Raw genomic sequence first — 114492 nt, 5'->3', positions numbered from 1 at the left:
CTTGACCTGCCGCTCCGCGGTGAGCACCAGCGGCCGCGGACCGTCCTCGGCGTGGTACCCGCGGTGCCCGTTGGTCCGCCCGGACGGCATGCCCGGGTCGAGCACCAGCGCCAGTCCGGCGAACTTCCCCGTCGGCACGTGGATCACATCGCCCGGCTTGAGCTTCTCCAGCGCCGCGGCCGCGGCGGCGCGACGCTGCGCCGCACCCTGCTTGGCCAGCTCCGTCTCACGGTCCTTCAGGTCCCGGCGGAGCCGCGAGTACTCCTCGAAGTCGCCGAGGTGACAGGTCATCGCCTCGCGATAACCCTCCAGCCCCTCTTCGTTCTTCTGCACCTGCCGCGAGATCCCGACGACCGACTTGTCGGCCTGGAACTGCGCGAAGGACATCTCCAGCAGCTCGCGCGAACGGTGCCGGCCGAACTGCGAGACGAGGTTCACCGCCATGTTGTACGACGGCTTGAAGGAGGAGCGCAGCGGGTACGTACGGGTGCCCGCCAGGCCCGCGACGGCGGCCGGGTCCATGCCGCGCTGCCACAGCACCACCGCGTGGCCCTCGACGTCGATGCCGCGGCGCCCGGCCCGGCCGGTGAGCTGGGTGTACTCGCCGGGGGTGATGTCGGCGTGCTGCTCGCCGTTCCACTTGACGAGCTTCTCCAGGACCACGGAGCGGGCCGGCATGTTGATGCCCAGCGCCAGGGTCTCGGTCGCGAAGACCGCCTTGACCAGGCCCTTCACGAACAGCTCCTCGACCACCTCCTTGAAGGTGGGCAGCATGCCGGCGTGGTGCGCCGCGATGCCGCGCTCCAGGCCCTCCAGCCACTCGAAGTAGCCGAGGACATGCAGGTCCTCGTCGGGGATGCCGGCCGTACGGGCCTCGACGATCTTGCGGACCTTCTGCCGCGCCGCCTGGTCGTTCAGCCGCAGGCCCGAGTACAGGCACTGCTGCACCGCCGACTCGCAGCCGGCCCGGCTGAAGATGAACGTGATCGCGGGGAGCAGGCCCTCGTTGTCCAGCCGGTCGATCACCTCCGCGCGGCTGGGCGTCCAGATGCGGCTGCGCTGGCGGCGGTCCCGCTCGCGGTCCGCCTCCCGGAGGTTGTTCCGGCCCCGGCGCTTGTCCCGGCCGAAGGTGGGGCGGCTGTTCTCCATCCGCGCGAGCCGCACCAGGTCGGGGTTGACCTCGCGCTTGCCGCGGCCGGGCTCGCCGCCCTCCTTCTCCTCGAAGAGATCGTGCATCCGGCGGCCGGCGAGGACGTGCTGCCACAGCGGCACGGGCCGGTGCTCGGAGACGATCACCTCGGTGTCGCCTCGTACGGTGTCCAGCCAGTCGCCGAACTCCTCGGCGTTGGACACCGTCGCCGACAGCGACACCAGCGTCACGGACTCGGGCAGGTGGATGATCACCTCTTCCCAGACGGCGCCGCGGAAGCGGTCGGAGAGGTAGTGCACCTCGTCCATGACCACGTAGCCGAGGCCGTTCAGCGCCTGGGAGCCCGCGTACAGCATGTTCCGCAGGACCTCGGTGGTCATCACGATCACCGGGGCGTCGCCGTTGACGCTGTTGTCGCCGGTCAGCAGGCCGACCTTCTCGGCGCCGTACCGCTTGACCAGGTCCTGGTACTTCTGGTTCGAGAGAGCCTTGATGGGGGTGGTGTAGAAACACTTGCGGCCCTGCTCCAGGGCCAGGTGGACGGCGAACTCGCCGACGATCGTCTTGCCGGATCCGGTGGGAGCGGCGACCAGCACACCCTTGCCGGCCTCAAGGGCCTCGCACGCCTCGATCTGGAACGCGTCCAGCGCGAAGTCGTACATCTCCTTGAAAGGGAAGAGTGCGGTGGCCTGCTCGGCCGCGCGAATACGCGCGGCGGCATAGCGCTCAGCAGGGGACATGTCCTCGGTCATCGTGTCTACGAGACTACCGGCCACCTCTGACAGTCACGCGATCTTTATGCCACGCGATCCTCCGCACCCCGCAAACGCGGCGAGGGCCGGCCCCACCCCGGGAACCGGCCCTCGCACACCCCGTAACGGGGCGGACGCGTTACGTGATGTCGTCCATGTCGTTCCGGCGCCGCTCCAGCTCGTGCCCGTTCACGGACTGCTCCGGAAGGGCCCGCGGTGCGTCGACCGCCTCGATCCCGCCGATGCTCTCGGGGGTGAGGTCCAGCTCGGAGGCCTCGTCGTCGGCGGGCCCCGCGGCGACCGCGCGGGCCCTGCGGCGGTCGTTCACGAGCGAGATGCCGACGGCCGCGAAGTACAGGATGGCGATGGGGGCCGCCAGCAGGATCATCGACACCGGGTCGACGCTGGGCGTGGCGACCGCGGCGAAGACCGTGATGCCCATGATCATTCCGCGCCACCAGCCGAGCATGCGCTTACCGGTGAGCACGCCGCCCATGTTCAGCAGGACCAGGAGCAGCGGCAGCTCGAAGGAGAGGCCGAAGACGACGATCATCCGCGTGACGAGATCGAGCAGCTTCTCCAGCGTCACGAGGTTGTCGACGCCCGGCGGGGTGAACTCGATGAGCACCTTGGCCGTGGTCGGCAGGACGTTGTACGCGAAGTAGCCGCCGGCCAGGAAGAGCGGGAAGCCGGCGCCGACGAAGCTCAGCGCGTACTTCTTCTCGCTACGGTGCAGACCGGGCGCGAGGAACGCCCAGAGCTGGTAGAGCCAGACCGGCGAGGAGAGGATCATGCCCGCCATCAGGGACACCTTCAGCGCGAAGGTGAAGGGTCCGAGCAGGTCCATCATCACGATGCGGGCGCAGGTCTCGCCGCCCTGCTTCTGCGCCAGCTCCGAGAAGGACAGGCCGCACCCGACCGTCTGCAGCACCGGCTTGGTGATGACGTTGATGATGTCCTGGTAGAAGAACGCCGCGACGACGCTCGCGATCACGATCGCCAGCACGGCCTTCGCGAGCCGGTTGCGGAGCTCGCGCAGGTGTTCCGCGAGGGGCATCCGTCCCTCGGGGTCCTTGTTCTTCTTTTCTTTGTCGGGGGCAGACTTGAGCAACCCACGTCCTCATCTCGTGCGGCGGGCGGCGGTACCGGGCCGCCGCCCCGGTCGACCCTGGATCAGCGCTTGGTGGTGCTGTCGGTCGGCTCGGCGACCGGGCGGGAGCTGTTCACGTCACCGGGCGAGGCCTGGATCGTCTTCGGCGTCTCGCCCTGCGCGTCGTTCGGCGGGTCGGACGGCGCGGACTGCGACTGCGAACCCTCGGACTTCATCGCCTTCGCCTCGCTCTTGAGGATGCGCGCCGACTTGCCGAGGGAGCGGGCCATCTCGGGGAGCTTCTTGGCTCCGAACAGAAGGATGACGACGACGAGAATGAGGATGATCTCGGGAGCGCCGATCTTTCCAGTGAACATAAGTGTTTACCTTCTCACCGAGGCGGCTGGGGTGGGGCTGCCCGACTGGTCGGACAAGCGTCCGTTTCGCCGTGCTGCCAGCGATCGTAACGCGCGGGGGTTAACCGGCGGCAATCCCCGTGCATACTCCCGATTGCGGGCCGCGCCTCGCTCGTCGACCCGCATCCAGCAGCGTACCGCCCGTGGGCGGACGATTTTCAGACCGTCTCCTGCCGGGTTCCGGCCATTGCCCCGGCGTTGCCGGCGAGCGGCCCGGCGGCCCGCTCCAGGTCCTGCGCGGCCTGCTGGATCCGGCGCGAGGCGTGGTCCACCTGCCGGGCGAGCCTGCGTACCTCGACGAAGACGCGGACCGCGAGCACACCGAGGACGGCGAGGCCGAGGAAGCCGAGGGCGATGGCGATCATGGGCCAGAGCATGGGGCGAGCCTACCGGCGCCTACGGGGCGAATCGAACGAGACCGTGCCCCCACCGGGGGATTACCCGGACAGCCGCGGAATTACCCGGGCCCCTGCGGGATTACCCGGACCGACCGCGCCGGAACCGCTCGCGGGCCCGGTCCCTGCCCTGTGCCCCGTGTCCCGCCCCGGTGCCCCGGTTCCCGGCCCGGCGCCCCGTGTCCCGGCCGCCCGTACTCCGTCAACCCGTGTGCAGCCGCAGTGTCCGTGTCACCCCGTGTGCAGCCGCAGCGTCCGTACGCCGCCGCCGGTCAGGAGTTCCACGATGCGTTCGCCGGCCGGCTTGCGTACGGCGGAGCCGCAGTCGGGGCAGGTGAAGGAGTAGAAGGTGGTGCGGCGGCTGCCGCCTATCGCCAGCCGCAGCGCGTCCGAGGCCAGCTCGAAGCGGCCCCGGCAGTCCGGGCAGGCGGCCTTGAAGACCACAGGCGCGGCGGGTGTCGGCACCGTCGTCATCGCACTCACAGCTCCCTGCTGTTCCTCGACTGTCCCGTGTGCTCCGGCCCGCCCGCTCAGCCGCCGTACGCGGCGAGCGCCCGGGCCGCCGCGTCCCGCGCGCTGTCCGCCAGCTCCTGCGGCGCCACGATCCGCCCGTCCCGGCCCAGCCGCAGCGCGAGCCGCCGCAGCGACGCGGGGTCCGGCGTACGAAGGGTGATGCGCAGGCCCCCCTCGGGCAGCTCCTCGGCGGTGTCGTGCGGGTAGTACTCGGCGACCCAGCGGCCGCCGGGCCCCACCTCGATCACGACCTCCGGGTCCTCGGCGGCCGGCTGCACCAGCCCCTCGGACAGGTCCCGCAGCTCGATCGGCGGCGGGTCGGCGGGCGCGTCGAGCAGCTTGATCTCGGCCACCCGGTCCAGCCGGAAGGTGCGGCGCGCCTCGGACAGCCGGCACCAGGCCTCGACGTAGGTGTGGCCGATGGTGAAGAGGCGGATGGGGTCCACCTCGCGCTCGGTGAGCTCGTCGCGGGCCGGTGAGTAGTAGCGCAGCCAGAGCCGGCGGCGTTCGGCGATGGCGCGGTCCACGTCGGCGAAGACGCCGCCCTCGGACTCGAAGGTGACGGAGAGGCGGGAGCTGGCGCCGGCCGCCTCGCCCGCCGCGGCCTCCAGCTTGGCGGTGGCCCGCAGCAGCGCCTGCCGGTCGCCCTCGCGCAGGCCGGGCAGGGTGGCCACCGCGCGCGCCGCCACCAGCAGCGCGGTCGCCTCGTCGGCGGCCAGCCGCAGCGGCTCGGCCACGTCGTCGGGGTTGTGCCACCAGATGCGGTCGCCGTCGGTGTCGATGTCGAGCAGGTCGCCACCGCGGAAGCTCGTACCGCACATGGGCAGTACGTCGAGGTCCGCGATCAGCTCGTCCTCGGTGATGCCGAAGGCCCGGGCCACGTCGCTGACGTGGGCGCCGGGGCGCTCACGCAGGTACGTCACCAGGGACAGCATCCGGCGGGTCTGGTCGATGGCGTTCGTCGCCATGGTCTGGTCGCTCCCCCTCAGCCCTTGGCCACGGCACGCAGCCGGTCCACCACATCGGCCCGCAGTTCGGCCGGTTCCAGCACGATCACGTCCGGGCCCAGCTCCACCAGCCAGGCGTCCAGCCCGTGCCCGTACGGAATCTCCAGCTCGTCCCAGCCGTCGCCCGTCGCGCGCACGGACAGCGCGCGGGCGCGCAGCGGGTAGCCGTGGTCGGCGCGCAGCCTGATGCGGGCGGTGCCGGTCGCGGTCTCGCCCGCCCAGCTCTCCACCGTCTCCCGCACGGTCACGTGGTCGGGCACCTCGGCGGTGAACTTCCCCGCGCGCGAGCGGACCTTGCCGGTGATGCGGGAGAGCCGGAAGACCCGCTCGGCCTTGCGGTCGCGGTCCCAGCCCGCCAGGTACCAGTGGCCGCGCCAGCACTCCAGGATCCACGGCTCCACCTGGCGCTGCTCGGGCCGCGCTGCGTTGCCCTTGCGGTAGTCGAAGACGACCGGCCGGCGGTCGCGGCAGGCCAGCATCAGCGGCTCGAAGGCGGCCTCGTGGGCGGGGATGCGGGGCTCCAGGGCGCTGTGCGGCTGCGCCGGGTCGTACGGGCCCTCGTCCTCCGACGCCAGCGGCATGCCGGCCGCGCGCAGCTTCTGGAGCGCACCGCTGGCCGCGCCGGCCAGCCGGGCCTGCTGCCAGATCTTCGCGGCCAGGCCCAGGGCCGCGGCCTCCTCGGCGTCCAGCGTGATCGGCGGGAGGCGGTTGGAGTCGCGGCGGGCGAGGTAGCCGGTCTCACCGTCCAGCCCCTCGACGGTCTCGATGACCATGCCGAGCTCACGCAGGTCGTCCTTGTCCCGCTCGAACATGCGGTTGAACGCTTCGTCGCCCGCGCCGGCCACGGTGTCCCCCGGGCCGAACGCCTCGACGTACGCCTCGATGGAACCGCGCAACTCCCGCTTGGTGAGCGGGCGCCGGGTCCCCAGCAGGCACAGCGCCAGGTTCATCAGCCGCTCGGCCTTGGCAATGGCCATCGACGCCCTTTCTCTAGCTCCCGACCGATGACCGTACCGCTACCGCGAGCCGCTTCAAAAGCCGAGGGCCCATGCCCCCTCGGGGGTATGGGCCCTCAATACTCGCGCCACGCGCCGTGCCGGCGCCGCACAAGGACGTAACCGGCGTCCGGACACGGTGTCCGCGTGGGCGAAAATCAGCGCCGGACCGGGCTGAGCCGGCCCCGGCGTCGCGTCCTCAGACCGAGACCAGGTCGCAGACGAAGATCAGCGTCTCATTCGGGGCGATGCGGCCGCCACCGGCGCCACGCTCGCCGTACGCCAGATGCGCGGGGATGGTCAGCCGGCGGCGGCCGCCGACCTTCATGCCCTGCACGCCCTGGTCCCAGCCCGCGATGACCTGGCCGGCGCCCAGCTGGAACTGCAGCGGCTTGCCGCGGTTCCAGCTCGCGTCGAACTCTTCACCGCTGCTGAAGGAGACGCCGACGTAGTGGACGGAGACGGTGTCCCCCGCCTTGGCGACCGGCCCGTCACCCTCCCACAGGTCCACGATCTCCAGATCGGCGGGCGCGGGGCCCTCCGGGAAGTCGATCTCGGGCTTGTCGATGCTCACGTATGTGCTCCTACGAACGAATCGTTCTACAACGCGGGACAGTCTCGCAGATGACGGCGCGGTGATGATCGCGGCCCGCGGACGGCCTCAGACGGCTCCGATGATGTCCACCGAGAAGACCAGCGTGTTCTTCGCCAGCCCGGACTGCGGGCTGGCGGCGTAGCCGTCCTTCGGCGGCACGACGACCAGGACACGGTCGCCGACGTTCTTGCCGACCAGCGCCTTGTCCCAGCCCTTCACGACCTGGCCGGTGCCGATCTGGAAGGCGGTGGCACCACCGTGCTTCCAGGAGGAGTCGAACATCTTGCCGTCCTCCCACTTCACACCGGTGTACTGCGCGATCACGCCCTGCCCGGCCTTCACCTTCGGGCCGTCCCCCTTGATGAGCACCTGGTCCTTGGTCTCCTTGGGGGCCTTCTCGCCCTTGGGGACGGTGATCGTGGCGGGCTTCTGCCCGTTGTCCTTCGCCTCGGGCATACCGGCCTCCGGCGCCGCCTGCTCCCCCTTGGCCGCGGCCTTCTTGTCGACCTTCTTGGTGTTGACGACGTCGACGACCCAGACCAGGCCGTCGCCCGCCTTCACCCCCGCCTGCGGGTTCAGCTGGTCACCGATGATCGACTTGGCGGTGCCCTCGATCTCGAAGCGGGTACCGACCTTCTTCCCCTCCGCCTCTTCCATCACCTGGGACGGCAGCATCTGCGAGGGCTGGCCGACCTCCCCGACGACCTGCGCCCGCTCCTTGGCGCCCGGCTGCTTGGACCAGGTGCTGCCCAGCGACTGGCCCTTCATCGTCTGCCCGATGAAGTCCAGCCGGACGAAGTCGCCCTTCTTCACGGTCGCGCCCTTGCCCTCGTGGAGCGTCTTCACGACCTTCTTGTCCGACGGCTTGGCGTCCTTGGGCACGCTGATCTTGGGCTGCTCGCCGGCCTTGCCGTCCACCTTCGCGACGCCCGAGGCGGCGGAGTCGTCATCGGACCCGCACGCGGCGGTGAACATCAGGACGGGCACGGCGATCGCCGCGGCCGCGGCACGGCGGGTGTTCTTCGTGAGCTTCATCAAGTCCAACTCGGGCTAGAGGGGTGGGTGGGCAATGCCCGCCACTCTACGACCTGAACCCCTCCGCGCCACGAGCCGAACGCCGCCCCTTTTCCAGAGACAACACGGCGGTGTGCACCGGCTCAATGGCCGTTGACACACCGCCGTGCCCGGAAGGCATCACATTCCCGCGATGAGCTTCTCCACCCGGTCGTCCACGGACCGGAACGGGTCCTTGCACAGCACCGTGCGCTGCGCCTGGTCATTGAGCTTGAGATGCACCCAGTCGACCGTGAAGTCCCTGCGCTGCTCCTGGGCCCGGCGAATGAAATCGCCGCGCAGCCTGGCCCGTGTCGTCTGCGGCGGCACGGACTTGCCCTCGAAGATCTTCAGATCGTTGCACACCCGCGCCGCCTGGCCCTTTTTCTCCAAGAGGTAGTACAGCCCGCGACGGCGGTGGATGTCGTGGTACGCGAGGTCTATCTGCGCCACCCTCGGGTGGGACATGGTGATGTTGTTCTTGCTGCGGTAACGGTCGATCAGCTGGTACTTCATCACCCAGTCGATCTCCGTCGCGACCCGGTCCAGCTGCTCGTCCCGGATCGCCTCCAGCGTGCGGCCCCACAGCTCCAGGACCCGCTCGACGGTGCCCGTACGGATGCCACGGCGGTCGCAGAAGTCCACCGCCTTCTCGTAGTACTCCTGCTGGACTTCCAGGGCCGAGGCCTCCCGGCCGCTCGCCAGCCGCACCTTGCGCTGACCGGTGATGTCGTGGCTGACCTCGCGGATCGCCCGGATGGGGTTCTCCAGGGTCAGGTCCCGCATCACCGTGCCCGCCTCGATCATGCGCAGCACGAGGTCGGTGGCGCCGACCTTCAGCAGCATGGTCGTCTCGGACATGTTGGAGTCACCCACGATGACGTGCAGGCGGCGGTAGCGCTCGGCGTCCGCGTGCGGCTCGTCGCGGGTATTGATGATCGGCCGGGAACGGGTCGTCGCGGAGGAGACCCCTTCCCAGATGTGTTCGGCACGCTGGCTCACGCAGTACACCGCACCGCGCGGCGTCTGCAGCACCTTTCCGGCACCGCACAGCAGCTGACGGGTCACCAGGAACGGAATGAGGATGTCCGCGAGCCTGGAGAACTCCCCGTGCCGGGCCACGAGGTAGTTCTCGTGGCAGCCGTACGAGTTTCCCGCCGAATCGGTGTTGTTCTTGAAGAGATAGACGTCTCCGGCGATTCCCTCCTCATGCAGGCGGCGTTCGGCGTCGACGAGCAGGCCTTCGAGAATGCGCTCGCCGGCCTTGTCGTGGGTGACCAGCTCGGTCACGTTGTCGCACTCGGGAGTTGCGTATTCCGGGTGCGATCCCACGTCCAAGTACAGGCGGGCACCGTTCCGCAGGAAGACATTGCTGCTGCGGCCCCATGACACGACACGGCGGAAGAGGTACCGCGCCACTTCGTCGGGAGACAGGCGGCGCTGTCCCCTGAACGTACACGTGACGCCGTACTCGTTCTCCAGCCCGAAAATGCGGCGGTCCATGACTGAACATTACGCCTGATGGCCAGCTCTGAAACCGGGTTCGACGGCACCGTTCCGATCATTTTCCGCCTGGACGCCACGCACCGTCCGAATCCCGGACGGCAGCAGAAAACGCCGCGCCGCCAGCATCACGGCCAGCGCGGCCACGCCACCACCGCCCGCGACCGCGAAACCCGCCGTCGCGCCGCCCAGCTCCACCGCCGGGCCCACCACGGACGTACCCACGGCGGCCCCCACCCCGAACGTCGTGACCAGCCACGAGAACGCCTCCGTCACCGTGCCGCCCGGCGCGTGCCGGTCCACCACGATGAACGCGCACGCCAGCGCCGGCGCCAGGAACACACCCGCCAGCCCGGTCAGCGCCGTCATCCCGGCCACCCCCGGCGCCAGCGACAACGGCAGATACCCGAGCGCCAGCAGCCCGATCAGCACCCGCAACCGGTGCTCCGGCTCCCCCGGCCACTCCCGCGCCCCGTACACCACGCCGCCGACCAGCGCCCCCGCACCCAGCGCGGAAAGGAGGTAGCTGGAGACCATCCCGCCGCCGTGCGTATCGGCGTACGCCACCGCCGCCACCGCGATCGACCCCAGCGCCAGCCCCACGAAGAAGAACGACCCGATGAGGACCAGCATGCCGGACGAGCGCAGCGCCCCCAGCCAGTGCGCCTCGCGCGGCGCGCTGCGCCATTCGCGGGACGGCGCCGAGACCACCACCGACAGCGCGCCGAGCACGCCTAGGACATTGATGACCAGCAGCGCGACCCGTTCGGACCAGGCCGCGACGCTCAGCGTCACCAGCAGCGGGCCGACCGCGAACATGACCTCCTGCGCCACCGCGTCCAGCGCGTACGCCGCGTGCACCCGCTCCGGCCGCTTCAGGACGCCCGGCCACAGCGCCCGCAGCCCGCCCTCCAGCGGTGGCGTGAAGAACCCGGCGACCACCATGGCCGCGTACGCCGGCCAGACCGGATCGATGCCGACCGCGGCCAGCAGAACCATGCCCAGCGCCGACAGGACGGCCGAGGGGAGCATGACGCGCGGCTGGCCCCACAGGTCCACCGCGCGGCCCAGCAGCGGCTGTCCTACGGCGTTGCAGAGGCCGTACACGGCCGAGAGCACCCCCGCCAGGGCGTAGCTGCCGCCCTCGGCCCGGGTGAAGAGCACCACCGCCAGCGCCGCCGTGGCGTTCGGCAGCCGTCCGACCAACGTGCCGACCAGCAGCCGCGCCGCGTGGCGCGTCCTGAGCAGCTCCGCGTAACCCGCGGCCATGTCCGCCCCTCTCCGCCGGCCACCGGGGCCGGGTGCCCACCCTCAAGTGTTACGTATAACGTGTCCCGCCATACGTACCATGGCCGCTGACCGCGGGTCCACCGCGCACACCACAACAGCACCGCCGCACGAAGGGCAGCCACACCAGTGACCGAACAGGGGGCGGCGGCACGGGGCCCCGGAACGCCGGACGCGGGAACACGCACCACCCGGCCGCACACGACGGCCGAGGCGCCCCGCGTCACCAGCAAGGACGTGGCACGGGCCGCCGGCGTCTCGCAGGCCGCCGTCTCCCTCGTCCTCGGCGACAAGTGGCGCGGCCGGGTGTCCCAGGCCAAGGCCGACGCCGTACGCACCGCGGCACGCGAACTCGGCTACCGCCCCAACCTCGCGGCCCGCAGCCTGCGCCTCGGCCGCACCCGCACCGCCCTGCTCGTCGTCCCGGCCCTCACCACCGAATTCTTCGCCCGCGTCTACACCGGCGCCGCCCGCATCGCCGCCGACAGCGGCTTCGGCCTCGTGCTCTACCCCTCCCCCGAGGGAATCGGCCCCGCCCGCGACCCCTTCGACTCCGCACGCGCCACCCTCGACGGCGTCATCGCCTCCTCCATGGCCGCCGATGCGCTGACCGCCCTCTACGGCGAGGGCCTCCCCCTCGTCATGCTGGACAGCGACCCGAACGGCACCCCGGCCGCCGCCACCGTCAACCTCGACATCGCCCACGGCGCCCGCCTCGCCGCCCACCACCTGCTCGACCTCGGCCACCGGCGGCTCACCCACCTCGCCGCCGACGTCGACTCCTGGACCTTCCACCTCCGCGCCGAAGCCCTCGCGGAGACCGTGGCGGCCGTACCGGGGACCGCCCTGCACCGCCTGCCCGCACCGCTCAGCGTCGACGCCGGACTGCACGCAGCGCACGCCGCGCTGACCGCACCCGGCCCCCGCCCCACCGCCCTCGTCTGCGACGACGACCTGCTCGCCGCCGGCGCCTGCAAGGCCGCCCGCCGCCTCGGCCTGCGCGTACCCGAGGACGTCTCCATCACCGGCTTCGACGACCTCGCGCTGGCCACCGCCGTCGAACCCGAACTGACGACCGTACGGCTGCCCGCCGAGGAGTTCGGCGCCGCCGGCATGCGCGCGCTCATCGACGTCCTGGCCGGCCGGCCGCCCGCCGCCCCCACCACCCTCCCCGTCGAACTGGTCACCCGCGGCTCGACCGCCCCGCCCCCACCCGGCGAGCCACACTCCTGACGCACTGTCAGGGCGCTGGTGGGCCCGCTCCGGGGCCCTGCACACACCGCGCCGCCCCGGCGGGAAACAACCCACCGGGGCGGCGCGAAACGTACGCGAGCGGCAGCTCAGCTCTCCGAGTCGGAGCCCTCCTCGGCCTCGCCGTCGGCCACGGCATCGGCTTCGGCGGCCGACGTCGCCGCCGCACCGTCCGCCTCCAGCAACCGCGCGAGCTGACGGCCCAGCACCCGCTTGAACTTCCGCTGCTGCGGCCGCTTGCGGTCCAGGACCGCGACCTCCAGCTGCTCGGCGGTCAGCGTCCGCTCACCACCGTTGTTGTCCCGCGACAGCGACTCCACGGCGAGCTTCAGCGCCTCGCCCAGCGTCATGCCGTCCCGGTGGTGCTGATCGAGGTAGCTGCTGATCTGATCGGCATTACCACCGACCGCGACCGAACCATGCTCGTCCACGATCGAACCGTCATGCGGCAGCCGGTAGATCTGGTCATCCTCCGGAGTGGGCCCCACCTCGGCGACCAGCAGCTCCACCTCGTACGGCTTCTCACCCGCGCTGGAGAAGATCGCACCGAGCGTCTGGGCATAGGTGTTCGCCAGCCCGCGCGCCGTCACGTCCTCACGGTCGTAGGTGTAACCCCGCAGATCGGCGTAGCGCACACCACCGATACGGAGGTTCTCGAACTCGTTGTATTTACCGACCGCCGCGAAGGCGATCCGATCATAGATCTCGCTGACCTTGTGCAGTGCACGGGAAGGATTCTCGGCGACGAAAACGACGCCGTCGGCATACTGCAGGGCGACAACACTGCGTCCGCGCGCGATGCCCTTGCGGGCGTACTCGGCGCGATCGGCCATGGCCTGCTGGGGTGAGACATAGAACGGCGTCGACACCGGCTATCCGTCCCTTTCTGTCAATGGCTCTCTCACGGCGAAAGCCCCTCCGGATCCGTCATCCACTGTCGTCACGTCAGAGCAGAGCGGCCCGCGGGCCGTCGGGCTCCTCCATGCGCCGCTCGTGGACGGCACGGGCGATCTCGGAGACCTCGTCCTCGGTGAGCTTCTTGAAGCCCTCGTCATTGATCACCGTGACGATCGGATAGATCCGCCGGCCCATGTCCGGGCCACCGGTGGCCGAGTCGTCGTCCGCGGCGTCGTACAGCGCCTGCACGACAGCGGTCGCCGCGTCGTTCTCCGAGAAGTCGTCCCGGAACAGCTTCTTCAGAGCACTGCGCGCGAAGACCGAACCGGAGCCCGTCGCGGCGTAATTCCGCTCCTCCGAACGCCCACCGGTCACGTCGTACGAGAAGATGCGGCCCTTCTCGCGGTCGATGTCGTACCCCGCGAACAGCGGCACCACGGCCAGACCCTGCATGGCCATGCCCAGATTGCTGCGGATCATCGTCGAAAGGCGGTTCGCCTTGCCCTCCAGGGACAGCTGCGCGCCCTCGACCTTCTCGTAGTGCTCCAGCTCCAGCTGGAAGAGCTTGACCATCTCGACGGCCAGGCCCGCGGTGCCGGCGATGCCGACCGCGCTGTACTCGTCCGCCGGGAACACCTTCTCGATGTCCCGCTGCGCGATGACATTGCCCATCGTCGCGCGACGGTCACCGGCCAGCACGACGCCCCCGGGGAACGTCGCCGCGACGATCGTCGTGCCGTGCGGCGCCTCGATCGCCCCCTGCACGGGCGGCATCGGCCGGTTCCCCGGCAGCAGCTCCGGCGAGTGGTCGCTGAGAAAGTCCATGAACGAGGAGGATCCAGGCGTCAGGAAGGCAGACGGTAGACGCCCGGTGCTTCGAGTATTGGCTTCCACGGGTTCCCTTCCAGATATGCGATGGCCCGGCGCAGCGCGCCTGGGTCATCTTGGAACTTGCCCAGTCCCGAATTGCAGTTGAAGCACAGTACGCCTCGGACTTTACCCGTCTTGTGATCGTGATCCACATGCACGGGCACAGGCGCGAGACAGATGGGGCAGATGCCGAACTGCTCCTCGATGAGCGCGTCGCGCTCGGCTTCGGTCATGCCGTATTGGCGCTTGAGGTGGCCGGCACGCCCTTGAATGGCCCGACATGCCTTGCAGCGCGTCGACAGCCCATCGGAGGCACTCGCATTGCGATGCCAATCGCTGTGCGGCTTGACTTCGCCACACGTGCGGCATTGCTTGTGCCCAGGCGGGAGCTCCACCTTCTCGCGGACCGTCTTGCCCAGAGCCTCCCGGCGACGCCGGTAGTACGCGGCCCCGTACTCGGCCACGCACTGCCGGCACCGCACCTGGAGCCCGTCCCGCCGATTCTTGTCCGCAGCAAACCGGTCGAGCGCTAAGCGCTGCTTGCACCCGGTGCACTGCTTATCGGCAGATTCGGACATTTCGCTCATTCGCCGCCTTTTTGCACGAAACTCCGCACGAAGTCCTCGGCATTTTCCTCAAGTACATCGTCGATCTCGTCCAGCACGGAGTCCACGTCGTCCGACAGCTTTTCCTGGCGCTCCTTGAGGTCCTCGGACGCTTCCGCGTCCTGAGTCTGCTCCTCGACCTCTTCGGTGGTGCGCGAAGCCTTCTGCTGTCCGCCGCCGGTGTCCTTGGTCGCCATATCCCTCACCCCGCTCGGTTCGCCCCGCTCGATGTGACTGTCAAGATCAGACCTTACAAGCTGGGTCCGACATCGGCCCTGCACTTTCCCTCAACGTCCGGGACCCACTTCGATGATTCCCGCCGGGCGGGCCTTTCAGCCGCCCGGCGGGGACCGGATCGGTCACGATCGGGCCTCTCATCAGGCCGTGAGCGGCCCGTTCGCGGCTTTACCGCCTCAGCCGCCGCTCAGTACCCGGACCAGGTCCTCCGCCGTGCGGCAGCGGTCCAGGAGCTCCTTGACGTGGTTCCGGGTGCCCCGCAGCGGTTCCAGTGTCGGGACCCGCTGGAGGGAGTCGCGGCCGGGCAGATCGAAGATCACGGAGTCCCAGGAGGCGGCCGCGACATCGTCCGCGTACTGCTCCAGACAGCGGCCCCGGAAGTAGGCCCTGGTGTCCTCCGGCGGCTTGATCTCCGCCTTCTCCACGTCCGCCTCGGTCACCAGGCGCTGCATCTTGCCTCGTGCCGCCAGCCGGTTGTAGAGGCCCTTGTCGGGCCGTACGTCGGCGTACTGGAGGTCGACCAGGTGCAGCCGCGCCGCGTCCCAGTCGAGGTTGTCGCGGCGCCGGTAGCCCTCCATGAGCTCCCGCTTGGCGACCCAGTCCAGCGTGCCGGACAGGCTCATCGGGTCGTTCTCCAGCCGGCCGAGCACGTCCTCCCAACGGCTGAGGACGTCCTTGGTCTGCGCGTCCGCGTCGGCGCCGAAGCGCTCCTCGACGTACTTGCGTGCCAGCTCGTAGTACTCCATCTGGAGCTGTACGGCGGTGAGGGTCCGGCCGCTGCGGAGCGTGATGAGCTGTTGCAGCGACGGGTCGTGCGAGACCTGGTGGAGGGTGCGTACGGGCTGGTCGACGGCGAGGTCGACGTTGATGAAGCCGTCCTCGATCATGGAGAGGACCAGCGCCGTCGTGCCCAGCTTCAGGTAGGTGGAGATCTCCGAGAGGTTCGCGTCGCCGATGATCACGTGCAGCCGGCGGTACTTCTCGGCGTCGGCGTGCGGCTCGTCGCGGGTGTTGATGATGGGCCGCTTGAGCGTCGTCTCCAGACCCACCTCCACCTCGAAGTAGTCGGCGCGCTGGCTGATCTGGAAGCCGTGCTCGTGGCCGTCCTGGCCGATGCCGACCCGGCCGGCGCCGCAGACGACCTGGCGGGAGACGAAGAAGGGGGTGAGGTGGCGCACGATGTCCGAGAAGGGGGTCTCCCGCTTCATCAGGTAGTTCTCGTGCGTGCCGTAGGAGGCGCCCTTGTTGTCGGTGTTGTTCTTGTAGAGGTGGATCGGCTGGGCGCCGGGGACCTGGGCGGCCTTCTCGGCGGCCTCGGCCATGATGCGTTCGCCGGCCTTGTCCCACAGCACGGCGTCGCGCGGGTTGGTGACCTCGGGGGCGCTGTACTCGGGGTGCGCGTGGTCGACGTAGAGCCGCGCGCCGTTGGTGAGGATGACGTTGGCCAGGCCGATGTCCTCGTCGGTGAGCTGGCTGGCGTCCGCATTCTCACGTGCGAGGTCGAAGCCGCGGGCGTCCCGCAGCGGGTTCTCCTCCTCGAAGTCCCACCGGGCGCGGCGCGCCCGGTGCATCGCCGCCGCGTAGGCGTTGACGACTTGGGACGAGGTGAGCATGGCATTGGCGTTCGGGTGGCCGGGGACGGAGATGCCGTACTCCGTCTCGATGCCCATTACTCGCCGTACGGTCATGCGGCCCTCCTTGCCCGGCGGCGCCCCCTGCTGGGGTCGGCGCTCAAGTACCGCTGCGCTTCCGGTCCGTATGCGGTCCCCGCTTCCGCACTGAGTGGTGCGGCGGTACCGAAGAGCCTAGAACGCCGATGCGGCGCTGGGGAGATCATTACAGTCATTGCTCCAGTCCGGTTTTCCCTGTTCCGCCGGGTCCCCTCCAGGGGGCGTCCCACCCCTGGAAATGCGTCCGGCTGCGGACGCCCCGCCCGGGACATCCGCAGCCGGTGAGCGGTGTTACAGGTACTGACCGGTGTTCGCCACCGTGTCGATCGAGCGGCCGGTGTCCGCGCCCTGCTTGCCGGTGACGAGGGTGCGGATGTACACGATCCGCTCGCCCTTCTTTCCGGAGATGCGGGCCCAGTCGTCGGGGTTGGTGGTGTTCGGGAGGTCCTCGTTCTCCTTGAATTCGTCCACGCACGCCTGGAGCAGGTGGGCGACCCGGAGGCCCTTCTGGTTCTGTTCGAGGAAGGCCTTGATGGCCATCTTCTTGGCGCGTCCGACGATGTTTTCGATCATGGCGCCGGAGTTGAAGTCCTTGAAGTACAGGACTTCCTTGTCACCGTTGGCGTAGGTGACCTCCAGGAAGCGGTTCTCCTCGGATTCCGCGTACATCTGCTCGACGACCGACTGGATCATGGCGCTGACCGCGGCCTTCGGCGACCCGCCGTGCTCGGAGAGGTCGTCGGTGTGCAGCGGCAGCCGGTCGGTGAGGTACTTCGAGAAGATGTCCTTGGCGGCCTCGGCGTCCGGACGCTCGATCTTGATCTTCACGTCGAGACGGCCGGGGCGCAGGATCGCCGGGTCGATCATGTCCTCACGGTTCGAGGCACCGATGACGATCACATTTTCCAGGCCCTCCACACCGTCGATCTCGGAGAGCAGCTGCGGGACGATGGTGTTCTCCACGTCCGAGCTGACGCCGGAGCCACGGGTGCGGAAGAGGGAGTCCATCTCGTCGAAGAAGACGATGACGGGCGTGCCCTCGCTGGCCTTCTCCCTGGCCCGCTGGAAGACCAGGCGGATGTGCCGCTCGGTCTCGCCGACGTACTTGTTGAGGAGCTCGGGGCCCTTGATGTTGAGGAAGAAGCTCTTCCCCGCGGGCTTGCCGGTCACCTCGGCGACCTTCTTGGCGAGGGAGTTGGCGACCGCCTTGGCGATGAGTGTCTTGCCGCAGCCGGGCGGGCCGTAGAGCAAGACGCCCTTCGGCGGGCGCAGTTCGTGCTCCTTGAAGAGATCGGGGTAGAGGTACGGGAGCTCGACGGCGTCCCGGATCAGCTCGATCTGGCCGCCGAGACCGCCGATCTTGGTGTAGTCGATGTCCGGTACCTCTTCGAGGACCAGCTCTTCGACCTCGCTCTTGGGGATGACCTCGTAGACGTAGCCGGAGCGGGGTTCGAGCAGCAGGGCGTCGCCGGGGCGGATGGTGATGTCCAGCAGCGGCTCGGCGAGCCGCACCACCCGTTCCTCGTCGGTGTGCCCGATCACCAGGGCGCGCTCGCCGTCCTCCAGGATCTCCTTGAGGGTGACGATGTCCCCGGCGCGCTCGAACTCCATGGCCTCGACCACGTTGAGCGCTTCATTGAGCATGACCTCCTGGCCACGCCTGAGCTCTTCGAGCTCGACGCTCGGGCTGACGTTGACCCGGAGCTTTCGGCCTCCGGTGAAAATGTCGGCCGTGCCGTCCTCGTTCGCCGTCAGGAAGACACCGAAGCCGGCCGGCGGCTGCGCGAGCCGGTCGACTTCCTCCTTGAGCGCGACGATCTGGTCGCGGGCCTCACGGAGAGTATTGGCGAGTCGCTCGTTCTGAGCCGATACGCCGGCCAGGTTTGTCTGCAGCTCGACGATCCGCTCTTCGAGAATCCTCGTGTGACGCGGAGAGTCGGCGAGCTTGCGTCGCAGGACGGCGATCTCCTGCTCGAGATAGGCAACCTGGCCGGCAGGGTCGTCAGACCCCCGCCCCGGCCGGATGCCGCGGTTGATGTCGTCGTCGTGGGCTGCCACGGTCCTCACCTCCTCCAAGGGGAGCTGGACGCTTCCTGACCCTACCTGGGCCGGTGCAGGTTGAAACCCCTAGATCGAAAAGACTGTCGGGGTGTGTCCGATCTTCACCCTTGCGCACGTCCTCACCCTGGGGTGATACCCACCCGACAACATCCGAAAGCGGCCGGTTGTATCGTCGACACGGTCAACACCCGTCAGTGCTGGCACTACTTAGTCAACATCGGTTAAACGCACGTAGGAACGGCAGGCGAGATGAGCGCCCAGGAAGAAGCCACCGAGCTCGAGGTCTGGATCGACCAGGACCTGTGCACCGGCGACGGCATCTGTGCGCAGTACGCGCCGGAGGTTTTCGAGCTCGACATCGACGGGCTCGCGTACGTGAAGAGCGCCGACGACGAGCTGCTCCAGGACAAGGGCGCCACCACACCGGTGCCGCTGCCGCTGCTCAACGACGTGCGGGACTCCGCGAAGGAGTGCCCCGGCGACTGCATCCACGTACGCCGCGTGTCGGACAAGGCCGAGGTCTACGGCCCGGACGCGGAGTAGCCGACGGGCGACGGGCCGCGGCCGCCGGGCGGGGGACGGGACGGCGGCCGTCGGTGACGTCACGTGACGGCCGGCCGGAGCAAGGGCCCGCGCCGTACGGTCGGACACGTACAGGGAGTGGCCGGAAACCGCACTGTTCGGACGGGCACTCACAGGACTCGGTCGGGCGCGCGCACGATGTCGGGCGCGCGCACGATGCGGTCGGATGCCGCGGCGAGATGCCTTTGATATGCCTGGGGCAGGGTCGCTGTGTGACGCCCGGGGAGGCGGGCCGGGGTCAGATGCCGCGGGAAGCGGGGAGTTCGCTTCCGGCGCTGGACGTTTCGCTCTGGACGAACTTGCCGTCCTGCCACCGCCACTTGGTGCCCTTGTGAATGTCGGGGCAGCAGCGCGGCACATCGGTGTCGGAGTACCCCAGGAGCGTGGCGCTCACGGCCCCTCCCGAGAGCGTGAGGTCCTGCACGCTGAACTTGTCCGCGGGGTCGACGAGGGTCGCCACCACGCGCGGCGCGGCGCCTTGGACGGACGGCGCGGCGAGGACGTACACCCCACTGGGCGGCGTGCCCATCTCGGCCTTGCAGCGCACCACCGCGACGGTCTCCGGTCCGCCGTCGCCGTCGAGGTCTCCCGAGACCTTGTCGGTCACCTGGACCGGGTTGGGCCCGCAGTCGAGCGGGTAGTGCGCGGACCGGGCGTCCGGGGCGGTGGCCGCGGGGGCGGGGCGGCCGTCGGCCGAGGTCGCGGCGGAGGCGGTCGGGACCGTGCCGGCAGGCTGGACGAGGGAGGCCAGGGCGACCACGCCAGCGACGGCGGTCGCGGTGGCGAGCCACTGCATGAGGGTCGTGCTGGTGTGCGGAAGGTCCGGGCCTGCCAAGGACTGCACGCGGAATAACTCCTGGGAAGAGCTGTGGCGGTGGGGGTTGCCCGGCATCGTTCCACACGACGCCCTGCCACGGAACCAACAAGTCCGGACCAAGAGAAAAACTTGAAGAACTCGGTCCTTGCCCTGGGAACGCGGCTGCCCCACGCGGGGTTCCCGAACGGTGGAAAACACCCCGGAACCGGCCATGCGGACGCCCGGCGGCCGTGGTTCGGCCATGGTTCGGCCCGTGCCCCGAAACGCGTCGGCGCCGCCGGTGGCTCCCTGTCGGGAACTCACGGGCGGCGCCGTGCGGTTCGGTACGTGGCGGTGAGCCGTACGGAGTCAGCTCCCGGTGGAGTCCTCGCGGCTCTCCCGGCCGGCGTCCGCCTGCGCGGTCGCTTCCTGACCGGCCTGCTCACGCTCCTTCTTCTCGCGCAGCTTCTGGGCCGGGCTCTTGTGCTCCTGGGCGGGCGCGGACTGGCCACCGGGGCCGGTGTAGTCCTCGCCGTACGCGCCCTTGGCGGGCCGGCGGCGGCGCAGCGGCGGCTCCACGCCGTCCGCGAGGCGGCGGGCGGTGAGCAGGAAGCCGGTGTGGCCGATCATGCGGTGGTCGGGGCGGACGGCCAGGCCCTCGACGTGCCAGGTGCGGACCATGGTCTCCCAGGCCGACGGCTCGTTGAAGGTGCCGTGGTCGCGGATGGCCTCGACGGTGCGGGCCATCTGGGTCGTGGTGGCGACGTACGCGCAGAGGATGCCGCCGGGGACGAGCGCCTTGGAGACGGCGTCCAGGCACTCCCAGGGGGCGAGCATGTCCAGGATGACCCGGTCGACCTCGGTGTCGGAGAGGTTGTCCTGGAGGTCACCGACCGTGAGCGTCCACGCGGGGTGCGGGCCCCCGAAGTAGCGCTCGACGTTCTGGGTGGCGATCTCGGCGAAGTCGGCGCGCCGCTCGTAGCTGTGCAGCATGCCCTGGTCGCCGATGGCGCGCAGCAGGAAGCTGCTGAGCGAGCCGGATCCGACTCCCGCCTCGACGACGCGGGCGCCGGGGAAGATGTCGGCCATCGCCAGGATCTGCCCCGCGTCCTTGGGGTAGACCACGGCGGCACCGCGGGGCATGGACAGGACGTAGTCGGGGAGCAGGGGGCGCAGCGCGAGGTAGGCGACGTTCCCGGTGGTACGGACAACACTGCCCTCGGGAGCGCCGATCAGCTCGTCGTGGGGGAAGGCTCCCTTGTGGGTGTGGAAGCTCTTCCCCGCTTCGAGCGTGAACGTGTAGTGGCGACCCTTGGGATCGGTGAGCTGGACCTGGTCCCCGACCTTGAAGGGCCCGCGACGGCGGGCGGCACCGGTCGGTTCGGACATGTGACCAGCCTACCGGGCGTGCGGAGCACTCCGTACCAGGGCGGGCCGGGGGACGGTGCGGGGCCGGGGCCGGGGCAGTGGGGGCGGGGCTGTGCGGGGAGAGGGGCGCGGCCCCCGAGGTGAGCCGGGTCCGGGCCCGGCCGGGCGCGGCGCTGCGGCCGGGCACGACACCTCGGATGCGGGCTTCGGCCGGGCACGACGCCCGGGACGCGGTGCTTCGGCCGGGGACAGCTCCTCGGACGCGGTGCTTCGGCCGGGAACAGCTCGTCGGACGCGGCGCTGCGGCCGGCACGACGACGCCTGGGACGCGGCGCTTCGGCTCCGGGCGCGGCGCCTACGTGGCGGGTCGAACACCCCCGTCCCCCCCAGCTGGGGGTTACCCGGGAGGGGCGGGCGGGAATCATGCTCGGCGCTCTCAGGAAGGCCGGGCCATGGCCGCTACGAAGGCCTTTTCGACGTCGGCGGCGGAGAGGACGCCGTAGATCTCGCCGGTGTCCTCCACGACCAGGTACTCGGTGGCCGGGGTGGTGCGGAGGTGGTCCAGGAGATCCTCGCCGGCCAGCTCGGCCGGGACCCGCATGCCCTCCTTCAGCTCCTGCGCGAGGCCGCTCACCGCGACCCAGGGGCGGCGGTGCTCGGGGATGGCGACGATCGACGCCTCGCGGACGACGGCGGTGGGCACGCCGTGCCCGTCCACGACGACCAGGGCGCGGGCGCCCGCTTCGTTGGCGCGGCGCAGCGCTTCGGAGAGCGGCAGGCTCGGCTCCACGGGGACGGCGCGCCGGGTGAGCGTACGGGCCCGGAGGTCGGGGAGGTGCGCGCGGAGCCGGGCCATGCGCAGGCTGTTGCCGGCGCCGGTCCAGATGATCGCGGCGAGGATCGCGGCGAGCAGGGCGTCCGTGAGGGAGTCGACGCCGCCGATCTCGGGGCGTTCGTTGCCCAGCGCCCCGGTGTGGGTGAGCAGCGGCAGTCCGATGAGCACGGCGACGGCGAGCGCGCGGCCGACCCAGGCGGCGGCGACGGTGCCGGTCATCGGCTTGCCGGTGACGGCCCAGACGACGGCGCGGAGCATCCGGCCGCCGTCGAGGGGGAGGCCGGGGAGCAGGTTGAAGATCGCCACGATGAGGTTGGAGATCATCAGTCCGGCGATCAGGACGCCGGGGACCGTGCCGGGTTCGACGAGGTACATCGCGCCGTAGAAGACGCCGGCGAGCACGAGGGAGAGCAGCGGGCCGACGAAGGCGAGGACGAACTCCCGGCCGGGTGTCTCGGACTCCTTCTCGATCTCCGAGACGCCGCCGAAGAACTGGAGCTGGATGCGGCGTACGGGGAGCTTGAAGCGGAGCGCGGCGACGGTGTGCGCCAGCTCGTGCACCAGGACGGACGCGTAGAAGGCGACGGCGAAGAAGAGGGAGACGAGGTAGCGGGCGGCGCCCAGCTCGGGCAGCACCCGCTCCAGCTGGCCGCCGAAGACCCAGGTGATGAGGGCGGCGACCAGGAACCAGCTGGGGGCGACGTACACGGGCACGCCGAAGGGCTTGCCCATGAGGATGCCGCCGCCGGGGCCGCGGCGTCCGTTGGCGGCGCCGTCGACGGACCCGGGCGTGACGGCGGGCCGGCCGGCCGGCGGGGCCGTCACCCTCTCGGGTACGGCTTTCTCCTGCACGGCCTTCTCGGGTACAGCCCTCTCGGGTACAGCCTTCTCCGGCACGTCCTTGCCGGGCACGGCCTTCTCGGGCACGTCCTCGCCGCGGACGTCCTCGCCGGCTACGTCGTTGCCGCTGACGTCCTTCTCGGGTGCGTCCTTCCCGGTCTCCGCAGTCTCCGCAGTCTCCGTTGCCCGGTCCCGCGGTCCGTCGTCGGCGGTTTCCGGTGCGGCGGCGGACTCCTGGGCGTCCTGCGGGCCCTGCGGCTTCCCGCTCTCGTCCACGGTGTCCCCTCGTCGGTGTGCGGCCTTCGCCCTGACCGGCCTGTCCGGTTCGGTACCACGATCATGCAGGGCGAAGCGGTCCGCGTCGATGGTATGCGGAATGCTGTCGGTGGCGGGCCGTAGGGTCTATGGCTATGGACACGAGCACCGAGAAAGCCGTACGGGCGGCGCCGGCCGCGGCGCGCCCGGTGGCGCTGTCGCCCTCCCGCGCGAGCGATTTCATGCAGTGCCCGCTGCTGTACCGCTTCCGGGTGATCGACAAGCTGCCGGAGAAGCCCAGCGAGGCGGCCACCCGGGGCACGGTGGTGCACGCGGTCCTGGAGCGGCTCTTCGACGCGCCGGCGGCGGAGCGTACGGCGCCGAGCGCGCGGGCCATGGTGCCGGGCGAGTGGGCGAAGCTCCTGGAGAAGCGTCCGGAGCTCGCGGAGCTGTTCGCCGACGATCCGGCGGGCGAGCGGCTGGCGCGCTGGCTGACGGACGCCGAGGCGCTGGTGGAGCGGTGGTTCTCGCTGGAGGATCCGACGCGGCTGGAGCCGGCCGACCGCGAGCTGTACGTGGAGACGGTGCTGGAGTCGGGGCTGCGGCTGCGCGGCTTCATCGACCGGGTGGACGTGGCGCCGACGGGCGAGGTGCGCCTGGTGGACTACAAGACCGGCAAGGCCCCGCGCCCGGAGTACAGCGACGGCCCGCTGTTCCAGATGAAGTTCTACGCGCTGGTGCTGTGGCGGCTGCGCGGGCTGGTGCCGCGCCGGCTGCAGCTGGTCTATCTGGGCAGTGGCGACGTGCTGACGTACGACCCGACCGAGGCGGATCTGCGGGGCGTGGAACGCAAGCTGCTGGCGCTGTGGGACGCGATCCAGCGGGCGACGGATTCGGGTGACTGGCGGCCGCGGCCGACGAAGCTGTGCAACTGGTGCGATCACCAGGCGGTGTGTCCGGAGTTCGGGGGCACTCCCCCGCCGTATCCGCTGGCGCCGGGCGCGCCGGCCGCCGACGGGACGTTGCCGGTGATCCCGGCGCCGCAGTCCGGGGACGCCGCGGCAGGGCAGAATGGGCCCGCAGGCCAATCGAAGGAGAGTTCGTGACTATCCGCGTCCTGCTGGTCGACGACCAGCCGCTGCTGCGTACCGGCTTCCGGATGATCCTGGAGGCGGAGCAGGACATCGCGGTCGTCGGCGAGGCCGGTGACGGTATGCAGGCGCTGGATCAGGTGCGGGCGCTCCAGCCCGACGTGGTGCTGATGGACATCCGTATGCCGCGGATGGACGGCGTGGAGGCGACCCGCCGGATCACCGGTCCGGCGAAGGACGGCCCGGCGAAGGTCCTGGTGCTGACCACGTTCGATCTGGACGAGTACGTCGTGGAGGCGCTGCGGGCGGGGGCGAGCGGCTTCCTGCTGAAGGACGCGCCGGCGAACGAGCTGGTGCAGGCGATCCGGGTGGTGGCGGCCGGCGAGGCGATGCTCGCGCCGAGCATCACGCGCCGTCTGCTGGACAAGTACGCCACGCATCTCCCGTCGGGCGAGGAGCCGGTGCCGGACACGCTCGGCACGTTGACCGAGCGTGAGGTGGAGGTGCTGAAGCTGGTCGCGCGCGGCCTGTCGAACGCGGAGATCGCGGCGGACCTGTTCGTCAGCGAGACGACGGTGAAGACGCACGTGGGGCATGTGCTGACGAAGCTGGGCCTGCGGGACCGGGTGCAGGCTGCGGTGTACGCGTACGAGAGCGGGCTGGTGCGTCCCGGCGCGCAGTAGCCGCTGCGGCCGCCCGCCGGCTCGCAGCACGGAGGCCCGGCACGTCGTGGGCGTGCCGGGCCTCCGTGCTGCGGGTGACCTCCGGGGTCAGCCCTCCGGGGTCACTCCTCCGAGCTCTTGCTGATCTCCCAGAAGCGGAAGACGGTCGAGGAGTCCAGGGTCCATTCCAGGCCGGAGACGGTGTCCCGGGCCACGGCGTACTGCTTGCCCTGCCAGAGCGGGATCATCGGCAGCTCGTCGGCGACGATCTGCTGCACCTCGCGGTAGTCCTTCTTGGCGGCGCCGCGGTCGGGCTCGGCGGCGGTCCTGGGGAGCAGGCCGCGGGTGATGCGCCCGGAGTCGTAGCCGTTGTTCAGGACGTTGCCCTTGCCGAAGAAGGGCTGGGTGAAGTTGTCGGGGTCCGGGTAGTCGGGGACCCAGCCCTTGACGTACACGGGGTACTTCCCGGCAGCCACGCCCTTCTCGTACTCGTCGAACGGCACGCTCTTGACCTTGGTGTCGAAGAGGCCGCTGGAGTTGAGCTGCTGCGCGATCTCCTGGAGGGCCGCGTCGGTGTCCGGGCCGTAGCGGGTGGGGGTGGACCAGAGGGTGAGCTTCGCCTTGTCCTGGATGCCGGCGGAGCGGAGCGCGGACTCGGCCTTGTCGCGCTGCGGGCGGGATCCGTAGGTGTCGAAGAAGGCGGTGCTGTGGCCGGTGATGCCGGCGGGCACGATGGAGAACAGCGGCTCGACGGTGCGCTGGTAGACGTCGCGGGCCAGGGCGGCGCGGTCGATGGTGTACGCCATGGCTTTGCGGACGCCGAGCTTGCCGGCGACCGGGTCCTTGGTGTTGAGGACCAGGTTCATGGTCTCGGCGCTGTCGCCCTCGACGACCTGGGTGTGGCCGCTGTCGACGGCCTGGTCGAGGTCGGCGATGTCCTTGTTGGCGAGGCCGCGGTAGGCGAGGTCGACCTTGCCGTCCTGCACGGCGTGCTTCAGCGTCGTCTGGGAGTCGTAGAACTTCATGGTCATGCCGGAGTTCTTGACCTTGGCCGGCCCCTTGTAGGAGGGGTTGACCGAGAAGACGGCCTGCTTGCTGCCGTAGCTGTCGAGCTGGTAGACGCCGGAGCCGATGGCCTTGCCGTCGGTGCGGAGCTTGTCGGCCGGGTATTCCTTGCGGTCGACGATGGAGCCGGCGCCGGAGGCGATCTTCATGGGAAAGGTCGCGTCGGGCGTCTTGAGGTGGAAGACGACGGTCTTGTCGTCCGGCGTCTGGATCTTGTCCAGGCCGGCGAGCATGACGGCGGGGCCGTTCTTGTCGTTGATCTTCAGGGTGCGGTCGAAGGAGTGCTTCACGTCCTTGGAAGTGAGGGGGTCCCCGTTGCTGAACTCCAGCCCGTCCTTCAGTGTGCAGCGGTAGACCTTGCTGCTGTTGTCGGTGAAGGTGCAGCTCTTGGCGGCTTCCGGCTGGGGGGTGGTGCTGCCCTTGGGGAAGCTGATCAGGGACTGGAAGACGTTGTTGAACAGAAGCCAGGAGCCGGGGTCGTAGCCGGCCGCCGGGTCGATCGACTGGATCGTGTCCGTCATGCCCATGACCACAGGTTCGCCGACCCCGGCACCCTCGTCGTCGCCCGAGCCGCACCCGGCAAGCAGGGCTGCGGCCAGCCCCGCACACAAGGGGGCGGCGAGCAGCTGGTCACGTTTCCTCACGTGCGCGTTCCTCACAGTTGGTGTCGCGGTTGCCTGCCGACGAGGCCGTCGGCCGATGAGAGCGAGGGGCTCGCTCTGCGGGCGGGCCGGCCGGCGCCCTGGCGGGTGCCGGCCGGCCGTTGCTCCGGCGTCAGTCGGCGACGCCGCGGCCCAATTCCCAGATCTGCAGCGCGGAGGAGGAGTTCAGTGCCCACTCCACGCCGGTGATGTCATCACGTGCGGCGACGTACTGCTTGCCCTGCCAGAGCGGGAGGACGGGAACGTCGTCGGCCACGATGTTCTGAGCCTTCTTGAAGCTGCCCGCCGCGGCGTTGCGGTCCGCCTGCTGGCGGGTGGCCGGGATCAGCTGGTCCTCGATCTCGCGGTTGCGGTACGGGGAGCCGAGGAAGTTGCCCTTGCCGATGAACGGCGCGAGGTAGTTGTCGGCGTCCGGGATGTCGGCGTACCAGCCCATGCCCCAGACCGGGTACTTGCCCTTGCCGGAGTCCTCGCGGAACGTCTGCCAGCTGTCCACGCCCTTGAGGCTCACGTCGAACACACCGCCCTTGTTCAGCTGCTTCCGCAGCTCCTCGAACTCGTCCTTCGTGGTCGAGCCGTAGTGGTTCTCGGTGTAGGCGAGGGTGATCTTCACCGGCGTGCGGATGCCGGCGCTCCGCAGGATGCGCTTGGCCTCGGCCGGGTCGGCGTTGCCGTACTTGCTGAAGAAGGAGTTGATGTGGCCGGTGAGGCCGGTCGGCACCAGGGAGTACAGCGGGTCGCCGGTGTGCGCGTACACGTCGCGGACCAGCGCCGGGCGGTCGACCAGCTGGGCCATGGCCTGGCGTACCGCCTTGTTGCGCACGACGGGCGCGTCCGTGTTGAAGGCGAGGTAGCGGATCTCCTGGCCGGGCATCTCCTGGAGCACGACGTGGGAGTCCCGGGCGTTCTGCAGGCCCTCGATCTGATGCGGCGACAGGGTGCGGTTCATCAGGTCGATGTCGCCCTTGCGCAACGCCTTCTCCATGGCCTCCGAGTCGTCGAAGAACCGCATCTCGACCTCGTCGTTCTGCGGTTCGATACCCCCCTTGTACTCGGGGTTGCGGGTGAAGACGGCCTTGGTGACGCGGTTGCCGCTGTGCTCGGCCTTGAGCTGGTACGGGCCGGAGCCGACCAGGTCGAAGCCCTTGTAGAGGGCGTTGCGCGGGTAGACCTTGTGGTCGACGATCGCGGCGGCGGGGGTGGCGAGCTTCTGCGGGAAGGTGGCGTCGGGCTTCTTGAGGTGGAAGACCACCTCGTGCCGGCCGGAGGTCTCGACGGTGTCGATGTTGTTCATCAGCGTCACCGGACCGTTGGTGTTGTTGATCCGCAGCATCCGGTCCACGGAGAACTTCACGTCGGCGGCGGTCAGCGAGTCGCCGTTGGAGAACGTCAGACCGTCGCGGAGGGTGCAGCGGTACTGCTCGTTCCGGGTGTCGCGGAAGCCGCAGGAGCGGGCCGCCTCGGGGACCGGCTCGGTGCCGGTGCGGGGCAGCCGCATCAGGGTCTGGTAGGTGCCGCGCAGGACGTTCCAGGCGCCGACGTCGTACGTCTGGACGGGGTCGAAGGGGGCCGGGGCAGCCTTGGACGCCTCGATGGTGTCGGTGGTACCGACGACGATCGCCTTACCGTCCCCACCTGCGCTGTCGCCACCGCCGCAGGCGGCCAGCACAGGGGCGAGCAGACCGGCCAGGGCCGGCAGCACCAAGGTCTTGCGATTCATCGTCGGCAGGTTCCTTATCAGCGCAGAGGTGTTGCTCGCGTCGACATTAGTAGGAACGGTCTGCGGGTCCGTGACACAGCAGAGTTGAGCGCATATCACGCCGGGATAACACTCCCGGGGTGACCGATATCCGGACACTGGAACGATTCGTACGCCGATTCATCAATCCGGACACTTACCCCCGCCCAACCCCTTCGCTTACCCCCTTGGAGCAACATTCCCCCCGACTGTCGAGAGGCAGGGGCGTGATAAACGTCACGGATCCCAATGCAACCGGCAGCATGGGAATTCAGTGGCTGTATTAGTCACGGAAAATGAGCGCTCCGCTCCTCAGCGTCCCTCCGGCCTTTCCTCCGACGACGCTCAGTACCGGCTCATCGCTTTTCCGTGATGAGGGACCGCAGAAAAGGCAGATCGACCTCTTCCAGGGACCCCACGACGGTCCGCGTGGGGGTCGGCTCGATCGGCAGCAGCGACGGCACGGCGACCACCCGGCAGCCGGCCGCCTCGGCCGACGTCACGCCGGTCACGGTGTCCTCCACCACCGCGCACCGCGCCGGGTCCACGCCGAGCCGGGCCGCGGCGGTCAGGTACGGGTCGGGGTGCGGCTTCGTGCGGGCGAGGTCGTCGCCGGCGAGGGTGAGGTGGAAGTGCTCCGCGCCCAGCGATTCGAGCATGCGGTCGATGATGTCGCGGTGCGAGGCGGAGACCAGCGCGGTCGGCACCTGGTGTGCCGCCAGCTCCGCCAGCAGCCTGCGGGCGCCGGGCATGAGCGGCACGCCGCGGGCGATCCGGGCGGCGAAACGGGTGTTGAGCAGCACGGTCAGCTCGGCGAGCGCGATCGTGGCGCCGGTGGCCTGGATGAGGTACGAGGCGCTGCGGCTCATCGGCCCGCCGACCACGACCTGGCGGTGCGCCTCGTCCAGGACGTACCCCAGGTCGGCGAAGACCTCGGCCTCCACCTCCCACCAGAAGTTCTCGGTGTCGACGAGGGTGCCGTCCAGATCGAGAAAGACGGCCTGGAGGGTGGAGCCTTCGGCCGTTCGGGTGCCGACGGCGGGGATGCTGCTGGTCATCCGTACACCTCCGTTGCAGGGGTCCCCGGAGGGACAAAAGGGCCGGCCGCCTTCCCGCGGGGAAAGACGACCGGCCGCTACCGGACCGATAAGTGTACGACTGTGCCGGTCCGTACGCTTCGGTGCCCGACCGGAGGCCCGGCTTCGAGCCTCCGGGGGTACGCATTGCGCTATCGCGCGTTGCTGCGCCCCCCCCGGGGGCAACCCCCGGCCCCGGCCGCGCACACCGTGCTAGCGCGCGTTGAAGTACTTCGCCTCCGGGTGGTGGATGACGATGGCGTCCGTGGACTGCTCCGGGTGGAGCTGGAACTCCTCGGAGAGCTGGACGCCGATCCGCTCCGGCTGGAGCAGGTCCGCGATCTTCGCGCGGTCCTCCAGGTCGGGGCAGGCGCCGTACCCGAGGGAGAAGCGCGCGCCGCGGTACTTCAGCGCGAACATGTCCTCCATCTCGGCCGGGTCCTCGCCCTGGAAGCCCAGCTCGGCGCGGACGCGGGCGTGCCAGTACTCGGCGAGGGCCTCGGCGAGCTGGACGGAGAGGCCGTGCAGCTCCAGGTAGTCGCGGTAGGAGTCGGCGGCGAACAGCTTGGCCGTCTCCTCGCCGATCTTCGAGCCGACGGTGACGACCTGGAGGCCGACGACATCGGTCTCGCCGGACTCCTCCGGGCGGAAGAAGTCCGCCAGGCACAGCCGCCGGCCGCGGCGCTGGCGCGGGAAGGTGAAGCGGGTCCGCTCCGTCCCGTCCTCGTTCAGCAGGATGAGGTCGTCGCCCTTGGAGTGGCAGGGGAAGTACCCGTGCACGACAGCGGCTTCCAGGAGGTTGTCCCGCTGGAGCTTGTCCAGCCAGCCGCGCAGCCGCGGCCGGCCCTCGGTCTCCACCAGCTCCTCGTACGTCGGGCCGTCACCCGTACGGGCCTGCTTCAGGCCCCACTGGCCCTTGAAGAGGGCGCCCTCGTCCAGCCAGGAGGCGTAGTCGGCGAGCTGGATGCCCTTCACCACGCGGGTGCCCCAGAACGGCGGCTGCGGGACGGGGTTGTCCGTGGCCACGTCGGAACGGACCGCGCCCTCGGGCTCCTCGACCTCCAGCGCTGCGGTGTCCCGCTTGGGCACGCGGCGCTGCTTCAGCTCCGGCAGCGTCGCGCCGGGCACGCCGCGCTTGACCGCGATGAGGGCGTCCATCAGGCGCAGGCCCTCGAAGGCATCGCGGGCGTAGCGGACCTCGCCCTCGTAGATCTCGTGCAGGTCCTGCTCCACGTACGCGCGGGTCAGCGCCGCGCCGCCGAGGATGACGGGGAAGTCGGCCGCCATCTTGCGCTGGTTGAGCTCCTCCAGGTTCTCCTTCATGATCACCGTGGACTTCACCAGCAGGCCCGACATGCCGATGACGTCGGCCTTGTGCTCCTCGGCCGCCTCCAGGATCGCCGAGACCGGCTGCTTGATGCCGAGGTTGACGACGTTGTAGCCGTTGTTGGACAGGATGATGTCCACCAGGTTCTTGCCGATGTCATGGACATCGCCGCGGACGGTGGCCAGCACGATGGTGCCCTTGCCGTCGTCGTCGGTCTTCTCCATGTGCGGCTCCAGGTAGGCCACCGCCGTCTTCATCACCTCGGCGGACTGGAGCACGAACGGCAGCTGCATCTGCCCGGAGCCGAACAGCTCGCCGACCACCTTCATGCCCGCCAGCAGCGTGTCGTTGACGATCTCCAGCGCCGGGCGCGTCTCCAGCGCCGCGTCCAGGTCGGCGTCCAGGCCGTTCTTCTCGCCGTCGATGATGCGGCGCTGGAGGCGCTCCTCCAGCGGCAGCGCGGCGAGCTCCTCGGCCTTGCCGGCCTTCAGCGACTTGGCCGTGGCGCCCTCGAAGAGCTGCATCAGCTTCTGCAGCGGGTCATATCCCTCGGCCCGCCGGTCGTAGATCAGGTCCAGCGCGGTGGTGACCTGCTCCTCGTCGAACCGCGCGATCGGCAGGATCTTGGAGGCGTGCACGATCGCCGAGTCCAGGCCCGCCTTGACGCACTCGTCCAGGAACACGGAGTTCAGCAGGATGCGCGCAGCCGGGTTCAGGCCGAAGGAGATGTTGGACAGGCCCAGCGTGGTCTGCACCTCCGGGTGGCGGCGCTTGAGCTCGCGGATCGCCTCGATGGTGGCGATGCCGTCCTTGCGGGACTCCTCCTGACCGGTGCAGATGGTGAAGGTCAGGGTGTCGATGAGGATGTCGGACTCGCGGATGCCCCAGTTCCCCGTCAGATCGGCGATGATCCGCTCGGCGATGGCCACCTTGTGCTCGGGAGTACGGGCCTGCCCCTCCTCATCGATGGTCAGCGCGATCAGCGCCGCACCGTGCTCCCGGGCCAGCGCCGTGACCTTCGCAAACCGCGACTCCGGCCCGTCACCGTCCTCGTAGTTCACCGAGTTGATCACCGCGCGGCCGCCGAGCTTCTCCAGCCCCGCCCGGATCACGGGAACCTCGGTGGAGTCCAGCACGATCGGCAGCGTCGAGGCCGTGGCAAACCGCCCGGCCAGCTCGGTCATGTCCGCCACGCCGTCCCGGCCCACGTAGTCCACGCACAGATCCAGCATGTGCGCGCCCTCGCGGATCTGATCCCGGGCCATCTCCACACAGTCGTCCCAGCGGGCATCCAGCATCGCCTCGCGGAACTTCTTCGAACCATTGGCGTTGGTCCGCTCACCGATCGCCAGATACGAGGTGTCCTGCCGGAACGGGACGGTCTGGTAGAGCGAGGCGGCGCCGGGCTCGGGGTGCGGACGGCGCTCGGTCGGGGCGGTGCCGCGGACCCGCTCCACCACCTGGCGCAGGTGCTCGGGGGTGGTGCCGCAGCAGCCGCCGACCAGGGACAGACCGTACTCGGCGACGAAGGTCTCCTGGGCGTCGGCCAGCTCGCCCGCCGTCAGCGGATAGTGCGCGCCGTCCTTGCCCAGCACCGGCAGCCCCGCATTGGGCATGCAGGAGATCGGCACGCGGGAATGACGGGCCAGATAGCGCAGGTGCTCGCTCATCTCGGCCGGACCGGTCGCGCAGTTCAGACCGATCATGTCGATGCCCAGCGGCTCCAGCGCCGTCAGCGCCGCACCGATCTCCGACCCCAGCAGCATCGTCCCGGTCGTCTCCACCGTCACGGAGCAGATGATCGGCAGGTGGGTGCCGGTGGCCTCCAGGGCGCGGCGGGCGCCGAGGACGGCGGCCTTGGTCTGCAGCAGGTCCTGGGTGGTCTCCACCAGCAGCGCGTCCGCGCCGCCGGCGATCATGCCCTCGGCGTTCTGCTGGTAGGCGTCCCGCAGGGTGGTGTAGGGGGCGTGGCCGAGGGTGGGCAGCTTGGTGCCGGGGCCCATGGAACCCAGCACCCAGCGCTGCTGCCCGGTCGAGGCGGTGAACTCGTCGGCCACCTCGCGGGCGATGCGCGCGCCGGACTCGGACAGCTCGAAGACCCGCTCGGGGATGTCGTACTCCGCCAGCGCCGCGTGGTTCGCGCCGAAGGTGTTGGTCTCCACGCAGTCGACGCCGACGGCGAAGTACTCCTCGTGGACCGAACGCACGATGTCGGGGCGGGTGAGATTGAGGATCTCGTTGCAGCCCTCGAGCTGCTGGAAATCGTCCAGGCTGGGGTCCTGGGCCTGGAGCATGGTGCCCATGGCTCCGTCGGCGACCACGACACGCGAGGCGAGGGCCTCACGGAAGGCTTCGATGCGGGCTGAGGGTGTGGTCGTAGGCGTGTGCGAGGCCATGGAGCTGCTCCCGTGGTTGCGACGGCTGTCGGCTTTGCGCCTTCCGGTACGAGGGCGCACCGGGCCAGCCTAGCTGGCGGGCTCCTTTCGGTGGTGGGCGTCCCACGGCGTGGGACGGCAGGGCACTCGTACGGCAGGGGTGGTCGCGGCACGCGGCCGGGCCTGCTCGGGGGTGGGGCGGTGGGCGCGGCGCCCGCCGGGCCATGATCATGGTCCGGTGTGCGGCCCACTCCCCCGGGGTCGGCATCGACCGATATCGTTTGGCATTGTCGAACCGCTCTTCCCGGAGGTAGCTCCATGGCACGGACCATTCAGTCGCTGGAGCGCGCCGCGGCCATGCTGCGGCTGCTGGCCGGCGGCGAACGGCGCCTCGGGCTCTCCGACATCGCCTCCGCGCTGGACCTGGCCAAGGGCACGGCCCACGGGATCCTGCGCACCCTCCAGCAGGAGGGCTTCGTGGAGCAGGACGCGGCGTCCGGCCGGTACCAGCTGGGCGCCGAGCTGCTGCGGCTGGGCAACAGCTACCTCGACGTGCACGAGCTGCGGGCCCGCGCCCTCGTCTGGACCGACGACCTGGCCCGCTCCAGCGGCGAGAGCGTCTATCTGGGCGTGCTGCACCAGCAGGGCGTGCTGATCGTGCACCACGTCTTCCGGCCGGACGACAGCCGCCAGGTGCTGGAGGTGGGCGCCATGCAGCCGCTGCACAGCACCGCGCTGGGCAAGGTTCTCTCCGCGTACGACCCGGTGGCGCACAGCGAGGCGGTGGAGGGGCAGCGAGAGGCGTTCACCTCGCACACGCTCACCGACCTGGAGGACTTCGAGGGCGTGCTGGATCTCACCCGCGCCCGGGGCTGGGCGGCGGACGTGGAGGAGACCTGGGAGGGCGTGGCGTCGGTGGCCGCGCCCATCCACGACCGGCGGCGGATGCCGGTGGGCGCGGTGGGGATCTCCGGTGCCGTGGAGCGGGTGCGGCGGGACGGGGAGCTGCGGCCGGAGATCATCGCGGCCGTGCGGGACTGCGCGCGTGCCGTGTCCAGGGATCTGGGCGCACAGCGCTTCTAACCGGTTTGTCCGGTATTTCGGCTTAGGTTTTCCCTCACAGAACCCTTGACGGGCTACTGGCCGTAAACAAAACTGCCGTTCGTCGGTCGGCATTGTCGAACGCAATACGACGATTGTCGTATGGTGGTCAGTGCCGGATCGCCGACCAACGCCCTCACCGAGGGCTCGGACCACCGGAGGGACCCGGGGTACGGCGCATCTCGGTGTCCATCTGGACGAAGGACAAAGGAGTCGCGGGTGTCCAGCTCCGACATCTTCATCAGCGAGACCATCGGTACCGCTGTGCTGATCCTGCTGGGCGGTGGCGTGTGCGCCGCCGTCACTTTCAAGCGCTCGAAGGCCCATGAGGCCGGCTGGGTGGCCATCTCGCTCGGCTGGGGATTCGCCGTCCTCACCGGCGCGTACATCGCCGCCAAGTCCGGCGCGCACCTGAACCCCGCCGTCACGGTCGGCCTGGCCATCCAGGGCGGCATCGAGTGGAGCCAGGTTCCGGTGTACTTCGCCGGTGAGCTGCTCGGCGCGATGATCGGCGCGGTCTGTGTGTGGCTCTCCTACTACGGCCAGTTCAAGGCCCACCTCACGGACCCCGAGGTGATCAACCCGCCGCGGGGCGACGAGGGTCTCGTCGACCAGGCCGAGGCGCCCAAGGCCGGCCCGGTCCTCGGCGTCTTCTCCACCGGCCCGGAGATCCGCAACGCGTGGCAGAACCTGGTCACCGAGATCATCGCCACCATCGTGCTCGTGCTGGCGATCCTGACCCTGGGCCTCAGCGACGACGGCAAGGGCGTCGGCCCGCTCGGCAGCCTCCTGGTCGCGTTCGTCGTCGTCGGCATCGGCCTCTCGCTGGGCGGCCCGACCGGTTACGCCATCAACCCGGTCCGCGACCTCGGTCCGCGCATCGTGCACGCGCTGCTGCCGCTGCCGAACAAGGGCGGCTCCGACTGGGGCTACGCCTGGATCCCGGTGGCCGGTCCGCTGATCGGCGGCGCCCTCGCGGGTGGCATCTACCAGCTCGCGTTCGCCTGAGCCGCCGCAGCAGAAGCCGTACGAGACAAGAGCCGCACTCCCCACAGCACCTCCTGGAGCACACACCATGAGCGACACCCACACCACCGGCCCGTTCATCGCGGCCATCGACCAGGGCACGACCTCCAGCCGCTGCATCGTCTTCGACCGCGACGGCCGCATCGTCTCGGTCGACCAGAAGGAACACGAGCAGATCTTCCCCAAGCCCGGCTGGGTCGAACACGACGCCACCGAGATCTGGGAGAACGTCCAGCAGGTCGTGGCCGGCGCCATCGACAAGGCGGGCATCACCGCCGACGACGTCAAGGCCATCGGCATCACCAATCAGCGCGAGACCACGCTGATGTGGGACAAGAACACCGGCGAGCCGGTCCACAACGCCATCGTCTGGCAGGACACCCGCACCGACGCGCTCTGCAAGGAGCTGGGCCGCAACGTCGGCCAGGACCGCTTCCGCCGCGAGACCGGCCTCCCCCTCGCCTCGTACTTCGCGGGGCCGAAGATCCGCTGGCTGCTGGACAACGTCGAGGGCCTGCGCGAGCGCGCCGAGCGCGGCGACATCCTCTTCGGCACCATGGACTCCTGGGTCATCTGGAACCTCACCGGCGGCGTCAACGGCGGCAAGCACGTCACCGACGTCACCAACGCCTCCCGCACCCTGCTGATGAACCTGCGCACCCTCCAGTGGGAGCCCAAGATCCTCAGCTCCATCGGCATCCCCGCCGAGGTGCTGCCGGAGATCAAGTCCTCCGCCGAGATCTACGGCGAGACCGCCTCCGGCGTGCTGGCCGGGGTCCCGGTCGCCTCCGCGCTCGGCGACCAGCAGGCGGCCCTGTTCGGCCAGACCTGCTTCGCCAGCGGCGAGGCCAAGTCCACGTACGGCACCGGCACCTTCATGCTGATGAACACCGGTGGCGAGCCCGTCAACTCCTACAACGGCCTGCTGACCACCGTCGGCTACCGCATCGGCAACGAGCCCCCGGTCTACGCCCTGGAAGGCTCCATCGCCGTCACCGGCTCGCTGGTGCAGTGGATGCGCGACCAGATGGGCCTCATCAACTCCGCCGCCGAGATCGAGACCCTGGCCTCCACGGTCGAGGACAACGGCGGCGCCTACTTCGTACCGGCCTTCTCCGGCCTGTTCGCCCCGTACTGGCGCTCCGACGCGCGCGGCGTGATCGCGGGCCTGACCCGGTACGTCACCAAGGCGCACATCGCGCGCGCCGTCCTTGAGGCCACCGCCTGGCAGACCCGCGAGATCACCGACGCCATGACGAAGGACTCCGGCGTCGAGCTGACCTCGCTGAAGGTCGACGGCGGCATGACCTCCAACAACCTGCTGATGCAGACGATCTCGGACTTCCTGGACGCGCCCGTGGTGCGCCCGATGGTCGCCGAGACCACCTGCCTCGGCGCTGCCTACGCGGCCGGCCTGGCCGTGGGCTTCTGGTCCGGCACCGACGAGCTGCGCGCCAACTGGCGGCGGGCCGCCGAATGGACCCCCCGCATGGAAGCGGCCACCCGTGACCGCGAGTACAAGAGCTGGCTCAAGGCCGTCGAGCGGACCATGGGCTGGATCGAGGACGAGGAGTAATCACATGAGCACCCTGCAGAGCGTCCCGGCACTCGGGACGCACCCGGCCGACGGTTCGCTCCCGAGCCGCGCCGAGACCCGGGAGCGGCTCGACAAGGCGACGTACGACCTCCTGGTGATCGGCGGCGGCATCCTGGGCATCTCCACCGCCTGGCACGCCGCGCAGTCGGGACTGCGGGTGGCCCTGGTGGACGCCGGCGACTTCGCCGGCGCCACCTCCTCCGCCTCCTCCAAGCTGCTCCACGGCGGCCTGCGATACCTGCAGACCGGCGCGGTGAAGCTGGTGGCGGAGAACCACTTCGAGCGCCGCGCCGTCTCCCGTCAGGTGGCCCCCCACCTGTCGAACCCGCTGACCTTCTACCTGCCGGTCTACAAGGGCGGCCCGCACGGCGCGGCCAAGCTCGGCGCGGGGGTCTTCGCCTACTCCGCGCTCTCCGCTTTCGGCGACGGCGTCGGCCACGTCATCAGCCCGGCCAAGGCCCAGCGCGACGTGCCGGAGCTGCGCACGGAGAACCTCAAGGCCGTGGCCGTGTACGGCGACGACCAGATGAATGACTCCCGGATGGCCCTGATGACGGTCCGCGCGGCCGCCGCGGCCGGCGCGACCGTGCTGAACCACGCCGAGGTCACCGGGCTGCGCTTCACCCAGGGCCGGGTCACCGGTGCCGACCTGAAGGACCGCACCGACGGCACCGAGTTCGGCGTCAACGCCCGCCTGGTGCTGAACGCCACCGGACCGTGGGTGGACCACCTGCGCAAGATGGAGAACCCGGGCGCCGCCCCCTCCATCCGCCTCTCCAAGGGCGCGCACCTGGTCCTCAAGCGCACCTCCCCCTGGAACGCGGCGCTGGCGACCCCGATCGACAAGTACCGCATCACCTTCGCACTGCCGTGGGAGGACCAGCTGCTGCTGGGCACCACCGACGAGGAGTACGAGGGCGACCCGGCCGACGTCGCGGTCACCGAGAAGGACATCAAGCAGATCCTGGACGAGGCCGCGTTCTCCGTCCGCGACCAGCAGCTGGACCGCGACCTCATCAACTACTCCTTCGCGGGCCTGCGGGTGCTGCCGGGCGGCCCCGGCGACACCTCCAAGGCCAAGCGCGAGACGGTGGTCACCGAAGGTGCCGGCGGCATGCTCTCGGTGGCCGGGGGCAAGTGGACGACGTTCCGGCACATCGGACGTACGGTCATGAGCAAGCTGGCCGCCCTGCCCGGCCACCCGCTCGGCGAGAACATGGAGCCCGTCTCCGAGCTGCCGAAGAAGCTGCCGCTGCCCGGCATCGCCAACCCGCAGGCGGTCGCGCACCGGCTGCTGGTCGACGGCGGCACCCCCGGCCCGCGGATGTCCGCCGACACCGCCCGCCACCTCGCCACCCACTACGGCTCGCTGTCCTTCGACATCGCGCGCCTGGCGAACGAGGACCCGGCGCTGGCCGAGCGGATCCACCCCGACGCGCCCGAGATCTGGGCGCAGGTCGTGTACGCCCGGGACCACGAGTGGGCCGAGACCGCGGACGACGTGCTGCGCCGCCGTACCACGCTGACGATCCGGGGCCTGGCGACGGACGAGGTCCGCGCGAAGGTGACGGACGTGCTGGCGGCCCGCAAGAGCTGAGGCACCGCCCGGCGGTGGCGGTCCGCCGGCGAGGACGGGGCGGGATTCCGGGTACCGGGTCCCGCCCCGACGCGTTCCCGCGGGCATAATGGCCTCCCATCAGACATCCGATGTCTGACGGCAGTTTTCGGGCTTTCAGGCGTTCCGAGCGGGGAGGTCGGCCATGGCGGTCACGGACGAGGCCATCGAGAAGATCAAGGGCATGATCGTCTCCGGCGCGCTGCGCCCCGGCGACCGGCTGCCCAAGGAGAGCGAACTCGCCGCCGAACTGGGCCTGTCCCGCAACTCCCTGCGCGAGGCCGTCCGCGCCCTGGCGCTGATCCGCATCCTGGACGTCCGGCAGGGCGACGGCACGTACGTCACGAGCCTGGATCCCCAGCTGCTGCTGGAGGCGATGAGCTTCGTCGTGGACTTCCACCGCGACGACACCGTCCTGGAGTTCCTCGCCGTCCGCCGCATCCTGGAGCCCGCCGCCACCGCGATGGCCACGGCCCGGATCACGCCCGAGCAGCTCGACGCGCTGGACGCCCAACTGGACGCGCTCGGCACGGCACCACCGGTGGAGGACCTGGTCGCCTGCGATCTGGAGTTCCACCGCAGCATCGTGGCCGCCTCCGGCAACTCGGTGCTCTGCTCGCTGCTGGACGGCCTCTCCGGGCCCACCACCCGCGCCCGTATCTGGCGCGGGCTGACCCAGAAGGACGCGGTGACCCGCACCCTCACCGAGCACCGGGCCATCGTCGGCGCGCTGCGGGCCCGCGACGCGGAGGCCGCCCGCGCCTGGGCCACCGTGCACATCGCCAGCGTGGAGCAGTGGCTGCGGGCGTCACTGTGACAGCCGCTTCCGGGTGAGGCCGGCGGGCCGTTCCGGCGGCGGCCGGCGAGCCGTGGAAACCGGCCGTCGTGCCGGGCGGCCGGCGGCTGCCGACGGGCCCGCGCGGCGGCCGGAGCCCGGCGGTGGCACGGAGGGACATCCGATCTGTGCCGCGCTCCGATGTATGGCCTCGCCGCCCCGTCCTCGCCGGTCAAACGGCTGGTGGTTGACAGGAACAGATCGGATGAATGAGCACTCGTTAGTGCAGAGGGGCTGCGTTCGGGTACCACGGACGCCGTAGGCTGGGGGCGCACGGATCGGGAACAGCAACCGGTGGCCGCCGAAGAAGGGCCCACCGGCCGGAAGGAGGCGTTGGGTGATCGAGCTGGAGGGGGTGCCCGAGCTGATCGACCCGGTCATGGTGGCCGCGTTCGAAGGCTGGAACGACGCCGGCGACGCCGCCTCCGCCGCGGTCGCGCACCTGGACCGGGAGTGGAAGGGCGAGGTCTTCGCCGCGCTGGACGCCGAGGACTACTACGACTTCCAGGTCAACCGCCCCACCGTCTTCCTGGAGGACGGCGTACGCAAGATCACGTGGCCGACGACCCGGCTCTCCGTGGTCCGGGTGGGCGGCGACAAGCCGCGCGACCTGGTGCTGGTGCGGGGCATCGAGCCCAGCATGCGCTGGCGGTCCTTCTGCAACGAGATCCTGGGCTTCGCGCACGAGCTGGGCGTGGAGATGCTCGTCGTGCTGGGCGCGCTGCTCGGCGACACCCCGCACACCCGCCCGGTCCCCGTCAGCGGCGTCACCTCCGACCCCGACCTGGCGCGCACGATGGACCTGGAGGAGAGCAAGTACGAGGGCCCGACGGGCATCGTCGGCATCCTCCAGGAGGCCTGCACGCACGCCGGGGTGCCCGCGGTGAGCCTGTGGGCGGCCGTGCCGCACTACGTCTCGCAGCCGCCGAACCCCAAGGCGACGCTGGCCCTGCTGAACCGCCTGGAGGACCTGCTGGACCTGCGCATCCCGCTGGGCGAGCTCAGCGAGGACGCGCGGGCGTGGCAGCTGGGCGTGGACCAGCTCGCGGCCGAGGACAGCGAGGTCGCCGAGTACGTCCAGTCGCTGGAGGAGGCCCGGGACACCGCCGAGCTGCCGGAGGCGTCGGGCGAGGCCATCGCGCGCGAATTCGAGCGCTATCTGCGGCGGCGGGACCCGCAGGCCGGGCCCGGCCTGGCCACCGACGGCGGGCTCGCCGACAGCCGCGACGGCTCCTACCTGCGGGACTCGACCAGCGGACGGACCCGGCCGCCCAGGCCGCCGAAGCCGGAGAGCGGCCAGGGCCCGGCCCGCACGGAGGACGGTCCCGCGAAGCAGCAGGGCAAGCCGGACCAGGAGCAGGGCGAGGAGCAGGACGCCGGACCGGAGGCGGCCGAGGCCTCCGAGGACGCGGACACGAAGGGCTCCGCGGGCACGGCCCCGAAGGGGCCCGGGAGTACGGACACGGAGGGCTCCGGGGGCACGGACCCGGCGGCGCCGGCGGATCCGCCGGACTCCGCGGATCCCGATTCCTCGGAGGACTGACCGGAACGGAGCGGGGCGGTGCATTTGCACCGCCCCGCTTCGTCGTTCCCGCCCCCGAAGAGGTGGTCAGCGGGCACTTCCGTCCCAGCGCCCCGCGTACGTCTCCGTAGTGTTTGACCGCTTGACGGAGTGTCATAGGTTTCCGGCCGATTTGCCCACGGTTCCCACTTCGGCCGGATCCCAAACACAGGGGCCCTCACCCGCTGGACGAAGGCGGACGGAGGTAGCAGGGTGACGCCCCGGAGCCCCGGCGACACAGCGCCGCAACATCCGGTACACACCGCTGTTGCACGTAGCGGCGTGTACCGGGTGCGCAGCCGACGAGCGGCAGGGCAGGGCACGGAGCAGCACCCCGAAGGGAGCGGTCCCAGCGATGACCGATCAGGCACCTCCCGGTACGGGCCCCGGTATGGCGGGCCCCGGACCCGACGGAGCGGGATTCACCTACCAAGGAGCCGAACCGGAGCTGATCGTCGTCGCGCGGGCCGAGCCCCGGCTCCGCGCCGGCGCGGGCGGCGTGCGGTCGGCCTCGGGCGCGGACATCTCCGCGCTGGAGATGTTCCTCAGTGACCAGCAGCTCACCTTCGAGCCGCTGTTCGGCAACGAGGACCGGATCCGGGCGGCCATGCCCCAGGAGCCCGCAGCGGGCACCGGTACGCTCCCGGACCTCACCCTCTTCTACCGGGTGCGGGGCGGCGAGAACCGGGCCGTCGAACTGACCGCCCGGCTCTCCGCCCTCCCGGAGATCGAGACGGCGTACCTCAAGCCGGGTGCCGTGCCCGCCGGCTCGGCGGCGCGCGGTCCGGAGGAGAACCAGGGCCGGAAGGAGGGCGCGGCCCCGACCCCCGACTTCACGGGCCGTCAGGGCCATCTCGGCGCAGCGCCCGAGGGCGTGAACGCCGTGTGGGCCTGGCAGCGGCAGGGCGGCGACGGCGAGGGCGTCACCATCATCGACGTCGAGGGTGCCTGGCAGCTGGGCCACGAGGACCTGTCCGAGCGGCTCGCCGGCGTCGTCGTCGGCACGCCGTACCAGGACCTGGCCTGGCGCAACCACGGTACGGCCGTCCTCGGCGTCATCGGGGGCGACCGCAACGACAAGGGTGTGGTGGGCGTCGCGCCCGGCGCGGTGACCGCCGCCGCCTCGATCCAGGGCATCGGTTCGGCGGCCGCGATCCACGCGGCGGCCGAGCGGCTCTCCCGCGGGGACATCCTGCTGGTCGAACTGCACCGGCCGGGCCCCCGGTTCGACTACGAGCACCGCGACGACCAGCGCGGCTACATCGCGCTGGAGTGGTGGCCGGACGACTTCGCCGCGATCCGCTGGGCGACGGCGAAGGGCGTCGTCGTGGTGGAGGCCGCCGGCAACGGCGCGGAGAGCCTGGACGACGCACTCTACGAGCGCCGCCCCGACCGCTTCCCGGAGTGGTGGCGCAACCCCTTCAACCCCTCCAACCAGGCGTCCGGCGCGATCTTCGTCGGGGCCGGCGCCCCGCCGCCCGGTACCCACGGCCGCGATCACGGCCCGGACCGTTCCCGGCTGGGGTTCTCCAACTACGGCAACCGGCTGGACGCCCAGGGCTGGGGCCGCGAGGTCACCACGACCGGCGGCTTCTGGGACCGGCCCGGCGACCTCCAGGGCGGCACCGAGGAGATCGCCTGGTACACCGACAGCTTCTCGGGCACCTCATCGGCATCCCCCGTCGTGGTCGGCGCCGTGGCGTCGCTCCAGGGCATGCTCAAGGCCGCGGGCCTGGAGCCGATGGGTCCCGAGCAGGCACGTGACGTGCTGCGGAACACCGGGTCCCCGCAGCAGGACGCACCGGGCCGGCCGGCCTCCCAACGGATCGGCAACCGGCCCGACATCAGGGCGGCGGTAACGCACCTGGTGCCCACCTCGGTCGGCTCCGGCCAGGCCGAGCGGTACTGGGACGAGTTGCTCCCGTACCCCCGAGAACTCCCCCCGCGGCTCCGGCTGTTCGTGGCCGGCGCGTGGCGGAACCTGAACCGGCCGGCGCCCGAGGTGCGCCAGGCGGTGCACTCCGCCTTCGCGGGGGGACGGCCCGACGTACGTGTGTGGTACTCCGACGACGAGGTCGTGGGTCTGGTCATCACAGGCTGACGAGCTGGTCGTCACCGGCTGAAGCACACCAACAAGTCAGGGAAAGGTAGCAATGACCACTCAGATGAACCCGCTCGCGCAGCTCGGTCAGCTCGGCCAGCAGCAGCCCAGCACCTCCCCGTTCGGTCAGCAGGGCATGGGCCAGCAGTACGGCCAGCAGCCCTACGGCCAGCAGCAGTACGGGCAGCAGCAGCCGTTCGGCCAGCAGCAGCAGCCGTTCGGGCAGATGCAGCCCCAGCAGCAGGGCGGGATGCTGGAGCAGCTCCAGCAGCTCGGCCAGCAGCAGCCCTTCCAGGGCCTGCTGCAGCAGTTCGGGCAGCAGATGGGCCAGTCGCAGCAGCAGGAGCACCAGGTTCTGCAGCACCTGCAGCAGGTCACTCAGCAGGCCGTGCAGCAGGTCGTGCAGCAGGTCCAGCAGCAGCAGCTGCGGGCCGGCCAGGCGAACGGCTTCGTCGCCGTTCCGCAGCCGATCCCGGGTCACCCCCGCGCGATCTTCCTGCGCATCGAGAACGAGATCCGCGTGCTGAACAACCCCAACGACACCACCTTCGACCAGGTCGCCGACGCCTTCCGCAGCGGCTTCCAGGTCATCGGTGTCTGGGAGCAGCAGACCCCGCACATCCTGCGCAGCATCCAGATCCGCAAGTTCTGACCGGCGGACCGGGCGCACACCGGGTCACCGGCTGACCGGTGACCCGGGTACCGGAAAACCAGCGGGGCGCTTCCTCCTCGGAGGAAGCGCCCCGTTACGTCTGCCGGGTCAGCGGGTCACAGCGCCACGCCGAGCAGCGCGTCCACGGCCCGGGACACCAGGCCCGGCGCGCCCTCGTCGGTGCCGCCCGCCGCCTGCTGCCGCTCGGCCCAGCGGTCGACCGCGGCGAGCGCGGCCGGCGAGTCCAGGTCGTCGGCGAGCGCCTCCCGCATCTCCTCCAGGAGCGCCTCGGCGGACGGGCCGTCGGGCCGGGAGACCGCGGCGCGCCAGCGGGCGAGCCGGTCCACGGCGTCCTGCAGGACCTGGTCGGTCCACTCCCAGTCGGCGCGGTAGTGGTGGGCCAGCAGGGCGAGCCGGATCGCGGCCGGGTCGGTGCCGTCCCGCCGCACCTTGGAGACGAAGACGAGGTTGCCCTTGGACTTGGACATCTTCTCGCCGTCCAGGGCGACCATCCCGGCGTGCACGTACGCCTTGGCGAAGGGGTGCTCACCGGTCAGCGCCTGGGCGTGCGAGGCGCCCATCTCGTGGTGCGGGAAGGCCAGGTCGGACCCGCCGCCCTGCACGTCGAAGCCCATGCCCAGGTGGTCCAGGGCGATGGCGACGCACTCGATGTGCCAGCCGGGGCGGCCCCGGCCGAGCGAGCCGCCGTCCCAGCTGGGCTCGCCGTCGCGGGCCGCCATCCAGAGCATCGGGTCCAGGGGGTTCTTCTTGCCCTGGCGCTCCGGGTCGCCGCCGCGCTCGGCGGACAGCAGCCGCATCGCCTCGGCGTCGAGGTTCGAGACCTCGCCGAAGTGCGGGTCGGACTCGACGGAGAAGTAGACGTCGCCGTCCAGGTCGTACGCGGCGCCCGCGTCACGGAGGCGCTCCACCAGCGGCACGATGCCCGGTATGGCCTCGACGGCGCCGATGTAGTCCTTCGGGGGGAGCATCCGCAGGGCGGTCATGTCCTCGCGGAAGAGGGCGGTCTCACGCTCGGCGAGCGCGGTCCAGTCGTCGCCGGTGGCCACGGCCCGCTCCAGGAGCGGATCGTCGACGTCGGTGACGTTCTGCACGTAGTGGACCTGTCGCTTCGTGTCGAGCCACACGCGCTGCACGAGGTCGAACGCGTTGTAGGTCGCCGCGTGCCCCATGTGGGTCGCGTCGTACGGCGTGATGCCGCAGACATAGAGACGGGCGACGGGACCGGGGGCGAGTGTTACCCGTCCGCCGGTCGCGGTGTCGTGGATCCTCAGGTCGCGGCCCTGACCGGGCAGGGCGGGGACCTCAGAAGCGGGCCATGCATGCATGACATGAGCGTAACCGGACGCAGCTTCCGGATACGAACCGGAGTGTGGGTCTTGGCCTGATAGGCGCTCTTGCACCTTCGGCCCGGCTGTGCATCACCGGGCCGTACAGGTCACACCGGGGGCCAGGGAATCGCGGGCCACTCGCCGCCGGGCTGCGGATGGACGCCGGAATCCAGCATTCCGGCGATCCGCTCGCGCAGTGCGGCGATCTCGTCGGCGGTGAGACATTCGGCCAGTCGGGCGGCGAGCGGCTCCCCGTCCGCGGTCTCCGCGGCCAGCCGCTCCAGCACCGCGACGGCCTCCTCGGTCAGCGGCTCGCCGGCCCAGCCCCACAGGAGGGTGCGCAGCCGGTCCTCGACGTGGAAGGTCACACCGTGGTCGATGGCGAGGACCCGGCCGTCCGCGGTGGGCAGCAGGTGGCCGCCCTTGCGGTCGCCGTTGTTGATCACCGCGTCCAGGACGGCGAGCCGGCGCAGCCGCGGATCGTCGGCGTGCACGAGGAGGGCGGTACGCCCCTCACCGACCTGCGCGAAGCCGACGGCCTTCCAGCCGGGCCCGGGCTCCTCGGTCTCGACCAGCGCCAGCAGCTCGGGGCTGTCGCCCTCGTCGGAGGGGTCCACCCACTCCTGGACCATGCCCTGCCCGTACGGGCCGTCGCGCAGCACCGTGGGCGGGACGAGGTCCCAGCCCGTGGCACGGGAGATCTCGTACGCGGCGACCTCGCGCTGGGCGAGCGTGCCGTCGGGGAAGTCCCACAGCGGGCGCTCCCCGGCGACCGGCTTGTACACGCAGTGGCCGGTCCGGTCCCGGTACGTGACGGAGCAGTACAGGACGGCGTTGGACGCCTCACGGACCCGGCCGAGGACGGTGAGCTCGCCGTGCTCGAGGTGCTTCTCGAGCTCGGCGGGCGTCAGGCGTCCCGCCGGTATCCGTTCTGGCGCGGACATACGTGTCCCTCCGGGTCGAGCGGCAGGCTGCACAGCGGGCACGGCGGGCGGCCGGCGTTCACGACTTCCAGGGCCCGCTTGGCGAAGGCGCGGGCCATGGTGCCGGTGAGCCGGACGCGGAGCATCGGGGGGCCGTTCTCGTCGTCCTGGAGCAGCCGCTCCTCGGCCTCGGCGAGGTCCTCGTCGTTGTCGGCGTCCAGCTCCACCAGCGCCTGGGCCTCGACGATCATCCGCTCCTCGTCGCCGTCCCAGGCCAGGGCCATGGTGCCGACGCGGAACTCCTCCTCCACCGGGCTCTCCAGCGGCGCGGTGTCGGAGATCTCCGAGGGGGCGACGGCCGGCACCGGGGCATTGCCACCGCTGCGGCGCACCACCTCGTCCAGCAGCTCGTCCATGCGCTCGGCGAGTGCGGCCACCTGGGTCTTCTCCAGGGCGACGCTGGTGATGCGGCCGGCCGCTGTGGCCTGAAGGAAGAAGCTGCGGCGGCCAGGCAGCCCGACCGTGCCGGCCACGAAGCGGTCCGGCGCGTCGTAGAAGAACACCTGACGGGACAAGGTCCTGCTCCGATTGCTCGACTGCGGGGATCTGTGGTCACGGACAAGGATCACAGGTGGCGTGGCGGGCAGCGCCGTCGCACCACCCTACTGCGCCCGCTGATCACGATGCTCCCGCGCCACCGCCGATCGCCGCGTCGCGCTCCGCGGAGGCCCCGGAGCCGTCCTCCTTCGGGGCCAGCGAGGCGAGGTCCCCGGTGTCGCCGAGCCGCACGAGATACGGGCGCAGCGGCGTGTAGCGGACGACCGTCACCGAGCAGGGCTCGACGGACACCCGCTGGAAGAGGTCCAGGTGCATGCCGAGGGCGTCGGCGACCAGCGACTTGATGATGTCGCCGTGCGAGCACATCAGGTACACCGCTTCGGGGCCGTGCTCCTCCTCGATGCGCGCGTTCCAGGCCCGGACCGCATCCACGGCGCGGTTCTGCATGGTGCGCATGGTCTCGCCGCCCGGGAAGCCGGCGGCGGAGGGGTGCTGCTGGACGGTGGTCATCAGCGGCTCGTCGGTCAGTTCGCCGAGCTTGCGCCCCGACCAGTCGCCGTAGTCGCACTCGTTGATGCCGTCCTCGATGTGCAGCGGGAGGTCCGGGCGCGCCCTCAGCAGCGGGGCCAGCGTCTCGCGGCAGCGCTGCAGGGGGCTGGCGACCGCGGCGGCGAGCGGCACGCCGGCCAGCCTGTCCGGCAGCGCGGCGGCCTGTGCGGCGCCCCGCTCGTCCAGGGCGACGCCGGGCGTGCGCCCCGCGAGGACGCCGGAGTTGTTGGCGGTGGAGCGGCCGTGCCGTACGAGGATCAGCGTGGGCATGGCGACCAGCCTACGTCCCTGTCACGAGCGGAGGACGTGCCGCCCGGGAGGCCGCCCTGGCAGGAGTGCGGCCAGGCAGCGAGAATGCCCCATGTGATCGTGGATTGTGCCATCTACCGGAACGGCCGGCGGATCGAGAAGCCGGCGGGATACTCCACCGCGCTCGACGAAGCCCGCGCGGAGGGGCACTCCTTTCTGTGGCTCGGCATGCACGAGCCGAGCGAGGAGGAGTTCGAGCAGGTCAGCGAGGAGTTCGGGCTGCACCCGCTGGCCGTGGAGGACGCGCTCAAGGCCCACCAGCGGCCGAAGCTGGAGGTGTACGACGACTCCTTGTTCATGGTCCTGAAGCCGATCGAGTACGACGACGAGGACAGCAGCATCAGCTCCGGCGAGCTGATGCTCTTCATCGGGGACTGCTTCGTGGTGACCGTGCGGCACGGCGAGGGCAGCCCGCTGGCCGCCGTGCGCCGACGCCTGGAACACGAGCCCGAGGTCCTCAAGCAGGGCCCGACGGCGGTCCTGTACGCGGTCAGCGACGCGGTGGTCGACCACTACATCGACGTGGCCGCGGAACTCCAGCTCGACCTGGACGAGTTGGAGGCCGACGTCTTCGCGCCGGTGGGCGCGGACGCCAAGAGCGGCGCGGGCAGCAGGAACACCGCGCAGACGATCTACGCGTTCAAGCGCGAGGTGCTGGAGTTCCGGCGGGCCACGGGGCCGCTGGCCGAGCCGATGTCGCGGCTGCAGAACCCGGGCGTACCGTTCGTGCACGACCAGGCGCGGCCCTTCTTCCGCGACGTGGACGACCACCTCACGCGGGCCAACGAGTCCGTGGAGGGCATGGACCGGCTGCTGTCGGACATCCTCTCCGCCCACCTGGCCCAGATGGGTGTGCGGCAGAACGACGACATGCGCAAGATCTCGGCCTGGGCCGCGCTGGCCGCCGTACCGACCATGATCGCGGGCATCTACGGCATGAACTTCGAGCACATGCCCGAACTGAAGTGGACCTACGGCTATCCCGCGTGCCTGCTGGTCATGGCCGTCCTGGAAGTGCTGCTCTACCGGATGTTCAAGCGGCGGGGCTGGCTGTAGGGCCCAAGGGGTGCTGCCGGGCCCGGACGAGGTGGGGGCGGGGCACGCGCGTACGGCGGGCCGGGCCGCGGCGGCCCCTCCGGCGGCTGCCCGGTGGCCGTCAGGCGAACTCCGGCGCCGCCGCGGCCGGGCCGCCCAGCGCGTCCCGCCGTTCGGGCATCCGCAGGGTGACCATCCGCCGCCACCCGAAGGCCCGCTCGTAGGCGTACACGGCGTGGATGCCGCCCGTGAGCACCGCCCGCTTCGCGCGCGGCCAGCGCAGGATGTGGCCCATCCGCTCCATCACCGCGAGGCTGACGTCGCGGTAGACGGCGATCTCGGCCTGCACGCTCTCGTGCAGGATCCGCCGGATCTCCTCGGCGTGCCCCTCGTCGGACAGCCGGAGCAGCTCCTCGTGGCAGTACGCGAGGTGGTTGTCCTCGTCCCTGGCGATCATCCGGACCGCCTTGCCGACCTCCGGGTGGTCACCGAAGTGCTTCACGAGCAGCGCCATCTGGGCGGCGGCCCGTTCCTCGGTGATCCGGCTGTGCGCCAGATACGTGACGATGTCCGACTCGGTCAGCGGCTCGTCACGCTGGAGCTTCTCGTGCGCGAGACCGATTCCGCGCCGCTCCAGGAGCATGGTGTAGTCGGCGGCGGCCGGAACAGCGACGGCCTGGAGCCCGCGCCGCCGCAGCAGGGCGTTGAAGATCCGGCCGTGCTTCTCCTCGTCCGCGCCGTGCCGCGCGATCTTGCGGGCCATCGCCCGCTGGCTCTCCGGGACCAGTACGGCGATCCGCCCGTTCTCCCACCCGCCCTGGGTCTCGCCGCTCGCGGCGATGGAGCAGAACAGCCGGAAGGACTCGTCGTGGTCCAGGATTTCTTGGAAGAGACTTTTCGCCGTGAGCATCGACGGACCTCCATGACTCCACCTCGAACAGGACACCCGCAAAGGAAAAGTCAAGTGCGCCGCGGTGTCCGCGGCAACACGAAGCCCCTCGAACTCCCCCGAACGATGGACCGTGGGCACATATGCGGGGCGTAACCCCCCCGACCGTCGGCGCGTTGTGCTGTGTGACGGCCGTGGCGGGGAAGACCCCCGAGCCCCCACCACGGCCGCAGTCGTCCGGCCCTGGGGCCGTCCCCCCGCCCCCAGGGCCGTTCTCCTGCGCCGTACGGCCCGTCGGGCGGCCCTCAGGCCAGGCCGGCCCGCTCCAGCGCCTCGGTGCCCGCCCGCAGCGCCGCGATCCGCTCCTCCAGCGTGAAGCCCGCCGGGGACAGCGTCAGCGTCGTCACCCCGGCCGCCGCGTACGCCTGCATGCGGTCCGCGATCCGGTCCACCGAACCGAGCAGGGTGGTGGAGTCGATCAGCTCGTGCGGCACGGCCGCCGCCGCTGCGTCCTTCTCGCGGGCCAGGTACCTGTCCTGGATCTCCGCGGCGGCCTGCTCGTAGCCCATCCGCTGCGCGAGCCGGTTGTAGAAGTTCTGCTTGCGGCTGCCCATGCCGCCCACGTAGAGCGCGGTGTACGGACGGAAGGCGTCGGCGAGCGTGGGCACGTCCTTGTCCTCACCGACGGCGATCGGCAGCGTCGGGCAGACGTCGAAGCCCTCCATCGTCAGCCCGGCCTTCTCCCGGCCCGCGCGCAGGGGCGCGATCGCCGTGTCCTGGAGGTGCTCGGCGGCCGGGAAGATCAGCAGCGCGCCGTCGGCGATCTCACCCGTCTGCTCCAGGTTCTTCGGCCCGATCGCCGCGATGTAGAGCGGGATGCGCTCGCGCTCGGGGTGCACCGTGAGCTTGATCGGCTTGCCGGGGCCGTCGGGCAGCGGCAGCGTCCAGTGCTCGCCCTCATAGGACAGCCGCTCGCGCGACATCGCCTTCCGTACGATCTCCACGTACTCCCGGGTGCGCGCCAGCGGCTTGTCGAACTTGACGCCGTACCAGCCCTCGGAGACCTGCGGCCCCGACACGCCGAGCCCGAGCCGGAAGCGGCCGCCGGAGAGGGAGTCCAGGGTGGCGGCGGTCATCGCCGTCATGGCGGGCGCGCGGGCCGGGATCTGGAAGATCGCCGAGCCGACGTCGATCCGCTCGGTCTGCGCGGCCACCCAGGACAGCACGGTCGGCCCGTCGGAGCCGTACGCCTCCGCCGCCCAGCAGACCGAGTACCCGAGCCGGTCGGCCTCCTGCGCCACGGCGAGGTTGTCCCCGTCCATGCCGGCACCCCAGTAACCGAGGTTGATCCCGAGCTTCATGCGGCTCCCCTCACTCATCGATGACGATCATCAGCCGTCATATGCGATGTCCGGTGGGCGGCGCTACGGGTAGCGCCGGATCCATCGAATTACTCATCAGTAATGCTGCTCTCCGGGGACTGTAACGCGGTGCCGGGACGGGGCGTAAGACCTGCCGAAGACCTGCCGTGGCCGACCCCGTGCCGGGCGTTGTCCACAGGCCGCCGCACGGCGTTGTCCACAGGTCCCCGCGAGCCCGGGACAGGCCAGTAACCTCAGGGCCCATGGAGCAAAGGCACCTCGGCCGCACCGGCCTGCGCGTGTCCCGTCTCGGCCTGGGCACGCTGACCTGGGCGCGCGACACGGACGACCGTGACGCCGCCGACCAGCTCAAGACGTTCTGGGAGGCGGGCGGCACCCTCGTGGACACCGCCGACGTCTATGCCGACGGCGGCGCCGAGTACCTCCTGGGCCGGATCATGGAGAGCCTGATCCCCCGCGGCGACCTGGTCGTCGCGACCAAGGCCGGCAGCGTGCTGGAGGCGGACCGCCGGGTCGACGGCTCCCGGCGCCATCTCCTCGCGGCGCTCGACGACTCCCTGCAGCGCCTAGGCACCGACTACGTCGACCTCTGGCAGGTGCACGCCTTCGATCCGTACACCCCCATGGAGGAGACCCTCCAAGCCCTGGACACGGCCGTGACGAGCGGCCGCGCCCGCTATGTCGGCGTCACGAACTTCTCCGGCTGGCAGCTCGCCAAGGCCGCCACGTGGCAGCTGGCGGCGCCGACCGTACGCACCCGGCTGGCGAGCGCGCAGCTGGAGTACTCCCTCCTGCAGCGCGGCATCGAGCGCGAGGTGGTGCCCGCCGCGCTCGACCTCGGCGTCGGCCTGCTGCCCGCTTCCCCGCTCGGCCGCGGCGTCCTCACGGGCAAGTACCGGCATGCGACGCCGCCCGATTCGCGCGGCGCCTCCGAACACCTCGCGCCCTTCGTCGCGCCGTACCTCGACGACACGGCCGGCCGGATCGTCGACGCGGTCGCCACGGCGGCGGACGGCCTCGCCGTCACCCCGCTCCAAGTCGCCCTGTGCTGGCTCCGCGACCGTCCCGGCGTGACCGCCCCGCTCCTCGGCGCTCGTACCGCGCAGCAGCTCAGGGCGGCATTGTCAGTGGAGACCCTTAGTCTTCCTGACGAGATCCGGCATGCACTGGACGACGTCTCCGCGCCCGTGCACCGCTACCCCGACCACGACTGGAGCACCCTGTGAACACCGACCAGCCCACCGGCGCCCCCGCCCCTGCCGAGGCCCCGGACCCGCCGGCCCCGGCGGGCGCCGACGGCTCGGGGACCGCGGCCGCGACGGGTACGGGTGGCCCGGCGGACGCTGACGGCGCGAACGGTGCAGCGGGGGGCCCGGCGGACGCTGACGGCACGAGCGGTGCAGCGGGGGGCCCGGCGGACGCTGACGGCACGAGCGGTGCAGCGGGGGGCCCGGCGGACGCTGACGGCTCGTCCGGCGCTTCGGGCGCTTCGGGTGACTCGACGGGTGCGGCCCGGGAAGGCGACGGCGCGAGTGGCGCCGCGGGCGCGGACGGCCCGGCGGGGGCCGGCGGCGGAGCCGCGAGTGGCCAGGCCGGCGCTGCGGGTGCCGGCGCGGGTGGCAGCAAGGCGTCCGCGGCCGCGCTGGCCGCCGCGGTGCGGGCGGTCGAGAGCGGCGAACGGTCGGCGGCCTCGTTCTTCAACGAGGCCCCGCGCGGGCCGGCTCCGTCCGCCCCGGGCGCACAGCGGACACCGGGCGCGCAGCGATCGCCGGGGACTCCCGCTCCCGGGGCCCCGGGCGCGGGTCCGGCGGGCCGTCCGGGCGGACCGAATGCCGCAGACGGCCGGGACCGCCCTGGCGGCCAGGGCGGCGGTCCGGCGGCGGGCCCCGGTGATGCACGCGGCCCGGCAGGCCCGGCGGCGGGCCCCGGTGGTGCCGGTGGATATGGGCCCGGTGGGCAGGGGGCCGGTACGCAGGGCGCAGCGTCGCCTTCCGGGTACGCGTCGGGACCGGCTGCGGGCCCGGGAGCTGGTGGCCCGGGAGCGGGCGGCCCCGGCGCTGGGGGATCTGCGGGCGGCGGCCCGGCGGGAGGCCCGGGTACGGGCGGTCCGGGCACGGGCGGTCCGGGAACCGGTGGTCACGCGGGCCCGGGCGGCGGCCCCGCGGGCGGCACGAACGGGCCCGGCAGCGGCGGCACCGGCGGTGCGTACGGGCCCGGTGGCGACCCGCAGGGGGCGCGGCCCGACGGCCCGCAGGGGGCCGGTGCGTACGGGGATGCGGCGCGGCAGGCGCCGAGTGGGCCCGTCGCGCCCGGCATCGCCGGGGCGCGGCACGTCCTCACGGCCGGTGGCGCGCCCGAGGCCCTCGCGGAGCAGGCCGTACGCGCACTCGGCGAGCAGGCCGGTGAGACGCTGCGCGAGGACCCCTGGCGACTCCTCTCGGTCGCGGGTGTACGGCCCGAGCAGGCCGACACATTCGCCCGCGCCCTGCTCGGCCCCGAGTGCGGCCCCGGCGACGAACGCCGTGCCCAGGCCCTGATCGGCTGGCTCCTGGAGCAGGCCGCGCTGGCGGGCCACTCCGCCCTGGAAGCGGGCGCTCTGCGCTCCGCGCTGGCCGCCCGCTCCGTTCCGGACCCGGACGAGGCCATGCAGACCGCGATCGCCGAGGGCGAAGTGCTGGTGTTCCAGGACGCCCTGGACGACCCGTCCGCGCCGCCGCGCCCGGCGGACGCGGAGGACGACGAGGAACAGCCCGTCCGGCTGCTCTTCGGCCTCGACCGCTTCGCCATGGCCGAGGAGAGCGTCGCGGACGGCCTCTCCCGCCTGCTCAATACCTTCGAACCACTCCCGGAGACGGACGAGGAGGCCGTCGCCGACGCGACCGAAACGCCCGCGGAGGAGGGCACGGAGTCCCCCGAAGCCGGCCCGAACACGCCAGCCGACACGGACACCCCAGCCGGTACGGAGGCGGAAGCGGGCCCGGACTCGGAAGCCGGTACGGACACGGAAGCCGGCACCGCGGAGCAGACCGGCGCCACAGACCAGACCGGTGCCGACGAGCAGACCGGTGTCGACGGGCGGACCGGTACCGGAGAGCGGGCCGGTGCCGAGTCCGCCGACGACGTCCCCCCGCGTCCCGTCCGGGTGTCGGCCGTCCGCTGGGAGGCCGTCGCGGCGGCCGCGCCGTCGTCCTCCGCCGGAACGCTGATCCGGGCCGCGGCGCAGAGCGGCCTGGTCGCGCACACCGGCGGCGAGGCCGCACGCGCCGAACCCGCCGCGCTGATCGCCGCGGCCCGCGCACTCGGCCTGCGGGCCGTCGGCGCCACCCACACGGCGGACGGCCGCCGCAGGCTCGCCGACCTCGTGACCCAGGCCAAAGCGCACTACGACGCCTCCGGCCTCCCCGCGTCCGCCCCCACGGCGCCGGCCGGCGCGGCGGCGGAGCTCTCCCCCGCCGTCACCCTCAGCGGGCTGCTCGCCGGCCGCGAAGGCCCCGGCCGGGACGCGGACGGCTCGCTCGCCCTGGACCTGCTTGTCGTCCTGGACGCTCCGCAGCTGGACCTGGAGACCGCCGCGCTGCTCATCGAGTCGCTGGCCGACGGTGCACGCCTCGTGCTCAGCGGCGACCCCGGCGTGCTCTGGTCCGCCGGTCCCGGCCGGCTCTTCGCGGACGTGCTCGCCGCCCGCTGCTGTCCGCAGATCGCCTCCCGCACGCCCGACTTCGGCCCCATCGGCGAGCTGGTCTCGGGCATCGGCATCGGCGAACTGGCGCAGGTCGAGGCGCCGGAGAAGGAGGTCGTGATCGTCCCGGTGCGGGACCCCGGCGAGGCGGTGCACCGTACGGTCCAGCTGGTCGCCGACTCCGTACCGCGCGCGATCGGCGTGCCGACGGCGGAGACCCAGGTCATCACCGTGGGGCACGGCGGAGCGGCCGGCACCCGCGCCCTCAACGCCGCGCTCAAGGAGCGTCTCAACCCCGGCCCGGGCAAGTTCGGCGGCTTCGACCCCGGCGACCGGGTGGCGTACAGCCCGGCCCCCGGCCGTACGGTGCCGGGCCGGGTCACCGGTGCGGACCCGGACGGGCTGCGGCTGGAATGCGGCGGCGCGCCCGTCGTCGTCCCCCGCGACCAGGTGGCGAGCGGCGCGCTGCGCCACGGCTGGGCGCTCACCGCGCACCAGGCGGTGGGGATGCGCTGGCCGGCGGCCGTCGTGGTGGTGCCGGGCGACGCGGCCCCCGGGCTGACCCGCTCGTGGGTCTACACCGCCTTCGGGCGCGGCGAGCGGCACCTGTCCGTGGTCCAGGGCGCGGACCAGGCGCTGCCCCGCGCGGTGGCCGAGATCCCCGCCAAGGAACGCACGACCCGCCTGCGTACGCTGCTCCAGCTCCAGCAGACCCAGTGGGAAGCGCCCCCGGCCTGACGCCAATGCAGTCCTGACGCCGATGCAGTGGGGCCCGCCCGCATCACAGCGGACGGGCCCCCACACCCCAGGTCCTTCGCGGGTCACGCGCTCAGCCGGTCGGCCCGCCCACGCCCCGCATCAGCGCCCCGGTCGACCGCCGGCGTCCCGCACCAGCGCCCCGGTCGGCCGACCGCGCCGGCCCTCAGCGTTCCCGGTCGGCCGCCTCGATCGCCTCCAGCCCCGGTCCGCTGCCGCGGGCTCCGGAAGCCGGGCGGTTGCGGGGGCGGCCGGAGCCCTCGGTGGGGTCGGGGTCGAGGAGGTCGTTGTCGGGGTCGTCGGACGAGTGCGCTGCGTGATCGTCCTCGTCGTCAAAGTCCAGCTCCTCGTCGAAGACGGAGCTGACGTCGAAGCGACAGACGACGCGCTGCGGGTCGGCCTGATCGAAGGGGGCGGCCAGCCACTCGCCCGGCTCCGGAGGCTCCTCCGCCGCCGCGACCCAGAGCGTGGAATCGCCCTCCTCCAGGCCGAACTCCTTGTGCCGGGAGGCGATCTCGTCCGGCTCGTACTCCCCGAAGAGCACGCCGAGCGCCGCGTGCACGCTGCTGCCGACGACGGCGGAGGCTGCATTCCCGCCGGGCTTCGCCGGGCTCTGCGCGGCCCCCGGCTCCGTGGCCGACCCGGGGTCGAGGTCGGCGATGCGCTGCGCCTGCGACAGCAGCCGCTGCGGCTCCACGACGGTGTAGTCCCGGCGGATCAGCACGCTGAGCGCGCTCGGCTCCTCGGGCCCCGCGTACGCGGGCAGCCCGTCGCTGCCGGGGATCTCGAAGGGCGTGACCTCGTCGTAGGTGTCGTAGAGCAGCTCGTCGTACGCCTCGGCCGCCGCGGCCAGTTGATCGAACGCGGCGTAGACGGCGGCATCGTCCTCACCCGAGCGGCGTTCGACCGCGTCGAGGTGACGGTCCAGCGCGGCTTTGACCGCCTCGGCGGCGGCACGTACCTCGGCAGCGGAGGGCTGCGCAGCATCAGACATAGTGCAGACGCTATCCGTACCCGGGCCGGTCCCGCACAATAGATGCGATGCCGGAATATGAATTCTGCGATGTGTATGTGCCGCGGGGCGTCTCCCGCAAGGCCGCCACACGCCTGCTGACCGACCACGCCGAGTACGGACACTGGGAGTTGGACCGCCTCCGCCTGAACCCGGACGGCAGCCGCAAGGTGCGGCTGCGCCGCCGGATCATCCGCCAGATTCGCGCGACCTGGTGACACGGGCCCGTGAGGGATCCGTGTCACACTCCGTTCGCCACTCCGGTCGAGAGCCGAAAGCTGCCCCGCCCCGGATTTCCGGAGGCGGGGCATCACCCGAAGGTGCGGATATTTCTCCCGGTTTGTTCCACTTCGAGAAGTAGTGCGACGGGAATTCGATCCGTCTGCCGTCTCACCGAAAAAGGCCAGTTCCCTACGCGCGGCGGCCGATAATCGTCCCTTCGCGGTCCTTCGGCGGCTCATCTGCGACGGTCCCCGCCGGCCCGACGTCCCCGCAGCACAAGGGGACCGGAAGCGGCAGCTCCTTCTTCCGGCCGTCTGCTAGCCGCGCACCCCGCTCGCCGTACGAGCCTTGCGGTACAGGATCACGCCCGCACCGAGCAGCGCCGCACCGGCCGGAAGCAGTGCGCCGACCGCACCCGGACCCGTCTCCGCCAGCTGCCGGCTCCCGGCCGGCCGGGAATCGGCGGCGGGTGTGGTGACGATCTCGTGGTGCGAGTTCGGCGGCGTCTGCGGGTGGACGTCCCCGCCCTCGTCACCGCCGCCCGGGTGCGACGGCTCCTCCGGGTTCCCGGGGTGATCCGGGTTCCCGGGGTTGTCCGGGCTCCCGGGGTTGTCCGGGCTCCCGGGGTTGTCCGGGTTCTCGGGGTTGTCCGGCTCTCCGGGGTGGTCCGGCTCCTGCGGGGGCGGCGTGTCGTCGCCCGGCGGCTGGGACGGGCCCGGCTCGTCCGGGTTGCCCGGCGGCTTGGTGGAGCCGTCGCTGCCGCAGTCCTGACCGGTGGCGGGGTTGAGCCCACCGATGACGTTGACGCTGTTGCCGCAGATGTTGACCGGTACGTTCACGGACACCTGCACGCTGTTGCCCGAGCCGACGCCCGGGGAGTCGTGCGTGCCCCCCTGCGCCCCGGCGGAGGGGCCCGAGCCGTGGCCGTGCTGCCCACCGCCCGAGGCGTTGCCGCAGCTGTTGCCCGCCGCCGGGTTGAGCAGGCCGACCACGTTCACGGTGTTCCCGCAGACGTTGACAGGGACGTCCACGGGGACCTGGACCGAATTCCCCGACAGCACCCCCGGTGAATGAGCGGCCGAGCCGCTCGTACCCGAATCGGCGTGCGCGTAGCCACCCGAAACGGCGAGTGCGCCGCCCGCGGCCACGACAGTGATCAGGCTCTTTCTCGCGACCTTACGCATAGGTCGTCCCTTCCCCATTTCGCTTTTCGAAGGGCGGACGGAGCGTGGGTTTCCGTCCCCCCGGGGCGGACGGTCGTGGGTGCCCGCCCGCCGAAAGCCGGTCGGCCCCGGAGCGCATGGCACGCGCTGCGGAGCCGACCGGATCACTCCCCCCTGGGGGTGATGCCCAACGTCACTTGTTGACGCAGGTGTTGCCGAAGGCGGGGTTCAGCAGCCCGATCACGGAGATCGTGTTGCCGCAGGCGTTCACCGGCACGTGGACCGGCACCTGAACGACGTTGCCGGAAAGGACACCCGGCGAGTGGACCGCAGCACCCTGCGCGCCCGAGTCAGCAACGGCCAGACCCGCACCGGCGAGCACGAGACCACCAGCAGCAGCCGCAGCAGCGACGACCTTCTTGATCATTGTTCCTCCTCGTAGGCAATGCGACCGCAAACCTCGGGTCGCATTTCCTGTAACGAGGACGGCGTAATGAAGCTACGAGCCTATGGTTGCATTCACTCTTTTCAGTTAAGTGCTCACGAAAGGCTGACCTGAGTTGACGTCCGTGGTGGACGTCGGCGTCAGCCCCGTGCACCTCCTTGTCGCCGCTCGGGGACCCTCCGGCCCGGCACGGCGAAGGGCCGGGCCCGCTCGATGAACCGGTCGTCAGCTCTGCTCGATGAACCGGTCGAGGACCCGCGTGCCGAACTTGAGGCCGTCCACGGGGACGCGCTCGTCCACGCCGTGGAACATGCCCGCGAAGTCCAGCTCCGGCGGCAGCTTGAGCGGCGCGAAGCCGAAGCAGCGGATGCCGAGGTCGTCGAAGGACTTGGCGTCCGTACCGCCGGAGAGCATGTACGGCACGGCCCGCGCGATCGGGTCCTCCGCCTTCAGCGCCGACTGCATGGCGTCCACCAGCGCACCGTCGAAGTCGGTCTCCACCGCCTTGTCCGCGTGCACGTCCTCGCGCTTGACCCGCGGCCCGAGGATCCGGTCCAGGTCGGTGAGGAACTCCTCTTCCAGGCCGGGCAGGAAGCGGCCGTCGACGTGCGCGGTCGCCTGGCCCGGGATGACGTTGACCTTGTAGCCGGCGCCCAGCTGGGTCGGGGCGGCGGTGTTCTGCAGCGTCGCACCGATGATCTTCGCGATGCCGCCGAGCTTCGCCAGCGTCTCGTCCATGTTCTCGGGGTCCAGCTCGGTGCCCAGGGCGTCCGACAGCTCGTCGAGGAAGGACTTCACGGTCTTGGTCACCCGCACCGGGAACTTGTGCCGGCCCAGCCGCCCGACCGCCTCGCACAGCTCGGTGATCGCGTTGTCGTTGTTGGTCATCGAGCCGTGGCCGGCCGTGCCGTCCACGGTCAGCCGCATCCAGTGCATGCCCTTCTGGGCGGTCTCGACGAGGTAGAGCCGCAGGTTCTCGTTGACGGTGAAGGAGAAGCCGCCGACCTCGCCGATGGCCTCGGTCACGCCCTCGAAGAGGTGCGGGTGCTTGTCGACCAGGTAGCGCGCGCCGTACACGCCGCCCGCCTCCTCGTCCGCGAGGAACGCCAGCACGATGTCGCGCGGCGGCTTGCGGCCGGAGCGCAGCCGGTCGCGGACGACCGCCAGGGTCATCGCGTCCATGTCCTTCATGTCGACCGCGCCGCGGCCCCACACGCACCCGTCGGCGATCTCGCCGGAGAAGGGGTCGTGCGTCCAGTCCACGGCGTTGGCGGGGACGACGTCGGTGTGCCCGTGGATCAGCAGCGCGGGGCGCGAGGGGTCCTCGCCCGCGATCCGGGCCACCGTGGAGGCCCGCCCCTTGTGGGACTCGAAGATCTGCGGCTCCAGGCCGACCTCGGCCAGCTTCTCCGCGACGTACTCGGCGGCGGCCCGTTCCCCCGGGCCCGAGTGGTCGCCGTAATTGCTCGTGTCGATCCGGATCAGGTCGCGGCACAGGTCGACGACCTCGTCCTCGCCGGTGACGCCCGGGGCCGGCTTCGATGCGGCCGGTGCGGGCTTGGACTCGCTCACGCTGCCTCCTCATGGTTCACGGCCGCGGTTCGCGCCGGTACGCGCGGTCACCGCGGCGGGGTCCGCTGCCATCCTCCCTCTCCCCCGGCCCGGGCCCAAGGCCGCAATCCTCCCGACACACGCTGGTCACAGGCGTGCCGGCAGTGGCCGGTCCGGCACCCGCCGCTGCCGCGCCCGTTCCCCTCCGAGGTGCGGGGCGCTGGCCCCTCGGCCGAGCGCGTGATCGACCACCCCCAAATGTTTGCTATGGTTTTCCACGTCGGAAGGGCGCAGACGCCCGCCCGACAGACACCTTGTCCGGGTGGCGGAATGGCAGACGCGCTAGCTTGAGGTGCTAGTGCCCTTTATCGGGCGTGGGGGTTCAAGTCCCCCCTCGGACACCAACCGGTTCCCCACGGTCTCCCGCAGACCGTGGGGAATCGTCGTTTCCGGGCCCGTGTGCCGCGGCCGGCCCGCCGTGAACAGCGCCGGCGGGCGACTCTCCGTAATAACCCCGTGCGTCACGCCGGACACGCTCATTACGCTGCGCGGGCCGGACGGCCGACGGATCAGTACAGCGCGGGAGGGACTGCCTTGGGCGGCACGGAGAAAGTTCTCGTATTCGACGCGGACGACACTCTCTGGGAGAACAACGTCGTCTTCGAGCGGGTCATCGAGGAGTTCCTGGACTGGATGACCGATCCGGAGATCGGGCTGCGGCTCGGCCGGGAGGGCGTACGCGCGGCGCTGGACGCCGTCGAGGCGGCGAACGCGAAGGCGCACGGCTACGGCAGCAAGGTGTTCCTGCGCAGCCTGGGCGAGTGCCTGGCGCAGTTGCACGGCCGGGACGCCACCGCGGAGGAGCTGGCGCGGATCGCGGCGTGGGCCGCGTCGTTCGACGGGGGCAGCGTGGAGCTGATTCCCGGGGTCGCCGCCACCCTCGCCGAGCTGGCCGCCCGGCACGAGTTGCTGCTGCTGACCAAGGGGGACGCGGAGGAGCAGCGGCGGAAGGTCGACAACTCCGCGCTGGCGCACCACTTCCGGGGTGTGCACATCGTCGCGGAGAAGGACGTCTCGACCTATCGCGCCCTGGTGCGGGAGTACGCGCTGGCGCCGGAGTCGGCCTGGATGATCGGCAACTCCCCCAAATCCGACATCCTGCCCGCGCGTGCCGCCGGGATGAACGCGGTGTTCATCCCGAACGATCACACGTGGGTACTGGAGCACAGCGAGCTGGATCCCGCGGACGAGAAGGTACTGCGGCTCACCGCCTTCCCGGAGCTGCTGCACCACTTCTGAGGCGACTATTTCATGGGCGGCATGCCCTCCCCCGTCCCGGGGCCCTGGGGCGGGTCGCCCAGGTCCAGCGTGCGGGTGATGCCCGCTTCGGCCAGGAATCGTTCGTCGTGACTCACCACGATCAGTGCTCCTTCATAGGCGTCGAGTGCGGCGACCAGCCGGCGCACGGACGCCAGGTCGAGGTTGTTGGTGGGCTCGTCCAGCAGCAGGAGCTGCGGGGCGGGCTCGGCGAGCATGAGGGCGGCGAGGGTCGCGCGGAAGCGTTCACCGCCGGAGAGGGTGGCGGCGGGCCGGTCGGCGCGGGCGCCCTTGAACAGGAAGCGGGCCAGCCGGGCCCGGATGTGGTTGTCGGTGGCCTGCGGGGCGAAGCGGGCGACGTTCTCGGCGACGGTCAGCCGGTCGTCGAGGACGTCCAGCCGCTGGGGCAGGAAGCGGTGCGGTACGTGGACCGTCGCCTCGCCCGCCGCCGGGGCGAGTGCGCCGGTGACCGTGCGGAGCAGGGTGGTCTTGCCGGAGCCGTTCGGGCCGACGAGGGCCAGTCGCTCGGGGCCGCGCAGTTCGAGGTTGACGCGGGTGCCGCAGCGGGTGGTCACGCCCCGCAGGGTGAGCACGCCACGGCCCGGCGGCACGGCGGTGTGCGGCAGGTCGACGCGGATCGTCTCGTCGTCACGGACCGCCTCGGCCGCTTCGCTGAGCCGCTCCCTGGCCTCCTTGAGCTTCTCGGTGTGCATGATGCGGTGTTTGCCGGCCGAGACCTGGGCCTGGCGCTTGCGCTCGTTCATGATGACCTTCGGCTCGCGCTTGTTGGCCGACATCTTGTTGCCGTAGCGGACCCGGCGGGCCAGCTTGACGTGGGCGTCGCTCAGGTCGCGCCGCTGGCGCTGGACGTCGGCCTCGGCGACCCGCACCATGCGCTCGGCGGCCTCCTGCTCGACGGCGAGCGCCGCTTCATAGGCGGTGAAGTTGCCGCCGTACCAGTGGACCTCGCCGGCGCGGAGGTCGGCTATCTGGTCGACCAGGTCGAGCAGCTCCCGGTCGTGGCTGACCACGACCAGCACGCCGGACCAGCGCGCGACCGCTTCGTACAGCCGGGCGCGGGCGCGGCGGTCGAGGTTGTTGGTGGGCTCGTCGAGCAGCAGCACGTCGGGGCGGCGCAGCAGCAGCGCGGCCAGCCTGAGCAGCACGGATTCGCCGCCGGAGACCTCGCCGAGGGTGCGGTCCAGCTCGATGCCGTCCAGGCCGAGCTGGTCGAGGGTGGCGCGGGCGCGCTCCTCGACGTCCCAGTCGTCCCCGACGGCCGTGAAGTGCTCCTCGCTCGCGTCACCGGCTTCGATGGCGTGCAGCGCGGCGCGGGTGCGGGCGATGCCCAGGATCTCGTCCACGGGGAGGGCGGCGTCCAGGGTGAGGTTCTGCGGGAGGTAACCGATGTCGCCGGTGCTCTGCACGCTGCCGGCGGTGGGGGTGAGCTCGCCGGCGACGAGCTTGAGCAGGGTGGATTTTCCGGCGCCGTTGAGGCCGATGAGGCCCGTGCGGCCGGGGCCGACGGTGAGCTGGAAGTCGTCGAGGACCGCTGTGCCGTCGGGCCAGGCGAAGGTCAGGCCGGTGCAGATGACGGAGGCGGCTCGGCCGGAACGGTCGTTCATAGACATACAGGTCTCCTGGAGCGGGCGTGGGCTGATGGGGAACAGCACAGGGAGACACCGCTGAAGCGGGGGACCGTGAGGTGCCGGCCACCGAAGACGCGTACGGAGCTGTCGTACGCATTCCGCGTACATGTCCGCGTACGCGGGGCGGCTGGTCGGCCGTCGTGGGCACGATGGCACGCCGAGGTCGGGTCACGGTGCGCTGGGATCAGCGCGGCGTCTCAGGACCTCAGACGAGCAACGGCCTTCTCCAATCGACGGCAATGGGGCCGGAAATGACGCTACGCCGAGCGCGGCGAAAACGCAAACGCTATTTTCGTAGCGTTAGCGCGGAACGGTTTCCGCGCGCCCGGCGGGACGATGCTCGGCGAGACGGCGAGGGCCGCCGCGGTGTTACGCGCGCGGCCGCAGGCGGACCCGCGCCGGGCCCTTGGCCTGGAGGGTGATGCCCGCACCCACCGGGACCTCGGCGTCGTCGGCGGCCTCGGGGTCGTAGGCGCGCAGCAGCGTCGCCAGCGCCAGGACCGACTCCAGCATCGAGAAGTGCTGACCGATGCAGGCCCGCGGGCCGCCGCCGAAGGGGAACCACGCGTAACGGTGCCGCCCGGCCGACCGCTCGGGCGTGAACCGCTCGGGGTCGAAGCGCTCCGGGTCCTCCCACAGGTCCGGGTTGCGGTGCGTGACCCAGGGGGCGACCACGACGTCCGAGCCGGCCCGGATGCGGTAGCCGCCGATCTCGGTGTCCGCGACGGCCCGGCGGCCGACCACCGGGGCTGCCGGGTAGAGCCGCATCCCCTCCTTGAGCACCCGCGTCAGGTACGGCAGCCGCTCCAGGTCGGCGGCGGTGGGCGCACGGTCGCCCAGTACCTCGTCGATCTCCCGCTGGGCGCGTGCCCGCTCCTCGGGGTGGCGGGAGAGCAGGTGGAGGGTGAAGGCCATGGAGGTCGCGGTGGTCTCGTGGCCGGCGAGCAGGAAGACCAGCACCTGGTCGCGGATCTCGGTCGCGTCCAGGCTGCCGTCCTCCTCGCTGCCCGCCTGCGCGAGGAGGGTGAGCAGGTCGTCGCCCGCGGGGCCGTCGGGTGCCGCGCGGCGCTCGGCGATGATCCGGTCGCAGACCGCGTACACCTCGCCGATCGCAGCCATCGCGCGGCGGTTGCCGGGCGTCGGCCACTCGCGCGGCAGGTTCACCGGCGCGTACGCACGGCTCAGCGCATAGGAGTTGATCACCGGGAAGGAACGGTGGATGACCTCGACGGCGGCCTCGACATCGGCTCCGAAGAGGATGCGCGCGACAGTCCGCAGGGCCAGCCGGCTCATCTCGGCGACCAGGTCGACGCTCTCCCGGGAGCGCCAGCGCTCGACGACCGCGTCGGCCTCCTGGGCGATGGCGTCGGCGTACCCGTCGACCCGGCGCTTGGTGAAGAGCGGCTGCACCAGCCGACGCTGCCGCAGATAGTCGGCGTCCTGGCTGGTCAGCAGGCCGTTCCCGAAGGCGGCGCGGACCTCCGCGTAGAAGGGGTTGTCCTTGCGGAAGTTCCCGGACTCCGTGCCGAGCACCTGCTGCACGCCCTCGGCGGAGAACACGCCGTGGATGACGGTCCGCAGTCCGGGCGGGCCCGCCGAGATCCGCACCACGTCGCCGTGGTCGCGACGGGCCCGGAGGAAGGCGCCCAGGGAGTCCTGCTGGAGTTCGAACATCGCCCCGAGGAGCGGCAGCCCTTTGGGGCCGGGTATCGCCGCTACGGGGCCCGCCCCGGTGTGCGCATCGTTGTCAGTGGTGGCAGTCATACCCCGGGCCCTACCCCAAAGCCCCTCTCAATACGACGAGTTGAGGGCCACACACGGGGGCCGTCCGCACCGGCACCGGCGCCCCGTACGATGGACCGGTGATCAACAAGCGTTCCCGCCGACCCGCCGACCGGGCCGCCTCCTGCCGTGTCACGGTGTGCCGCGGCTGCTGCTGCGGCGACGCGAGCAAGATCCCCGGCGTCGACCACGCGGGCCAGATCCCGCGACTGCGCGCGGCGCTGGACGGCGCCGCCCCGGTGCGCGCCTCGGAGTGCCTGGACGTCTGCGACCAGGCGAACGTGGTCGTGGTCCAGCCGTCGCCCGAGGGGCGCGCGGCGGGCGGCCGACCCGTATGGCTGGGCCTGGTCAACGACGACGACGCGCTGGCGGACATCGCGGCGTGGATCCGGGCGGGCGGCCCGGGCATCGCCGAGCCGCCCGGCATCCTCGACCTCTACGCGATCAAGGTCTCCCGCCGCGTCAGCGAGGGCCTGCCGAGCTGACGGCGGGAACGGCCCCACGGCGCGCGTGCGGCCCCGTCCGGGGCCGTCCCGCCGGTGCGGGGCCCCGTCCCGTACGGAAGCCGCCTCACGCGTGGCAGTGGCCCTCTCCCCCGCCCTCCCGGGGCAGGTCCAGCGCCGGGTTGCGGTCGAAGAAGCCGGTCGGCCTGAGAGTGAAGCCGCAGCGGTCGACGGGCATGACCGGCCAGTCCTCCAGCCGCGGCAGATGGGTGGGGCCGAAGGTGTGCCAGAGGGTGAGGGCGGTGTCCGAGAGGGACTCGCCCGGCGCGCTCCAGGCGCTGACGCCCGCGCCTCCCGGGTGCTGGTTGGGGTAGTCGCCGTCCGGGTAGCGCCGTTCGGGCCGGCCCGCGGTGATCCACAGGTGCTTGGTGGCGTACGCGACACGGGCCGCGACCGTCGAGCCCGGCCGCGCGAGCAGCGTGGGCCCGGGCTGCGGCTGGAGGGTGTACGCGACGGGCTGCCCCATGCGGTTGCGGGAGCCCGGGTTGGTGATCCGCCAGCGCCTCCCCGCGGCCGGGTCGGCGAGCCGGCCGCCGTCCCCGGAGTCGGTGACGGGCGTGGCCCGGACGGTGAAGGCGTTGCCGTTCGGGTTGTCCGGGCCCATGGGCAGCGGGACGACGTCGACCTCCTCGACGGTGTTGGCGTGCCCGTCGACGGCCGGGTCCAGCCGGGCGCAGAAGAGGTGCTGGTGGTACGGCGCCTGAAGGCCGGGCGCGATCTCGGTGGCGTACGGCGACTCCGTACCGGGTGCGGCGGCGGAGGTCTGCACCAGGCCGGTGGACTTCACCTCGAACTCGATCGTGCCGTCCTGGTAGAGGTACCAGTAGAAGCCGTAGTCGTAGTTGCCGAGGGTGGCGATGTACGAGAGGACCAGGCGGCGGGAGCGGCGGCTGTCGGCGGTGAAGCCGTCGAACATGTTGGTGTGCTTCCAGAGGAGGCCGTGGTCCTCTTCGTGCAGGCAGATGGCGTTCGGCAGCGTCTCGGGGTGCCCGGTGTCGCCGGCCACGACGGCGTCGACGTACCGGATCTCGCCGAGGCAGTCGCAGCCCAGGCGGAGCGCGTTGGCGTTCCGGCCGAGGGTGTACTCGCCGACGTCGAGGTAGCAGACCCAGTTGCGCGCGGGGTCCGGCTCGGCGTACGGCACGGCCATTTCGGCGAGCGAGGCGCGGTGCAGCACGGGCCGTACGCGGTCGCCGTCGCGGTACCCGATCTCGTGGAGGACCAGGCCCTCGCGGGCGTTGAAATCCAGCCGCAGGCGCCAGTTCTGCCAGCTGAGGACGTGGTTCTCCAGGGTGAAGGAGGGCCCGTCGGGCTGGGTGATCTCCAGCGGTTTCAGGTCCGTACGGGCGGGGCCGGTGAACTCCGCTTCGTAGCGGCCGCATTCGGCGGGCACGGGGACGGCGCCGGTGTCGATCAGGCGGAGGACGCGGCCCTCGGTGAGGTCCACGTCGGCGACGAGGCCGCCGACCGGGTGCGCGAACGGGTTGTCCGACTCCGAGCAGCGCAGGAAGGTCAGCGAGCGCAGCATGCGCCGGCCGGTCTCCTCGGGCCTGCCGAAGTTCCCGGCGGCGAGCGGGGCAGCGATGACCAGGTCCAGGTCGGTGATGCCGCGGTCGGCCATGGCCTTGCGCCAGCTCGCGTCGGCCTTGACGACCGCGTCGCAGCGGTCGAACTCCTCGAAGAGCAGCGGCGGCTGCCCGTCGGCCACCGGGTCCAGCGGGCGGTACGCCACGAGGGTGCGCGCCGCGATGTCCACGAGGGCCTCGGCGGCGGCCCCGGTGGCGGTCTCCAGGAGGGTGACGCGGAGCCGTCGTACGACGGGGTCGCCGGGGCGGTGCGCGGCGACGGTGTGCCGGTCCGGCTCGTCGAGGAGGACGAGGGGGAAGCGGGTCGTGTCGCCCGCCCGGCCGGACTCGGTCAGCACCTCGCGCGCCGTGTCGATCTCGTGCGCGGTGAGCGGGTCGAGCGGGTGCCGGACCTCGGCGGGGGCTTCGGCTGCGGCGGTCATCGGCGCCCTTCCTGCCGTACGGCGGTCATCGTCGGTCTCCTCCTGTACGGCGGTCATCGGCGGTTCTCCTCCCGTAGGGCGGTTCCGGGGTGCGGTCCGGGTTCGGCGGTGGCCGCCTTCTCCAGCTGGAAGGCCTCGTTGCCCAGGCCGATCCGGGCGTGCACCCAGGGGCGGACGGCGCGCAGCACGCGCCCGTGCACGAGTCCGGCGACGGCGGCGAGCCCCATGAGGGCGGGCAGCAGCCAGTTCAGCGGGGAGCCCGCCCCGGCGCCGACCAGCACGCCGAAGTCCTTGACGGCGTAGACCAGGACGACCAGCAGGGCGAGTCCGGCGACGGCGGCAGCGGTGAGCCGGCCGGCCTGGGCGCGGCCCGCGCCGCGGCGTACGAAGAAGGCGATGACCGCTGCGCATGCGGTGGCCATCAGGGCGATGACCCCGAGGGCGCCGAGGTTGCCGCCCCACGTGAAGAGCCGCAGGACGGGCGTGGTGGGGTCGCCCGCCGGCGCCCGGTCGGTGACCGCGAACGCCACGACGACCAGGAGCGAGACGACGGTCTGCAGGAGCGAGCCGAGGGCCGGGGCGCCGCTGGCCCTGGAGGTGCGGCCGAGGGGCGCGGGCAGCAGGCCCTCGCGGCCCATGGCGAAGGCATAGCGGGCCACGACGTTGTGGAAGCTGAGCATCGAGGCGAAGATGCCGGTCACGAAGAAGACGTGCAGGACGTCGGTGAACAGGCCGCCGAGGCGGGGTTCGGCGAGCGCGAAGATCAGGCCCGGCCCCTCCTTGCCGGCGGCGGCCACTACGTGGTCGGGCCCGGTGGCCACGCCGATGAGCCAGGAGCTGAGGGCGAAGAAGACCGCGGAGAAGCCGACGGCGAGGTACATCGCGCGGGCCACGACGGTCTGGGGCCGGCTGGTCTCCTCGGCGTACACCGGGGCCTGTTCGAAGCCGAGGAACCCGGCGACGGCGAAGCACAGGGCCGTGCCGAGGCCCGCGCCGCCGAGCGTCGCGGGGTCGAAGGCGTGCGGGGAGAGGCCCTGCGGGCCGGGCTGCGTGGCGAACGCGAGGTCGAAGACGACGATGAGGGCGACCTCGACGAGGAGCAGGACGCCGAGCACTCGGGCGTTGAGGTCGATCTTCAGGGCGCCGAGGGCGCCGGTGAGCAGGACGGCGAGGAGCGCGGGGACCCACCACGCGACGGTGAAGCCGAAGAACGTGCCGAGCAGCGCGGCGAATTCGAAGCCGAAGATGCCGTAGATGCCGACCTGGAGGGCGCAGTAGGCGGCGAGCGCGACGAAGGACGCGCCGGCGCCCGCGGTGCCGCCCAGCCCCCTGGCTATGTAGGCGTAGAAGGCGCCCGCGTTGTGCACGTGCCGGCTCATCTCGGCGTAGCCCACGCTGAACAGCGCCATCACGACGCCGAGGATGACGAACAGCAGCGGCTGCCCGACGATGCCCATGACCTGGTACGTGGTGGCCATGACGCCGGCCACGACCATGAGCGGGGCGCTGGCGGCCAGTACGGACAGGAGCAGGCCGGCGGTGCCGATGCGGCCGGCGCGCAGGGCGCGTTCCTGTCCCTTGAAGGTGCTGATCTCGTGCGTACTGCCGGTCGGCATGGCGGAACGGTCCTTTCCGGGGACGGCGGGATCAGGTGGTGCGCAGGGCGGTGTCTCGGGCGGCCCTGAAGGCGCGCGCCGGGTCGCGGCCGGGGTAGCTCCACGGTTCGGCGGTGACGTGCGGGCCGATGCGGTGGAAGAGGGCAGCGGCCTCGGCCAGCCGCCCTTCGCAGAACTTGGCGTGGGCGAGGAAGTTCAGGTCGACCTTGCCGCGCGGGTGGCCGGAATCGCCCTCCCACTCCAGCCACCAGTCGAAGGCGGTCTTCATGGCCTGGCGGGCGCGGCGGGTGGACCAGTGGCCCGACGCCACCGGGTCGGCGGGCTCCAGGCCGGCGGCGGCCAGGACGCGGTACCGCTCGGCGTGCGCGACGACGGGCAGGACGGCCAGCGGGGAGTCTTCGGGGGCCTGTTCGACGGCCCATGCGGCGAAGTCGTAGACCTGGTGCAGCGGGTCGTCGGTGTTGCCCTGCTGGTGTTCGGCGAGGCAGGCGGCCATGAGGTGGTGGGCGTGGTGGTGGCCGGGGTGCCGGGCGCGCACCTGGTCGAAGGCGTGCTCGCGCGCGTCGGGGGTGCCGGTGGCGCGGGCCAGCAGCAGCGCGGCGAGCCAGGGGGTGGGGTCGGCGGGCGCCATCCGGGCGGCGGTCAGGCAGCTCTCGCGGGCGATCTCGGCGGACTCCCCGCCGCGCAGCGCCCGGTGGACCATGGCGGCGGCGACGAAGGCGGCGGCGTCGGGACTGTCGGGCTCGGCGAGCTGCCATTCGCGGGCCCAGACGACGCCGGTACGGGCGGCGCCGAGCGCCATCAGGCGGTGGCCGCGGCGGTCCCAGTCGGTGCCGGTCGCGGCGAGGAGGGAGCGGGCGACGATCCAGCGGCCCTGCGCGAGGGCGTCGAGGGCCGCGGCCAGCTCGGCGTCGTCGAGCGCGGGACGGACCGCGGCGGGGTCCTTGCGGCGGGGGCGCCCCAGAGGTGGGGGTGGGGGCGGTGGAGTCATACGAGGCGTCTCTCCACGGCGCTCTTCCCTCCGGAACCCCGCGCGGGGCGGACATGTGCAGGTTTGATGAACGGATCGACACGGGGTGATCACAGACAGCAAACCGGCCCCCAGGGGTCTCCGTCAACCCCCGTCCGAGTGACCTCGGTGGACGTCAACACCCCCACGGACAAAGCCCGTTCGGAAGCACCACGAAGGCCGCACCACCCCCTCCCGCATCCCTTGACCCCGCTCTCCGTGCAATTAATAATGGCGAGTATTAATATGGGGGCCATGGCGAGAACGTCGGGCACCGAGACCCGGGACAAGCTGATCCGCGCCGCGGAGGAGATCTTCGCCGCGCAGGGCGTCGACGGCGCCCGGACCCGCGACATCGTGCGGCTGGCCGGCCAGAGCAATCCCTCGGCGGTGCAGTACCACTTCGGGTCCCGCGCGGGCCTGCTGGACGCGGTGATGGCGGGCCGGCTGGGACGTACGGAGGCGGCGCTGGCGCCCGTCCTGGAGGACCTGCCGGACCCGGGCCTGGAGGACCTGGTCCGCGCGCTGGTCACGGCCGAGGCGACCCAGCTGAGCGACGTACGGGGACTGCGCTGCCTGCGGATCTCCGCACAGCTCAGCCACGAGAGCGGCATCCGCACCCGGACGCCGCACCCCACGCTGGCGGGCACCGCGTACTGGCGGCTGATCGAGCGGATCGAGGCCTCCCTCGCGGCGGCGGAGCTGCCCGAACCGGTCCGGCTGGAGCGTACGGACCTGGCGCTGACGCTGATCGGCGCGGCGCTCGCCGACCGGGCCCGGCAGTACCTCGACGGCACGCGTCCGCTCACCACGGAGCCCGTCTTCCTCGCCGACCTCGTCACGACCACGGTGGCGCTGCTGCGCGCCCCCGCCCCGGAGCAGGGGTGACCCGCTCCCCGACACAGGAGTGCACGATGACCGATCTCACCGGCAGGACCATCCTCATCACCGGCGGCGCGCGCGGGCTGGGCGCCGAGGCCGCGAAGCAGGCCGTCGAGGCCGGGGCACGCGTCGTCCTCACCGACGTGCTCGCCGAGGAGGGCGCGGCCACCGCGGCGGCGCTGGGCGACCGGGCCCGTTTCCTCGTCCACGACGTGACGTCCGAGGAGGACTGGCAGCGGGTGGCGGACTTCGCCGTCGCGGAGTTCGGCGGCCTCGACGGGCTGGTCAACAACGCGGGGATATCCACCGGCCGGCCGCTGGAGACCATCTCGGTCGCCTTCTTCCGCAAGGTGATCGACATCAATCTCACCGGCGTCTTCATCGGCATGAAGACCGTCATCCCGCTGATGCGGGAGCGCGGCGCCGGCTCCATCGTCAACATCTCCTCGGCGGCCGGGCTCATGGGCCTCGCGATGACCGGCGGCTACGGCGCCTCCAAGTGGGGCGTGCGCGGCCTCTCGAAGGTCGCCGCCGTGGAGCTGGGCACGGACCGCATCCGCGTCAACTCCGTGCACCCGGGCATGACGTACACCCCCATGACGGCCGGTGTCGGCATCCAGCAGGGCGAGGGCAACTACCCCAACACCCCGATGGGCCGGGTCGGCGAGCCGCACGAGATCGCGAGCGCGGTGGTCTATCTGCTCTCCGACGCCGCGTCGTACGTGACCGGCGCCGAACTGGCCGTGGACGGCGGCTGGACCACCGGGCCGACGGTGAAGTACGTGATGGGGCAGTGAGGCGCGCCGGACGGGCGGCGGGCCCGCGGCACCGCCCGTCACCGGCCGTCTGATTGCATGGCCCCATGACCGATCAGCAGCCGGACGGGCCCGGACCGCAGCAGCCGCTCAACGCCGACGAGATCCTCGACATCGTCGACGAGCACGACCGGGTCGTGGGGCAGGCCCCGCGCGGTGAGGCGTACGCGCGCCGGCTGCGGCACCGCTGCACCTTCGTCCTCGCCCGGGACGCGCAGGACCGGATCTTCGTGCACCGCCGCACCGCGCAGAAGCTGGTCTTCCCCTCGCACTACGACATGTTCGTCGGTGGCGTGGTCGGCGCGGGCGAGTCCTACGACGACGCGGCGCTGCGCGAGGCGGAGGAGGAGCTGGGCGTCACCGGACTCCCCCGCCCCGAACGGCTCTTCACGTTCCTGTACGAGACGCCGGAGCACACCTGGTGGTCGGCGGTCTACGAGGTGCGCTGCACGCTGCCGGTCGCCCCGCAGGCCGAGGAGGTGGCCTGGCACGCGTTCCTCACGGCGGAGGAGCTGGCGGCCCGGCTGCCGGAGTGGGAGTGGGTGCCGGACGGCCTGGAGGCGTTCCGGCGGCTGCGCGACCGGGAGGCCGCCGGGCGGCCGGCCGCCGGATAGGGTACGCCTCATGATCTTCACGGACCGTGTGCGGTCGCTCGCCGCCGACCTGCGTCTGTGGTTCGCGCCCGGGCGGCTCCGCAGCGAGGGCACCACCCCCGACTACCGCTTCTCGCTCGCCAACGAGCGCACCTTCCTGGCCTGGCTGCGCACGGCGTTCGCGTTGATCGGCGGCGGCTTCGCGGTCGACCAGTTCCTGCCGTCGCTGCACCAGACCGTACGGACGGTGTTCACGGTGGCGCTGCTCGCGGGCGGCGCGCTGTGCGCCGTGCGCTCGGTCAACCACTGGGTGCGCTGCGAGCGGGCGATGCGGCACGGCGAGGACCTGCCGGCCTCGCGCTTCCCCGCGCTGCTGGGCGCGGGCGTCGGGCTGCTGGCGGTGGCCATCGCGGTGGTCGTGCTGCTGGGCTGGACGCGCTGACGATGAGCGGTGCGGAGGAAGGTCCGGCGCCGGTCAGGGACCCCGGGCTGCAGCCCGAGCGGACCCGGATGGCGTGGCGGCGTACGACGCTGTCGTGCGCGGTGGCCGTGGTACTGGCCTGGCGTCAGGTGCTGGTCACCGGCGAGCCCACCGCGGCGGAGGTCGTCCTCGTCGCCCTGCTGGTCCTCGCCGGGCTGGCCTTCCTCACCGCGGCGCACACGCGCATGCGGCGGCTGGCCGCCCCTGCGGCGGCGGGACCGCCCCGGACCATGGGCATCCGCACGGCGCTGCTGGCCACCGGCTGCACGCTGATCCTGGTGGGGCTGGGCGCGGCGATCACGCTCTAGTGCCGCGGGCGCCGCGGAATCGCCCGCGCCGGGGGCACCCGGCCCCCGATCCGGCCCTGGGACGCCCAGCCCTCGACCCCGGCCACGGCGCACGACCTCCGGCCTCCGGCCTCCGATCCCAGCCCCGGCCCCGGCCCCGGCCCCGGCACCCGACCCCAGGCCCCCAAATCCCGGATCCCGGCCCAAGCCCCCTCAGCCCCCGAAAGCCCCCTTCGCCGCCCTGCGGATCTCCTCCGTCAGCGCTTCGGGCGCGGTGGCGTTCGCGCCGTGGCCCTGGCCCGCGAGGGTCACCACACGGGCGTCCGGCAGGACGGCCGCCAGGTCCGCCACGCGTTCGTGCAGGTGCGGGAAGCTCAGCTCGCCCTGGAGCAGGGTCACCGGCAGGCCGAGCGCGCCGTACCGGTCCACGCCGAGGCCGAGGGCGTCGATGATCTCGTCCTCGACGATCTGCGCCTCGGCGTGCGTGGCGATGAGCGCCTGCACGCGGGGGTCCGTCAGCATCTGCTCGACCGCCTCGGCCGGCATGCCGGTGATCGCGCGCGAGTGAATGCGTATCGCCTCCGTCGGGTCGCCGGCGTCCAGCGCGGCACGGGCCCGCGGCCCCGCCTCCCCCACCAGCGGCGAACGGGTCGGTATCGGCGGGTCGTACGCGACCACCCCGGCGAAGGGGGACGGGTCGCGGAGCGCGGCCTCCAGGGCGGCCACGGCGCCCGAGGAGTGCCCGACGAGCAGCACGGGCCCGTCCGCTGCAAGCGACTCGGCGACCGCCAGGACATCGGCCGCCTCGACCGCCATCGAGTGGCCGCCGCCGATCCGCACCCCGGGCACGTAGATCCGGCGGCGTATGCGGACCACCCGGAAGCCGTCGGTCAGCAGGCGGGCGACCTCGTCCCAGGACTCGGGGCCCCGGCCTCCCGGGTGGACGACGAGCACGGTGGGCCCGCTGCCCCCGTCGTCGACGGCGGTGAGCGGGACGCCGTCCGGGGCGAGAACACGCAGTTCGGTCATGCGAGCGATGATCCTCGTCACTGTCCGTCACCGCATCCTATTTTTCGGACATGCGGCGCTGCGGCGGCATCCCCTTTTCCGGCCGCCGAACCTTCCCTCGTCCCGGCCGCCCGCGCGCCGCATGTGACGCGCGGAACACCCCGGCGCGCAACGTGTTCGCCTCGCCCTCTGGACGCCATACCGACTAGTCGGCATGATCGTGGACGGTCACACTCCACCGACCGGCAGACGGAGGCGCACGATGAGCAAGGACAACCCGCCCGGCCTCGACCTGGAGCGGCTCCGCGCCCACCTGGACCGGGAGCGCCCGGGCCTGGTCGCGGGCCCGCTGAGCGCCGAGCTGGTCCAGGGGGGCCGGTCCAACCTCACGTACCGCGTCACCGACGGCACCGGCCGCTGGGTGGTCCGCCGCCCGCCGCTCGGCCATGTCCTGGCCACCGCGCACGACATGGCCCGCGAGCACCGGGTCATCAGCGCGCTGCACGATACCCGGGTGCCGGTGCCCGAGACGCTGCTCCTGTGCCAGGACGAGGACGTCATCGGGTCGCCGTTCTACGTCATGGAGCTGGTCGAGGGGACGCCGTACCGCACGGCCGAGCAGCTGCGGCCGCTCGGCCCCGAGCGCACCCGCGACATCGTGCTGCGCCTCGTCGACACCCTCGTGGACCTGCACGCCGTCGACCCGGAGTCGGTGGGTCTGGGCGACTTCGGGCGGCCCGACGGCTTCCTGGAGCGGCAGCTGCGCCGCTGGGGCAAGCAGCTCGCCGCGTCCAAGAACCGCGAACTGCCCGGCATCGACGAGCTGCACGAGGCGTTGGGCCGGAAGCTGCCCGCCTCCCCCGCGCCCGCTGTCGTGCACGGCGACTACCGCCTGGACAACGTCCTGGTCGGCGCCGACGACCGGATCGCGGCGGTGCTGGACTGGGAGATGTCCACGCTCGGCGACCCGCTCACCGACCTCGGCCTGCTCGCCATGTACAGCGAGCAGGAGGAGTCGCCCGACTCACCCGTCACCACCACCCGCAGCGCCCCGGGCCACCCCGAACCGGGCGAGCTGATCGAGCGGTACGCGGCCGGCTCCGGGCGCGACGTCTCCCAGGTCGCCTGGTACACCGCGTTCGCGTACTTCAAGCTCGCGGTGATCCTCGAAGGCATCCACTACCGGTACACGCTCGGCCAGACCGTCGGCGCGGGCTTCGACCGGATCGGCGAGGTCGTGCCGCGCTTCATCGACAACGGCCACCGCACCCTGTCCACCCTGTCCGCCGTGAAGGAAGGCTGAGGCCGCTCATGGACTTCGCATTCGACGCCCGTACCGAGGAACTCCGCGAGAAGCTGCTCGCGTTCATGGACGAGCACGTGTACCCGGCCGAGCAGGTCGCGCACGAGCAGCGGGACCGGCTCGCCTCGCCCTGGGACACCCCGGCGATCGTCGAGGAGCTGAAGGCGGAGGCCCGCAGGCAGGGCCTGTGGAACCTCTTCCTCCCCGACGCGGAGTACGGTGCCGGGCTCACCAACCTCCAGTACGCGCCCCTCGCCGAGATCACCGGCCGCAGCCCGCAGCTCGCGCCGACCGCGCTGAACTGCGCGGCGCCCGACACCGGCAACATGGAAGTGCTCACCCAGTTCGGCAACGAGCAGCAGAAGAAGCAGTGGCTGCAGCCGCTGCTGGCCGGTGAGATCCGCTCCGCGTTCGCGATGACCGAGCCGGAGGTCGCGTCCTCGGACGCCACCAACATCGAGACGCACATCGCGCGGGACGGCGACGATTACGTCATCAACGGCCGCAAGTGGTACATCTCCGGGGCGATGAACCCGCTGTGCCAGATCTTCATCGTGATGGGCAAGACCGACCCGGACGGCGAGGACATCCGCCGCCAGCAGTCGATGATCCTCGTGCCGCGCGACACGCCGGGCCTGACGGTCAAGCGCGCGATGCAGGTCTACGGGTACGAGGACCACTACCACGGCGGCCACGCCGAGGTGCTGTTCGAGAACGTACGCGTCCCGGCCTCGAACCTCGTCGGCGAGGAGGGCGGCGGCTTCGGCATCGCGCAGGCCCGCCTCGGCCCGGGCCGGATCCACCACTGCATGCGGCTGATCGGCATGGCCGAGCGGGCCATCGAGCTGATGTGCAAGCGCGCGGTGGGGCGTACCGCCTTCGGCAAGCCGCTCGCCCAGCAGGGCGTCGTGCACAACTGGATCGCGGACGCGCGGGTCGCCGTCGAACAGCTCCGGCTGCTCGTCCTGAAGACCGCGTGGCTGATGGACACGGTCGGCAACAAGGGCGCGCACACCGAGATCCAGTCCATCAAGATCGCCACGCCGCGCACGGTCGTGGACATCATCGACCAGGCGGTCCAGCTGCACGGCGCGGGCGGCGTCAGCCAGGACTTCCCGCTCGCCGAGCTCTGGGCCGGCGCCCGCACCCTCCGCCTCGCGGACGGCCCGGACGAGGTCCACCAGCGCTCCCTGGCCCGCCGGGAGATCAAGAAGTACCTGTGACCCGGGAGACCGGCGAGCCGCGGAACAACCTCTGAGTCACGCGTTCATCCGCATCTCCCCGGGGGAATCACCCCGTTCGGAGAACCACCTCGTTCGGGGGGATGCGGGTGCGCGTATTCGGGTGGTGGCGCGACGGTGAGAGCCGTCAGATGAGAAAGGACGTGCTGGTCGGCGTCCTGGTCGGCGGGGCACTGCTGCTCCTCGGAGTGCCCTTCACCCTGCTCGGCACGGTCCTGCAGGAGAAGGTCACGGCGAAGGAGCTCGCCGAGCCGACCGTGACGGCCCGGTACGAAGCGGCGGACGCTCCGGGCAGGTCCGTCCTCTTCCCCGGGAACCACCGGCTGTCTCCCGGCGAGGCCAAGGACATCGGCTGCGCGGGCCGGGCAGTGGCGCGCGGTGCCGTGGACTTCGGGCTGACGCCGGTGCGCGTCGAGGTCACGGGCGTGGCAGGCCGTACGGTGACCGTCGACGAGATCCGCGCGAGAAAGGTCCGGTCCACCGCGGCCCGGCCCGGTGTCGTGCTCAGCTGCCAGCACCAGGGCAGTTCGGAGATCACCACCGCCGCGCTGGAACTGGACGACCCGGCGCCCCGCGCCCTGAAGTTCCTCGAACCACGCGGGACGGTGGACGTCTTCGTCTCGGACAAGCCCTACTTCCAGGAGACCACCCACTATGTGGAGCGCGGGAAACCCGAGGTCTTCGTGGTGTCGGGCATCGCCCGGGCCCGCAGCACGGAGTGGGTCGTCGAGGTCGTCGGCACCGTGGACGGCAAGCAGCGGGTGTGGACCCTGGACGACGACGGCCGGCCGTTCAGGACCGCCGGGGCCCTGGACGACGCGCGGTACGGAGTCTTCCTCGTGACCCCGTTCCACTTCATGGAGGTCGACGACCTCCCGAGGCTGCCCCCTAGGTGCCCGCCGACGTGTGAGTGACGGCCGCGACGGCACCTGCGGCCCGCGCCGCCCCTACGGCCGCAGCGCCCGCAGCAGCAGGTCCGCCAGGTGGTCCGCGACCTCCTGGGGGGTGAGGGGGCCGCCCTCGCGGTACCAGGTGCCGAGGTGGTGGACCGAGCCGAAGTGGTAGTCCACGATCAGGTCGGCGGGGACGTCGGCGGTGAAGACGCCCGCCTGCTGGCCCTCTTCGATCAGCGCGCGGAAGCGCTCGTGGTAGCGCCGCCGCTCCGCGCGCACCTGCTTGTCCTTCTCCGGCGAGAGCTGGTGCATGGAGCGGAAGAAGATCTTCGTGTCGTCGAGGTTCTCGATGGTGGTGACCACGACGTCCGCGGCGGCGTCGCGGAGCCGCTGCTCCACCGGCGCGTCGGCGTTCGCGAAGTGGTCCAGGCGCTCCTGCTGGAGGCGGAGCACCCGGCCGTAGACCTCGTGCAGCAGGTCGTCCTTGGAGCCGAAGTAGTGGTACAGCGCGCCCTTGGTGACGCCCGCCGCCTCGACGATCTCCTGGACCGAGGTCCGGTCGTACCCCTGCTCGGCGAAGAGCCGGGTGGCGGTGGCCAGCAGCCGCTGTGCCACGGGCTTCGTGCTCCCGTCCGTCGTGCCGGCCATCGCCCTCACCTGTCCTTCTCCGTACTGTTCGCGTGCTGTGGAGGCTAGCCGCGGTCCCGCAGCTCCCGTCGGAGGATCTTCCCACTCGTGGTCTTCGGCAGCTCCGGCAGGACCTCGACCGCCCGGGGATATTTGTACGCGGCCAGCCGTTCCTTGCAGTAGGCGGCCAGCTCCGCGGGGTCCGGGGACTGGCCGGGGCGGAGGCTGACGTAGGCCTTGACCGATTCCCCGCGGTAGGAGTCCGGGACACCCACGACGGCGGCCTCGCGCACGGCGGGGTGGCCGTAGAGCACGTCCTCGACCTCGCGCGGCCAGACCTTGAAACCGGACGCGTTGATCATGTCCTTCTTGCGGTCGACGACGTACAGCCAGCCGTCGGTGTCCATGAAGCCGATGTCGCCGGTGCGCAGCTCGCCTTCCGGTATCGCCTCCGCCGTGGCGTCGGGGCGGCGCCAGTAGCCGGGGACGACCTGGGGGCCGCGCACGGCGATCTCGCCCTGTTCGCCGAAGGGCACGTCCCGGCCCTGGTCGTCGATGATCCGGACGACCGTGTCGGGGCCGGGGACGCCGACCGCGAGGGTGCCGGAGACCTTGTCGACCGGGGCCTCCAGGTGCGGCGGCACGCTGGCGCACGGCGCGGTGCACTCGGTGAGGCCGTAGCCGTTGCGGATGTACGGGCCGAACTCCGCGCGGAACTTCTCCACCAGCGCGGGCGGCAGCGGCGCGCCGCCGGAGGCGAGGGTGGCGAAGGACGAGAAGTGGTCGCGGGAGACGTCCGGGTGGGCCATGAGGGCCATGAAGGCGGTGGACGGGCCGACGGTGAAGGCCGGGCGGTGCTCCAGGAAGGCGTCCAGGACGACGCCGGCCTCGAAGCGGTAGGCGAGCGCGAGGGTGCCGCCGCCGGTGACGCAGGAGGCCAGTTCGCAGACCATGCCGGTGATGTGGAAGAGCGGGGCGAGCGCGAAGTAGGTGGCGCCGTCGGGGAGGCCGAGGCCGGTGCGCTGCCGCTCGGCGTTGTAGGCGATGTTGCCGTGGGTGTTGGTGGCGCCCTTGGGCGTGCCGCTGGTGCCCGAGGTGTAGCTGATCAGGGCGATGTCGTCGGCGGTGAGCTCGGGGACGTCGGCGGCGGGACCGCGGCCGGCGTGTTCCCGGGCCGCGGTGAGCAGGTCGTCGGAGCCCTCGCGCGGGCCGAGCCGTTCGCCGCGCAGGACGCGGGCGTCGTCTCTGGTCTGCAGGTCGCGTTCGGAGGCGGTCAGCGCGATGCGTACGGAGGGCACTGCCGCGGCGGTGTCGCGCAGGAAGCCGTCCCAGGTGCGGTCGGCGCAGATCACGGCGGTGACCTCGGCGTCGGTGAGGACGTGCGTCATCTCCGCGGACTTGTACATGGGGTTGACGGGGACGACGACGCCGCCGGCCTTCCAGACGCCGAAGAGGGCGAGCACGAAGTGCGGGGTGTTCTGCAGCATGATCGCGGCCCGGTCGCCGGGCCGGAAGCCCCGGTCGCCGAGGTGGGCGGCGATGCCGTCGGAGAGCGCGTCGGTCTCGGCGTAGGACAGCCGGCCGTCGAAGTAGGCCAGCGCTGTCCGGTCGGGGACCCGGCGGACCGCGTCCCGGAAGGCGTGCAGCGTGGAGGGGTGCGGGTGCACGGGGGCGCGCTGGGCCTCGTTCAGCTGCGCCAGCCACGGCATGTCCTGGTACGACGTCATCGGCGTGCGGCCCTTCTCTCTTCTGGTCCCGGGGGGGCGGTACGCGGGTCCGGCGCGTCCTGCGGCCGGCCTCCGCGTCCCGTACGGCGCGGCCGTCCCCGCCGTGCCGTACGGGTGGGTGGTCCGTGCCGCTCAGGCGCCGGCGTCCTCGGCGGCTTCGAGCTTGCGCTGGAGGTGGTTCATGCCGCCGAGCCAGCGGCCGGGTTCGGCGGCGCGGGTCGCGTAGTAGCCGGCGACCTCCGGGTGCGGCAGGACCAGGAAGTGGTTCTCGGCGATGGCCTCGAAGAGCGCGTCGGCGACGGCGGCCGGTTCGATGGCTCCGGGGGTGAGGACGAGGTCGCCGGCGGAGCCGGTGCCCGCGAGCATGTCGGTGCGGACGCCCTGGGGGCAGATGGCGTGCACGTCGATGCCGCGGTGCTTGTAGGTGAGCGAGAGCCATTCGGCGAAGGCGTAAGCGGCGTGCTTGGACACGCTGTACGGGGCAGAGCCGATCATGGTGAGCAGGCCGGCCGCCGAGACGGTGGCGACGAAGCGGCCGCTGCCCTGCTCCAGCCACTCGGGTATGAGCGCGCGGGCCGCCCGTACGTGGGCCATGACGTTGACGTCCCAGGCCAGCTGCCAGTCCTCGTCGGGGGCCTCGGGGCCGCCGCCGGTGCCGACGCCGGCGTTGGCGCAGAAGATGTCGATGCGGCCGCCGAGGGCCGCACGGGCGGCCGGGACGACGGCCGAGGCGTCGCCGGGGACGGCGATCGCGCCCAGCTCGGCGGCGGTGCGCTCGGCCTTCTCCTTGTCGAGGTCGTTGATGACGACCCGGGCGCCCTCGGCGATGAAGCGGGCCGCGAGCGCGGCGCCGATGCCGCCGCCCGCCCCCGTCACCACGACGGCCTTGTCCCGCACGGCTTCCACTGGTCTCTCCCTCGCCTCGCCGGCACCTCGGTCAGCAGGCAGACTAACCAGTCGGTATGTCGCTGCGGAAGCCCCCGGGACGCAGCCGTACGGGGCAATACCCCGGCGGCGGGCGGCCCGGCGCATTAGCGTGCAGGGCACACAAATTCCGATCCCGGAGGTGTGCGCATGTCCCTGTCCAGAAGAAGCCTGCTGGCCGTCACCGGCGCGGTGGGTGCCGCGTCGGCGGCGAGCGCCGTCCCGGCCGCCGCCCACTCCCCCGCCGTAGCGCCGCGCGGTCCCGGCCACCGCGTACGGACCGGCTTCGACCTGCTCGCGGCCGACGGCTACGCGCTGCTGTCCGGGAAGAAGGTCGGCATGGTCACCAATCCGACCGGCGTCACCCCGGAAGTCGAGCACATCGTGGATGTGATGCACGGGGACGAGCGGGTGCGGCTCACCGCGGTCTTCGGGCCCGAGCACGGCTTCCGCGGCACGGCGCAGGCGGGCGGCTCGGAGGGCAAGCACGACGACCCGGCGACCGGGCTGCCGGTGTACGACACGTACCAGAAGAGCGGGAAGGCGCTGGCGGACATCTTCACCGAGTCCGGCGTCGACACGGTGGTCTTCGACATCCAGGACGTGGGCGCGCGCTTCTACACCTACATCTGGACGCTGTACGACTGCATGGTGGCGGCGGCCATGGCGGGCAAGCGCTTCGTGGTGCTGGACCGGCCGAACCCGGTGACCGGCCGGTCCGCCACCGGCCCCGTGCTGGACAAGAAGTACGCCTCGTTCGTGGGCCGGGAGCCGATCGCGCAGGCGCACGGGATGACGGTGGCGGAGCTGGCGCTGCTGTTCAACGACCGGTTCGTGCCCGCGGCGGCCGGCAAGAAGGTGCGGCTGGACACCGTGCTGATGAAGGGCTGGCGGCGGGGCGACTTCTTCGACGCGACCGGGCTGCCGTGGGTGCCGCCCAGCCCCAACATGCCCACCGCCGACACCGCGCTGGTCTACTCCGGCACCTGTCTCTTCGAGGGCACCAACCTCTCCGAGGGCCGCGGCACCACTCGCCCCTTCGAACTCCTCGGCGCCGAGGGCATCGACCGGAAGTGGGCGGCGGCGGCCAACGCCGAGCGGCTGCCCGGTGTCCGCTTCCGGGAGGCGTACTTCGCGCCGACCTTCTCCAAGTTCCAGGGGAAGACGATCGGCGGGGTGCAGCTGCACGTGCAGGACCGGGCCGCGTTCGACCCGGTGCGCACCGGCATCGCGCTGCTGGTGACGGCGAAGAAGGTGTGGAAGGACTTCGCGTGGCGGGCGGACCACGGCATCGACCGGCTGGCCGGCACGGACAAGGTCCGCACGATGATCGACGCGGGCGCCGGTACGGAGGAGGTGGTGGGCGCCTGGCAGACGGAGCTGGCGAAGTTCCGCGCACTGCGCGCGCGTTACCTGCGCTATCGCTGAGAGCGCGTCACCTGCGCCACCACTGAGCGGGCCGGGCGGAAAGCCGTCGGGCAGCCGTCTCAGCAACCGAGACCACACGTCCCACCTATTGACTGCCCAGTACAACGACCGTGAGCATGCGGCTCGTGCACAGCGAAGCGACAGCAGAAGAGACCACGGCCGGCGCCGCCGCGCCCGACGGCAGTCCGGAGAGCCTGCGGCGGGTGGCCGTGGCCTCGTTCATCGGCACGGCCATCGAGTTCTACGACTTCTACATCTACGGGACCGCGGCCGCGCTCGTACTGAACCAGGCGTTCTTCCCGACCCTGGACCCGGTCAACGCGACCCTGGCCTCCTTCTCCACCTACGCGGTGGCGTTCGCGGCCCGCCCGCTCGGCTCGATCGTCTTCGGGCACTTCGGCGACCGCGTGGGGCGCAAGTCCGTACTGGTCGTCTCGCTGCTGCTGATGGGCCTGTCCACGGCGTTCGTCGGCCTGCTGCCCGGCTACGCCACGCTGGGCATCTGGGCGCCGGTCCTGCTGATCCTGCTGCGTTTCGTGCAGGGCATCGGGCTGGGCGGCGAGTGGGGCGGCGCGGCGCTGCTCGCGGTCGAGCACGCCCCGAAGAAACGCCGCGGGCTCTACGCCGCCTTCCCGCAACTGGGGCCGTCCGTCGGATTCTTCGCCGCGACCGGCATCTTCTGGCTGCTCTCCTCGTCGCTGGCCGACGGGGCGTTCCGGTCCTGGGGCTGGCGCATCCCGTTCCTGCTGTCGTTCCTGCTGGTCGCCGTCGGCCTGTTCGTGCGGCTGAAGATCAGCGAGACGCCGGTCTTCGCGAAGGTGATGGACGCGCAGGAGGCCAGCAAGGTCCCCACCCTGGACGTGATCCGGGGGCACTGGCGCGAGCTGCTGCTCGGCTCGGGCGGCATGATCATCGCGTACGGGCTGTTCTACACCGCGACGACGTACTGCCTCTCCTACGCCACCGGCACGCTCGGCGTCTCCCGCAACACCATGCTGGGGCTCTCCCTCGTGGCCTGCCTCTTCCTGGCCGCCGGCACCTGGCTCGCCGCCACCCGTTCCGACGGCGCCGGCCGCCGCAAGCTGATCCTGGCCGGGTGCGGTCTCGCGGTCGTCTGGGGCCTGATCCTCTTCCCGCTGCTGGACACCGGGTCGCCGGTGCTGGTGGCCCTGGCCCTCGGCGGCGCGCTGTTCTGCATGGGCGTGGTCTACGGGCCGATGGGCGCTTACCTGCCCGAGCTGTTCGGCACGAAGGTGCGGTACTCCGGCGCCTCGCTCGCGTACAACCTCGGCGGGGTGCTGGGCGGCGCGGTCTCCCCGCTGATCGCCACCCGCCTGCAGTCCGCCTTCGGATCCTCCTCCGTCGGCTGGTACGTCTCCGCGATGGCCGTCGTCTCCCTGCTGTGCGTCCTGGCGCTGCCGGAGACCCGGGAGCGCGAACTCGCCTGACCCGGGGCCCGGCGGTACGCCGCCCCCGGCTTCCGGTACGACACCCGCCTCCGTCGTCCTGCGTATGGCGGTGACGGCCGTTGCGCAGGACGATCGCTGCACGAGTGGCAGCGAAAGGGGTCGTCATGGCGGGTGTCGGGGTGCGGCCGTACTGGGAACTCACATTTGACGCCGACGGGGACGTCGAGCGGCGGCAGCGGGACGCGCTGGTGGCGGGCGCGGTACGGGAGCGGCTCACCGATCTCGTGGTGTTCTCGCACGGGTGGAACAACGACCGGTCGATGGCCACCCGCCTGTACACGCGGTTCTTCGAACCCTTCCCCGAGCTGCTGGTGGACGGGCGGGCCCGGGTGGGGTACGTGGGTGTGCTCTGGCCGGCGCTGCGCTTCACCGACGAGCCGATCCCCGACTTCGATCCCTCGGCCCGGGCCCGCGCCACCGCCCGTGCCGCGGCCGCGCCCGAACCGGAACTGACGGACGCGCTGCGGCAGCAGCTGGCGGCGGCCTTCCCCGGCCGCGAGGTGGTACTGGACCGGATCGCGCAGCTGCTGGCGGAGCGGCCCGACGCCCGCTCGGCGTTCGACGAGTTCGCGCGGCTGGTGCGGGAGCTGATCGCGGTGCCGGAGGACAGCCCCGACCTCCAGTACGCGGCGGACAGCGGGGACGGCACGCCGGGCATGCTCACCGACGACGCGCTGGAGGTCTGCGAGGTGCTCACGGCGGCGCTGCGGTCGGCCGGCGCCGGGGTGTGGCCGGGCGAGGCCGTGGACGCCGAGCGGCAGCCGCTGTTCGGCGGCGGGCTGACCCGGCTGTGGAACGGCGCGCACGAAATGCTGCGGCAGGGCGGCTACTACGCCATGAAACGGCGCTCCGGCACGGTGGGCCGACTGGGACTGGGCCCGGTGCTGGGCAAGCTGGCGGACGGCGCGCCGGCGGTACGGGTGCACCTGGTCGGCCACTCCTTCGGCGCCCGGCTCGTCTCGTACGCGCTGAGCGGGCTGCCGTCCGGGGCGCGGAACGTGAAGTCGGTGACGCTGCTACAAGGGGCCTTCTCGCACTACACGTTCGCCGCGCGGCTGCCCCACGACCGGGACCGCTCCGGCGCGCTGAACGGCGCGCAGCGGCGCATCGACGGCCCGCTGGTGGCCTGCCACTCCGCACACGACGACGCGCTCGGCACGTTCTACCCGCTGGCGTCGAAGCTGGCCGGGGACGCGACGAGCTTCCTCGGCCTGTTCGACCGCTGGGGCGCCCTCGGATTCAACGGCATCCAGGCGGTGGACGGGGCGCGGCGGATCCGGCTGGGCGAGGCGGTGCCGGCGACGGGCTGCGTGAGCGTGGACGCCTCGGCCGTGGTCCGGCGCGGCGGGCCGCCGGCCGGCGCGCACAGCGACATCTGCCACCCGGAACTGGCCCGGGTGGTGCTGGAGGCGGGCCGGATCGGCCGGGACTGAACGGCGCGCGCATACGGGCGCGGTGCGCGGAGCCCCCACAGCTCCGCGCACCGCGCCGCTCGCCCCGGGCCCCCTAGCGGTGGCTCGGGAACTCCACCACCTGCTGGTAGGTGGGCCGGTTCTGCCAGCTGATGGGGTCGTGCGTGAGGCCGCCGACCGCGCGCTGGATGATCGCGTCGGAGCACCACTGGTCGCCGGCCTTGCAGGAGTCGTCACCCGGGTAGACCTGCTCGGCGGTCTTCGCGGCCGCCTCGCGCAGCGTGTCGACGAGGGTGTCGTGGCAGGCGCTCAGGTCACCGTTGCCGCAGTACCGGTCGGCCAGTCCGCCGCGCACCTTCTCGCCGAGGACCGCGCGCAGGTCCTTGTCGGCGTAGGACCACCAGCCGTACTGGAAGGCGGAGCCGGCGTGGCTGCCGGTCGGCCCGTGCCCGGCCGAGGGCGACTCGTCGACGGTGATGTTGGCCTTCAGCGCGTCGTAGAGGCCGTTGCCGAGGCCGGGCTTGAACGCCTTCTCGATCATGAGGGGCCACCAGGCGTCCATGATCCGTACGGCGTCGGAGTGGGCGTACGTCTTCGACCCCGGGGTGGTCTCGCGGCGCTGCGCGCCGTCCTTGCGCCAGGCGTCCAGCTGCTGGACGGCGGTCCGGACCTTCGGGTCGTCGACCGGCGCCGAGCGCAGCACCTTCAGCAGCTCCGGCAGCACGTCCTCGCCGCGCAGGTCGGTGACGGCGGCCTCGCTCATCGCGCGGGTCAGGGAGGCGCGGGTGACGCCGCCGTCCCCGACGAGGTCCTTCACCCGGTCGTCGAGCAGGTTGCCGCGGTGCACGGAGCCGTTGCCGAAACCGGCCGAGTCGTACTCCTTGGCCTGCTTGTTGTTCCAGGAGATGTAGTAGTCCTGGCCGACCGACTGCGGGTGCTGCGAGGGCGGTGTGTAGGCCGAGGTGTTGGCCTTCGGGTCCCAGTCCTGCCACTCGTACGCCTTCTCGGCGCGCACCGGGAGGGACGGGTCGACGTCCGGGTTGCGGACGGGGTTCAGGCCGCTGTTGTAGTACGCGATGTCCTTGGAGTCGGCGTAGAACCAGTTGAACGCGTAGCCGATGTGCTGGGCGGCCTGCTGGAAGGACTTGGCGTCCTTGACGTAGGACGGGTCGTTGAACATCTGGAAGCCGATGATGGAGTCGGCCTCGTGGCGGTAGGTGGAGCGCTGCGCGGTGTAGGCGACGGGCTTGCCGTCGACGGTCGCGCGGTGCGTCACGACGCCGAAGTCGGTGCGGTAGACCTGCATCCGGTAGGACCCGGCGGCCGTGGGGTCGGCGACGGTCGGCTTCCAGGAGTTGCTGCGCTCCAGCTTCTCCATGGGGACGCAAGTGCCGTCCTTGCGGTAGCCGGTGGAGTCCTTGGTGGGCGCCGAGCCGTCGGTGTTGCACAGGTCGACGGCGTAGGTGTCGGTGATGTCCTGGCTCGCGGAGGTGGCGCTCCAGGCGTAGTCCTGGCCGCGGCCGAGCTGGACGTACATGCCGACGCCCGCGAAGGAGGCGCCGCGGGCGCTGATGCCCGGCCCCTGGATCTCCTGGAGCATCAGCAGCTGCGGGGCGAAGTACCCGGTCTGCGGGCCGAAGACGGCGACCGGGTTGCCGGAGGCGGTGTGCTTGCCGGAGACCAGCAGGGCGTTGGACATGCCGCGGTGCTGGGTGGTGTCGAAGCTGCCCTTGGGGAGCACGCCGTCCTGGAAGACGCCTTCGAGGGGCTTGAGCTTCTTCGGGGTCTTCACCTCCGCCTGCGGCGGGTCGCTCTTGGCGGTGGCCGCGCCCGTCCGGTCGTACACCAGCGGTTCGGCGGTGACCGAGCCGCGGTCGGGCAGCGCGGTCCCCTTGGCGTTCTTCGGCTTGGCCGCGTACGGGAAGGACTGGCCGTCGTGGAGCGTCATGGCCGCTTCGGGGTCGTTGCGTTCCCGGAAGGACTCCCAGACCTCGGTACCCTTCTCGACGCCGTACTTCTGCTGGGCGGAGAGCAGCGCGAGGGCCTGTGGCACCTCGCCGCCGCCCCCGTTGCCGAACAGCCCGCCGACGACGGAGGCGAGGGCGATGAGGTCGGTCAGCTCGAAGGGCTTGATCTCCCCGGCGTTGGTGATCGCGTCGACGTGCCCGGTGAGCACGTACTCGCCGGGGAAGTAGCGGCCCTTCTTGGACTTCTCGCGGTAGGCGTTGATGCCGTCGACGTACGCCTGGGCGTCCGTCATGGCCTGCTCGCCGCGCGGGCCGTTGTTCTTCCGGATGGACTCGACCTGGTCCTTCAGGTCCTGCTCGGTGTACGGGGCCTTGGGCCAGAACTCCTGCTCCAGGCCCTGGTTGGCGAGGGCGCCGCCGGCGAATGAGGTCAGCTCGCCGCGGCCGATGTGCCGGAAGAGGTCCATCAGCCACAGCCGGTCCTGGGCGGCGGCGTAGCCCGCGCCGTACTCGGTGCCGTAGCGGGTGGTGCCCTTGATGTGCGGGACGCCCGTCTTCTTGTCGCGAGTGATCGTGACGTCGTCGCGGGGCTGGGTGACCTTGCCGACCTGGTCCTCGGGGACGCCGAAGGAGGCGTCGTTGAAGAAGTTCTTCAGGGTGTCGTCGGTGAGCGACTGGTGGCCGCCGTTCAGCGCGTCGTAGGGGCCGAGCTGGTCGGAGGCGTGGGCCGGGCGGGTGCCGAAGACCTTGTTGCCGAGGATCTCGGCGAGGGTGGCGTTGCCGTTCTCGCCGGGCGGCAGGATGTCGGCGCACTGGCCCTTGCAGTGGTCGGCGGGGGCGGGGTCCGCGGTGGCCGCCGCGGCGGGGAGGGGCGCCAGAGCACTGGCCCCCAGGGCGAACACTGCTGCCAGGGCGGCAGCGGCGCGCCTTCCGGTACGTCGTCGCATTCCTGCTCCTTGGGAGGCGGGTGCGCAGGAGGTTACCGGCGGTAAAGGCGCGACGGAAGATGAACAACAGTCAACTTTCATTCAACCCACAAGCCCCTTGCGGCACATGGCCAACAGATGCGATGGGCACGTCAGTTCGATGGATCCGGACGGCGGTCCGCTACGTCCATTCCATGTCCAGTCGGGTCCTCCCCACGGAGGTGGGATGAATTGGCCGGTTTCAGAGCTCTCGCCGAACAGGTCCGCAACCCCCGTCTCGTCGCGACCCAGCGGCGGACAGCACTGCGCAAGTGCCTGGAGCGGTTCGCCCCCTACGGGCACCGCGCGACGTGGCACCACCTGTGCACCCGCGCAGGCATCGGGACGCAGGACCGCAACCCCGACCCGGGCCGGCTCGTGGCCGCCCTGGCGGAACTGGAGGAAGCACGTAACCTCTGGCTCGCGTACGAAGAGGATTTCGCCGCCCGCAGGCGGCGCGAGAAGCACGACGGCATCCGGCAGCCGGGTGCCCTGCACGAATGGCACCTGCGCACCTGGGGAGGGTGCGACATCGTGCCGTGCGAGTCGCCGGACCGGCACCCCACGGCCCGCCTGGCGGACGTCCTGCGCCGGGTGATCGCGGCCATGGAGTCGGGCCGGGCGCGCGAGGACTGCCCGGTGTGCGGCGGCCACCGCTTCGTCTGGCAGGCCGACGCCGAGCGCCCGATGGCCGGACCGGTCTGCCAGGAGTGCGGCGTGGTCACCCCGGCCGCGGTCCTGACGGCGGCGACGCTCTCCGCGGCCCGCCGGGCACGCACGGAGCGCGCGTTCGCGGCGGCCTGAGCGGCGCACCCGCCGCCGACGCCGGGGCCACGCGCCCTCGCACGGATCACCGCGCGGGACACACCGGGGGCCGCTTTCGGGACGGGGGACCCGAAGGGCCGACGCGGCACGGCCGCACCGGGCACGGGGGACCCGCCGGTGGCCTTTTCCCGCCGCGCCGGACGGGCTTTTTTGGTTGATTCTTTGACGAGATCTTCCCCTGGCTCGCCGGGCGGCACTACGTTCACCTGCATGCTCGCGCTCGCCCGTTCCGCCACCGTCGCCCCGCCGGGCTGGAGCCGCTGGCTCGTACCGCCGGCCGCGCTCGCCATCCACCTCGCCATCGGCCAGGCCTACGCCTGGAGCGTGTTCAAACCGCCCCTGGAGTCCTCCCTCGGGCTCTCCGGCACCGCCTCCGCGCTCCCCTTCCAGCTCGCCATCGTGATGCTCGGCCTGTCGGCGGCGTTCGGCGGCACGCTCGTCGAACGGCGCGGGCCGCGCTGGGCGATGCTCGTCTCCACCGTCTGCTTCTGCTCCGGCTTCCTCGTCGCCTCGCTCGGCGCCGCCACCGGCCAGTACTGGCTCGTCGTCCTCGGCTACGGCTTCATCGGCGGCATCGGCCTGGGCATCGGCTACATCTCCCCCGTCTCCACGCTGATCAAGTGGTTCCCGGACCGCCCCGGCATGGCCACCGGCATCGCCATCATGGGCTTCGGCGGCGGCGCCCTGATCGCCTCGCCCTGGTCCAGCGGGCTGCTGGACGCGCTGGGCACCGACTCCGCCGGCATCGCGCAAACGTTTCTTGTGATGGGGCTGGTGTACGCGGTCTTCATGTCGCTGGGCGTGCTGCTGGTCCGCGTACCGCCGGACGGCTGGCGGCCCCCGGGCGCCGCGCCCGCCACGGGCGCGCCGCGCGCCCTGGTCACCACCGCACAGGTCTCCGCCCGCAACGCGCTGCGCACTCCGCAGTTCTGGTGCCTGTGGGTCATCCTCTGCATGAACGTCACGGCCGGCATCGGCATCCTGGAGAAGGCGGCGCCGATGATCGCCGACTTCTTCGCGGACACCTCGACGCCCGTGAGCGCGGCCGCTGCGGCCGGCTTCGTCGGCCTGCTCTCGCTCGCCAACATGCTCGGCCGGTTCGCCTGGTCCACCACCTCCGACCTGGTCGGCCGGAAGAACATCTACCGCCTCTACCTCGGCGTGGGCGCCCTGCTCTACCTCGTCCTGGCCACGACCGGCGACGCGTCCAAGCCGCTCTTCGTGGCCTGCGCGGCGGTCATCCTGTCCTTCTACGGCGGCGGCTTCGCCACGGCCCCGGCGTACCTGAAGGACCTCTTCGGCACGTACCAGGTCGGCGCGATCCACGGCCGGCTGCTCACCGCCTGGTCCACCGCCGGCGTCCTCGGCCCGCTCATCGTCAACGCCATCGCGGACTCCCGGCACGCCGCCGGGCACCACGGTCCCGACCTCTACACCACGTCGTTCTTCATCATGATCGGCCTGCTCGTGATCGGCTTCGTCGCCAACGAGCTGATCCGGCCGGTGCATCCGCGCCACCACGAACCGGTGGAGCCGCGGAGTCAGGAGGAACGGGAAGAAGGAGCCGCCCTGTGACCGGCCGCCGCCGCGCCCTGCTCGCCCTCGCCTGGCTGTGGGTCGGACTGCCCTTCGCCTACGGGCTGTACGAGCTGGCGCTCAAGATGACGCAGCTGTTCACCGGCTGACGCGGCCGGTCACGCACCGGCCGTTCACCGGCTGACACGGCCGGTCACGTGCCCGGCCGGCCGCACGCGCCGGCGTCGTCCCGCTCCCGCACCGCCCGGTCGACGCGCAGCCGCCGCGCGCCCGGCCCCTGTTCGCCGAGCTCGTCGTACGGGTTGGAGAGCGTGCACTTCTCCAGGGAGAGGCAACCGCAGCCGATGCAGTCGGTCAGCCGGTCGCGCAGCTCCAGGAGCTGGCCGATGCGCTCGTCCAGTTCGCCGCGCCAGGCCTCGGAGAGCCGGGCCCAGTCCTCGCGGTTGGGGGTGCGCTCCTCCGGCAGTTCGGCGAGCGCGTCCCGGATGACGGCGAGCGGGATGCCGACGCGCTGCGCCGCCCGCACGAAGGCGACCCGGCGCAGCGTGTCGCGGGTGAACCGGCGCTGGTTGCCCGCGGTCCGGGTGCTGCTGATCAGGCCCTTGGACTCGTAGAAGTGCAGGGCGGAGACGGCGGCGCCGCTGCGCGCGGCGAGCTGGCCGACGGTGAGCTCACGGGATAGCTGGGGCACGTCCGCCAGCCTAACCGGCCGGTCCGTTGACAGCGGAGCCTCCGCACAGCAAGCTGAGCAAGCGCTTAGTCGATGAGGAGGCATACGGACATGGCAGACCCCCGAGTGTTCGGTTCGCTGGACGAGCTGCGTGGAGCGGTCGGCGAGGAACTCGGCCCGAGCGACTGGCTGGAGGTCGACCAGAAGCGGATCGACCTGTTCGCCGACGCCACCGGCGATCACCAGTGGATCCACGTCGACCAGGAGAAGGCCAAGGCCGGTCCGTTCGGCACCACGATCGCGCACGGCTACCTCACGCTGTCGCTGCTGCCCGCGCTGGTACCGCAGCTGATGCGCGTCGACAACGTCAAGATGGGCATCAACTACGGCACGAACAAGGTGCGCTTTCCCTCCCCCGTGCCGGTCGGCTCGCGGGTGCGCGCCACCGCGAAGATCGCCGAGGTGACCGAGGTGGCGGGCGGCGTGCAGCTCACCACGACGGTGACCGTGGAGCGCGAGGGCGGCGACAAGCCGGTCTGCGTCGCGGAGTCGGTCAGCCGCTTCTACCTGTAGGGCCGTTCTACGGGCGGCGCGCGCCCACCATGCCCAGCACCAGGTCGGCGTAGAGCTCGCCGACCTGGTCGGGCGTGCGCTTGCCGTCCGCGGTGAACCACCGTGCGACGTCCACGCAGAGCGAGAGCACCGCCAGCGTGGTGCCGGGCACGTCGCGCACGGAGAACTCCCCGGCGTCCGTGCCGTCCTGGATGATCTCCCGCAGCAGCCGGTCGGTCTGCCGTCGCAGGTCGGCGATCTCGGCGTAGTGCTCCTCGCCGAGCGCCTTCAGCTCGTACTGGATGATGCGGGCCGTGGTGTGCCGCTCGGCGTGCCAGCTGGCGAAGGCGCGTACCGCGCGGCAGAGCCGGTCGGCGGCGGTGCCCTCGGCGCCGGCCGCGGCCGCCATGATCTTCAGCGCCCGTTCGTGGCCGGTGACGCTGATGCGGTAGAGCAGCTCTTCCTTCGTCTTGTAGTGGATGTAGAGCGCTGCCGGGCTCATGCCGGCCCGCCCGGCGATGTCGCGGGTGGTCGTGGCGTGGTAGCCGCGCTCGGCGAACGCCTCGACGGCCGCCCCGACCAGCCGCTGGGCGGCGTCCGGGGCCACGCCGGCCCATTCCTCGGCGACCTGGTCCGTCCGCTCCGCCTCCGCACCCATCGCGCACTCCGATCCCGCGGTCCGCCGCGGTCCGTCCGCGGCGGGGCCATCAGATCGAACACCATACCCGCAGAACTGAGCAAGCGCTTAGCGCACGAGGGCCCGGCCGGTCCTCCGAAGACCGTGCCGGGCCCGTGGGCGCTTGTACGTACCGTACGTGCCGCCCTCGGCTCAGAAGGCGGACACACCCGTCAGCGCGCGCCCGATGAGCAGCTTCTGGATCTGGCTGGTGCCCTCGTAGAGCGTCATCACGCGGGCGTCGCGGACCAGCTTGCCGACCGGGTACTCGTCGATGTAGCCGTACCCGCCGAAGACCTGGAGGGCGTTGTTGGCGCAGCGCACCGCGGCCTCGGAGGCGAACAGCTTGGCCTTGGACGCCTCGGTGACGAACGACTTGCCGCGGTCGATGAGGTCGGCGACCCGCCAGGTCAGCAGCCGGGCGGCGTCCACGTCCAGCGAGATGTCGCTGAGCAGCTCCTGGACGAGCTGGTGGTGGGCGATGGTCTTGCCGAACTGGTCGCGCTCGGTCGCGTAGCCGACCGCCGCGTCCAGCGCGGCCTGGGCGATGCCCACGCAGCCGGCGGCGACCGACATCCGGCCCTTGGCCAGCGCGGACATGGCGACGGAGAAGCCCTTGCCCTCGGGGGCGATCATCGCGGACGCCGGCACCCGGACGTCCTCCAGGACCAGCTCGGCGGTCGCCTGGCCGCGCAGCCCCAGCTTGCCGTGGATCTCCCGGCGGGAGAGGCCGGGGGTGTCGGTGGGCACCAGGAAGGCGCTGACGCCCTTGTGGCCGGGCTCGGCACCGGTGCGGGCGAAGAGCAGCACCACGTCGGCCCAGGTGCCGTTGGTGATGAACATCTTCGTTCCGTTGATCACCCAGTCCCCTCCCCCGTCCCGGACCGCGCGGGTGGTGAGGTTGCCCGCGTCGGAGCCGGTGCCGGGTTCGGTGAGGCCGAAGCAGCCGATGGCGTCGCCGGAGGTGAGCCGGGGCAGCCACGCCTGCTTCTGCTCCTCGCTCCCCCAGGCGGCGACGGACTTGCCGACCAGGCCGAGCGAGACGGAGACGATGCCGCGCACGGAGGAGTCGCCCCGGCCCAGCTCCTCGGTGACCAGCGCGTACGCGAAGTGGTCGCCGCCGGAACCGCCGTACTCCTCGGGGATGGTCAGGCCCAGGAAGCCCAGGTCGCCCATGGTCTTCACGATCGCGCGGTCGACCTGTTCGGCGCGGTCCCACTCCGTCGCGTGCGGGGTGACCTCGCGGTCGACGAAGTCCTTGGCGAGCTGCCGGACGGCGGCCTGCTCCTCGGTGAGTTCGAGGTTCATGATGCGTCTTCCTCTGAACGGTGGCAGTGGGGGCGACGGCGCGGGGCCCGTGCGGACGTCCACGCCTTAATTATCACTGCTAGTTTTTCGGCGGCAGCCTCTACTATGTGCGTCATGGCCCGACCCCGCAAGCCCCTGCTGAACCGTGAGCGCATCGTCACGGCGGCCCTCGCACTGATCGACGAGGAAGGCCTGCAGGCGTTGTCCACCCGGCGGCTCGCCGCCGAGCTGGGGGTGAGCGGGCCCTCGCTCTACAACCACTTCACGACCAAGGACGAGATCCTCGACGCCGCGGCCGACATGGTGATCGCCAAGGTCGACGTCTCCGGGTTCGGCCCGGACCGGGACTGGCGGCGCGGCCTGCTGGAGTGGGCCCGCTCCTACCGCGCGGCACTCGCCGCGCACCCGAACTTCGTGCCGTTCCTCGCGCAGGGGCCGGGCCGCCGCCCGGCGGGCCTGAAGATGGCCGACGAGGCGTTCGGCGGCATGGTCGAGGCCGGCTGGCCGCCCGCCCAGGCCACCAAGGTCTGTGCGATGGTGCGGTACTTCGTCGCGGGTTCCGCGCTGGGGTCCTTCGCGCGCGGCTTCGTCGACGACGCGGCCGCATACGATCCGGCCGACTACCCGCACCTCGGCCAGGCCCATCTGCTCGCCGAGCACCAGCAGCAGGTCGACGAGGGCGCCTTCGAATCCGGCCTGCGGGCACTGGTCGACGGCCTCGCGCTGCAGTTCCAGCCGGCCTCCTAGCCGGCCCCGTCCGCGGAATTCACCGACCTCCCCTGTCATCTATTTGTAACGCGCATGTAATATCCGGGACGCCCGTGACGTACCGCGCGCGACAGGAGAACCCACGTGCAGGAGCCGATAACGGACCGGCGGTACTACGCCTTCGTGGTGCGCGTGCTGCGCGGCCAGGCACAGGTCGACTTCCTGCCCAGCGCGCTCGCCGGCCTCGTCTTCACCGTCGCGCTCTGCGCCGCCGGCTGGGAGTACGGCGTCTACGGACTGTGCGGCACCGCGCTGGGCACCGCCACGGCGCAGGTCCTCGGGGTGGCCCGCGACCGGGTCACCGCGGGCCTGGAAGGCTTCAACTCCTGCCTGGTGGCGGTGGGTTTCGCGGCGTTCCTGGGCGCCGGCCACCTCTCCACGGCGCTGCTGGCGGCGGGCGGCTGCGTGGTCGTCACCGTGCTCACCGGAGCCATCGGCACACTGCTGCGCCCCTGGAACCTGCCCACGCTGACCCTGCCGTACTGCCTCTCCGCCAGCGCCATGACCATCGCGGCGCCGGGCTTCACCCGCACCTGGCACCACGACGGCGGACTGGCCGCGCTCGCCCGCCCGGCAGCCGGCCGCACCTCGCTCTCCTGGACCGACCTGTGGCACGCCTTCTTCTCGAACATCGCCCAGATCTTCTTCATGCCGCAGTGGTACGTCGGCGCGCTCTTCCTCGTCGGCATCCTCGTCGCCGACCGCCGGCTGGGCGGACTGGCCTGCCTGGGCAGCGTGGTCGGCATCGTGACGAGCTGGCTGCTGGGCGCCCCCGCGGCGCAGATCGCCGACGGCGGGATGGGGTACAACGCGGTGCTCGTCACGATGGCGCTGGGCGGGGTCTTCCTCTCCGCGGGCGGCTGGTCGCTGGCGTACGCGGTGACCGGTGCGGCCGCCGCGACCATCCTGACCTCGGCGACCGCCGCGCTCTTCGCGCCGTCCGGCGGCCACACCTTCACCTGGCCCTTCGTGCTGACCACGCTGGCGTTCCTGGTGGCGGTGCCGGCCTTCCCCCGGTTGCGGAAGGCCGGCGCGCCGGAAGCCGCCGCGGCGCCGGGCCGCGCTACTCCGCCGGCTGCGGCCGCGTAGCCGGGGCCGCGGCGGCTGCCTCCTCGGCCGCCGCCCGCCGGGCGCGCTTGGCCAGTACCGCGATGGAGGCCAGCGCGACCACCGAGAGCAGGATGATGTAGCCGGAGACCGCCATCGAGGTGCCGCTCGCCTCCAGCAGCAGGACCATGAGGAACGGCGCGAGGCCGCCGCCCAGGACCGCGCTGATCTGGTAGCCGAGCGAGGCCCCGGTGTAGCGCATCTCCGCCGAGAACAGCTCGGCGAACAGCGCGGCCTGCGGCCCGTACATGATGCTCAGGAAGCAGCTGGTGATGAAGGTGCCGACGGCCAGCCACACCAGCGAGGCGGTGTCGATCAGCAGGAACATCGGCACCGCCCAGACCAGCAGCCCGATCGCGCCGAGCGTGTAGACGCGCAGCCTGCCGATCCGGTCCGAGAGCGCGGCCGCGGCCGGGATCAGGGCGAGCTGGGTGAGGCTGACCAGCAGGGAGACGGTCAGTACGGCCGTGCGCTGCATGTCCAGTTCACGGGTCGCGTAGTCCAGTACGCCGGTGATCAGGATGTAGAACGTCGCGGTGTTCACCGCGAAGGAACCGCCCGCCAGCAGGACCGTGCCGAGGTGGTGGCGGAGGATCGAGCGCAGCGGCGAGCGCTGCGTGTCCGCCTGCTTCTCGGCCGCGGCCAGCTGCCGTTCGGCGGCCCGGAACTCCGGGGTCTCCTCGACGCGGGTGTGGATGTACCAGGCGAGGATCAGGACGAGCACGCCGACGAAGAACGGCAGTCGCCAGCCCCAGGCGGCGAACGCCTCGTCGCCGACGGCCGCACCGGCCACCAGGAAGACGCTGTTGGCGGTCACCACGCCGATCGGCACACCGAGCTGCACGAGCGAGCCGTACAGCCCGCGCTTGCCCTCGGGGGCGTACTCGGTCGCCATCAGCATCGCGCCGCCCCACTGGGCGCCGACCGCGATGCCCTGCACGATGCGCAGCGTCACCAGCAGGATCGGGGCGGCGATGCCGATCGTGTCGTACGTGGGCAGCAGGCCGATGCCGGTGGTGGCGAGGCCCATGAGGGTCAGCGCGAGGACGAGCATCGGCTTGCGGCCGCGCTTGTCGCCCAGCTGGCCGGCGATCACACCGCCGATGGGCCGGGCGAGGAAGCCGACGGCGAAGGTCGCGAACGCGGCCAGCACGCCGGCGACCTGACTGCCGGAGGGGAAGAAGGAGTGGCCCAGTACGAGGGCCGCTGCGATGCCGAAGACGAAGTAGTCGTACCACTCGACGGCGGACGCCAGGGCGGCCGCGGTGGCCACCTTGCGGCGGTGCCGGGCGGTGGGCTGCGGGGTGGTGCTCGGTGTCGCGGAGGAGGCCGTGTCCATGCGTGCACGCTCCGAGGGGTGCGGGAAGGGGGGCGGCGCCGTGATTGCGGGTGACCGTACCGACCGGCTGGTACGGGGTCAACGGTCCGCGCAACAGCAGTTTTTACGCCTGCATGGGTGGGCCTTTGCCCAGGTCGGCGGGCGGTTCCGGGCAGCCCGAAGGCCCCCGGGGCGCAGCGCTCCCGGGGGCTCGGCGGCGGGCCTCGGCCCCTCAGAACACGATCAGCGCGCGGCCTCCCTTGCCCGCGAGCATGGCGTCGAAGGCGGCCGGGATGCCCTCCAGGCCGATCCGCTCGGTGACCAGCCCGGAGAGGTCCAGCGCGCCGCTGCGTACGTGCTCGGCGATGACCGGCAGGTCCTTGGCCGGGTCGCTGTTCCCGTAGACGCAGCCGGAGAGCGTGCGGCCGAAGTAGAAGAGCTCCAGGGCCGAGAAGGTCACCTGCTGGTCCTGGCCGCCGACGCCGACAACGGTCGTACGGCCGCCGCGGCGGGTCGAGGACCAGGCGGTACGGATCGTGTCGGCGCGGCCGACGCACTCCAGGGCCACGTCGGCGCCGATGCCGCCGGTGAGCTTGCGGATGGCCTTCGCGCCATCTTTCCGAAAAGACTCGGTGTCGGCCGCCACCAGGAAGTCCGTGGCCCCTGCCGCACGCGCCAGCTCCTCCTTCGCCGGGGAGACGTCGACGGCGATGATCGGGCCCGCACCCGCGATCCGCGCGGCCTGGAGGGTCGCGAGACCCACCCCGCCGACGCCGAAGACCACGACCGACTCGCCCTTGCGGACCTGCGCGGAGTGGTGGACCGCGCCCCAGCCGGTGAGGACCGCGCAGCCGAGGAGCGCGGCCTCGGTGAGCGGCACGCCCTCCGGGAGCGGCAGCGCGGCATGGGCCGCGACCACCGTCTCCTCGGCGAACACCGCCGTGCCCAGGCCCGGGTACAGCTCGCCGCCGCCCGCCCGGGTGGCGTACGGCTTCGCGGCCGCCGCTGCCGAGTTGGCGCACAGCCACACCTCGCCCAGCCCGCAGAAGTGGCAGTCGCCGCAGGACGGGGCCCAGTTGAGGACGACCGGGTCACCGGGCGCGAGGCCGGTGACGCCGTCGCCGACGGCGGTGACGGTGCCTGCGCCCTCGTGGCCGAGCACCGCGGGCACGGGCTGCTTGAGGGTGCCGTTGGACAGCGACAGGTCGGAGTGGCAGACCCCGGCCGCGGCGAGCTTGACCCGGACCTGGCCGGGTCCGGGGTCGGGCAGCTGGATCTCGGCGATCTCCAGCGGGGCGTTGACGGCGGGCAGTACGGCAGCGCGGACCACGGTGCGGTCTCCTCGGTGGGGAGTGCGGTGTACGGGCGGGAACTGCGGGATGGGACCTGCGGGGGAAGGGGCGGGGCGCCGGGCGGGCCGGCGCCCGGGGCGGATCGGGTCAGAGCTGGAGCGACTTGGTCTGGAGGTACTCGGTCAGGCCGTGCGGGCCCAGCTCGCGGCCGACGCCGGACTGCTTGTAACCGCCGAAGGGCGCGAGGAGGTTGAAGCGGCCGCCGTTGATGTCGACCTGGCCGGTGTCCAGCTTCCGGGCGAAGGCCACCGCGGTCTCCTTGTCCGCGGCCCAGACCCCGCCGGCGAGGCCGTAGACCGTGCCGTTGGCGATCTCCACGGCCTCGTCCTCGTCGCGGTACTTCAGGATCGAGATCACCGGACCGAAGATCTCCTCCTGGGCGATGGTCATGTCCGGGGTGACGTCGGCGAAGACGGTGGGCCGGACGTAGTAGCCCTTCTCCAGGCCCTCGGGGGCCTCGGCGCCGCCGGCGACCAGCCGCGCACCCTCCTCCTGGCCCTTGGTGATGAAGCCGCGGACCCGGTCGCGCTGCTTCTCGTTGACGACCGGGCCGAGGCGGCTGGCGTCGTCGTTCGGGTCGCCGGGCAGGTACTTGGCGACGATCTCGGCGGCCAGCGTCACGGCCTCCTCGTACTGGTCCTCGTGGACCAGCATGCGGGTCAGCGCGTTGCAGGACTGGCCGGAGTTGCGGATCACGTCGGCGACGTTGACCTTCACCGCCTTGGCGAGGTCCGCGCCGGGCAGGATGACGTTGGCGGACTTGCCGCCCAGCTCCAGGGCCACCCGCTTGACCGCACCGCCGGCGATCGCGCCGATCTTCCTGCCGACCGCGGTGGAGCCGGTGAAGGAGACCAGGTCCACACCCTGGTGCTCGGCCAGCGCCTGGCCGGCGACCGTACCGAGGCCGGTGACCAGGTTGAAGACGCCGGCCGGGAAGCCGGCCGCGGCCACGCACTCGGCGAAGAGCTGCGCGGTGAGCGGGGTGTCCTCGGCGGGCTTGAGGACGACGGTGCAGCCCGCGGCGAGCGCCGGGGCGACCTTGTTGGTGATCTGGTGCAGCGGGTAGTTCCACGGGGTGATCGCGCCGACCACGCCGACCGGCTCGTGCAGCACGGTGGAGGTGCCGAGCTGCTCCTCGAAGGAGTGCTCGGCGGCGAGTTCGGCGTACGAGGCGGTCACCGCGATGGGCATGGCGGTCTGCACGTTCGTGGCGAAGGCCGTCGGCGAGCCCAGCTCGGCGGTGATGGTCCCGGCGATCTCCTCGGCGTGCGCCTTGAGCTGCTCGACGAGCGCGGCGAGCTTGGCGGCGCGCTCCGCGGGGGCGGTGGCGCGCCAGCCGGGCAGCGCGGCGCGCGCCGCGCGTACGGCGGCGTCGATGTCGGCGGCGGTCCCGGCCGGAACGGTGGCGATCACCTGCTCGTCGGCGGGGTTGCGCACCTCGATGGTGCCGTCGCCCACCGCGTCCCGCCAGGCTCCGTCGATGTACATGCCGTCGTGTGCCTTCATCTGGCGTCCTCCGGTGCGGTTCGGTGCGGGCCATGCGTCGCGCCCCACAAACTATCGGTGCTAGTTTGCGGGGCGCCACCCCCGGCGGGGGTGCGGCGCATCACGCGCCGCTTCTGCCCGAGGAGGACTCGCACGAATCGGACCGGCGTACGGTTCCGGCCCTTCGCCGGGTGCCGCCCGCCTCCTTCGGCGCCCGCAGCGCGACCGCGGCGGACCCCAGCAGGAGCACGCCGAGCAGGACGAACGGCGCGGCGGCACCGGCCACTCCGGCGGCGAGCCCGGCCCCGGCCGGCGCCGCGACCTGGCCGAGACGGTTGCCGGTGAGGCGGAGCGCGAGGGCCGTGGAGCGCGCGTCGTCGGGCGCCGCCTGGACGACGGTGGTCATGGACAGCGGCTGCCCGACGCCGAGGCAGAAGCCCAGCGCGGCCAGGACGAGCGCCAGCGCCCACACCGGCAGCGGCACGGCGATGGCCGCGCACAGGACGGCGGCCGCCGCGCAGGTCGTGGTCAGCAGCACGGTACGGCCCAGGAACCGCAGCATGGGCGTCATCACCAGCCGGCAGGCGATCGTCGCCGCGGCCCGCAGGCTCAGCAGCAGGCCGATGGTGGCGGGCGCGATGTGGTGGGCCTCGCCGACGACCGGCAGGTAGGCGGTGAGGATGTCGGTCGCGGAGAGCACCGAGAGGCTGATGAAGATGCCCGCGGTGACACCGCGCGTACGCAGGATGCCGAGGACCGGTACGCGGCCGCCGGCGGCGCCCGCCGCCGCTCCCCCGCGGGCCGTGTCCCGCCGCTCCAGCCGCCACAGGGCGGTGCAGGCGCAGGCCGCGGCGGCGGCGGAGACGAGCAGGGCCGTGGCGCTGGTGCGGGCCATCGCGCCGTCGTGCTCGGAGATGAGCAGCCCCGCGCCGACCGGGCCGATGAGCTGGCCGAGCGAGGCGCCGATGGTGAAGTGGCCGAAGTTGCGGTCGCGTTCGTCGGGGGCGCTGCGCCGGGCGACGATGGACTGGGCGCCGATCACGAAGCAGAGGTGGCCGAGGCCCATGACGCCGCTCCACGCGGCCATGGCGGGCAGCGAGCCGACCACGCCGCTCAGGGCGCAGCCGCCGGTGATGAGCGCGACGCCGGCCATCAGCAGAGGCGTGCAGCGGCCGTGGTCGGTACGGCGGCCGAGCGGTACGGCCACGAGCAGCGGCAGCAGCGCGTACACACCGGTGATGACGCCGACGGCGGTCTCGTCGGCGCCCAGTGCGAGCGCCCGGTAGGAGACGGCGGGCCGCGCCATGCTCACCGCCGTCTGCGCGAAGGCGAAGGTGAGGACGAGGCGCAGCAGCCAGCCCCTGCCGGGCGTCGGAGCGTTCATGGTCAGGTTTCCGTTCGGATGCCGTTCGGTCGACTAGATGATCCCGTACAGCAGGCCGGCGCCGAGCACGACCAGCGAGGTGAGCGCGGCCCATTTCACCGTGAATTTGGTGTGGTCGGCGAACTCGACCTTGGCCATGCCGACCAGGACGTAGACGGCGGGCACGAGCGGGCTGGACATGTGCAGGGCCTGGCCGACGAGGGAGGCGCGGGCGATCTCCAGGGAGGAGACGCCGTGCGAGGCGCCGGCCTCGGCGAGGATCGGGACGATGCCGAAGTAGAAGCCGTCGTTGGACATGAAGTAGGTCAGCGGGATGCTGAGGACGCCGGTGACCAGGCCCATGTGCGGGCCGAGCGCGTCGGGGACGTTGCCGACGAGCCAGCGGGCCATGTGCTCGACCATGCCGGTGCCGGTGAGCACGCCGGTGAAGACGGCGGCGGCGAAGACCATGCCGGAGACGTTCAGGACGTTCTCGGCGTGTGCGGCGATGCGCGCCTTCTGGTCCTTCATGTGCGGGAAGTTCACGGTGAGCGCGATGGCCGCGCCGAGCAGGAAGAGCACCGGGATGTCCATCACCTGCATGATCAGCAGGGTGAGCAGCGCGATGGTGAGCGCGGCGTTGAACCAGTACAGCTTGGGGCGCAGGGTCGCGCGGTGCGGGTCCAGGCCCTGGAACTCGCCCTCGGCCGCCGGGCCGTGGCCGGCGTCGCCGGTACCGGCGGAGCCGCCGGTGGGCAGCGCGCGGCCGGTGGCGCCGCCCTTGGTGCCGGCGCCCGCGCCGACGAGGACCTGCTCGGTCTCCTTCTCGGTGATCTCCTCGGCGGCGACGGCCTCGGCGCTGCCCGGCTCGCCCAGGGTGAGGGTGCCCAGCCGCTTGCGCTCGCGGCGGCCCAGGACGTAGGCGAGGGCGAAGACGGCGACCAGGCCGGTGGCCAGCGCGGGGATCATGGGGATGAAGATGTCGCCGGCGTCCAGCTTGAGCGCGGTCGCGGCGCGGGCCGTGGGGCCGCCCCAGGGCAGGGTGTTCATCACGCCGTTGGCGGTGGCGGCGACGCCGGTCATCACCACGAGGCTCATCTTCAGGCGCTTGTAGAGGGGGTAGAGCGCCGAGACCGTGATCATGAAGGTGGTGGAGCCGTCCCCGTCGAGGGAGACGATCGCCGCGAGCAGGGCCGTGCCGACGACGATGCGGACCGGGTCGGCCTTGCAGAACTTGAGGATGCCCCGGACGATCGGGTCGAAGAGGCCGACATCGATCATCACGCCGAAATAGATGATCGCGAACATCAGCATCGCGGCGGTCGGCGCCAGGTCGCCGATGCCCTTGATGACGTAGTCACCAAGGTGCGCGCCCTGCCCGACCAGGACACAGAACAGCGCCGGAATGAGTACGAGCGCCGCCATCGGCGACATCTTCTTCATCATGATCAGCACCAAGAAGGTGGCAATCATGACAAACCCGAGGATTGTCAGCATTGGGGGTACCTCACGTTCGCCCTTGAACACCTGCCAGGGGGGTGGCGGTCGAGGCGACGTTAGGGGCGCCCAACTTTTGTTAACAAGACCTTGACGCGCGAGCAATACGAGCAAAACCCCAGGTCAATACGGGGACGCCACTCGGAGTGCACCGAGCGGCCACCCGGACCGGCTCAGTCGAGCACCCGCCCCAGGTACGCCCGCAGCAGCTCCTTGGTCTCCGCGACGATCGCCGGATCCCCCTCGGGCGCGACCCGGAACGCCAGCTGCACGAGCGCGTCCGCCGCCTCCACGCCCACCAGGAACGCGGTCCGCAGCCGCTCGTCGGCCGGGTCCAGGCCGAGCGGCCCGGCCAGCAGCGCCAGCAGCCGGTCCGCCACCCGGTGGTTCGCCTCCCGGGTGGCCCGCGGCGCGGGCACCGTGAACTCCACCAGCGCGAAACCGGGCACCGACCGCTTCATCACGAGGTACTCGTCGACCACCACGTCCATGGCGTACCGCCAGTCCAGCCGGTCGCCGGCCGCCGTCAGCCCGGCGGTGACCCGGTCCGTGTACCCGTCGAGGTTGCGCAGCGCCAGCGCCTCGGTCATCGCGCGCTTGTTGGGGAAGAAGCGGTAGACGGAGCCGATGGGCACCTCGGCGCGGGCCGCCACCGCGCGGGTGCTCAGGTCCTCGTACCCCTGCTCGTCGAGGACTTCGGCGCAGGCGTCGAGGATGCGGGTCAGGCGCTCCGCGCTGCGGCGCTGGACCGGGGCGCGGCGGAGTGACGGGGTATCCACGTACCCATCCTGCCCTCCGGCCGGATTCCCGCGCCGCGCGGTGCGTTCCCCCGGGCGTCCCGTTGACGGCCCCCGCCGCCAATCCTAAGGTCTTGCACAGGATTCCCCGAGGAGTTTCCCCGAGCGGCGGGAGCACGCGATGACAGGCACGGTCGGCGAGCAGGCGCGGAAGACGGCACAGGGGCTGAGTCACTCCCCCGGCTTCGGCAACGAGCATTCCTCCGAGGCCGTGCCCGGCGCACTGCCCCTCGGCCGCAACTCCCCCCAGCGCGCCCCGCTCGGCCTCTACGCCGAGCAGCTGAGCGGCAGCGCGTTCACCGAGCCGCGCGCCCACAACCGCCGCTCCTGGCTCTACCGCATCCGCCCCTCGGCCGCCCACCCGCCCTTCGTGCGGACGGACAACGGCGGCGTACGGGGCGCCCCGTTCACCGCGACCGAACCGGACCCCAACCGGCTCCGCTGGAACCCGCTCCCCGAGCCCCCGCCCGGCACCGACTTCGTCGCCGGCCTGTGGACGCTCGGCGGCAACGGCGACGTGACGCAGCGCACCGGCATGGCCGTGCACCTCTACCACGCCAACGCCCCCATGGAACGGCGGGTGTTCAGCAGCGCCGACGGCGAACTGCTCATCGTCCCGGAGCACGGCGGGCTGCTGCTGCACACCGAGTTCGGGCTGCTCGCCGCCGAGCCGGGGCACATCGCGCTGATCCCCCGCGGCGTGCGCTTCCGTGTCGAGCCGCTGGAGCCGTCGGCCCGCGGTTACGTCTGCGAGAACTACGGCCGCCCCTTCCAGCTCCCCGACCTCGGCCCGATCGGCGCCAACGGGCTGGCCAACCCCCGGGACTTCCTCGCGCCCGTCGCCGCGTACGAGGACGCCGACGGCGAGCACGAAGTGATCAACAAGTACTGCGGCAACCTCTGGTCGGCGACCTACGACCACTCCCCGCTCGACGTCGTCGCCTGGCACGGCAACCACACCCCGTACGTCTACGACCTGCGCCGCTTCAACGTCATCGGCTCGATCTCCTACGACCACCCGGACCCGTCGATCTTCACGGTGCTCACCTCGCCGTCCGACACCCCGGGCCTCGCCGGCGTCGACTTCGTGGTCTTCGCCCCCCGCTGGCTGGTGGGCGAGGACACCTTCCGGCCGCCCTACTTCCACCGCAACGTCATGAGCGAGTACATGGGCCTCATCGAGGGCGCCTACGACGCCAAGGCGGAGGGCTTCGTCCCGGGCGGCGGCTCGCTGCACAACATGATGTCCGCGCACGGCCCGGACCGCGCCACGTTCGACAAGGCCGGCAGCGCCGAGCTGAAGCCCCAGAAGGTGGACGACGGGCTGGCGTTCATGTTCGAGACGCGCTGGCCGGTGCTGCTCACGGAGCAGGCCCGTACCGCCGACCACCTGCAGAGCGGCTACGACGGGGTGTGGCAGGGTCTGGAACGCCACTTCTCTTCATAGCCGCAGTGGGGACAACTCCGTGACGACCTTCGCGCCCGACTCGCTCGCCCTGAACCGCAAGCTCCCGCTGTGGTACCAGGTCTCGCAGTCGCTGCGGGCCTCCATACTGGGCCGCCACCCCGACGCACCGCTGCGGCTGCCCACCGAGGACGCGCTCGCCGCGCACTACGGGGTGAGCGTGCTGACCATGCGGCAGGCGCTGAAGGAACTGGAGACCGAGGGGCTGATCAGCCGGCACCGGCGGCGCGGCACGTTCATCGAGCCGGCCGCGCGGCGCGGCGCCCCCGTCCGGCTGCTGGGCTCGGTCGACGCGATCGTGGCCCAGCAGTCCGGCATGGTCACCAAGGTGCTGGAGCACGGCACGGGCCCGGTCCCGCCGGAGCTGGCCGAGCACTTCCCCGGCCTCGACCGGACCGGCGTCTACCGGCGGCTGCGCAGCGACGAGCGGACCGGCGAGCCCACCAACCACGCCGTCAACCACGTACGCCCCGACCTCGCGGCCCGCATCGACCCGGCCGAACTGGAGCGGCACCCGATGACGAAGGTGCTCCGCGACTCGGTGGGCGTGACGATCAGCCGGATCACCGACACCGTCGAGGCGCGGCTCGCGGAGCCGGAGACCGCGCGGCTGCTGGACGTCCCGCTGCTCAGCCCGATCCTGCACTACACCGGCATCACCTACGACGAAGCGGGCAGGGTGATCGACGTCGCGCGCATCCACTACCGGGGCGACCGCTTCTCGTTCACGGTCACGCTGGACGCGGACTGAGGGGCCGGGCCGGACGGGCCGGCCCGGAGGGGAAGCCGTTCCGGGCGGCCCGCCGCGCGGTGCCGGGCGCGTGGTTACGATGCCCGGGTCATCCGAACCGTGCGGGAGGGTTGCCGCGTGACGGCGAAGCAGGACGTGCCCCTGCTGTCCGACCTGATGCCGTGGTCCGTCGCCGCGCCGCGGCTCGGCCGGGCCTGGATCATGGCCCCGGACACCGGGTCGCTGCGGGCGCGCTGGGACGCGCTGCTGCGGGCCGACGGCGCCGCGGAGCGCGAGCGGCTGTTCCGTCCGTCCAGGGCCCGCACCCTGGACACCGCGGTCGGCCAGCTGCCCGGACAGGCCACCGCCACCGGCCGGCTGGCCCGCCTGGTCCCCGGCGAGGCGCCGTGCCCGGAGCCGGTACGCGTCCGGCACGGCGCGTACGACCAGCAGTGGCTGCTGCCCGACCACCGCCTCATCGACGCGGCCCGCGCCGAACTGTGGCGGGTCACCGACGCGCACCAGCTCTTCGCCGTCGAGCAGCCCCGCGTCCCGCAGGACCCCGGCCCCGCGCTCACCGTCTCGGCCGTGCTGCCGGTCGGCCGCCAGACCCGCGTGCGCGCCCTCTACCGCCGCCCCCGGGGCACCGAACCGAACCTCGCCCCCGGCCTCCTCGGCCTCCTCCAGGACCGCCTCGGGCACCCGGTCACCGCCGAGGACGCCTTCGCCTACCTGACCGCCGCCGCCCGGCCCGGCGGCAAGGACCTCGCCGTCCCCCTCACCGCCGACCCCGGTCTGTGGGCGCGCACGGTGTCGCTGGGACGCGAGCTGATCCGGCTGCACACCCGCGGTGCGGGTGGCGGCGAGCGCCCCCGGCTGCCCGGCGGACGCCGCCCGTACGTCCGGGCCGCACTGCCCGCGCGCGGGCTGCCCACGGAGATCTCCTACGACCCGGACGAGGAGGCGCTGCTCATCGGGGAGGGCCGCATCTCGCCCGTACCGGCGGCGGCCTGGAACGCGCACGCGGGCGGCGTCCGCGTCCTGGCGGAGTGGTGCGAGCGGCGCACCGGTGCCGTCGAACCGGGCACGCTGGACGCGGTGCGCCCCGCCGCCTGGCCCCAGGAGTGGACCACCGACCTGCTGGAGCTGATCACCGTACTGGCCCTGCTCGGCGGGGCCCTGGCCGACCAGGAGCGGCTGGCCGCCGCGCTCGACGCGGCGCCGCTGATCGACGCCGGGGAGCTGGCCGCGGCGGGCGTCCTCCCGGCCCCCGCCGCGGCCCGCCGCCCGGCCTCCGTCCTGGACCACCACGAGGAGGGCCCCGAGGGCCAGTTCGCGCTGCTCTGACGGGCGGCACCGCTCCGACGCGCGGCGGGCCGCGCCCCCGGCTACTTCTGCGGCGCCAGGTCCGGCCCGAGGGAGCTGAACGTCTCCTGGCTGACCACGCGCTTCGGGGGCCAGGTGATGTTCGGCGGCGGCCAGGACTGGCCGGTCTTCTCCAGGAACCAGGCGGGCGGCTCGTACATGGGCGGCTCGTAGCCGTCCGGCAGGGCGGTCTTCCAGCGCACGCCCTTGGTCCGCTCGGCGAACTCGTCCTTGACCGCCTTCAGCCGCGCGGGCTGCGTGATCAGGTCCACCGCGGTCGCCGCCAGGTACTTCGCCGCCGCGAGCACGGCCGCGTGCCCGGGTGCCGCGGCGGCGCAGGCGGCCGTCGACCAGGTGTGCATCTTCGTGCCGACGGGGGCGAGGGCCGCGCCCATCGAGACGGTGGGCACGTTCCAGCTGATGTCGGCGACGTCGGTGGAGCCGCCGCCCATGAAGACCGGGTTGGGCGGGGACAGTTCGCCGATCTCGTCGTGCAGGCCCTTCTGGGGCAGCCCGAGCGACTTCTGCAGGTCCTTGGCCAGCCGCTGGGCCTCGTCGCTGAACTCCGGCGGCCCTATGGTGCGCATGTTGTCGTGCATCAGCTCGGCGAAGGACCGGGACGGCAGCTGGTTCCAGCAGGCCGAGGTGATCCTGTGCCGGACCGTGGTCCGGCTGGCCTTGGCCGCCGCCTCCGACACCTCGATCACCTTGTCGAGCAGCACCTGCACCCGCTCCGGGCTGCCCTCGCGCACGTAGTACGAGATCTCGGCGATCTCCGGGGTGACGTTCGGGATGTCCCCGCCGTTGTTGATCACCCAGTGCAGCCGGCCGGAGGGCGCGAGGTTCTCCTCCCGCAGGAACTCCGACATCGTCGCCATCATCACCGCGGCGTCCAGCGCGCTCTTGTTGCCCAGCGGGGTGCCGCCGTGGCCGGCCACGCCGAGGAAGGTGAAGGTGACCGCCGTCATCGCGGTGGACGAGCCCCAGCCGGTGGCGTTGGAGGTGGACGGATGCCAGTCCAGGAAGGCGTCCAGCCCGTCGTACACGCCCTTGCTCACCGCGTACGTCTTGCCGATCAGCTGCTCCTCGGCGGTGGAGCCGAAGAACTTCACGGTGACGTCGAGGCCGTGCGCCTCGGCGGCCCCGGCGACGGCAGCGGCGGCGGCCGCCGCCGCGGTCCCCAGGGCGCAGTGGCCGCACCCGTGGCCGGGGCCGTAGCCGGGCGCGAACGGGTCGTGGACGTACTCCAGCGGGTCGTGGTGGCCCACGCCCCGCTTCTGCGACAGGCCCGGCAGCGCGTCGTACTCCCCGCTGAAGCCGAGCACCGGGCCGCCCTTGCCGTGCCGGAACGTGGCGGTGAAGGCGGTCGGGAAGCCGGCGGTGCCGAACTCCACGTCGAAGCCCGCGGCCTTGAGGAAGTCCGCCTCGGCGAGCGAGGACTTCCACTCGCGCAGCGACAGCTCCGCGTTCTCCCAGATCTCGTCGTCCAGGCCGGTGATCTCCGCTCGCTGCCGGTCGATCCAGGCCAGCGCCGCCGCCTTGGCCGGGCTGTCCTCGGCCAGGCCCTTCGGCGGTGCGTATCCGTCCGGGTCGGCGGCGACCGCGTCGGACGCCGCGGCCATCGCGGGATCGGCCGCCGCGCTCATGGCGGCGGTGCTCACCCCGGCCGCGCCCAGCAGCTGAACGATCCTGCGTCTGCTCAGCCCGCCGGGGGCCGCCCCCATGTCGTGCTTGTGCTCGTGGTCGTCGTGCAGATCACACACAGGCGCCTCCCGCGGCAGGATGGTTGTACGGGGCAAGCGACTGCACCCTGGCGCGGAATGATCGTCACGTCAACAGCCCGGTGCGACATCACCACGACGAGTGAACGAGATGGCCGGTACCCCGGTACCGCGTCCCGCCACCACCGGCCGTACGCGTACGGGCCACCGGGAACGCCGAACGCGTCCGCCCCGCTCACCGGACTCACCGGGAACGGGGCGGACGCGTACGTCTGTGGTGCTGCGGCGCGATGGCCGGGCCGTGCGGCGACCGGCGGCCCGCGGGCGGGGCCGGGTCAGCGGCGGGGAGCTGACGGGACGCACAGGAGGCGCACCGGAACACCGCTCGGCACGGCTCGGCTCAGCCGTGACCGCCGAAGAGCGACCGGCGCAGCCGGCGCAGCGGAGCGAAGAGCGACACCCGTGCGCCGCGGCTCTTCCGCGTCCGCGCGTGGTCACGCTTGGTGATCTCCTGCATCAGCGAGGTGGCACCTTCGGTCTCACGCTGCGGTATCGCCGGTCCGCCGAGCACCGCGAGATGGCGGTCCAGGCGGGCGCTGGACGCACCGCCGCATGTGATGGCAGGCACTCGCGGCCTGCTGCGTACTGCAATCTGTTCCATGACACTCCCCACCCGTACGAGGGCACCCGGCCCGGGCAGGGTAACCCTATCGCTCCCGCGCGCCCTTCGCGCAGCCCGGTATCCATATTCACCTGCCCTGCAAGGGCGTTGACGAACACCATACGGAACGTCAGCGCACCGCACCTACTCCGACCCGGGACGGCGGGCGTACGGAAGCACACGCTGGTCCCGAGCGTGCGCCCCCCATGACGCAGCGTCACCGCCGTGGCCGCCCCGACTCGCCCCGGCCGTCCCCGGATTGCCGCCGAGGGGGCTGCAACGGCCCCCGGGAGAGGTACGTTTTCCCCACATCGCTCCATTTGCGGAGTCGAGGGGGCTCGTGCCATGGACGCAGGTACGGGGAACGGACGGATACTGGCGGACCGCTACCGCCTGCTGGCCGAACTGGGCCACGGCGGAATGGGCGTGGTCTGGCGGGCCCGTGACGAACTGCTGCACCGCGAGGTGGCGGTCAAGGAGGTCCGGGCGCCCCGCGAACTTCCCGCGCCCGAGGAGCGGTTGCTGTACGCGCGGCTGGAGCGGGAGGCGCTGGCCGCGGCCCGGATCGCGCACCGCAACGTCGTGACCGTCTTCGACGTGGTCACCGAGGGCGGCCGCCCGTGGATCGTGATGGAGCTGGTCCGCGGCCTCTCCCTCGCCGAGACCCTGGAGACCGCGGGGCCGCTGCCGCCGCGGCGCGTGGCCGCGGTCGGCGCCGAGGTGCTGGCCGCGCTGCGGGTGGCGCACGCGGCGGGCGTCCTGCACCGCGACGTGAAGCCGGGCAACGTCCTGCTCGCGAACGACGGCCGGGTGGTGCTCACCGATTTCGGCATCGCGACCGTCGAGGGCTCGGCCGCGCTGACCCTGACCGGCGAGCTGATCGGGTCGCCCGAATTCACCGCGCCCGAGCGGGCGCTCGGCCGGACGCCGGGCCCGGAGTCGGACCTGTGGTCGCTGGGCGTGACCCTGTACGCCGCGGTGGAGGGCCGCTCGCCGTTCCACCGGGACACCCCGCTGAGCACGCTGCGTTCGGTGGTGGACGAGGAGCTGCCGCCGCCGCGCCTGGCCGGGCCGCTGACGCCCGTACTGGAGGGGCTGTTGCGCAAGGACCCGGCGGAGCGGCTGCCGGCGGCCGGCGCCGGGGAGCTGCTGGCGGCGGTGGCGGGCGGCGGCCCGCCGACCACGGTGGCGGCCGCCCCGCCGCCTCCCCCGTACTCCCCGACGGTCACGGCGACGGGCACGCCCCGGGGCGGCGGCACGGGCGCGAGTGCGGCCGGGGGCGACCGGACGCCGCCTCCGCCGGGTGTCCACGGTCCGCCCACGGCTGCCGTCCCGTCGCCCGCCCCCTCCCCCGCGCGCCGCCGGCGGCGCTCCGTCCCGGCTCTGGTCGCGACCGCGCTGGCTGTCGCGCTGGCGGCGGGCGGGGCGGCGTGGGCGCTGCTGAACGGGGACGGCGGTCCGGGGCCGAGCGGCCCCGGGGCGTCCCGGAGCGCCGGGCCGGGGGCGGACGAGCAGGACGCGGGACGGGAGACCGGCGGGGGCGGGCCGGACAGTTCCGGGGAGCGGCAGGGCGGCGGGGAGCGCACGACAGGGCCCGCGGTCGCCGTCCGGGTCTCCGTGTCCACCGTGCGCGGCAGTTACGTGGGGCACTGCCCGCCGCCCTCATACGCGGCGCCGGCGTTCTCCGGGGTGATCACGGTCAGCCGCGGCCCGACGGAGGTGGCGTACCGCTGGCACACCGACACCGGCGGCCGGAGCTCCGACCGGGCATGGCGGACGGCCCGCTTCCCCGGGAGCGGGGCGCAGCGGGTGACGGTCGGCCACACGGAGACGGCGCACTCCCCGGAGGGCACCCGGGCGGGCCGCGTCGCGCTGGAGGTGAAGGGCGCGCGGACGGTCACCTCGCGCCACGCCGCCTTCTCCGTGACGTGCGAGGGGGAGGCCCCGGGCGGCGGAGCCTCCCCCGGTCCGACGTACGGGGAGCCGCGCCCCACGGAGACGGGCTGGGAGCCGTCTCCGTCGGACTCCGGCCCCTCCCCCACGTACAGCGAGAGCCCGCCCGCCACGAGCGAGAGCCCGCCCGCGGACGGTGGGGACTCGCCCCCGCAGGGCGGCGAGGAGCCCCCGTCGCAGGGCGAGGACTCCCCTTCGTACGGCGAGGGCCCGTCCTCGTAGGGGAAGGGTTGGGGCGCGGGCCCGTGGGCGTCAGGCGGCGGAGCGGAGGACCGGCAGGTAGCCGCTGGACTGACCGGTGGCGGTCGGGTGGTAGGACTCCTCGACGGGGTAGGTGACGCTGTGCAGCCAAGGGCTGCCCGAGCAGATCTCGTGTCCGGTGAAGGTGGTGTTGACGTCGCCGAAGGCGAAGCCGTGGTCGGCGGCGCGCTTGGCGGTGACGCCGTTGATGTCGTCGGCGGCGGCGTTTATGGCGGCCCGCTCCTTCTCCGAGAGGCCGGCGATGCAGCTGCCGCTCAGCTTGTAGAAGCGGGGGTAGCCCAGCACGACCACCTTGGCTGCGGAGGCCTTCGCCGAGATGGCGTTGTAGACCTGGTCCAGCTGGCCGGGGAGGGTGTTGTTGATGTACGTCCGGGCCTGCTGGACGCGGGAGAGGCAGGTGCTCTCGGACTGGAGCACACAGGTCGTCATGGTGTCGGCGAAGCCGGCGTCGTTGCCGCCGATGGTGATCGAGACCAGGCCCGTGGCGGAGTTCAGCGCCCCCAGCTGACCGTTGAGAACATCACCCGTACGGGCGCCCGAGCAGGCGGCGAAGGTGAACGAGGAGGGTGAGTTCGCGGCGGCCCAGAGAGCCGGATAGGCCTTGCTGCTGCGCTTGCAGGAGCCGCTGCCACTGTCGTAGCTGCCTGCTCCGAGGCCGGAGGAGTAGGAGTCACCGAGCGCCACGTAGCCGGTGGCGGCGGCGAGTTGGGCGGAGGAAGCGGGAGCGGCACCGAGGAGCGCGAGGGACGCTGCGGCGAAGAAAGCGGACACCACGCCCGCTCGTCTGGAAACTCTCATGGAACCTCCAATAGCAGGATCTCTGCCGCAACTGTGGTAGCAGTACCGACGCGTAGGCGGAAGTGTTCATGCCAATTTTGCTACTCGCGTAGAGCATTACTGGCCATGCATTACGGCAGATTGCCGCATTATGTCGTGCATATGACATCAAGCCACGTCCTCTTGAATCCTTGAGTACCTCTCGGCGAATCTTTCGTCCGGGCGGTCCGACGCACCCTCAGGAACCGCCCGCAGCGCACGAATCCGTGCGCCACCCCCCATGCGCACGCACCACGCGCACCGATGAGGAGGACCCCCTCGTATGGCAGTGATGCGTACCACCGCAAAGGTTTTCGGCCGGATCCCGGCCAGGCTCCGGATCGCCACCGCGCTCACCACCGCCACCGCCGCCGTCACGCTCGGCGCGGTCGTGGCCCCGGCCCAGGCGGCGCCCGCCGAGGGCACGGTCGTCGGCGCCGGCGCGAAGAACGCCGTCCAGGGCAGCTACATCGTCACGCTCAAGAAGGGCGCGGGCCTCAAGGCCGCGTCCGCCGACGGCAGACGCCTGATATCCGCGCACGGCGGCACCGTGGCGCACACGTACACCGCCGCGCTCAACGGCTACGCGGCCCACCTGTCGGCGGCGGAGGCGAGACGCCTGGCCGCCGACCCGGCCGTGGACCAGGTGTTCCAGGACACCACGGTGCACGCCACCGGTACTCAGACGAATCCTCCGTCCTGGGGACTGGACCGCATCGACCAGGCGAAGCTGCCGCTGGACCAGCGCTACACGTACCCCGACTCCGCCGGCAGCGGTACCACCGTCTACGTCATCGACACCGGAGTGCGCATCACGCACCAGGACTTCGGCGGACGCGCGGTGAACGGCTACGACGCCGTGGACAACGACAACGTCGCGCAGGACGGCAACGGCCACGGCACCCACGTGGCGGCCACCGCGGCCGGCACGAACTACGGCGTCGCGAAGAAGGCGAAGATCGTCGCCGTGCGGGTGCTCAACAACTCCGGTTCCGGCACGACCGCCCAGGTCGTCGCGGGTATCGACTGGGTCACCAAGAACCACAGCGGTCCGTCGGTGGCCAACATGTCACTGGGCGGCGGCGTGAGCACCGCGCTGGACACCGCCGTGAAGAACTCGATCGCCGGCGGCGTGACGTACGCGATCGCCGCGGGCAACAGCAACGCGGACGCGAACACCTCCTCGCCGGCCCGCGTCCCGGAAGCGATCACCGTCGGCGCCACCACCAGCACCGATGCCCGCGCCAGCTACTCCAACTACGGTTCCCGTCTCGACCTGTTCGCGCCCGGCAGCAGCATCACCAGCGCCTGGCGGACCTCCGACACCGCCACCAACACCATCTCCGGTACGTCGATGGCCACCCCGCACGTGGCCGGTGCCGCCGCCGTCTACCTCGCCGGGCACCCGTCCGCCTCGCCCGCGGCCGTGTCCGGCGCGCTCGTCGCCGGCGCCACCTCCGGCGTCGTGACCGGTCCGGGCAGCGGCTCGCCGAACAAGCTCCTGAAGATCGTTCCGTAGCCTCCGGGCCCACGGAACGGCAGCCGCCCTTCATCATTCCAGCACAACCGGAATGACTGCTTCGTAGCCTCGTAGCACAGATCGGGAACGAGCCGCGCCCGGTGCGAACAGCGCCCCGGACGTGGCTCGTTCACGCCTTCTGCGCACCTTGACGCGCACCCGGCAGGCGCGCCACATTGAAGCCCGGCATCGGGTGCTTATGAGCATCAGGCCGCTTTATGGGGGGCAAAGCTGCCAATGCAGACCAAGACCATCAACGGCAACAGATCCACCGGCAGCAGACCGGCACGACAGGAGTCGGCACCACTGCTCGCGGGTGCGGCCGTCGCGGTGGGCGGCGTGGGTGCCGTACTGGCGCTCGCGGACCTCGCCTCGCCGCTGCGCGCACCGTTCGCGCTCTTCTTCCTGCTGGCCGCGCCCGCGGCCGCCCTCGCCGCCGCCCTGGGACGCCTGGACCCGCTCAGCCGCACGGTGGTCGCGGGCGCCGGGGCCTTCGCCGTCGACCTGCTGGTCGCCCAGACCATGCTGTCGCTGCACATCTGGTCGGCGCGCGGCGGGGTCCTCGCCGTCGCGGTGATCAGCGGCACCATCTTCCTGCTGGCGAGCGTGCGGCGCCGGGGGGCGTCCGCGCCAGATGCACGGACGGACTGAACGTGGACATCAGCGTGTACCGCCCCGGCGAACTGAGCGGCACCGCTCGGGCGGCGTGGACCGCCGTGCAGTCCCAGGCGCACCTCCTGGGCGCGCCGGACCTGGGCAACCCCTTCCTCGCACCGGAGTTCGCGCTCGCGGTGGGCCGCTGCCGCCGGGGCGTACGGATCGCGGTGATCAGGGAGGACGGCGAGCCGGCCGCGTTCCTGCCCTTCCAGCGGACGGCGCTGGGCGTCGGGCGGGCGATCGGCCTGGGGGTGTCGGACGCCCAGGGCCTGGTGCACCGGCCCGGCTTCCAGTGGGACTCGCGCGAGCTGCTGCACGACTGCGGGCTCGCGGTGCTGGAGTTCGACCACCTGGTGGAGGGCCAGAAGCCCTTCGAGGAGCACCCGCTGCAGACGTTCCCGTCCCCGGTGATCGACGTGGACCAGGGCTTCGAGGCGTACCTCGCCCGGCTCCGCAAGCAGTCGCCGAAGTTCACCCGCACCACGCTCGCCAAGGAGCGCAAGCTCGGGCGGGACGTGGGCGAGGTGCGGTACGTCCACGACGAGCGGGATCCGGCCGTCCTGCAGACGCTCATCGACTGGAAGTCCGCGCAGTACCGAAGAACGGGACGCAGCGACCGCTTCGCCCGGCCCTGGATCACGCACCTCGTGGAGCAGCTGTTCCACACCCGCACCGACTCGTTCGCGGGCGTGCTGTCGGTCCTGTACGCCGGTGAGCGGCCGGTCGCCGCGCACTTCGGACTGCGCTCCGAGCGGATCCTGGCGTGCTGGTTCCCCGCCTACGATCCGGCGTACGCGAAGTTCTCGCCGGGGCTGATCCTGCATGTGCGGATGGCCGAGGGGGCCGCCGCCGACG

The 114492-nt window shown here is 71.9% G+C and carries 98 protein-coding genes and 1 tRNA gene (2 of these 99 only partly in view); 43 read left to right on the top strand and 56 right to left on the bottom strand.

Annotated elements, in window-relative coordinates:
* The 11 genes from ACZ6WH_RS06455 to ACZ6WH_RS06405 all read right to left on the bottom strand — a co-directional run.
* On the bottom strand, positions 1–1902 hold the 5' portion of the coding sequence (locus ACZ6WH_RS06455) for a DEAD/DEAH box helicase (RefSeq protein WP_469726504.1). Its footprint begins 924 nt before the window's first position; only the first 1902 of its 2826 coding nucleotides appear in the window; the start codon lies at positions 1900–1902; the stop codon falls past the left edge of the window.
* Positions 1903–2041: 139 nt separating this feature from the next.
* Entirely contained in the window at positions 2042–3013 is a 972-nt protein-coding gene (tatC, locus tag ACZ6WH_RS06450) for a twin-arginine translocase subunit TatC (protein ID WP_432852111.1), read from the bottom strand.
* 62 nt (positions 3014–3075) lie between these two features.
* Positions 3076–3369: a Sec-independent protein translocase subunit TatA gene (tatA, locus tag ACZ6WH_RS06445; protein WP_031062580.1), complete on the bottom strand. Its 294-nt coding sequence runs from the start codon at positions 3367–3369 to the stop codon at positions 3076–3078.
* Between the two features lie 197 nt (positions 3370–3566).
* Positions 3567–3785, bottom strand: a complete 219-nt coding sequence (locus ACZ6WH_RS06440) for a hypothetical protein (protein ID WP_432852114.1) — start codon at positions 3783–3785, stop codon at positions 3567–3569.
* 249 nt (positions 3786–4034) lie between these two features.
* On the bottom strand, positions 4035–4277 hold the full coding sequence (locus ACZ6WH_RS06435; protein ID WP_052867442.1) for a hypothetical protein: 243 nt from the start codon (positions 4275–4277) through the stop codon (positions 4035–4037).
* Positions 4278–4333: 56 nt separating this feature from the next.
* Positions 4334–5284 (bottom strand): helix-turn-helix transcriptional regulator, encoded by a 951-nt coding sequence (locus ACZ6WH_RS06430; protein WP_432852117.1) that lies wholly within the window; start codon positions 5282–5284, stop codon positions 4334–4336.
* A 17-nt stretch (positions 5285–5301) separates the two neighbouring features.
* A complete protein-coding gene (locus tag ACZ6WH_RS06425) occupies positions 5302–6300 on the bottom strand; it encodes a helix-turn-helix transcriptional regulator (protein WP_361564886.1) in 999 nt (332 codons plus the stop codon).
* A 217-nt stretch (positions 6301–6517) separates the two neighbouring features.
* A complete protein-coding gene (locus ACZ6WH_RS06420; protein WP_469726501.1) occupies positions 6518–6892 on the bottom strand; it encodes an FKBP-type peptidyl-prolyl cis-trans isomerase in 375 nt (124 codons plus the stop codon).
* 87 nt (positions 6893–6979) lie between these two features.
* A complete protein-coding gene (locus ACZ6WH_RS06415) occupies positions 6980–7948 on the bottom strand; it encodes an FKBP-type peptidyl-prolyl cis-trans isomerase (protein WP_432852125.1) in 969 nt (322 codons plus the stop codon).
* Positions 7949–8107: 159 nt separating this feature from the next.
* The gene (pafA, locus tag ACZ6WH_RS06410; protein ID WP_030616433.1) at positions 8108–9469 is read right to left on the bottom strand and encodes a Pup--protein ligase; all 1362 of its coding nucleotides are present in this window, start codon (positions 9467–9469) and stop codon (positions 8108–8110) included.
* Positions 9470–9478: 9 nt separating this feature from the next.
* On the bottom strand, positions 9479–10738 hold the full coding sequence (locus tag ACZ6WH_RS06405) for an MFS transporter (protein WP_432852129.1): 1260 nt from the start codon (positions 10736–10738) through the stop codon (positions 9479–9481).
* 255 nt (positions 10739–10993) lie between these two features.
* On the opposite strand from ACZ6WH_RS06405, the gene ACZ6WH_RS06400 reads away from it, so the two are divergent.
* Positions 10994–11989 (top strand): LacI family DNA-binding transcriptional regulator, encoded by a 996-nt coding sequence (locus ACZ6WH_RS06400; protein ID WP_469727193.1) that lies wholly within the window; start codon positions 10994–10996, stop codon positions 11987–11989.
* 107 nt (positions 11990–12096) lie between these two features.
* Here ACZ6WH_RS06400 and prcA read toward each other — a convergent pair whose 3' ends face one another.
* From prcA to arc, 6 genes are all read right to left on the bottom strand, one after another.
* Positions 12097–12876 (bottom strand): proteasome subunit alpha, encoded by a 780-nt coding sequence (prcA, locus tag ACZ6WH_RS06395; protein WP_432852134.1) that lies wholly within the window; start codon positions 12874–12876, stop codon positions 12097–12099.
* A 76-nt stretch (positions 12877–12952) separates the two neighbouring features.
* A complete protein-coding gene (gene prcB / locus ACZ6WH_RS06390; protein ID WP_432852137.1) occupies positions 12953–13798 on the bottom strand; it encodes a proteasome subunit beta in 846 nt (281 codons plus the stop codon).
* A complete protein-coding gene (locus ACZ6WH_RS06385) occupies positions 13750–14352 on the bottom strand; it encodes an endonuclease VII domain-containing protein (protein WP_469727191.1) in 603 nt (200 codons plus the stop codon). Before ACZ6WH_RS06385 ends, prcB begins: the two co-directional genes overlap by 49 nt.
* A 5-nt stretch (positions 14353–14357) precedes the next feature.
* A complete protein-coding gene (locus ACZ6WH_RS06380; RefSeq protein ID WP_030616454.1) occupies positions 14358–14576 on the bottom strand; it encodes a ubiquitin-like protein Pup in 219 nt (72 codons plus the stop codon).
* A 216-nt stretch (positions 14577–14792) separates the two neighbouring features.
* Positions 14793–16304: a depupylase/deamidase Dop gene (dop, locus tag ACZ6WH_RS06375; RefSeq protein WP_469726498.1), complete on the bottom strand. Its 1512-nt coding sequence runs from the start codon at positions 16302–16304 to the stop codon at positions 14793–14795.
* A gap of 273 nt (positions 16305–16577) precedes the next feature.
* Positions 16578–18344, bottom strand: a complete 1767-nt coding sequence (arc, locus tag ACZ6WH_RS06370) for a proteasome ATPase (RefSeq protein WP_361564862.1) — start codon at positions 18342–18344, stop codon at positions 16578–16580.
* 252 nt (positions 18345–18596) lie between these two features.
* On the opposite strand from arc, the gene ACZ6WH_RS06365 reads away from it, so the two are divergent.
* Positions 18597–18890 carry a ferredoxin gene (locus tag ACZ6WH_RS06365; RefSeq protein ID WP_030252045.1) on the top strand — a complete coding sequence of 98 codons (294 nt, stop codon included), beginning with the start codon at positions 18597–18599 and terminating at the stop codon, positions 18888–18890.
* Between the two features lie 277 nt (positions 18891–19167).
* Here the strand turns inward: ACZ6WH_RS06365 and ACZ6WH_RS06360 are convergent, their stop codons facing one another.
* The 3 genes from ACZ6WH_RS06360 to ACZ6WH_RS06350 all read right to left on the bottom strand — a co-directional run bounded on the left by ACZ6WH_RS06360 (position 19168) and on the right by ACZ6WH_RS06350 (position 22753).
* On the bottom strand, positions 19168–19773 hold the full coding sequence (locus tag ACZ6WH_RS06360) for a hypothetical protein (RefSeq protein WP_469726496.1): 606 nt from the start codon (positions 19771–19773) through the stop codon (positions 19168–19170).
* Positions 19774–20094: 321 nt separating this feature from the next.
* On the bottom strand, positions 20095–21114 hold the full coding sequence (locus tag ACZ6WH_RS06355; protein WP_432852151.1) for a tRNA (adenine-N1)-methyltransferase: 1020 nt from the start codon (positions 21112–21114) through the stop codon (positions 20095–20097).
* Between the two features lie 415 nt (positions 21115–21529).
* Positions 21530–22753, bottom strand: coding sequence for a site-2 protease family protein (locus ACZ6WH_RS06350; RefSeq protein ID WP_432864187.1), 1224 nt, complete (start codon positions 22751–22753; stop codon positions 21530–21532).
* A gap of 425 nt (positions 22754–23178) precedes the next feature.
* Between ACZ6WH_RS06350 and ACZ6WH_RS06345 the strand changes: the two genes are divergently transcribed.
* Positions 23179–24129: a RecB family exonuclease gene (locus tag ACZ6WH_RS06345; protein WP_432852154.1), complete on the top strand. Its 951-nt coding sequence runs from the start codon at positions 23179–23181 to the stop codon at positions 24127–24129.
* Entirely contained in the window at positions 24126–24797 is a 672-nt protein-coding gene (locus ACZ6WH_RS06340) for a response regulator transcription factor (protein WP_361564847.1), read from the top strand. Before ACZ6WH_RS06345 ends, ACZ6WH_RS06340 begins: the two co-directional genes overlap by 4 nt.
* 101 nt (positions 24798–24898) lie before the next feature.
* On the opposite strand, the gene ACZ6WH_RS06335 is transcribed toward ACZ6WH_RS06340, so the two are convergent.
* From ACZ6WH_RS06335 to metH, 4 genes are all read right to left on the bottom strand, one after another.
* Positions 24899–26485, bottom strand: coding sequence for an ABC transporter substrate-binding protein (locus tag ACZ6WH_RS06335; protein WP_469726494.1), 1587 nt, complete (start codon positions 26483–26485; stop codon positions 24899–24901).
* A gap of 130 nt (positions 26486–26615) precedes the next feature.
* Positions 26616–28223, bottom strand: a complete 1608-nt coding sequence (locus ACZ6WH_RS06330) for an ABC transporter substrate-binding protein (RefSeq protein ID WP_469726492.1) — start codon at positions 28221–28223, stop codon at positions 26616–26618.
* Between the two features lie 374 nt (positions 28224–28597).
* The gene (locus tag ACZ6WH_RS06325) at positions 28598–29299 is read right to left on the bottom strand and encodes an HAD family hydrolase (RefSeq protein ID WP_469726490.1); all 702 of its coding nucleotides are present in this window, start codon (positions 29297–29299) and stop codon (positions 28598–28600) included.
* A gap of 231 nt (positions 29300–29530) precedes the next feature.
* Positions 29531–33040 (bottom strand): methionine synthase, encoded by a 3510-nt coding sequence (gene metH / locus ACZ6WH_RS06320; protein ID WP_469726488.1) that lies wholly within the window; start codon positions 33038–33040, stop codon positions 29531–29533.
* Positions 33041–33337: 297 nt separating this feature from the next.
* Here metH and ACZ6WH_RS06315 point away from each other — a divergent pair, with 297 nt between their 5' ends.
* The 8 genes from ACZ6WH_RS06315 (at position 33338) to ACZ6WH_RS06280 (ending at position 43507) form a co-directional block, all read left to right on the top strand.
* Complete coding sequence (locus ACZ6WH_RS06315) at positions 33338–34102, top strand: IclR family transcriptional regulator (protein WP_432852166.1); 765 nt, start codon at positions 33338–33340, stop codon at positions 34100–34102.
* A gap of 237 nt (positions 34103–34339) precedes the next feature.
* Positions 34340–35128 carry an MIP/aquaporin family protein gene (locus ACZ6WH_RS06310; RefSeq protein WP_432852169.1) on the top strand — a complete coding sequence of 263 codons (789 nt, stop codon included), beginning with the start codon at positions 34340–34342 and terminating at the stop codon, positions 35126–35128.
* Between the two features lie 67 nt (positions 35129–35195).
* On the top strand, positions 35196–36722 hold the full coding sequence (glpK, locus tag ACZ6WH_RS06305) for a glycerol kinase GlpK (protein ID WP_432852171.1): 1527 nt from the start codon (positions 35196–35198) through the stop codon (positions 36720–36722).
* A gap of 4 nt (positions 36723–36726) precedes the next feature.
* On the top strand, positions 36727–38340 hold the full coding sequence (locus ACZ6WH_RS06300; protein WP_361563581.1) for a glycerol-3-phosphate dehydrogenase/oxidase: 1614 nt from the start codon (positions 36727–36729) through the stop codon (positions 38338–38340).
* A gap of 163 nt (positions 38341–38503) precedes the next feature.
* Positions 38504–39175 (top strand): FadR/GntR family transcriptional regulator, encoded by a 672-nt coding sequence (locus tag ACZ6WH_RS06295; protein ID WP_361563578.1) that lies wholly within the window; start codon positions 38504–38506, stop codon positions 39173–39175.
* Positions 39176–39530: 355 nt separating this feature from the next.
* A complete protein-coding gene (locus tag ACZ6WH_RS06290) occupies positions 39531–40736 on the top strand; it encodes a PAC2 family protein (protein WP_469726485.1) in 1206 nt (401 codons plus the stop codon).
* Between the two features lie 373 nt (positions 40737–41109).
* Positions 41110–42855: a S8 family peptidase gene (locus tag ACZ6WH_RS06285; protein ID WP_469726484.1), complete on the top strand. Its 1746-nt coding sequence runs from the start codon at positions 41110–41112 to the stop codon at positions 42853–42855.
* Between the two features lie 52 nt (positions 42856–42907).
* A complete protein-coding gene (locus ACZ6WH_RS06280) occupies positions 42908–43507 on the top strand; it encodes a hypothetical protein (RefSeq protein WP_469726483.1) in 600 nt (199 codons plus the stop codon).
* Positions 43508–43623: 116 nt separating this feature from the next.
* On the opposite strand, the gene mshC is transcribed toward ACZ6WH_RS06280, so the two are convergent.
* From mshC to ACZ6WH_RS06260, 4 genes are all read right to left on the bottom strand, one after another.
* Entirely contained in the window at positions 43624–44853 is a 1230-nt protein-coding gene (mshC, locus tag ACZ6WH_RS06275; RefSeq protein WP_469726481.1) for a cysteine--1-D-myo-inosityl 2-amino-2-deoxy-alpha-D-glucopyranoside ligase, read from the bottom strand.
* Positions 44854–44963: 110 nt separating this feature from the next.
* A complete protein-coding gene (locus ACZ6WH_RS06270; protein WP_469726479.1) occupies positions 44964–45800 on the bottom strand; it encodes an SCO1664 family protein in 837 nt (278 codons plus the stop codon).
* Entirely contained in the window at positions 45764–46354 is a 591-nt protein-coding gene (locus tag ACZ6WH_RS06265; RefSeq protein ID WP_432852189.1) for a DUF3090 domain-containing protein, read from the bottom strand. Before ACZ6WH_RS06265 ends, ACZ6WH_RS06270 begins: the two co-directional genes overlap by 37 nt.
* 103 nt (positions 46355–46457) lie before the next feature.
* The gene (locus ACZ6WH_RS06260; protein WP_469726477.1) at positions 46458–47156 is read right to left on the bottom strand and encodes a histidine phosphatase family protein; all 699 of its coding nucleotides are present in this window, start codon (positions 47154–47156) and stop codon (positions 46458–46460) included.
* An 84-nt stretch (positions 47157–47240) separates the two neighbouring features.
* On the opposite strand from ACZ6WH_RS06260, the gene corA reads away from it, so the two are divergent.
* A complete protein-coding gene (gene corA, locus ACZ6WH_RS06255) occupies positions 47241–48251 on the top strand; it encodes a magnesium/cobalt transporter CorA (protein ID WP_469726476.1) in 1011 nt (336 codons plus the stop codon).
* A 100-nt stretch (positions 48252–48351) separates the two neighbouring features.
* Here the strand turns inward: corA and ACZ6WH_RS06250 are convergent, their stop codons facing one another.
* Both ACZ6WH_RS06250 and ACZ6WH_RS06245 read right to left on the bottom strand, forming a co-directional pair.
* On the bottom strand, positions 48352–49140 hold the full coding sequence (locus tag ACZ6WH_RS06250; protein ID WP_469726474.1) for a ferritin-like domain-containing protein: 789 nt from the start codon (positions 49138–49140) through the stop codon (positions 48352–48354).
* Positions 49141–49424: 284 nt separating this feature from the next.
* Positions 49425–50480 carry an LLM class F420-dependent oxidoreductase gene (locus ACZ6WH_RS06245; protein ID WP_469726473.1) on the bottom strand — a complete coding sequence of 352 codons (1056 nt, stop codon included), beginning with the start codon at positions 50478–50480 and terminating at the stop codon, positions 49425–49427.
* Between the two features lie 263 nt (positions 50481–50743).
* Between ACZ6WH_RS06245 and ACZ6WH_RS06240 the strand changes: the two genes are divergently transcribed.
* Together ACZ6WH_RS06240 and ACZ6WH_RS06235 are read left to right on the top strand one after the other, a co-directional pair.
* Positions 50744–51727, top strand: coding sequence for an aldo/keto reductase (locus tag ACZ6WH_RS06240; protein WP_469726471.1), 984 nt, complete (start codon positions 50744–50746; stop codon positions 51725–51727).
* Positions 51724–54918, top strand: coding sequence for a helix-hairpin-helix domain-containing protein (locus ACZ6WH_RS06235; RefSeq protein ID WP_469726469.1), 3195 nt, complete (start codon positions 51724–51726; stop codon positions 54916–54918). Before ACZ6WH_RS06240 ends, ACZ6WH_RS06235 begins: the two co-directional genes overlap by 4 nt.
* Before the next feature lie 184 nt (positions 54919–55102).
* Here ACZ6WH_RS06235 and ACZ6WH_RS06230 read toward each other — a convergent pair whose 3' ends face one another.
* A complete protein-coding gene (locus ACZ6WH_RS06230; protein ID WP_469726468.1) occupies positions 55103–55930 on the bottom strand; it encodes a hypothetical protein in 828 nt (275 codons plus the stop codon).
* A gap of 47 nt (positions 55931–55977) precedes the next feature.
* On the opposite strand from ACZ6WH_RS06230, the gene ACZ6WH_RS06225 reads away from it, so the two are divergent.
* Positions 55978–56166 carry a DUF5703 family protein gene (locus ACZ6WH_RS06225; RefSeq protein ID WP_030252120.1) on the top strand — a complete coding sequence of 63 codons (189 nt, stop codon included), beginning with the start codon at positions 55978–55980 and terminating at the stop codon, positions 56164–56166.
* 321 nt (positions 56167–56487) lie between these two features.
* Here ACZ6WH_RS06225 and ACZ6WH_RS06220 read toward each other — a convergent pair whose 3' ends face one another.
* The 3 genes from ACZ6WH_RS06220 to ACZ6WH_RS06210 all read right to left on the bottom strand — a co-directional run bounded on the left by ACZ6WH_RS06220 (position 56488) and on the right by ACZ6WH_RS06210 (position 59350).
* Positions 56488–57354, bottom strand: coding sequence for a chaplin (locus ACZ6WH_RS06220; RefSeq protein ID WP_469726466.1), 867 nt, complete (start codon positions 57352–57354; stop codon positions 56488–56490).
* 172 nt (positions 57355–57526) lie between these two features.
* Entirely contained in the window at positions 57527–57760 is a 234-nt protein-coding gene (gene chpH / locus ACZ6WH_RS06215) for a chaplin ChpH (RefSeq protein WP_052867476.1), read from the bottom strand.
* A 243-nt stretch (positions 57761–58003) separates the two neighbouring features.
* Positions 58004–59350 (bottom strand): M20/M25/M40 family metallo-hydrolase, encoded by a 1347-nt coding sequence (locus ACZ6WH_RS06210; RefSeq protein WP_432852213.1) that lies wholly within the window; start codon positions 59348–59350, stop codon positions 58004–58006.
* 295 nt (positions 59351–59645) lie between these two features.
* On the opposite strand from ACZ6WH_RS06210, the gene ACZ6WH_RS06205 reads away from it, so the two are divergent.
* Both ACZ6WH_RS06205 and ACZ6WH_RS06200 read left to right on the top strand, forming a co-directional pair.
* A tRNA-Leu gene (locus tag ACZ6WH_RS06205) sits at positions 59646–59733 on the top strand.
* Positions 59734–59923: 190 nt separating this feature from the next.
* Positions 59924–60628: an HAD family hydrolase gene (locus ACZ6WH_RS06200; RefSeq protein WP_469726464.1), complete on the top strand. Its 705-nt coding sequence runs from the start codon at positions 59924–59926 to the stop codon at positions 60626–60628.
* A 5-nt stretch (positions 60629–60633) separates the two neighbouring features.
* On the opposite strand, the gene ACZ6WH_RS06195 is transcribed toward ACZ6WH_RS06200, so the two are convergent.
* Complete coding sequence (locus tag ACZ6WH_RS06195; protein WP_469726463.1) at positions 60634–62277, bottom strand: ABC-F family ATP-binding cassette domain-containing protein; 1644 nt, start codon at positions 62275–62277, stop codon at positions 60634–60636.
* A 387-nt stretch (positions 62278–62664) separates the two neighbouring features.
* Positions 62665–64059 (bottom strand): cytochrome P450, encoded by a 1395-nt coding sequence (locus ACZ6WH_RS06190; protein ID WP_469726461.1) that lies wholly within the window; start codon positions 64057–64059, stop codon positions 62665–62667.
* Positions 64060–64157: 98 nt separating this feature from the next.
* On the opposite strand from ACZ6WH_RS06190, the gene ACZ6WH_RS06185 reads away from it, so the two are divergent.
* A complete protein-coding gene (locus ACZ6WH_RS06185) occupies positions 64158–64562 on the top strand; it encodes a (2Fe-2S) ferredoxin domain-containing protein (RefSeq protein ID WP_432852222.1) in 405 nt (134 codons plus the stop codon).
* Between the two features lie 85 nt (positions 64563–64647).
* On the opposite strand, the gene ACZ6WH_RS06180 is transcribed toward ACZ6WH_RS06185, so the two are convergent.
* From ACZ6WH_RS06180 to ACZ6WH_RS06170, 3 genes are read right to left on the bottom strand one after another with little or no spacing between them, the layout of a single operon-like run.
* Positions 64648–66588, bottom strand: coding sequence for a primary-amine oxidase (locus ACZ6WH_RS06180; RefSeq protein ID WP_469727190.1), 1941 nt, complete (start codon positions 66586–66588; stop codon positions 64648–64650).
* A gap of 53 nt (positions 66589–66641) precedes the next feature.
* Complete coding sequence (locus ACZ6WH_RS06175; protein WP_469726459.1) at positions 66642–68204, bottom strand: APC family permease; 1563 nt, start codon at positions 68202–68204, stop codon at positions 66642–66644.
* Between the two features lie 31 nt (positions 68205–68235).
* Positions 68236–69195: a hypothetical protein gene (locus ACZ6WH_RS06170; RefSeq protein ID WP_469726457.1), complete on the bottom strand. Its 960-nt coding sequence runs from the start codon at positions 69193–69195 to the stop codon at positions 68236–68238.
* A gap of 273 nt (positions 69196–69468) precedes the next feature.
* On the opposite strand from ACZ6WH_RS06170, the gene ACZ6WH_RS06165 reads away from it, so the two are divergent.
* The 5 genes from ACZ6WH_RS06165 to ACZ6WH_RS06145 all read left to right on the top strand — a co-directional run bounded on the left by ACZ6WH_RS06165 (position 69469) and on the right by ACZ6WH_RS06145 (position 72292).
* The gene (locus ACZ6WH_RS06165) at positions 69469–70101 is read left to right on the top strand and encodes a TetR/AcrR family transcriptional regulator (protein ID WP_469726456.1); all 633 of its coding nucleotides are present in this window, start codon (positions 69469–69471) and stop codon (positions 70099–70101) included.
* A gap of 26 nt (positions 70102–70127) precedes the next feature.
* On the top strand, positions 70128–70892 hold the full coding sequence (locus tag ACZ6WH_RS06160; protein ID WP_469726454.1) for a glucose 1-dehydrogenase: 765 nt from the start codon (positions 70128–70130) through the stop codon (positions 70890–70892).
* Positions 70893–70957: 65 nt separating this feature from the next.
* Positions 70958–71524, top strand: a complete 567-nt coding sequence (locus ACZ6WH_RS06155) for an NUDIX hydrolase (protein WP_432852233.1) — start codon at positions 70958–70960, stop codon at positions 71522–71524.
* A 10-nt stretch (positions 71525–71534) separates the two neighbouring features.
* Positions 71535–71945, top strand: coding sequence for a YidH family protein (locus ACZ6WH_RS06150; protein WP_432852235.1), 411 nt, complete (start codon positions 71535–71537; stop codon positions 71943–71945).
* 2 nt (positions 71946–71947) lie between these two features.
* Positions 71948–72292 (top strand): DUF202 domain-containing protein, encoded by a 345-nt coding sequence (locus tag ACZ6WH_RS06145; protein ID WP_469726451.1) that lies wholly within the window; start codon positions 71948–71950, stop codon positions 72290–72292.
* A 192-nt stretch (positions 72293–72484) separates the two neighbouring features.
* Here ACZ6WH_RS06145 and ACZ6WH_RS06140 read toward each other — a convergent pair whose 3' ends face one another.
* A complete protein-coding gene (locus ACZ6WH_RS06140; RefSeq protein ID WP_469726449.1) occupies positions 72485–73300 on the bottom strand; it encodes an alpha/beta fold hydrolase in 816 nt (271 codons plus the stop codon).
* Between the two features lie 241 nt (positions 73301–73541).
* Here ACZ6WH_RS06140 and ACZ6WH_RS06135 point away from each other — a divergent pair, with 241 nt between their 5' ends.
* The 3 genes from ACZ6WH_RS06135 to ACZ6WH_RS06125 all read left to right on the top strand — a co-directional run bounded on the left by ACZ6WH_RS06135 (position 73542) and on the right by ACZ6WH_RS06125 (position 76737).
* Positions 73542–74582, top strand: coding sequence for a phosphotransferase family protein (locus tag ACZ6WH_RS06135; protein WP_469726448.1), 1041 nt, complete (start codon positions 73542–73544; stop codon positions 74580–74582).
* 8 nt (positions 74583–74590) lie between these two features.
* On the top strand, positions 74591–75805 hold the full coding sequence (locus tag ACZ6WH_RS06130; protein ID WP_469726447.1) for an acyl-CoA dehydrogenase: 1215 nt from the start codon (positions 74591–74593) through the stop codon (positions 75803–75805).
* Between the two features lie 149 nt (positions 75806–75954).
* Positions 75955–76737: a hypothetical protein gene (locus ACZ6WH_RS06125; protein ID WP_469726445.1), complete on the top strand. Its 783-nt coding sequence runs from the start codon at positions 75955–75957 to the stop codon at positions 76735–76737.
* A gap of 33 nt (positions 76738–76770) precedes the next feature.
* Here the strand turns inward: ACZ6WH_RS06125 and ACZ6WH_RS06120 are convergent, their stop codons facing one another.
* The 3 genes from ACZ6WH_RS06120 to ACZ6WH_RS06110 form a co-directional block, all read right to left on the bottom strand.
* Positions 76771–77364: a TetR/AcrR family transcriptional regulator gene (locus ACZ6WH_RS06120; RefSeq protein WP_469726444.1), complete on the bottom strand. Its 594-nt coding sequence runs from the start codon at positions 77362–77364 to the stop codon at positions 76771–76773.
* Between the two features lie 44 nt (positions 77365–77408).
* Entirely contained in the window at positions 77409–79070 is a 1662-nt protein-coding gene (locus tag ACZ6WH_RS06115) for an AMP-binding protein (protein ID WP_469726442.1), read from the bottom strand.
* A gap of 132 nt (positions 79071–79202) precedes the next feature.
* Positions 79203–79976 (bottom strand): SDR family oxidoreductase, encoded by a 774-nt coding sequence (locus ACZ6WH_RS06110; RefSeq protein ID WP_469726440.1) that lies wholly within the window; start codon positions 79974–79976, stop codon positions 79203–79205.
* A gap of 168 nt (positions 79977–80144) precedes the next feature.
* Here ACZ6WH_RS06110 and ACZ6WH_RS06105 point away from each other — a divergent pair, with 168 nt between their 5' ends.
* From ACZ6WH_RS06105 to ACZ6WH_RS06095, 3 genes are all read left to right on the top strand, one after another.
* Positions 80145–81422, top strand: coding sequence for an exo-beta-N-acetylmuramidase NamZ family protein (locus ACZ6WH_RS06105; protein ID WP_469726438.1), 1278 nt, complete (start codon positions 80145–80147; stop codon positions 81420–81422).
* A gap of 125 nt (positions 81423–81547) precedes the next feature.
* Entirely contained in the window at positions 81548–82870 is a 1323-nt protein-coding gene (locus ACZ6WH_RS06100) for an MFS transporter (RefSeq protein ID WP_469726436.1), read from the top strand.
* 125 nt (positions 82871–82995) lie between these two features.
* Positions 82996–84324, top strand: a complete 1329-nt coding sequence (locus tag ACZ6WH_RS06095; RefSeq protein WP_469726435.1) for a serine-threonine protein kinase — start codon at positions 82996–82998, stop codon at positions 84322–84324.
* 73 nt (positions 84325–84397) lie between these two features.
* Here the strand turns inward: ACZ6WH_RS06095 and ACZ6WH_RS06090 are convergent, their stop codons facing one another.
* Positions 84398–87217 (bottom strand): penicillin acylase family protein, encoded by a 2820-nt coding sequence (locus ACZ6WH_RS06090; RefSeq protein WP_469726433.1) that lies wholly within the window; start codon positions 87215–87217, stop codon positions 84398–84400.
* 210 nt (positions 87218–87427) lie between these two features.
* Here ACZ6WH_RS06090 and ACZ6WH_RS06085 point away from each other — a divergent pair, with 210 nt between their 5' ends.
* From ACZ6WH_RS06085 to ACZ6WH_RS06075, 3 genes are all read left to right on the top strand, one after another.
* Positions 87428–88039 carry a hypothetical protein gene (locus tag ACZ6WH_RS06085; protein ID WP_469726431.1) on the top strand — a complete coding sequence of 204 codons (612 nt, stop codon included), beginning with the start codon at positions 87428–87430 and terminating at the stop codon, positions 88037–88039.
* A gap of 231 nt (positions 88040–88270) precedes the next feature.
* Entirely contained in the window at positions 88271–89635 is a 1365-nt protein-coding gene (locus ACZ6WH_RS06080; protein ID WP_469726430.1) for an L-lactate MFS transporter, read from the top strand.
* Positions 89632–89745: an MFS transporter small subunit gene (locus ACZ6WH_RS06075; RefSeq protein ID WP_432852266.1), complete on the top strand. Its 114-nt coding sequence runs from the start codon at positions 89632–89634 to the stop codon at positions 89743–89745. The genes ACZ6WH_RS06080 and ACZ6WH_RS06075 overlap by 4 nt, the downstream gene beginning before the upstream one ends.
* A 44-nt stretch (positions 89746–89789) precedes the next feature.
* Here the strand turns inward: ACZ6WH_RS06075 and soxR are convergent, their stop codons facing one another.
* Positions 89790–90296, bottom strand: a complete 507-nt coding sequence (soxR, locus tag ACZ6WH_RS06070; RefSeq protein WP_432864196.1) for a redox-sensitive transcriptional activator SoxR — start codon at positions 90294–90296, stop codon at positions 89790–89792.
* Positions 90297–90377: 81 nt separating this feature from the next.
* Between soxR and ACZ6WH_RS06065 the strand changes: the two genes are divergently transcribed.
* Complete coding sequence (locus ACZ6WH_RS06065) at positions 90378–90839, top strand: MaoC family dehydratase (protein ID WP_362216387.1); 462 nt, start codon at positions 90378–90380, stop codon at positions 90837–90839.
* Positions 90840–90846: 7 nt separating this feature from the next.
* On the opposite strand, the gene ACZ6WH_RS06060 is transcribed toward ACZ6WH_RS06065, so the two are convergent.
* Positions 90847–91476, bottom strand: coding sequence for a TetR/AcrR family transcriptional regulator (locus tag ACZ6WH_RS06060; protein WP_432852269.1), 630 nt, complete (start codon positions 91474–91476; stop codon positions 90847–90849).
* Positions 91477–91647: 171 nt separating this feature from the next.
* Positions 91648–92802 (bottom strand): acyl-CoA dehydrogenase family protein, encoded by a 1155-nt coding sequence (locus ACZ6WH_RS06055; protein ID WP_469726429.1) that lies wholly within the window; start codon positions 92800–92802, stop codon positions 91648–91650.
* A gap of 114 nt (positions 92803–92916) precedes the next feature.
* On the opposite strand from ACZ6WH_RS06055, the gene ACZ6WH_RS06050 reads away from it, so the two are divergent.
* Together ACZ6WH_RS06050 and ACZ6WH_RS06045 are read left to right on the top strand one after the other, a co-directional pair.
* A complete protein-coding gene (locus ACZ6WH_RS06050; protein WP_432852275.1) occupies positions 92917–93549 on the top strand; it encodes a TetR/AcrR family transcriptional regulator in 633 nt (210 codons plus the stop codon).
* A gap of 105 nt (positions 93550–93654) precedes the next feature.
* A complete protein-coding gene (locus tag ACZ6WH_RS06045) occupies positions 93655–94659 on the top strand; it encodes an urea transporter (RefSeq protein WP_469726428.1) in 1005 nt (334 codons plus the stop codon).
* Here the strand turns inward: ACZ6WH_RS06045 and ACZ6WH_RS06040 are convergent.
* The 6 genes from ACZ6WH_RS06040 to ACZ6WH_RS06015 form a co-directional block, all read right to left on the bottom strand.
* A complete protein-coding gene (locus tag ACZ6WH_RS06040; protein WP_469726426.1) occupies positions 94634–96016 on the bottom strand; it encodes an MFS transporter in 1383 nt (460 codons plus the stop codon). The two genes, ACZ6WH_RS06045 and ACZ6WH_RS06040, sit on opposite strands and share 26 nt — an antisense overlap.
* A 211-nt stretch (positions 96017–96227) precedes the next feature.
* Entirely contained in the window at positions 96228–97325 is a 1098-nt protein-coding gene (locus ACZ6WH_RS06035; RefSeq protein WP_469726424.1) for a Zn-dependent alcohol dehydrogenase, read from the bottom strand.
* 109 nt (positions 97326–97434) lie between these two features.
* Positions 97435–98853: an aldehyde dehydrogenase family protein gene (locus ACZ6WH_RS06030; RefSeq protein ID WP_469726423.1), complete on the bottom strand. Its 1419-nt coding sequence runs from the start codon at positions 98851–98853 to the stop codon at positions 97435–97437.
* Between the two features lie 100 nt (positions 98854–98953).
* Entirely contained in the window at positions 98954–100216 is a 1263-nt protein-coding gene (locus tag ACZ6WH_RS06025; RefSeq protein ID WP_432852287.1) for an MFS transporter, read from the bottom strand.
* Positions 100217–100249: 33 nt separating this feature from the next.
* Positions 100250–101692: a CitMHS family transporter gene (locus tag ACZ6WH_RS06020; RefSeq protein ID WP_469726421.1), complete on the bottom strand. Its 1443-nt coding sequence runs from the start codon at positions 101690–101692 to the stop codon at positions 100250–100252.
* Between the two features lie 173 nt (positions 101693–101865).
* Positions 101866–102471, bottom strand: coding sequence for a TetR/AcrR family transcriptional regulator (locus ACZ6WH_RS06015; protein ID WP_469726419.1), 606 nt, complete (start codon positions 102469–102471; stop codon positions 101866–101868).
* 139 nt (positions 102472–102610) lie between these two features.
* Between ACZ6WH_RS06015 and hmgA the strand changes: the two genes are divergently transcribed.
* The 3 genes from hmgA to ACZ6WH_RS06000 all read left to right on the top strand — a co-directional run bounded on the left by hmgA (position 102611) and on the right by ACZ6WH_RS06000 (position 106031).
* Complete coding sequence (gene hmgA, locus ACZ6WH_RS06010; RefSeq protein WP_469726418.1) at positions 102611–103936, top strand: homogentisate 1,2-dioxygenase; 1326 nt, start codon at positions 102611–102613, stop codon at positions 103934–103936.
* Between the two features lie 19 nt (positions 103937–103955).
* Entirely contained in the window at positions 103956–104705 is a 750-nt protein-coding gene (locus ACZ6WH_RS06005; protein WP_432852298.1) for a GntR family transcriptional regulator, read from the top strand.
* 117 nt (positions 104706–104822) lie between these two features.
* Positions 104823–106031 (top strand): type ISP restriction/modification enzyme, encoded by a 1209-nt coding sequence (locus tag ACZ6WH_RS06000; protein ID WP_469726416.1) that lies wholly within the window; start codon positions 104823–104825, stop codon positions 106029–106031.
* Positions 106032–106072: 41 nt separating this feature from the next.
* Here the strand turns inward: ACZ6WH_RS06000 and ACZ6WH_RS05995 are convergent, their stop codons facing one another.
* Both ACZ6WH_RS05995 and ACZ6WH_RS05990 read right to left on the bottom strand, forming a co-directional pair.
* Complete coding sequence (locus ACZ6WH_RS05995) at positions 106073–107812, bottom strand: amidohydrolase (protein WP_469726414.1); 1740 nt, start codon at positions 107810–107812, stop codon at positions 106073–106075.
* Positions 107813–108170: 358 nt separating this feature from the next.
* A complete protein-coding gene (locus tag ACZ6WH_RS05990; protein ID WP_030252229.1) occupies positions 108171–108431 on the bottom strand; it encodes a hypothetical protein in 261 nt (86 codons plus the stop codon).
* 345 nt (positions 108432–108776) lie between these two features.
* Between ACZ6WH_RS05990 and ACZ6WH_RS05985 the strand changes: the two genes are divergently transcribed.
* Entirely contained in the window at positions 108777–110606 is a 1830-nt protein-coding gene (locus ACZ6WH_RS05985; RefSeq protein ID WP_469726412.1) for a serine/threonine-protein kinase, read from the top strand.
* A gap of 30 nt (positions 110607–110636) precedes the next feature.
* On the opposite strand, the gene ACZ6WH_RS05980 is transcribed toward ACZ6WH_RS05985, so the two are convergent.
* On the bottom strand, positions 110637–111443 hold the full coding sequence (locus tag ACZ6WH_RS05980) for an SGNH/GDSL hydrolase family protein (RefSeq protein ID WP_469726410.1): 807 nt from the start codon (positions 111441–111443) through the stop codon (positions 110637–110639).
* Positions 111444–111744: 301 nt separating this feature from the next.
* On the opposite strand from ACZ6WH_RS05980, the gene ACZ6WH_RS05975 reads away from it, so the two are divergent.
* From ACZ6WH_RS05975 to ACZ6WH_RS05965, 3 genes are all read left to right on the top strand, one after another.
* Positions 111745–112980 carry a S8 family peptidase gene (locus tag ACZ6WH_RS05975; protein ID WP_469726409.1) on the top strand — a complete coding sequence of 412 codons (1236 nt, stop codon included), beginning with the start codon at positions 111745–111747 and terminating at the stop codon, positions 112978–112980.
* Between the two features lie 237 nt (positions 112981–113217).
* Complete coding sequence (locus ACZ6WH_RS05970; protein ID WP_469726407.1) at positions 113218–113631, top strand: hypothetical protein; 414 nt, start codon at positions 113218–113220, stop codon at positions 113629–113631.
* A 2-nt stretch (positions 113632–113633) separates the two neighbouring features.
* Positions 113634–114492: the 5' portion of a GNAT family N-acetyltransferase gene (locus ACZ6WH_RS05965; protein ID WP_469726406.1), read on the top strand. The gene runs 284 nt beyond the window's last position; only the first 859 of its 1143 coding nucleotides appear in the window; its start codon is at positions 113634–113636; the stop codon falls past the right edge of the window.

Source organism: Streptomyces sp. NPDC050806, from assembly GCF_055586425.1.
Note: the sequence above shows the minus strand (reverse complement) of the source record. Positions and strands in the feature narration are given on the sequence as shown.

Coding starts and splice junctions, on each gene's coding strand:
- tatA (WP_031062580.1), bottom strand. CDS start 3,369: ATGTTCACTGGAAAGATCGGCGCTCCCGAGATCATCCTCATTCTCGTC.
- ACZ6WH_RS06440 (WP_432852114.1), bottom strand. CDS start 3,785: ATGCTCTGGCCCATGATCGCCATCGCCCTCGGCTTCCTCGGCCTCGCC.
- ACZ6WH_RS06435 (WP_052867442.1), bottom strand. CDS start 4,277: ATGACGACGGTGCCGACACCCGCCGCGCCTGTGGTCTTCAAGGCCGCC.
- ACZ6WH_RS06430 (WP_432852117.1), bottom strand. CDS start 5,284: ATGGCGACGAACGCCATCGACCAGACCCGCCGGATGCTGTCCCTGGTG.
- ACZ6WH_RS06425 (WP_361564886.1), bottom strand. CDS start 6,300: ATGGCCATTGCCAAGGCCGAGCGGCTGATGAACCTGGCGCTGTGCCTG.
- ACZ6WH_RS06415 (WP_432852125.1), bottom strand. CDS start 7,948: ATGAAGCTCACGAAGAACACCCGCCGTGCCGCGGCCGCGGCGATCGCC.
- pafA (WP_030616433.1), bottom strand. CDS start 9,469: ATGGACCGCCGCATTTTCGGGCTGGAGAACGAGTACGGCGTCACGTGT.
- ACZ6WH_RS06405 (WP_432852129.1), bottom strand. CDS start 10,738: ATGGCCGCGGGTTACGCGGAGCTGCTCAGGACGCGCCACGCGGCGCGG.
- ACZ6WH_RS06385 (WP_469727191.1), bottom strand. CDS start 14,352: ATGTCCGAATCTGCCGATAAGCAGTGCACCGGGTGCAAGCAGCGCTTA.
- ACZ6WH_RS06380 (WP_030616454.1), bottom strand. CDS start 14,576: ATGGCGACCAAGGACACCGGCGGCGGACAGCAGAAGGCTTCGCGCACC.
- dop (WP_469726498.1), bottom strand. CDS start 16,304: ATGACCGTACGGCGAGTAATGGGCATCGAGACGGAGTACGGCATCTCC.
- ACZ6WH_RS06365 (WP_030252045.1), top strand. CDS start 18,597: ATGAGCGCCCAGGAAGAAGCCACCGAGCTCGAGGTCTGGATCGACCAG.
- ACZ6WH_RS06355 (WP_432852151.1), bottom strand. CDS start 21,114: ATGTCCGAACCGACCGGTGCCGCCCGCCGTCGCGGGCCCTTCAAGGTC.
- ACZ6WH_RS06345 (WP_432852154.1), top strand. CDS start 23,179: ATGGACACGAGCACCGAGAAAGCCGTACGGGCGGCGCCGGCCGCGGCG.
- ACZ6WH_RS06330 (WP_469726492.1), bottom strand. CDS start 28,223: ATGAATCGCAAGACCTTGGTGCTGCCGGCCCTGGCCGGTCTGCTCGCC.
- ACZ6WH_RS06325 (WP_469726490.1), bottom strand. CDS start 29,299: ATGACCAGCAGCATCCCCGCCGTCGGCACCCGAACGGCCGAAGGCTCC.
- metH (WP_469726488.1), bottom strand. CDS start 33,040: ATGGCCTCGCACACGCCTACGACCACACCCTCAGCCCGCATCGAAGCC.
- ACZ6WH_RS06315 (WP_432852166.1), top strand. CDS start 33,338: ATGGCACGGACCATTCAGTCGCTGGAGCGCGCCGCGGCCATGCTGCGG.
- glpK (WP_432852171.1), top strand. CDS start 35,196: ATGAGCGACACCCACACCACCGGCCCGTTCATCGCGGCCATCGACCAG.
- ACZ6WH_RS06300 (WP_361563581.1), top strand. CDS start 36,727: ATGAGCACCCTGCAGAGCGTCCCGGCACTCGGGACGCACCCGGCCGAC.
- ACZ6WH_RS06295 (WP_361563578.1), top strand. CDS start 38,504: ATGGCGGTCACGGACGAGGCCATCGAGAAGATCAAGGGCATGATCGTC.
- ACZ6WH_RS06285 (WP_469726484.1), top strand. CDS start 41,110: ATGACCGATCAGGCACCTCCCGGTACGGGCCCCGGTATGGCGGGCCCC.
- ACZ6WH_RS06280 (WP_469726483.1), top strand. CDS start 42,908: ATGACCACTCAGATGAACCCGCTCGCGCAGCTCGGTCAGCTCGGCCAG.
- mshC (WP_469726481.1), bottom strand. CDS start 44,853: ATGCATGCATGGCCCGCTTCTGAGGTCCCCGCCCTGCCCGGTCAGGGC.
- ACZ6WH_RS06270 (WP_469726479.1), bottom strand. CDS start 45,800: ATGTCCGCGCCAGAACGGATACCGGCGGGACGCCTGACGCCCGCCGAG.
- ACZ6WH_RS06260 (WP_469726477.1), bottom strand. CDS start 47,156: ATGCCCACGCTGATCCTCGTACGGCACGGCCGCTCCACCGCCAACAAC.
- corA (WP_469726476.1), top strand. CDS start 47,241: ATGCCCCATGTGATCGTGGATTGTGCCATCTACCGGAACGGCCGGCGG.
- ACZ6WH_RS06250 (WP_469726474.1), bottom strand. CDS start 49,140: ATGCTCACGGCGAAAAGTCTCTTCCAAGAAATCCTGGACCACGACGAG.
- ACZ6WH_RS06245 (WP_469726473.1), bottom strand. CDS start 50,480: ATGAAGCTCGGGATCAACCTCGGTTACTGGGGTGCCGGCATGGACGGG.
- ACZ6WH_RS06240 (WP_469726471.1), top strand. CDS start 50,744: ATGGAGCAAAGGCACCTCGGCCGCACCGGCCTGCGCGTGTCCCGTCTC.
- ACZ6WH_RS06230 (WP_469726468.1), bottom strand. CDS start 55,930: ATGTCTGATGCTGCGCAGCCCTCCGCTGCCGAGGTACGTGCCGCCGCC.
- ACZ6WH_RS06225 (WP_030252120.1), top strand. CDS start 55,978: ATGCCGGAATATGAATTCTGCGATGTGTATGTGCCGCGGGGCGTCTCC.
- ACZ6WH_RS06220 (WP_469726466.1), bottom strand. CDS start 57,354: ATGCGTAAGGTCGCGAGAAAGAGCCTGATCACTGTCGTGGCCGCGGGC.
- chpH (WP_052867476.1), bottom strand. CDS start 57,760: ATGATCAAGAAGGTCGTCGCTGCTGCGGCTGCTGCTGGTGGTCTCGTG.
- ACZ6WH_RS06195 (WP_469726463.1), bottom strand. CDS start 62,277: ATGTCTATGAACGACCGTTCCGGCCGAGCCGCCTCCGTCATCTGCACC.
- ACZ6WH_RS06190 (WP_469726461.1), bottom strand. CDS start 64,059: ATGACTGCCACCACTGACAACGATGCGCACACCGGGGCGGGCCCCGTA.
- ACZ6WH_RS06180 (WP_469727190.1), bottom strand. CDS start 66,588: ATGACCGCCGCAGCCGAAGCCCCCGCCGAGGTCCGGCACCCGCTCGAC.
- ACZ6WH_RS06175 (WP_469726459.1), bottom strand. CDS start 68,204: ATGCCGACCGGCAGTACGCACGAGATCAGCACCTTCAAGGGACAGGAA.
- ACZ6WH_RS06170 (WP_469726457.1), bottom strand. CDS start 69,195: ATGACTCCACCGCCCCCACCCCCACCTCTGGGGCGCCCCCGCCGCAAG.
- ACZ6WH_RS06165 (WP_469726456.1), top strand. CDS start 69,469: ATGGCGAGAACGTCGGGCACCGAGACCCGGGACAAGCTGATCCGCGCC.
- ACZ6WH_RS06160 (WP_469726454.1), top strand. CDS start 70,128: ATGACCGATCTCACCGGCAGGACCATCCTCATCACCGGCGGCGCGCGC.
- ACZ6WH_RS06155 (WP_432852233.1), top strand. CDS start 70,958: ATGACCGATCAGCAGCCGGACGGGCCCGGACCGCAGCAGCCGCTCAAC.
- ACZ6WH_RS06150 (WP_432852235.1), top strand. CDS start 71,535: ATGATCTTCACGGACCGTGTGCGGTCGCTCGCCGCCGACCTGCGTCTG.
- ACZ6WH_RS06145 (WP_469726451.1), top strand. CDS start 71,948: ATGAGCGGTGCGGAGGAAGGTCCGGCGCCGGTCAGGGACCCCGGGCTG.
- ACZ6WH_RS06140 (WP_469726449.1), bottom strand. CDS start 73,300: ATGACCGAACTGCGTGTTCTCGCCCCGGACGGCGTCCCGCTCACCGCC.
- ACZ6WH_RS06135 (WP_469726448.1), top strand. CDS start 73,542: ATGAGCAAGGACAACCCGCCCGGCCTCGACCTGGAGCGGCTCCGCGCC.
- ACZ6WH_RS06130 (WP_469726447.1), top strand. CDS start 74,591: ATGGACTTCGCATTCGACGCCCGTACCGAGGAACTCCGCGAGAAGCTG.
- ACZ6WH_RS06125 (WP_469726445.1), top strand. CDS start 75,955: ATGAGAAAGGACGTGCTGGTCGGCGTCCTGGTCGGCGGGGCACTGCTG.
- ACZ6WH_RS06120 (WP_469726444.1), bottom strand. CDS start 77,364: ATGGCCGGCACGACGGACGGGAGCACGAAGCCCGTGGCACAGCGGCTG.
- ACZ6WH_RS06115 (WP_469726442.1), bottom strand. CDS start 79,070: ATGACGTCGTACCAGGACATGCCGTGGCTGGCGCAGCTGAACGAGGCC.
- ACZ6WH_RS06105 (WP_469726438.1), top strand. CDS start 80,145: ATGTCCCTGTCCAGAAGAAGCCTGCTGGCCGTCACCGGCGCGGTGGGT.
- ACZ6WH_RS06095 (WP_469726435.1), top strand. CDS start 82,996: ATGGCGGGTGTCGGGGTGCGGCCGTACTGGGAACTCACATTTGACGCC.
- ACZ6WH_RS06090 (WP_469726433.1), bottom strand. CDS start 87,217: ATGCGACGACGTACCGGAAGGCGCGCCGCTGCCGCCCTGGCAGCAGTG.
- ACZ6WH_RS06080 (WP_469726430.1), top strand. CDS start 88,271: ATGCTCGCGCTCGCCCGTTCCGCCACCGTCGCCCCGCCGGGCTGGAGC.
- ACZ6WH_RS06065 (WP_362216387.1), top strand. CDS start 90,378: ATGGCAGACCCCCGAGTGTTCGGTTCGCTGGACGAGCTGCGTGGAGCG.
- ACZ6WH_RS06060 (WP_432852269.1), bottom strand. CDS start 91,476: ATGGGTGCGGAGGCGGAGCGGACGGACCAGGTCGCCGAGGAATGGGCC.
- ACZ6WH_RS06055 (WP_469726429.1), bottom strand. CDS start 92,802: ATGAACCTCGAACTCACCGAGGAGCAGGCCGCCGTCCGGCAGCTCGCC.
- ACZ6WH_RS06050 (WP_432852275.1), top strand. CDS start 92,917: ATGGCCCGACCCCGCAAGCCCCTGCTGAACCGTGAGCGCATCGTCACG.
- ACZ6WH_RS06040 (WP_469726426.1), bottom strand. CDS start 96,016: ATGGACACGGCCTCCTCCGCGACACCGAGCACCACCCCGCAGCCCACC.
- ACZ6WH_RS06030 (WP_469726423.1), bottom strand. CDS start 98,853: ATGAAGGCACACGACGGCATGTACATCGACGGAGCCTGGCGGGACGCG.
- ACZ6WH_RS06025 (WP_432852287.1), bottom strand. CDS start 100,216: ATGAACGCTCCGACGCCCGGCAGGGGCTGGCTGCTGCGCCTCGTCCTC.
- ACZ6WH_RS06020 (WP_469726421.1), bottom strand. CDS start 101,692: ATGCTGACAATCCTCGGGTTTGTCATGATTGCCACCTTCTTGGTGCTG.
- hmgA (WP_469726418.1), top strand. CDS start 102,611: ATGACAGGCACGGTCGGCGAGCAGGCGCGGAAGACGGCACAGGGGCTG.
- ACZ6WH_RS05990 (WP_030252229.1), bottom strand. CDS start 108,431: ATGGAACAGATTGCAGTACGCAGCAGGCCGCGAGTGCCTGCCATCACA.
- ACZ6WH_RS05985 (WP_469726412.1), top strand. CDS start 108,777: ATGGACGCAGGTACGGGGAACGGACGGATACTGGCGGACCGCTACCGC.
- ACZ6WH_RS05980 (WP_469726410.1), bottom strand. CDS start 111,443: ATGAGAGTTTCCAGACGAGCGGGCGTGGTGTCCGCTTTCTTCGCCGCA.
- ACZ6WH_RS05975 (WP_469726409.1), top strand. CDS start 111,745: ATGGCAGTGATGCGTACCACCGCAAAGGTTTTCGGCCGGATCCCGGCC.
- ACZ6WH_RS05970 (WP_469726407.1), top strand. CDS start 113,218: ATGCAGACCAAGACCATCAACGGCAACAGATCCACCGGCAGCAGACCG.